The organism is Streptomyces sp. NPDC047886 (assembly GCF_043204435.1).
Lineage (GTDB): Bacteria > Actinomycetota > Actinomycetes > Streptomycetales > Streptomycetaceae > Streptomyces.
The window spans coordinates 57,672-171,794 of record NZ_JBIDCF010000007.1; the positions used below are offsets into that span (position 1 = coordinate 57,672).

Sequence of the window (114,123 nt, forward strand, 5' to 3'; positions counted from 1 at the left end):
CGGTGCTCGCGCAGGATCGCCGCGGCCTGCCACAGGGTGAGGTGCGGCGCGTCGGGCCAGGGCAGGGCGGCGTTGGCGGCGGCGAGGGGCCGGCCGGCGTGGACGGCGGCCTCGGCCGCGCGCCGGGCGAGACCGGCCGCCTCGGCGATGGCGTCGGCGCGGACACCGTCGTCGCCGATGAGGCGCCGGTAGAAGCGGTCCACGCCCCGGAGCCGCGCCGCCAGGACATCGCCGGGAGCCGCGGTGTCCCAGACGGCCGGCACCAGCCCGTCGACCAGCCCGGGGCTGAAGCTGTAGAAGGCGGACGCGACCTGTTCCGGGCCGACGGGGCCGAGGGGCGCGGCCCGGAAGGCGACGTAGGAGGGCCACATCTCGTCGGTGGCGTAGCCGAGGGCCGCGGCCTCCTCCCGGGGCTCGGGCGCGTAGTAGAGCACCGAGTGCAGGGGTTCGAGCATGTGCCACATCTGTCGTACGCGTGCCGGTTCCACGGCCATGACGCCTCCTGTCACCCACCTGATCTTGTCACTGACAAGATTCTCGCGACCGACCGGACTTGTCAATGGCTAGATGAGTGCCCGCGCACCGTAGGGTGACCCCATGAGCAGTCGGCACAGCTATCACCACGGCGATCTGCGACGGGCAGTGCTCACCGCCGCCCTCGACGTGATCGCCGCCGAAGGTCCGGGCGCCGTGAGCCTGCGTGACCTGGCCCGCCGCGCGGGCGTCTCCCACGCGGCGCCCGCCCACCACTTCAAGGACCGGGCGGGCCTGCTGACCGCCATCGCGGCCGAGGGCTTCGAGCTCCTCGCGTCCGGCCTCGCGGACGCGACGGACCTGCGGGACGCGGGCGTCCGCTACGTGCGCTTCGCCACCGGCCACCCCGCCCACTTCCAGGTGATGTTCCGGCCGGACCTGCACCGGCCCGACGACCCCGCCCTCGCCGCGGCCCGGACCCGCGCCGGCGACCGGCTCAGGGAGGCGGTCGCCGGTGTCGCGGCACTGCGCGACGACGAGGAGGAGGCCCGGCTGGCGGGGGTCGCCGCCTGGTCCCTCGCGCACGGCTTCGCGACACTGCTGCTCAGCCACAACCTGACCGGGCCGGTGGGCGACCGGGACCCCGAGGAGGTCTTCCGGTCGCTCACCGGACTGCTGTTCACCCCCGCACCCGGCCCGCCGGACCCCGCGAGGCCCGATGCGCCGGACCGCGCGGGACCCGCAACGCTGGACCGCTAGGGGCCTGATGCGCCGCCCCGTGCGAGGCCCGATGCGCCGGACCGCGCGGGACCCGATACGCCGGACCTCTCGGGACCCGCAACGCTGGACCGCTAGGGGCCTGATGCGCCGCCCCGCACGAGGCCCGATGCGCCTGACCGCTCGGGGTCGGCCGCCGCGCGGGGCGACCGCCAGGCCCTCGGCGCTACGACCCCAGGATCGTCGTGAGGAACTCGCCGGTCCACGCCAGCAGTTCCCGCCCCACCACCGGCTTCCCGCCGATCTTGCCGGTCGTCGGGCGGGGCACCAGGATCTGCCGCGCCGGGGCCTTGATGACCGTGCGCGGGTAGAGCCGCTTCAGGCGCAGCTCCTGCGACTCGCGCAACTCCACCGGCGCGAAGCGGATGTTGGCGCCCTGCAACACGATCTCGCCGACCCCGCAGGCCCGCGCCAGCATCCGCAGGCCCGCCACCAGCAGCAGGTTCTCGACCGGCTCCGGCAGCTTGCCGTACCGGTCGGTGAGCTCCTCGCGTACGGCCCTGATGTCCTCCTCCGTGTTCGCGGAGGCGATCGACCGGTACGCCTGGAGACGCAGCCGCTCGCCCGGCGCGTAGTCGTGCGGGACATGCGCGTCGACCGGCAACTCGATCTTGACCTCCAGCGGCGGCTCCTCCTCCACACCGCCCTCCAGGGACGCCCGGTAGTCGGCGACCGCCTCGCCCACCATCCGTACGTACAGGTCGAAGCCGACACCCGCGATGTGGCCGGACTGCTCGCCGCCCAGCAGGTTGCCCGCGCCGCGGATCTCCAGGTCCTTCATCGCCACGTACATGCCGGCACCCATCTCGGTGTGCTGGGCGATCGTCGCGAGCCGCTCGTGCGCGGTCTCCGTGAGCGGCTTCTCCGGCGGGTACAGGAAGTACGCGTAGCCCCGCTCGCGGCTCCGGCCGACCCGGCCGCGCAGCTGGTGCAGCTGCGACAGGCCGAAGTTGTCGCCGCGCTCCACGATGAGCGTGTTGGCGTTGGAGATGTCGATGCCGGACTCCACGATCGTCGTGGAGACCAGGACGTCGTACTTCTTCTCCCAGAAGTCCACCACGACCTGCTCCAGCGTCTGCTCCGACATCTGGCCGTGCGCGGTCGCGATCCGCGCCTCGGGCACGATCTCCCGCAGCCGCGCGGCCGCCCGGTCGATGGACTCGACCCGGTTGTGGATGTAGAAGACCTGGCCCTCGCGCAGCAGTTCCCGGCGGATGGCCGCCCCGATCTGCTTCTCCTCGTACGGGCCGACGAACGTGAGGACCGGGTGCCGCTCCTCCGGCGGGGTGGTGATCGTGGACATCTCGCGGATGCCGGTCACGGCCATTTCGAGCGTACGGGGAATGGGGGTGGCCGACATCGTCAGCACGTCCACGTTGGCCCGGAGCTTCTTCAGCTGCTCCTTGTGCTCGACACCGAAGCGCTGTTCCTCGTCCACGATGACCAGGCCCAGGTCCTTGAACTTCGTCTCGGACGAGAAGAGCCGGTGCGTGCCGATGACGATGTCGACCCCGCCGTCCTTCAGCCCCTCCAGGGTGGCCTTCGCCTCGGTGTCGGTCTGGAACCGGGACAGCGCGCGGACGTTGACGGGGAACTGGCTGTACCGCTCGGAGAACGTGCCGAAGTGCTGCTGCACGAGGAGCGTCGTGGGAACGAGCACCGCGACCTGCTTGCCGTCCTGCACCGCCTTGAAGGCGGCCCTGACCGCGATCTCCGTCTTGCCGTAGCCGACGTCGCCGCAGATCAGCCGGTCCATGGGGATCGACTTCTCCATGTCCTCCTTCACCTCGGCGATGGTGGACAGCTGGTCGGGGGTCTCGGCGTACGGGAAGGCGTCCTCCAGCTCCCGCTGCCACGGGGTGTCCGGGCCGAACGCGTGGCCCGGGGCGGCCATCCGGGCGCTGTACAGCTTGATCAGGTCGGCGGCGATCTCCTTGACCGCCTTCTTCGCCCGCTGCTTGGTCTTCGTCCAGTCGGCGCCGCCCAGCCGGTGCAGCGTGGGCGCCTCGCCACCGACGTACTTGGTGACCTGCTCCAGCTGGTCGGTCGGGATGTACAGCCGGTCGCCGGGCTGGCCCCGCTTGGCCGGCGCGTACTCCACGAGCAGGTACTCGCGGGTGGCGCCCTGCACGGTGCGCTGCACCATCTCGATGTAGCGGCCCACACCGTGCTGCTCGTGCACGATGTAGTCGCCCGCCTCCAGGGTGAGCGGATCGATCGTCTTGCGGCGGCGGGTCGGCATGCGCCGGCCGTCCTTGCCGGCCGCCTTCTGGCCGGACAGGTCGGTCTCGGTGAGCACCGCCAGCTTCAGCGCCGGGTCCACGAACCCGTACTCGATCGAACCGCAGGCGACATGGACCAGGGACGGGGAGATGGCGGTGAGGTCCGCGTCGAGACGGGCCGCGATGCCCTCGCCGCCCAGCACCTCGACCGTACGGGCCGCCGGGCCGTGCGCCTCGGTGACGTAGACCGTACGCCAGCCGTCGGCGAGCCAGCCCTTGGTGTCGGCGAGGGCCCGCGCCGTGTCGCCGCGGTACGACTCGGGGGCGTGCATGCCCAGCGTGAGCGTGTCCTGCTCCAGCTCCGCGTCCGCCGCGAACGGCGAGACCGACCACCACATCATCCCCAGCTCGCGGGCCCGGTCCCGGACGTCCGCGATGCCCCACAGGGACGCCGCGCCCACGTCGATCGGGGCGTCCCCGCCGCCCGCCGTGGCCGCCCAGGACGCCTGGAGGAACTCCTGGCTGGTGGCCACCAGGTCGGCCGCCCGCGTCCGCACCCGCTCGGGGTCGCACACGACGGCCATGGAGCCCTGCGGCAGCACGTCCAGCAGCAGCTCCATGTCGTCCACCAGGACCGGCGCCAGGGACTCCATGCCCTCGACCGCGATCCCCTCGGCGATCTTGCCGAGCAGCTCGCCCAGCTCCGGGTGGGCATCGGCGAGCACGGCCGCCCGCTCCCGCACCTGCGGGGTCAGCAGCAGCTCCCGGCAGGGCGGCGCCCACAGGCCGTGCTCGGCGACCTCGAGCGACCGCTGGTCGGCGACCTTGAAGTAACGGATCTCCTCGACGTCGTCGCCCCAGAACTCCACGCGCAGCGGGTGCTCCTCGGTCGGCGGGAAGACGTCCAGGATGCCGCCGCGCACCGCGAACTCGCCGCGCTTCTCGACCAGCTCCACCCGCTGGTACGCGGCGGCCGCGAGGCCCTCCACGATCTCGTTCAGATCCGCGCTGCGACCGGTGCGCAGGCTGACGGGCTCCAGGGCGCCCAACCCCTTGACCTGCGGCTGGAGCACCGACCTGATGGGCGCGACGACCACCTGGACCGGCCCGGCCGCCGGGTCGTCGGGCGACGGGTGGGCGAGCCTGCGCAGCACCGCGATACGGCGGCCCACGGTGTCGCTGCGCGGCGACAGCCGCTCGTGCGGCAGCGTCTCCCAGGCCGGGTACTCCACCACGGCGTCCGGGTCCAGCAGCGAGCGCAGCGCCGCCGCGAGGTCCTCGGCCTCCCGGCCGGTCGCCGTCACGGCGAGTACGGGCCGCCCGGCGTCCCTGGCCAGCGCGGCCAGCGCGAAGGGCCGCGCTGCGGGCGGGCCGACGAGGTCGACATGGGCCCGGCGGCCGTCGGACGCGGCCTTCACCGCTTCGGTGAGGGCGGCATCCTTGACGACGGCGTCGAGCAGACCGTGCAGGCTCATGGACTTCCATCCGTTACGGGTCGTGAGCAGGCTCATGGGCGCGGGCAACGCGAACAGCCCGACACGTCTCACGTGCCGGGGGTCCCGGCGCGACGCCCGGGCTCCCCCAGCCTACGACGTGGGCGCGTCACTCGCCCCGGTGAACGGCACGCGCACGGCCCCGGCGGGGGTCCGCCGGGGCCGCGGGGTGCGCCCCGGCGGGGATCCGCAGAGGCCGTGGGGTCCGCCGGGGCCGCGGGGTCCGCCCCGGCGGGGATCCGCAGAGGCCGTGGGGTCCGCCGGGGCCGTGGGGTGCGCCTCCTCCGTCTGCCGCTACTCGCTGGCGATCGCGCCGAGGACGTTCATCCGGCCCGCGCGGAACGCGGGCACCAGCGCCGCCAGCAGCCCCACGAACGCCGACCCGACGAACACCGTGAGGATCGTCGTCCACGGGATGTCCAGGACGCCCAGCCCTTCCAGCGCCAGCAGCTTCTGCGCCGCCGCGCCCCAGCCCATGCCGAGCCCCAGCCCGAGCAGGGCGCCGAACAGGGCGATGACGACCGACTCCAGGCGGATCATCCGGCGCAGCTGGCGCCGCGACAGTCCGACGGCCCGCAGCAGGCCGATCTCCCTGGTCCGCTCGACCACCGACAGGGCGAGGGTGTTCACCACGCCCAGCACCGCCACGATGATCGCCAGCGCGAGCAGCCCGTACACGATGTTCAGCAACTGCCCGATCTGGTCCTTCAGGTCCTGCTTGTAGTCGGTCTGGTTCTGCACCGTGTACTGCGGGTAGCCGGCCAGCGCCTCCTTGAGGGCCGTGTACGCCTCCGCCTCCTTGCCGTCCTGGGCCTTCGCGAAGAGCGCCAGGTTCGCGGGCATCCGGTCCGCGGGCAGGTAGCGCCCGGCGGTCGTGAGGCTGGTGTACATCGCGCCCTGGCCGCTGCTCGTGTCGTCGGAGACGATCGCGGCGACCGTCAGCCTCGCGGTCCGCCCGCCCGCGAACGCCACCGTCAGCGCGTCGCCGACCCGCACGCCGTGCTTCCCAGCGTACTCGTCGCCGACCGACATCGCGTCCTTGCCGTACGCGGCGGACAGGTCGCCCGCGACGGTCTCGCGGCGCAGGTCCGTGGCGTACGTGGGATCGGCGGCGATGACGCCTAGCCGCTCCGTCGCCCCGTCCGGGGCGGTGACGGTGACGTCCACGGCCGTGAACTCGGTGATGTGCTCAAGGCCCGGCACCTGCTCCAGCGCCGCCTGCGCCTGCGGCACGATCGGCTGACGGGTCGGGGACTGGACGATGAAGTCCGCGCCGACCGACCGGTCGAGCTCCTCGGTGGCGGAGGCCACCATGGACGAGCCGACCACCGACAGACACGCCACCAGCGCGAGCCCGATCATGAGGGCGGCGCCCGTCGCTCCCGTACGGCGCGGGTTGCGCAGCGCGTTGCGCTCCGCCATCCGCCCCACCGGGCCGAAGACCCGCAGCACCAGGGCGCTGATCACCCGCACGACCCCGCCGACCAGCAGCGGGCCGACCACCACGAACCCGATCAGGGTGAGGACGACGCCGGCACCGAGGAACAGCGAGCCAGGGGCCGCCTCGTCCGCCCGGGCGGCCGCCCACAGCGCGGCCGCGCCGACGGCCGTCAGCAGCAGGCCGACCGCACCGCGCACGCGACCGGCCCTGCCGTCGGCGGGGGTCCCCGCGTCACGCAGCGCGGCCATCGGCGACACCTGGCCGGCCCGGCGTGCGGGGATGTACGCGGCGAACACGGTGACGGCGACTCCGAGGAGCAGACCGACAGCGGGGGTCGTCCACTTCACCGTCAGGTCCTGCGTGGACAGCTCCATGCCCATGGACGACATGAGTTCCATGAGCCCGATCGCCAGGCCGACGCCCGCGGCCACGCCGAGCACCGAGCCGACGACGCCCAGCAGCAGCGCCTCGACCAGCACGGACCGGTTGACCTGACCGCGGCTCGATCCGATGGCACGCATCAGGCCGATCTCCCGGGTCCGCTGGGCGACGAGCATCGAGAAGGTGTTGACGATGAGGAAGATGCCGACGAGGAAGGCGATCCCGGCGAAGCCGAGCATCGCGTACTTCATCACGTCGAGGATCTCGGCGACGTCCTCACGCCCCGCGTCGGCGGCCTCGGCCTGCGTCCGCAGCGTGTACGGTCCGGCCGCCTGGCCCTTCCCGGCCTCCCCGGCGGTTTCGGCCTGCCCGGCCTTTCCGGTCCGCCCGGCCGCCTGGCCCTGCCCGGCCGCCTGACCGAGCTCCTGGGAGATGTCCCGCTTCAGCCGCTCGTGCTCCACGCCCGGCGCCGCGGTGACGATGACATCGGTGAACAGCTCGTCGGAGCCGAGCAGTCCACGCTGCGCGGTGGCCGTGTCGTAGTAGAAGACCGCCGCGCCCGGGTTGGTGACCTTGAAGGTGGCGATGCCGGAGATCCTCGTCGTGAAGTCACCGGTGACGGAGATCGTCCGCAGGGTGTCACCGACCTTCAGACCGTGCTTCTCCACGGTGTCGGCGTCGACCATCACGTCGGTCGGGCCGCGCGGCTCGTGCCCGGAGGTGACCTCCATGGAACGCAGGTCGTTGCGCGTCCAGTTGACCGCGATGGTCGGAGCCCCGCCGGTGGGGCCGAGGTTCTTGTTCCGCGCGTCGACGACGGTCACCGTCGTCGACGCGACGACGCCCTCGGCGTCGCTCACGCCCGGTACGGCCCTCACCCGCTCCAGCAGCGACGCGGGCAGCGTCTCGGGCCGGCCCGTCGCGGGCGTCTCGTCGCCGGTCTCCGCGGCGGCGGGGCTCACGGTGACGTCGGCGGCCGAGACCGCGAAGAGCTTGTCGAACGTCGTGTTCATGGTGTCGGTGAACACCAGGGTGCCGCTGACGAACGCCACCGACAGCAGCACCGCCACGGCGGACAGCGCCATACGGCCCTTGTGCGCGAGGAAGTTGCGCAGGGAGGTCTTCAGGACGGTCATGACGTACGCCCCCGCGAGTCGAACGCCTTCATACGGTCGAGGACGGCGTCGGCGGTGGGCCGCAGCATCTCGTCCACGATCCTCCCGTCGGCGAGGTAGAGGACCCGGTCCGCGTAGGAGGCGGCCACCGGGTCATGGGTGACCATCACGATGGTCTGGCCCAGCTCGTCCACCGACGTGCGCAGGAAGCCCAGCACCTCGGCACCGGCCCGGGAGTCGAGGTTGCCGGTCGGCTCGTCGCCGAAGACGATCTCGGGCCGTGCCGCGAGCGCCCGCGCCACCGCCACCCGCTGCTGCTGGCCGCCGGAGAGCTGGGCGGGGCGGTGCCGCAGCCGGTCGGCCAGACCGACGGTCTCCACGACCTGGCGCAGCCACGCCGGGTCCGGTGTGCGGCCGGCGATGTCCATCGGCAGCGTGATGTTCTCCAGCGCGTCCAGCGTCGGCAGCAGGTTGAACGCCTGGAAGATGAAGCCGATCCGGTCGCGGCGCAGCCGGGTCAGCTTCTTGTCGTCGAGCCGGGTGATCTCGGTGGCGCCGAGGTGGATCTCACCGCTCGTCACCGTGTCGAGTCCGGCGAGGCAGTGCATCAGCGTGGACTTGCCGGAGCCCGACGGGCCCATGATCGCGGTGAACCGCCCCCGGGCGATGTCCACATCGACATGGTCCAGCGCGACGACACGGGTCTCCCCCACGCCGTAGGCCTTGACGATCTGCCGCGCTCGGGCGGCGACGGCGGCCCGCCCTCCGGTACCCCCGTCCTGGGGAATGGTCACAGCGGTGGTCACGGTACGTCTCCTCGGTCGGAAAACTGGCGCGAAGTGGGGGGGTACGGGCCGCTCAAGGGCCTTGACATCACGCTAGGGACCGCACCCCTGCGCCTCGTCCTCCGCGGGGACGACCCCACCCCGGTCGGACCCAAGGACTTTCCCCTAGGGGGCGTCCGGCTGGTGGATCCCGTGGGTCGCGTGGATCCCGTGGGTCCGTGGATCCCGTAGGTCGCGTGGGTCCCCCCGGCTCCCCGGATCCCTCGTACTCCCTGTACTCCCGGACACCTCGGTGAGAAGGTGTCCTCCGCATATACGTGCAGGGGGAAAGGATTCGGCGATGGTCGCCCAAGGGGGCGGGTGAGGCCAAGGGCACGGGCGAGGCCGAGGGCGACGCGGGCAGCGGCGCGGACGAGGCCGAGCCGCCGGGCGCGGGCGCGGACAGGGCGGGCGGCGCGGGTGACCGAGCGGCGGCCGGACGGCGCTCGGCCGCCGGAACCGCGCGTGACGACCAGGGCACGCACCCTGGGGTCCCGGCCCGTCCGGGGCCGACGCGTACCGGGCCGACGGGCCCCGAGGCGGCGCGGACCGAGGCGGCGCGTCACCAGACGGCGCGGCGGGGGCGGGTCGTCGCCGCGCTGATGCTCGGCATGGGGCTGGCCGCGCTCGACGGGACCATCGTGGCGACCGCCGTACCCCAGATCGTCGGCGACCTCGGCGGGTTCTCCGTCTTCTCCTGGCTGTTCTCCGGCTATCTGCTCGCGGTCACGGTCACGCTCCCCGTGTACGGCAAGCTCTCCGACACCTTCGGCCGCAAGCCCGTCCTGATCGCCGGCATCGTGCTGTTCCTCATCGGTTCCGTGCTGTGCGCGGCCGCCTGGAACATGGCGTCCCTCATCGCCTTCCGGGTCGTCCAGGGCCTCGGCGGCGGCGCGCTCCAGGGCACGGTGCAGACCATCGCGGCCGACCTGTACCCACTGAAGGAGCGCCCCAGGATCCAGGCCCGGCTGTCGACGGTGTGGGCGACGTCGGCGGTGGCGGGCCCCGCGATCGGCGGCCTGCTCGCCGCGTACGCGGACTGGCGCTGGATCTTCCTCATCAACCTCCCCGTCGGCGGGCTCGCCCTCTGGCTGGTCGTCCGGCACCTGGTCGAACCGGGGCGCGACCGCACGGCCGCGACCCGGCCACGGCCCCGGCCCCGCGTGGACTGGCCCGGGGCCGTACTGGTCTTCGCGGCCTGCACCCTGCTCCTGACCGCGCTCGTGCAGGGCGGTGTGGCCTGGCCGTGGCTGTCCTGGCCGTCGCTGGCCCTGTTCGGCGGCAGCGCGGTGCTCACCGCCGTGACCGTGGCCGTGGAACGGCGGGCCGCCGACCCGATCGTGCCGGGCTGGGTATGGCGGCGCCGCCCCATCGCGGCGGTCAACCTGGCGCTGGGCGCGCTGGGTCTGCTGATGGTCGCGCCGACGGTGTTCCTGCCGACGTACGCGCAGTCCGTGCTCGGCCTGGGGCCGACGGCCGCCGGGTTCGTGCTGTCGGTGATGATCCTGAGCTGGCCGGTGAGCGCCGCGCTCTCCCACCACGTGTACCGGCGCATCGGCTTCCGGCTGACCGCGATCACCGGGATCGGCCTCGCCCTGCTGGTGCTCCTGGCGTTCCCGCTGCTGCCGTACCCCGGCGCGGCCTGGCAGCCCGCCGTGCTGATGCTGCTCCTGGGCGCGGCGCTCGGCCTGTTCCAACTGCCGCTGATCGTGGGCGTCCAGTCGACGGTGGGCTGGGCCGAACGCGGCACGACGACAGCGTCGGTGCTGTTCTGCCGCCAGGTCGGGCAGAGCGTCGGCGCGGCCCTGTTCGGGGCGGTCGCGAACGGGGTGCTCACGTCCCGGCTCGGCGCCTCAGGCGGCGACCTCGACGCGGTGGCCCGCGCCCTGGACGCGCCCGCGTCCCTGACGGCGGGCGCGGCGGACGAGCTGCGGCGCGCGGTGGCCGCGGCCGTCGACCACGTCTACCTCGGCGCGGCGGCAGCGGCGGCCCTCGCCCTGCTGGTCCTCGTCGTGGTGGCGCCGCGCCGCTTCCCGGTCCGTACGGACGACGAGCCCTGACCGTACGGATCGGATCACGGGGCGGAGTCCGCACGCCGGTTCGCCCGGTGGTTCGCACGCCGGTTCACCCGGCGGTTCGCTCGGCGGTTCGCTCGGCGGTTCGCTCGGCGACGTTGTCGATCATGCGCCGCAGCACCTTGACCACGGTCGCGTAGTCGGCGTCGTCGATGCCGTCGTGAATGCGTGCCCGCACGGCCGGCACCCGGGCCTTGACCCGGGCGTGGGCCGTCCGGCCCGCGTCGGCGAGCCACAGCCGCCGGTCCGCGTCCCGGGTGACCAGTCCCCGGGCGACCAGATCGGCGGCGTCCGCCTCCAGGTCGTCCTCCGGCCGCAGGTACGTCCGCATCCGGTCGGCCAACTCGCCCGTCGTCAGGCCCTGTCCGTCGGGCGACAGATCGTCCGGGGAGAGCTGCCGCAGCACCCAGTACTGCGGCTGCGTCAGCCCGAGCCGCCCCATCTCCCGGCGTATGTAGCCGACGATCTCGCGCTGGGCCGCACCGGTCCAGTAGCCGACCGGCTCCGCCGCGAGCGCGGCGTCACCGCTCTTCCCGTCCATGTCGTCACTCCCTGCCTCGGGGTTCCTCCGGCACACACCACCCTCGGCCCTCACGTCAGGTTGAGGTCAAGTCGCACCGCGACCTGTGACGCGCCGTAATCCAGCCACCTTTGGCGACCGCACGCCACTCCGTCCTACGATCACGTGACGATCGGATGACAGACAGTCACACGGACGACGCGAAGCCGGGGGGCGACGACCATTGGCGCGCCGAACATGACAGACACGGATCCGGATCTGAGGCGGTTCAACGCCATCGCCGCGCGGCAGCGCGGCAATCCCGCCTTCGCCGAGCAGTTCGCCACGGGGCTCGGCGCGCAGGCCACACTGGCCTTCTGGCGCGACCTCGCCGACCCGGGCGCCGGCTTCGACCCGCGCGGCGGGCGCGCCCGGCTCCTCGCGGCCGTGCAGGAGAACCTGAGCCTCACCCTCGCCACCGCCACGCACGGCACGTCGCCCGCCGTCCGCGCGTGGAAGGACGACCTCCTCGCGGCGGGCTGCACCCGCGTCGGCGGTGACGGCCCGTACGGGTACCAGGTCATCAGCAGCCTGCTCACCCGGGGCCGTTGGGACACCGGGTTCCTCACCTCGTACGGGGAGCGGCTCATCGGGTTCGAGCGTGCCGGCCCCCGGCACGGCGACCCCGGGCACGGCGACCCTCTGCACGGCGGCCCCCAGGCGCTGTGGCTGTGCGGCGATCCTCCTCGCCTCACCTATCCGCCGGGCTGCCCCGTCTCCGACAACGACCCGGTCAACGGCTTCCTGGAGGCCCTCGGCCACAACCCGGAGGCGTCCCTGACGTTCTTCGACCGGTTCGGCACGTGGGAGTACCTCGTCGGCGACGGCACCGGCCCCCTCGACACCGCCGCCCGCGTCTGGCCCGTCGACCGGGACGGCAGGACCACGGGATACGCCCGCCTCGGCCACGCCCTGGAGTCGGCGGCGCTCGGTCACCCGTACGACGCCGAGACCCCGGGCGTACCGGCGCCGCCGAGCGCCGCGCGGACGGCGCTGAGACACCGGATCGCGCACCGCTACCGCACCACCGACCTGATCGACCGTCAGGAAGGCATCCGCGACAGCCTCGCCAGAGTGGCGGCGGCGCCCACCGCCCCCGACGCCACCGGGAGCTGACCGTGGAACGACGAGCGCGCCCCCGCCCGCACGGACAGTGCCGTACGGACGGGGGCGCGGCGCCGACGGGTCAGAGCAACCCGTCCCACATCTGCTCCAGCAGCACCGACCACCAGCTCTCCGGCGACGACAGCGCCGCCGGGTCCAGCATCGCCAACTGCGCCTGGAAGTCGACCGTCCAGCGACCCGCCTGCTCCGGCGTCAGCCCGAACCGCAGCCGCCACATCCGGCCCAGCAGCGCCAGGCACCGGGTGAACTCCGGCAGCCCGCTGTTCACGAACTGGGGCGCCACCGGCTGGCCCCCGGGCCCCGCCTCCACCGGGACGGCGACGATGTGCGCCGTCCCGTACTGGACGCAGATCGCCCGCCCGAAGTCGGAGCCGACCACCAGGTAGGAACCCGCGTCGGAGGCCGGCTGCACCTGCCGCTGAGCGGCGAGTTCGGCGAGCGTCGGCACGACCGGCTGCGCGGGCTGCGCCCAGAAGAACGGGCCGAAGTCCGCCGGCAGCCCCGCCCACACCAGGGTGCGCGCCACCATCTCCGGCACGCCCTGACGGGACACCGCCCGCTGGTCGAACCGGCAGATGCCCGGCCCGAACGCCCCCGCCAGCTCCTGCGCGATGCCCTCCGGCGGGATCGGCGGCGCCGGCTGGACCGGCGGCAGCGGAGCCCGCACCGGGGCCGGCCGCGCCGGACCGTCCGCGACCTGGTGCAACTCACCCTGGTGGGCGATCAGTTGCCGCATGCCCTGCTGACGGCTCGCATGGTCGCGCCCGTACGGGGCGATCGACGTGATCCGCGCCTGGGGCCAGGTCTCCCGGATCATCCGGGCGCAGTAGCCGCCGGGCAGCTCACAGCTCTCCAGCTCGGTGTGCAGCTCCAGCACCTGCTGCGGCGGCACGTTCATGGCCCGCAGCTCGTGCAGGATCTGCCACTCCGGGTGCGGCGTACCGGGTGCCGAACGGCGGATGATCTGGGCCTCGGAGCCATCGGGCGCGCGATAGCGCAGCACCGCCTGGTAGCCGGGGCCGACGGTCGGCGGACCGGCCGGTGAATGCTGCTGCGGATACCCGTACGCGGGCGGCGGCCCCTGCGGGACGGGCGCCACGGGCCCGGCCGGCGCCGGTCCCGGCGGACCGGGAGGCGCGGGCGGACCGGCGGGCCCGCCAGGACCGGGATGCGCCAGCATCGTCGCCGCGTGATGCACACCCCCACCGGGAGTCCCGGGCGCACCAGGCGCACCGGGAGCCGCAGGCGCACCGGGGACACCGGGAGCACCGGGCGGCCCCGGAGGCGCGGGCGGACCACCCGGACCGGGATGCGCCAGCATCGTCGCGGCCTGATGCGCACCGCCACCGGGCGGCGGCGTCGAACCGGGCGGCGGCGGAGGGCCGGGCGGGGTGCCCGTCGGAGTGCCGAGCGGGGTGCCCGGCGCCCCGGGAGGGCCGGGCGGCGGCGGAGCGCCGGGACCGCCCTGGCCCGGATGCGCCAGCATCGTCGCGGCCTGGTGGACACTCCCACCGGGCGGCGTCGCACCCGGCGGGGGCGTCGAACCCGGCGGGGGGGTCGAACCCGGCGGCACCGGAGCGGCCGGCGGCGTCGGGCCGTCGGGGCCCAGCTGCGGCACCAGCTGCGTCGGCACGTAACCCCCCGCGGGCGCACCGGGAGCACCCGGGCCCGACGGCGGCGGCGTACCGGGCGCGGCGGGGCGCGCCCCGGGCGTACCCGGCGCACCGGGCGGCGGCGGAGTCGTCGAGACCCCGCCCCGCGTACCGCCCCGCGCCGCGCGCGGCGGCAGCGCGGCCTTGCTGGTCGCCGCGTCCGCGATGTCGGCGGCGCGCACCGCGTCCGGGTCGAGGGCGGGCGCGACAGCCGTACGCGGAAGCTGGCTGCCGCCGTGCATGAGCGCCGTCGGCGCGTCCGCCGCGACCGACGGCGGCGGCGTGTCGTCGTCGTCCGCGCCCGAAAGCGGCGGCGCGAACACCGTGGCGGGCAACGGCACCGAACCGTCGTCGCCGTCCGTACGCGTGGTGGCCTCGTCCCACGACGTCACCGGTGTCGCCGGCGCGGGAACCACGTCGGCGGCACCGGGCTCATCGACCGAGACGCCCCCGGACCCGGACCCGAACCCGGAACCAGCCCCGAAATCTGCCCCGGACCCGGACCCGGATTCAGCCCCGGAAGCGAACCCGGAACCAGCCCCGGAAGCGGGCCCGGAATCCGACCCTGAATCCGGCACGGGGCCGGACACCGGCGCGTCCGCGACCGCCGGCACCGGCACGTCCGCCGACGACTCGGCGCTCGGCCCCTGCGGCCCGTCGTCCCCCGCCCGGCGATCCGGGATACCCATCCGGTCGGCCGCGTCCTGCAGCCACTCCGGCGGAGTCAGCAGAAAAGACGTCTGATTCAGGTCGATCCGCTCCGGCACGGGCGCCGCGGCCTGCGCCACCTCCGGCGTCCCGTACTCCTCCTCGTACCGGCGGATCACCTCGCCCACCGGCAGCCCCGGCCACAGCGTGGCCTCCCCGCTGTCCCGCGCGATCACCAGCCGCTGGCGCCCACCATCCGACACAGGACCCGCCGCACGGTCCTCCGCCCACACCACGAACCCCAGGTCGAACTCCCGCACCCGCACCTCACGGTGCTGATACGCGGGCACATCGCCGTTCACCCACTCTTCCGCGCGCTCCTGCGCCTGCGCGAACGTCACCACAGCCAGCTCACTCCCCCACCGGAACGGCGCGCGCGAAGCCACCGTCCACCATCAGGTTCGCCACCGTCTCCAACTCCGGCGGACTGCCCGCCAACCGCTGAAGGAACTCGTCGAAATCCGCACCACAGGGCAGCAACAGCCGCTCCACCCGGTCCTGAACCGTCCAGCCGTCCTGATCACGGACATCGTCGTACGCGCAGAACCACACGGAACCGGTCCCCGCGCCCCGCACCTTCACCGCGAGCAGACCGCCCTGGACGAAGGCGACACCCAGATAATCCTTCGTGAGGTGGTCCCGCAGACACTTGTTCACGTACACGAGGTCGTTGACCGCGGCCTCGTCGCGCACCGTGAAGAACGGCTGGTCCACCAGCAGCCCCAGCTCCGCGTCGAGCGCCACCCCCACCGGCGCGCAACCGCCCGCCGCCTTCAGGAACGACCGGTACGCACCCGGGAGCCGGTACCCCAGGTCCTCCTCCACGCCCTGCAGCTGCGCCTCCGACACCGACACCGAGCCCTTCGGCAGCCCGAAATGCGCCGGCCGGGTCTCCTGCAACGGCCGCGTACCCCGCTTGTCCCGGTCCACCGGAGCCGTCGCCAGCCCACCGTGATGCCGCAGCAGCGCCTTCACCTCGACCGGAACCAACTGCATCCGGCGCGTACCCGCCACGTGGTGCCACGTCCAGCCGTGCGGCGTCGCCACGGCGGGAACCGTGTCCCACAGCTCATGGCCCCGCGCCTTCAGCGCGGCGTTCGCGGACACGTAGTCCGTCAACCGCAGCTCATCCACACCGAACCCGTCCGGAGGATCGGCGATCTCCGCGGCGGCACGCGCGTACACCGAGAAGTCCGGGTAACCCCCGGCGTCCACCCGCACCCCTCTCGGGTGCCGGGCAGCCCGGACGGGATCCGGGAAATGCACGACCTGCCCGGCGTAGGCCGCGTTCGGTGGCGCGGCACTGTGCTGCCCGAGCCGACCTGTCGTCATGGCGGATGCCCCCTGCTGCTGCTGGCTGGTTCCGCACAGCCTATGCGGTGGGGCAACACCGCGAACCCGGCCTCCGCTTCGGTGACCAACCGTCACACCGGGGTGACCCACCGACGACCGGATGACACGCCAGAGGGGCGTTTCGCGCCCCAGCTTTCCCATCACCTCACCCATTTGGCACTCTGTCCAGGCAACTCGGGGGATTGCACAGAGGGGACGACACGCACCATGCACACAGCACAACCAGGCACAACGACCTCAACGGGTGATCCACGCCTCACCTGGAGCAGCACCACCCCCCATCGTGCCCCCGTGCTGCGCCACCGCCGCGACGGCATCCTCCCCACCGTGGGAGCAGCACTCTCCGTACGCGGCGAGACGCTCACCTGTACCGCCGGCCGGGGCAACCGGCCACCCACCCTCCACCCCCTCGTACAGGACTTCCTCGACACCCTCACCAGCGGACAGCGCGAACGCTTCACCGGCCGCTGCGCCGAAGCGATCCTCCTCTCCCGCCACCTCACCGCCACCGAGGACAGCCGCTCCAAGCGAGCCCGCCGCAAACCCCTCACCGCCGGCGAAGCCCGCCGCTCCCTCAAGCACGCCAAACTCACCGCCCGGCGCATCCGCGAGGACGGCGACCCGCTCCACGGCAGTTACGCCGCACCCTGCCGCTCCTGCGCGGCGCTCCTCGCCCACTTCGGCGTACGCCCCGTCGACCCCACCGCCCAGAACGGCTGACCGCACCCCCATGCCCGACCTGAACACCACCCGCTTCCCCGTCGCCGTCGACGCCGCCCTGCGGGAAGCCGGCTGGCAGCCCGGCCGCTGGGACATCAAGCAGGCCGAGCACTGGGCCGACACCCTCCGCGCCCACGTCTCCCCCGCGGGGCACCGGCACAGCGTCTTCCCCGCCGCCGTCGAAGCCTGGGCCGAATTCGGCGGGCTGCGCGTCACCACCCCGGGCCCCGGCCGACAGATCGCCCCCGGCCCCCTCCACCTCGACCCGCTCGCCGGCCTCCACCTCGCCCGCACCCTCGCCGACCTCGGCCGCGCCCTGGAAACCGAGATGGCGCCCCTCGGCGAGGAGGCCGACAACCAGGCCGTCCTCGCCATCGACACCGAAGGCCGCGTCTACAGCCTCGACCACACCGGCGACTGGTACCTCGGCCCCGACATCGACCACGCGCTCACCACCCTGATCAGCGGCAGCCAGCCCACCCGCCTCACCAACCCGTAACAGCCCCCACCTACCCGGGCCGGAAGCCACGCGCGCCGGGGCCACCGCTCGCGCCGAAGCCGCACACACCGGCGGCCACCGCGCACCGGGGGCCACGCGCGCCGGGAGCTACCGCGTCACCGGCAGAACCGCCGACACCCGGAAGCCGCCCTCGTCCGTCGGCCCCGACACGAACACACCGCCCAGCGCCGTCACCCGCTCCCGCATCCCCACCAGACCATTGCCCCCGCTGGGCAGCCCCGCGTCCGCCACCGCACCGTCCGACGGCCCGTTCTCCACCTGCATCGCCACCTCGTCCCCCCGGTGCGCCAGCCGGACCACGACCTTGGCGCCCGCCGCGTGCTTGTGCACGTTCGTCAACGCCTCCTGCACCACCCGGTACGCCGTCTGCTCCACCTCCGGCGCGTACCCCCGCGACTCCCCCATCACCAGCAGCTCCACCACCGTCCCCGCCTGCCGCGACTGCTCCACCAGCGGCTCCACGTCCCCCAGCCCCGGCCCGTCCCCGGCCGCCGCCTCCGCCGCGGCAGCCGCGGCCCGCCCCACAGCCGCCAACGGCACCGGCTCCGCGGCGGGAGCCCCGGCCGACCCCGAAGCCACCGCCGACACCGAAGCCGCCGCCGACACCGCGACCGGCGCCGCAGCCCCGTCCGACCGCAGAACCCCCAGCATCTCCCGCAGCTCCGTCAACGCCTGCCGCCCCATGTCCCCCACCAGCGCCGCGTTCTTCACCGCCTTCTGCGGATCCTTCAACGCCACCGCCTGCAACGCCGCCGCGTGCACCACCATCAGACTCACCCGGTGCGCCACCACGTCGTGCATCTCGCGCGCGATCCGCGTCCGCTCCTCCGTACGCGCCATCTGCGCCCGCTGCTCCGCCCGATCGGCCAGCAGCGACAGCTCCTGCTCCAGACTGTCCGCCCGCTCCCGCAGGCTCTCCATCAACCGGCGTCTCGCCCCTATGTACAGCCCGAACAGCACCGGCGGCGCGTTCAGACCCAGCGACATGAAGACCGACACCAGCGGCACGTACCACGAGCCCGGATCGAAATCCGCCGCGGCGACGTCCTGCCGCACCCGCACGAACGTGACGATCAACACCGCCACCAGCGACATCCCCGCCAACGCCGCGATGATCCGCCGGGGCACCTCGGACGCGGCGAGCGTGTACAGCCCGACGACCGCCATCAGGTACCCCATCTCGGCGGGCGTGATCGCCACCGAGACCAGCACCACCACGATCGGCCACCGCCGCCGCACCACCAGCACGGCGCCCGCGACGAACCCGAACACCACGCCCAACGGCACCGGCAGCGCGGCGCTCTCCGCGAACCCGACGCCCTCGCCCGCGCACTCCAGCGCCGAGAACACCCCGAGCACCACGTCCAGCACGGCACTCCGCCGCCTACCCCACCACCACCAGCCCCGGGCACCCGTGCCCGCGACGTCCTGGTGCGCCCCCGTTGTGGTCATGCCTCCCACCCTAAGGGCGACCCCCACCCCGCCTCCTCCGAGTTCCACGGCAGGGATCGCGTCTCCGGCGAGCCCCGCCGGAGCGCACCGGCGACACCGGCGGAGCCCACCGGCGGCACCGGCGGAGCCCACAGACGGCGCATGATCATCCGTGGGGCCGGGGGGCCGATCCGTACCGTCGCACGGAGGGCGCCCCGTACGGCATAGTGGTGGCTGCGTCCGCGGCCGATCACAAGAATCGGACAATGCGGCCATCCCGGGTCGTCTAAGGGCAAGACGTCAGATTTTGGTTCTGATCATGGGGGTTCGAGTCCTCCCCCGGGAGCGGCGCCCCATCGGGTCCTGACCTCCACCGGTCGGGACCCGCCCTCATTTCTCGCTCCTGGCCCACCGGTATCCTGCGGGTGTCCACCACCCGAAGCCGAAGGGCACTCCCGTGAGCACCGCTCGAACAGGGGATACCCCACTCTCCGCCGTCGTCGTCCTCGCTGCGGGTGAGGGCACCCGCATGAAGTCGAAGACCCCCAAGGTCCTGCACGAGATCTGCGGGCGTTCGCTCGTCGGACACGTCGTCTCCGCCGCCCGCGAGCTCGACCCCGCGCATCTGTGCGTCGTCGTCGGGCACGCCCGCGAGCTGGTGACCGCGCACCTCGACGCGTACTACGCCGGCACCCGCACCGCCGTGCAGCACGAGCAGAACGGCACCGGGCACGCCGTGCGGATGGCCCTGGAGGAACTCGGGCCCGACGCGCTGGCCGGGACCGTGGTCGTCGTGTGCGGCGACACCCCGCTGCTGTCCGGCGGGACGCTGGAGGCGCTCGCGGCGACGCACGCGGCCGACGGCAACGCGGTGACCGTGCTGACCGCCGAGGTCCCGGACGCGACCGGGTACGGGCGGATCGTGCGGGACGCGGCGACCGGCGCGGTGACGGCGATCGTGGAGCACAAGGACGCCACCGACGAGCAGCGGGCCATCGGCGAGATCAACTCCGGTGTGTTCGCGTTCGACGGGCGGCTGCTCGCGGACGCGCTGGGCAAGGTGCGCACGGACAACAGCCAGGGTGAGGAGTACCTCACGGACGTGCTGGGGATCCTGCGCGAGGCCGGGCACCGGGTGGGGGCCTCGCTGGCCGGGGACCACCGGGAGATCCTGGGCATCAACAACCGGGTGCAGCTGGCGGAGGCCCGCCGGCTGCTGAACCTGCGGCTGCTGGAGCGGGCGATGGCGGCCGGTGTCACGGTGGTGGATCCCGCGTCCACGCAGATCGACGTGGCGGTGACGTTCGAGCGGGACGCCGTCGTGCATCCCGGTACGCAGCTGCTCGGCGCCACGCATCTCGCGGAGGACGCCGAGGTGGGCCCGAACACGCGGCTGAAGGACACGACGGTCGGCCGGGGCGCCCGCGTGGACAACACGGTCGCGGACTCGGCCGAGGTCGGCGACGGCGCTTCGGTGGGTCCGTTCGCCTATCTGCGTCCGGGAACGCGTCTGGGCGCCAAGGGCAAGATCGGTACGTACGTCGAGACGAAGAACGCGACGATCGGCGAGGGGACGAAGGTTCCGCATCTGTCGTACGTGGGCGACGCGACGATCGGCGCGTACTCGAACATCGGCGCGGCGAGCGTGTTCGTGAACTACGACGGCGAGAAGAAGCACCACACGACGATCGGGTCCCACTGCCGGACCGGCGCGGACAACATGCTTGTGGCTCCTGTCACTGTCGGGGACGGCGCGTACACCGCGGCGGGCTCCGTGATCACCAAGGACGTGCCTCCGGGTTCACTTGCCGTGGCCCGTGGTCAGCAGCGGAATATCGAGGGCTGGGTGGCCCGCAAGAGGCCGGGGAGCGCGGCCGCGCAGGCGGCCGCCGAGGCTTCCGGGCAGACGGAGTCCCAGGGCTGACCGAAAACAGGTACGCGCGAATTCGGCGTACCGTGATACGTGCACACAAATTCGGCTGGCTCGCGGCGAGGGACTCGCGGCCAGGGAACACGTCTGAGGAGACAGTGCTGTGACCGGGATCAAGACGACCGGCGAGAAGAAGCTGATGCTCTTCTCCGGCCGCGCCCACCCCGAGCTGGCCGAGGAGGTCGCACATCAGCTGGGTGTCGGCCTGGTGCCGACGAAGGCGTTCGATTTCGCCAACGGTGAGATCTACGTCCGGTTCCAGGAGTCGGCGCGTGGTGCGGACTGCTTCGTGATGCAGAGCCACACGGCTCCCATCAACAAGTGGATCATGGAGCAGCTGATCATGATCGATGCTCTGAAGCGTGCTTCGGCCGCGAGCATCACCGTGATCATCCCGTCGTACGGGTACGCCCGTCAGGACAAGAAGCACAAGGGCCGTGAGCCGATCTCGGCCCGTCTGGTCGCGGACCTGCTGAAGTGCGCGGGCGCGGACCGGATCCTCACGGTGGACCTGCACACGGACCAGATCCAGGGCTTCTTCGACGGTCCGGTGGACCACCTGACCGCGCTGCCGGTCCTCGCGGACTACGTGGGCGCGAAGGTGGACCGGACGAAGCTGACGGTGGTGTCCCCGGACGCCGGTCGTGTGCGGGTCGCGGACCGCTGGTGCGACCGGCTGGACGCGCCGCTGGCGATCGTGCACAAGCGGCGCGACAAGGACGTGGCGAACCAGGTGACCGTCCACGAGGTCGTGGGTGAGGTCGCGGGCCGCGTCTGCGTCCTGGTCGACGACATGATCGACACCGGTGGCACGATCTGCGCCGCGGCGGACGCGCTGTTCGCGCACGGCGCGGAGGACGTCATCGTGACGGCGACGCACGGCATCCTGTCGGGTCCCGCGGCGGACCGGCTGAAGAACTCGAAGGTGAGCGAGTTCGTTCTGACGAACACGCTGCCGACCCCGGGTGAGCTGGAGCTGGACAAGATCACGGTGCTGTCGATCGCGCCGACGATCGCGCGTGCGGTGCGTGAGGTGTTCGAGGACGGTTCGGTGACGAGCCTCTTCGAGGAGCAGGGGTAAGGCCGGGCGAGGTTCCCGGTGGAAGGGCCGTCCCGCAGGAGCGGGGCGGCCCTTCCCGCTGTGCGCGGCCGACCGGCCGGCCGGCCCTGGCGGATAGCCCGTTGTTGATCGAATTGGGTGGCCAGCGGGGTGCCGAGTAGACTGGTGAGGTTGCTCGGCGAGGGAGGCCGTACGTCATGCGTACGGCGGTCCGTTATCGACGCGCTCTTCGTAGCAGGCCAAGTCCAGTCGTGGCCGAGTGACCACGACCGATTTCCGTCTGACACATACGAGGAGTGCACATGTCCGAGGTGAAGCTCACCGCCGAGACCCGCACCGAGTTCGGTAAGGGCGCCGCGCGTCGCATCCGCCGCGAGAACAAGGTTCCGGGCGTTCTGTACGGTCACGGCACCGAGCCGGTTCACGTCGCGCTGCCGGGCCACGACCTGATGATGGCGCTCAAGACGTCGAACGTGCTGATCGCGCTGACGGTGGACGGCAAGACCGAGCTGGCGATCCCGAAGGCCGTGCAGCGCGACCCGCTGAAGGGCTTCCTGGAGCACGTCGACCTGCTGCTCGTGAAGCGTGGCGAGAAGGTCAACGTCGAGATCCCCGTGCACGCCGAGGGCGAGCTCGCCGCGGGTGGCAACCTGCTCGAGCACGTGCTGAACGCGCTGCCGGTCGAGGCCGAGGCCACCCACATCCCCGAGGCGCTGACGGTGTCCGTGCAGGGCCTGGAGGCCGGTGCCTCCGTCCTGGCGAAGGACATCGCGCTGCCGAACGGTGTCTCCCTGGCCGTCGACGGCGAGACCGTCGTCCTGCAGGTTCTGGCCGCGCAGGCGGAGGAGCCGGCCGGTGAGGGCGCCGAGGGCGGAGAGGCCGCCGAGGCCTGAGCCGTCCGCTCCGCTTGATGTGTGACGGGGTGGTGGGCCCCTGGTGGGCCCGCCGCCCCGTTTCCCTGTCCGGGTTCCCGGGGCTTTCCCTGTCCGGGTTCCCGGGGCTTTCCCTGTCCGGGTTCCCGGGGCTCCCAGTTCGGTTCCCTGGGTTCCCAGTTCGGGGTTCCCTGTCACCCGTTCCGTGTTCCGTACGTGAGGAGAATGACGCACATGACGACGGACGCCGGCGTCCCCTGGCTGATCGTGGGTCTGGGCAATCCCGGACCGGAGTACGCCGCGAACCGGCACAACGTCGGGTTCATGGTGGCCGACCTCCTGGCGCGGCGGACGGGCGGCACGTTCAAGCGGGCCCAGAAGGCGCAGGCGCAGGTGGTGGAGGGCCGGATCGGTCCGCCGGGGCCCGGGAGCCGCCGGGTGATCCTGGCGAAGCCGATGTCGTACATGAACCTGTCGGGCGGTCCCGTCACCGCGCTGCGGGACTTCTACAAGGTGCCGACGGAGCGGATCGTGGCCGTCCACGACGAGTTGGACATCGATTACGGGACGCTGCGGCTGAAGCTGGGCGGCGGCGACAACGGGCACAACGGGCTGAAGTCGATGACGAAGGCCATGGGCGCGGAGTACCACCGGGTGCGGTTCGGGATCGGGCGGCCGCCGGGGCGGATGCAGGTGGCCGATTTCGTGCTGAAGGACTTCTCGTCGGCCGAGCGCAAGGAGCTCGACTACTTCGTGGACCGTGCGGCGGACGCCGTGGAGTGCCTGGTCACGGAGGGTCTGGAGCGGGCGCAGTCGGCGTACAACTCGTGATCACGGATTGTCGCTGACGGATCGAGATTGACCGGGGCCGGTCGTATCGCGCAGGATCGCGCCCCATGAAGCGGACCTCTGTTCTCCCTGTCGCCCGCAACGCCGCCATGGCGCTGGTCGCCCTGCTGCTGGTCGTCGCGGGCGTCTGGGCGTCCTGGGGCAGTGCCCAGCACGTCCTGCTGTCGAAGGGGCGCGAGCACGGCGTCCTGACCGTCACGGGGTGTGGCGACGAGGTGTGCACGGGCCGGTTCGACCCGGAGGGCGCGCCGGGGCCGCGTACGGACATGCGGATCGCGCGTTCGGTGGCCGTGGAGAAGGGCGGCCGGTACGCGGTGGTGGTGAAACCGGACAGCAGGGACCTGGTCCGTACGGGGTGGGCCGGGGGTCTGCACGCGTGGCTGCCGCTGGGTGGCGCGCTGCTCCTGGCGTCCCTGGTGGTCGGCGGCGGGCTGCGGTTGACCCGGGTGGCGTGGGTGTCTGGTGCGGCGGGTGGCGCGCTCCTGCTGGGGGCGTTCCTGGCGTTGTGAGGGCGCGGTCGACGCCGGCGGGACGCGGGCCAGCAGGCGGGCGGGCTACGGGCCGGGGCGGCGGACCGTGACGGTTTTGAGACAGTCGCCGTACAACCTATTGAGATGTAGCGGAATCGTTATACGGAACGATTCGGGCAAGGATCGCGTACCGGTACGGATGCGCCTTATGTGCCTTGACTGGCCCTCGGGACCACAGGAAGCTGAGCCGCCCCCCACGGCCCCAGTCACCTCTCACGTTGGACTGCCCATGCGCACCCTGAACATCACCGGCGCACTGGTGGCGGCGGCGGCTTGCTCGCTGCTGCTCGCCCCTGCCGCGCACGCCACGAACGGCGACAACGGTACCGTCAAGATCCATGACTCCAAGACCGGCGAAGAGATTCGCGCGAACCAGCCCAAGGTCTGTGAGTTCTACCTCGACGCCTTCGGCTTCGATGCCACCCAGAAGGTCAACTGGCACATCGAGGCCTGGGCCAACAACGACCTCGACAAGGGCACCGAGGTCAAGGCCGGCACGTTCACCCTCGACGAGACCGGTCACGGCCGCACCGAGGACATGAAGCTCGCCGACGGCCAGTACAAGCTCGTCTGGAACTGGGAGGGCGAGAAGGGCAAGGCGAAGCACAAGGTCTTCAAGTCCGAGTGCGAGGACGACAAGCCCACGGACAAGCCGACCGAGCCCACGGACAAGCCGACCGAGCCGACCGGCAACCCGTCGGACAACCCGTCGGAGAACCCGAGCGCGCAGCCGTCCTCCTCGGCCCCCGGTGGTGCGAAGCCGGGCGCGTCGCCGTCGGACAGCGCGACCGGTGACCTCGCCGAGACCGGCAGCAGCGCGCCCGTCGGCGCCCTCGCCGGTGTCGCGGCCGCTCTGGTCGCGGGTGGCGCGTTCCTGGTGCTGCGGCGCCGCAAGGCCGGCCAGCACTGACGTGGACGTCTGACGTCCCACGCCCGTAACGGGAAGGGCCCCCACCGGAACTCCGGTGGGGGCCCTTCCCCGTCTCCGCCTCTGGGCGGTGCCGACGCCGTCGGCCGGCCGTCAGCCGGTGTTGCGCAGGCCCGCGGCGACGCCGTTGACCGTCAGCAGCAGCGCCCGTGCCAGCAGCGGGTCCTGTTCCTCACCGCGCTCGGCGGCGGACCGCTGGCGGGCGAGGAGCGCCACCTGGAGGTACGAGATCGGGTCCAGGTAGGCGTCCCGGATGGCGAACGTCTGCTGGAGCACCGGGTTGGAGTGGAGGAGCCGCTCGCCGCCGGTGACCCGCAGGACCTCGGCGACCGTGAGGTCGTGCTCGGCCTGGATGGTGTCGAAGACGTGCTTGAGGTCGTCCGGGACGAGGGTGTCGACGTAGTGGCGGGCGATCCGCAGGTCCGTCTTGGCGAGGGTCATCTCGACGTTGGACAGGAAGTTGCGGAAGAAGTGCCAGCGCTCGTACATCTCGGCCAGGACGGCGTCCAGGCCGGCTTCGCGCAGCGCCTTCAGACCGGAGCCGACACCGAACCAGCCGGGGACGATCTGCCGCGACTGGGTCCAGCCGAAGACCCACGGGATGGCGCGGAGCCCGTCGAGGCCCGCGCCCGAGTCGGGGCGGCGGGAGGGCCGGGAGCCGAGGTGCAGGTCGGCGAGCTGGTCGACGGGGGTGGCGGCGAAGAAGTACGCGGGCAGGTCGGGGTCCTCGACCAGCCTGCGGTACGCGCTGTGCGCGGCTTCGGAGACGGTGTCCATCGCCGCGTCCCAGCGGGCCAGCGCCTCGTCGGACTGGCGGGGCGCGGTGTGCAGGGCGGACGCCTGGAGGGTGGCGGCGACGGTCAGTTCCAGGTTCTCCCGGGCGAGGGAGGGGACGAGGTACTTGTCGGAGATGACCTCGCCCTGCTCGGTGACCTTGATCTCGCCTTCCAGGGTGCCGAAGGGCTGGGCGAGGATCGCGTCGTGCGAGGGGCCGCCGCCGCGGCCGACGGTGCCGCCGCGGCCGTGGAAGAGGCGCAGGCGGACGCCGTAGCGGTGGGCGACGTCACGGAGCCTGCGCTGGGCGCGGTGGATCTCCCACTGGCTGGTGGTGATGCCGCCGAACTTGGAGGAGTCCGAGTAGCCGAGCATGACCTCCTGGACGTCGCCGCGCAGGGAGACCAGGCGGCGGTAGGAGGGGTCGGCGAGCATGTCGTTGAGGATGACGTCGGCGGCCCTGAGCTCGTCGGTGGTCTCCAGGAGCGGCACGATGCCGATCTTGGCCCAGCCCGTGTGCAGATCGATGAGGCCGGCCTCGCGGGCGAGGACGGCGGCGGCGAAGACGTCGTCGGCGCCCTGGCACATCGAGATGATGTACGACTCGATGACCTCGGGCCCGAACCGTTCGAAGGCCTCCCTGACGGTGTGGAACACGCCGAGGGTCTTCTCGCCCGCCGCGTCGAGCGGGGCGGGTGTCGGGGCGAGGGGCCGGCGTGAGCGGAGCTCCTTGGCGAGCAGCTTCTGCCGGTAGTCGCGGGGCATGTCGGCGTAGCGCCACGACTCCTCGCCGAGCCGGTCGAAGAGCTGGCCGAGCGCGTGGTGGTGGGCGTCGGCGTGCTCGCGGACGTCCATGGTGGCGAGCTGGAGCCCGAACGCGGACAGGGTGCGGATGGTGCGGTCCATGCGGCCGTCGGCGAACAGGCCGCCCCGGTGCTCGCGCAGGGACGTCTGGATGAGGGTGAGGTCGTTGACCAGTCCGGCGGTGCCGAGGTAGTCGCGGCCCTCCTGGTGCGGGGTGCCCTTGGCGAGGCGCTCGCGGGTGTTGAGGAGCTTCTGCCGGATGCAGGTGGCCTTCAGCCGGTAGGGCTCCTCGGCGTTGAGGCGCTTGTAGCGGGGGCTGATCTCGGGGAGGCGCTCCAGGTCGAGGGCGAGCGAGTCCAGGAGCTCCTGGGTGGCGCCGGCGTACCGGATCGAGTTGGAGAGCAGGCCGCGCAGGTAGTCGATGAGGTCGATGGCGTCGCTGATGCCGTGCTCGTGCTGGAGGATCAGCACCTCCCAGGTGACGGCGGGCGTCACGTTGGGGTTGCCGTCGCGGTCGCCGCCGATCCAGGTGCCGAAGGTGAGGGGGCGGGTGCCGGCGGGCAGCTCGATGCCGACCCGGTCCAGTTCGGCGGCCAGGTCCTCCAGGACGTCGCCGGCGGCGTTGGCGTGGAGCTCGTCGAGGTAGTAGATGGCGTTGCGGGCCTCGTCGGCGGGCTCGGGCCGGACGACGCGGAGCTCGTCCGTCTGCCAGATGAGGTCGATGAACTCGGCGAGCCGGAGGTCGTGGCGGCGCCGGTCGGCCTCGATCACCGGCTCTTCGAGGAGCTCGGCGATGCGGCGCAGCTTGTTCAGCACCGAGCGGCGGGCCGCCTCGGTGGGGTGGGCCGTGAACACGGGCCGTACGTTGAGGCGCTTGACGGTCTCGCGGACGTGGGCGGGGTCGCCGTCCTTCAGCATGTCGGCCGTACGGGCCAGGAGGCCGCCCTCGGCGGCGCGGCGCTCGCGCATCTCGCGGCCTCGGTGCACCTGCTCGGTGACGTTGGCGAGGTGGAAGTAGGTCGAGAAGGCGCGGACCAGCCGGGCGGCGGTCTCCAGGTCGGTGTCGCCGAGCAGCTCGGCGGCGGCCTCGCCGTCCTCGCGGGTCAGGCGGCGGACCTTCTCGACGAGCTCGAGGAGCTCGGGCCCTTCCTGCCGTACGAGCGTCTCGCCCAGCAGGTCACCCAGTCGGCGGATGTCGGCGCGCAGCTCGGCGCTGGCGGAGGGGGTCTGGTCGGCACTGCTCACAGGTGCGGCTCCTTGCAGTGATGAGCACGTCTGGAGGGGTACTGCTGTGGTGTCCCGGGGATGACCCTTTCGAACCAATGGGCTCCCTCACCGCTCGGAGGCCGAGATTCGGAGGGGGTTTCGCAAGGCAATCCCTCAGGGAAGCTGCGGACCGCGCTGTCCGACGACACCCAGGATAGGTGTCCGTCCGGGCCACGCCGTCAACAGCCCTCTTGCCGCGCGCCCGGGCGCTGCCATACTTACGTCGCCGTAGGTTACGGAACCGTAGCTACGGCTTCCCACATACCCTCACCCCCAGGGGACATCCATGACCACCAGTCCCGAGGTGCTCGACACCGGAGGCCCCGGCGACGCCGAGGCCGGCACGACCGATCTGCCCCCTGCCACGCTCGGCGGGGACAACAAGCGCTCGATCGAGCAGATCACACTGCTCCTGTTCATCGCGGTGCCCTTCCTGGCACTGCTGGCGGCGGTGCCGCTGGCGTGGGGATGGGGGGTGAGCTGGCTCGATCTCGGGCTGATGACGGCGATGTACTTCATCGGCTGCCACGGCATCACGATCGGCTTCCACCGCTACTTCACGCACGGCGCCTTCAAGGCGAAACGACCGCTGCGGATCGCTCTGGCGGTCATGGGGTCGCTGGCCGTGGAGGGGCCGCTGGTGCGCTGGGTGGCCGACCACCGCAAGCACCACAAGTTCTCGGACGCCGACGGCGACCCGCATTCGCCGTGGCGGTACGGCGAGACGGTGCCGGCCCTGCTGAAGGGGCTGTGGTGGGCGCACATCGGCTGGATGTTCGACGAGGAGCAGACGCCGCAGCAGAAGTACGCCCCCGATCTGATCAAGGACCCGGCGATCCGCCGGATCTCCCGCCAGTTCGTGCTGTGGACGGTCGTCTCGCTGGCGATCCCGCCGCTGGTGGGCGGTCTGGTCACCTGGTCGTGGTGGGGCGCGTTCACGGCGTTCTTCTGGGGCTCGCTGGTGCGGGTGGCGCTGCTGCACCACGTCACCTGGTCGATCAACTCGATCTGTCACGCGGTCGGCAAGCGCCCGTTCAAGTCGCGTGACCGGTCGGGCAACGTGTGGTGGCTGGCGGTGCTGTCCTGCGGGGAGTCGTGGCACAACCTGCACCACGCGGACCCGACGAGTGCCCGGCACGGCGTGATGAAGGGCCAGATCGACTCCAGTGCCCGGCTGATCCGCTGGTTCGAGAAGTTCGGCTGGGCCTACGACGTCCGCTGGCCGAGCGCCTCCCGGATCGAAGCCCGGCGCCAGGACCGGTCCGCGAACGCGGCATGATGGACAGTGTGGCGATCGACTCCTCCAGTACCTCCAGCAGCGACAAACCCCGGCGCGGCCGACGGGTCCGTATGACCGGCGCCGAGCGCCGTCAGCAGCTGCTCGACATCGGCCGCACGCTCTTCGCCGAGCGCGGCTTCGAGGGCACGTCGGTGGAGGAGATCGCGGCGAAGGCCGGGGTGTCCAAGCCGGTGGTGTACGAGCACTTCGGCGGCAAGGAAGGCCTGTACGCGGTCGTGGTGGACCGCGAGATGCGCCAGCTCCTCGACATGGTGACCGGGGCCCTGACCGCCGGGCACCCGCGTGAGCTGCTGGAACAGGCGGCGTTCGCGCTGCTCGACTACATCGAGACGTACACGGACGGCTTCCGGATCCTGGTACGGGACTCGCCGGTCGCGCAGTCGACGGGTACCTTCGCGTCGCTGATCTCGGACATCGCGACGCAGGTCGAGGACATCCTCGGCCTGGAGTTCAAGGCGCGCGGCTTCGATCCGAAGCTGGCCCCGCTCTACGCGCAGGCCCTGGTGGGCATGGTGGCGCTGACGGGCCAGTGGTGGCTGGACGCCCGGAAGCCGAAGAAGGCCGAGGTGGCGGCGCACCTGGTGAATCTGGCGTGGCACGGCCTGGACGGCCTGGAGGCCAAGCCCCGGCTGATAGGTCACCGCAAGAGCTGACGCCGGGCCGCTTCCCTCCCGCCCCCATGCCCTCCGACGCCCGCCCCCGTCTCCCTGCCCCCCTGCCCCGCCCCTGCCCCCTGCCCCCGCCCCTGGCCACCTGCCCCCACCCTTGGCCCCGAACGCCGACCGGGACGTCTCCGCGTGTGTGCGGGGACGTCCCGGTCTGTTTAAGGGGGCTCTTGACGGGCCCGTCACGTCAGCCGCTCCGGGAGCCCCGGCCGGCGGGGAGCCGGTCCGGTGGCCGGGTCGGCGGCCGTGGCGGCGGCCGCGCGCATCAGCGGGCCGCCCGGTGGGCGACGGCGAAGATCCTCCGGAACGGGAAGACCGTGCCGTGCGGCCCCGGCGGGTACGCCTCGCGCAGGAGGTCGCGGTACTCCGCGAGGAAGTCGGCGACCGCTTCGTCGTCGCCTTCCAGCGCGGTGAGGACGGGGCGCAGGGCGGTGCCCTTGACCCAGTCGAGCACGGGGTCGTCGCCCTGGAGGAGCTGGGAGTAGGTGGTCTCCCAGACGTCGGCCGCGCAGCCCAGACCGGTGAGGCGGTCGAGGTAGTCGGCCGGGTCGAGGATGTGGACGAAGCGGCGGCCGTGGTCGCCGAGGCGGTCCCGCCACCGGGGGGTCTCGCAGAGGTGGCCGAGGAGCGCGTGGCTGGGGGAGACGAAGTTCCCGGGGACCTGGAAGGCCAGGATGCCGCCGGGAGCGAGGCCGTCCAGCCAGGCCGGGAACGACTCGGGGTGGTTGGGCACCCACTGGAGCGCGGCGTTGGAGACGATCAGGTCGTACGGTTCGTCGGGCGTCCAGTGCGCCGCGTCGGCCTGGCGGAAGTCGAGCCAGCCGCCGCCGGGCCCGGTTCCCGCGTAGCTCTTCTTGGCCTGTTCCAGCATCTCGGGCGAGAGGTCGAACCCGGTGATGCGGGCGTCGGGCCAGCGGTCGGTGAGCAGTGCCGTGACGTTGCCGGGGCCGCATCCGATGTCGGCGATACGGGCGGGCCGGCCCTCGGCGTCGGCGGGCAGCTCCGGGATGCGGGCGAGCAGGTCGATGAACGGGCGGGTCCGGTGCGTGGAATGGCGTAGGTACTGCTGCGGATCCCAGATGGGTGCGGTCTGCGCGGAATGCATGTGTGGTCCCCCTCGCTGGAACGAACTACCGAAACGGAACATGGTTCCGGCCCGGTCATGCCCAATAGACCAAACAAATATATCTTGACGTCAAGAGACTTCATGTCGACAGATCCCCTACACTGATCGTCATGGAGGACGAGGTCGACCGACTGGTCGCAGCATGGCGCCGCGAGCGCCCGGACCTCGACGTGGAACCGCTCGAGGTACTGAGCCGTGTCTCCCGGCTGGCCCGCCATCTGGACCGGGCACGCCGGATCGCCTTCTCCGAGCACAACCTGGAACCGTGGGAGTTCGACGTCCTGACGTCGCTGCGCCGCGCCGGGGCGCCGTATCAGCTCTCGCCCGGCCAGCTCCTCACACAGACGCTGGTCACGTCCGGCACCATGACGAACCGCATCGACCGGCTCGCGAAGAAGGGCCTCGTGGAGCGGCTGCCCGACCCCAGTGACCGGCGGGGTGTCCTCGTCCGGCTCACGCCCGAGGGGCGCGACCGGGCGGACCAGGCCCTCGCCGGGCTGCTCGCCCAGGAGCGGGCCATCCTGGGCGAACTGTCCCGCGCGCAGCGCGGTGAGCTGGCCTCGCTGCTACGCCAGCTGACCGCCCCGTTCGACAACATTCCCGGCTAGCTCCGCGGGACCCACGCCGGCCCGCCGGGCGAGTGCGACGGCCGCCAGCGTCGAGTGGACGCCGAGCTTGCCCAGCACGTTCTGCATATGCGTACGCACCGTGTGCGGCGAGAGGAACAGCCGCTCGGCGACCGCCTTGCGGCCGAGGCCCGCGACCATGCAGCGCAGCACCTCCCGCTCGCGCGGGGTGAGCGACTCGACCAGCCGCTCGCTCTCGGTGCGGTGCTTGCGGGCGGCCGTCAGCTCGCGCAGGACCCCGGTGAGCAGCGCGGGCGCGAGATGCGTCTCGTCACGCAGGACACCCCGGATCACCCCCAGGAGCCGCTGGAGGGAACAGTCCTTGGCGACCCAGCCCGACGCGCCCGCCTGGAGGGCCAGCGCGGCCCTGCGGGGGTCGTCCTTCTCGGCCAGCACGACCGTACGCACGCCGGGGCGGCCCGAGCGGACGGCGGAGACCAGCGAGATGCCGTCCACTATGCCGTCGACGCCGCTGTCCGGTACGGCGCGCGGGACGGGCACGGTGGGCGCCACGCCCAGGTCGGCGTCGACCAGCAGGACATCGAACCTGCGCCCTTCGGTGGCCGCGCGGTCCAGGCAGCGCAGCGCGGCCGGCCCGCTGCCGGCGGCCGCCACCTCCACGTCGGGCTCGGCCGCGAGAGCCGCGGCCAGCGACTCGGCGAAGATGCGGTGATCGTCCACCACGAGAACCCGGATACGGACCACTGACACCCCCATGTGTCGAGGAAGCGGACGGCTGCGGGTACGGCGCCCGGAGCGTGAGCACTCAGTGGTCGCACGGCCGCCGCCGTGCAGTGACTGTTACCCCGCCCCGGGCGTCGTACCCGACCGTCTCGCCCCCTGATCAGCATCGGCCCCCACCGATGCTGTGCATCAGCGTACGGCCGGGCGGCCTGGCGGGGAGCCGATTTGCAGAACTGACCGACCAGGGTGTTTCTCGTGAGCCGCGGGTGTTCCAACGAGGCGGAAGGCGACCGCTTCCACGCCCACGGATGATCACCGGGTGATCGCCGGGCCCTCGTCCGCAGCCCGCCCGCCCGGGGAACCCACCGGGCGGACGGGCGGCGGGGGGTCAGCCGAGCAGGCGCCGGGCGCCCGGCGACGGGACGGCGGGGAACACCCTCGGCGCCGGGTGTCCCGCGTTCTCGAACGCCTCCTCCACCGCCGCCGCGACCTTCTCCGCGGCGTCCTCGTCGACCAGCACGACCGCCGATCCGCCGAAGCCGCCGCCGGTCATCCGGGCGCCGAGCGCGCCCGCGGCCGCGGCGGCGGACACCACCAGGTCCAGCTCGGCGCAGGACACCCGCAGGTCGTCCCTGAGCGAGGCGTGCCCCTCCGTCAGGACGGGCCCCACCGCGCGCGCGTCGCCCGCTTCGAGCAGGGCGATCGTGCGCTCCACGCGCTGGTTGTCGGAGACGACGTGGCGCACGTACGCGCGGACCGTGGGGTCCGTCAACCGCTCCAGCGCGTCCGGCAGTCGTCCGTACGCCACTTCACGCAGCGTGCGCACGCCGAGCGCCCGCGCACCGGCCTCGCATCCGGCGCGCCGCTCGGCGTACGCGCCGTCGCCGAGCGCGTGCTTCACCCGGGTGTCCACGACGAGCAGCCGCAGCCCCTGGGCCGCCAGGTCGAACGGGACCTGCCGGTACGTCAGGTCCCGGGTGTCCAGGTGCAGGGCGTGGCCCTCGACGCAGCACGCGGACGCCATCTGGTCCATGACCCCGCACGGCACGCCCACGAACGCGTTCTCGGCGCGCTGGGCCAGCACCGCCAGCCGCGGCGCGGTCAGCCCGAGCCCGTACAGGTCGTTCAGGGCGAGCGCGGTGACGACCTCCAGGGCGGCCGACGAGGACAGCCCGGCGCCGGTCGGCACGGTCGAGGAGAGATGGATGTCCGCGCCGGTGACGGCGGTGTGGCCCGCCTCCCGCAGCGCCCACACCACACCGGCCGGGTAGGCGGCCCAGCCGGTGCTCTCCCGGGGGCGCAGCGAGTCGATCTCCAGCCGCACCACGCCCTCGTCCACCTCGGCCGAGTGGATCCGCACCCGGCCGTCGTCGCGCCGCGACACGGCGGCGACGGCGGTGTGCGGCAGGGCCAGCGGCATCACGAAACCGTCGTTGAAGTCGGTGTACTCGCCGATGAGGTTGACGCGTCCCGGCGCCGCCCACACCCCTTCGGGCGCGGACCCGTACAGCTCCTCGAACCGTTCGGCGACGGGACGGGCGGCCGCCGTCGCGACCGTGTCCTCCGGTGTGCCGGTCATCCGGCGGCCGCCTCTCCGTGCTGTGCGAAGGCCCACGCGTCGGCGACGATACCGGCGAGGTCGGACCGTGAGGGCTGCCAGCCGAGCCGCTCCCGGGCGGTGGCGGCGGAGGCGACGAGGACCGCCGGGTCGCCAGGCCGGCGGGGGGCCGTCACCTCGGGCACGGCGTGCCCGGTCACCTTGCGCACGGTCTCGACGACCTCGCGGACGGAGAAGCCGTTGCCGTTGCCGAGGTTGCAGACCAGGTGCTCGCCCGGCGCCACGGCGCCCGACTCCATGGCGGCCATGGCGAGCAGGTGCGCGTCGGCGAGGTCGGCGACATGGATGTAGTCGCGGACGCAGGTGCCGTCCGGGGTGGGGTAGTCGTCCCCGTACACCGAGATGGCGTCGCGCTCGCCCTGGGCGACCTGGAGGACCAGCGGGATGAGGTGCGACTCGGGGTCGTGGCGCTCGCCGCAGCGGCCGTACGCGCCGGCGACGTTGAAGTACCGCAGGGAGGTGGCGGCCAGGCCGTGGGCGGCCGCCTCGCCGCCGATCATATGGTCGACGGCGAGCTTGGACGCCCCGTAGGGGCTGGTGGGGGCCGTCGGGTCGGTCTCCCTGATGGGGGTGGAGACCGGCTCCCCGTAGGTGGCCGCCGTGGACGAGAAGACCAGCTTGCGGACGCCGGCCGCGCGCATCGCGGCGAGCAGGGCCATGGTCCCGCCGACGTTGTTGTCCCAGTACTTCTCGGGCCGCGCGACCGACTCGCCGACCTGCGAGAACGCGGCGAAGTGCAGCACGCCCGCGTACGACCCGTCGAGGACGCGGGCGGCGTCCTGGACGCGGCCCTCGATGAACTCGGCGCCCGCCGGGACCGCCTCGCGGAACCCCGTGGACAGGTCGTCCAGGACGGTCACCTCGTGCCCGGCCCCGAGCAGATGGGCGGCGACCACACTGCCCACGTAGCCGGCCCCGCCCGTCACCAGATACCTCATGTGCTCGCTACCTCTCGCAGTCGCCGTGCTGCGGCCTCCGGCGGCACGTCGTTGATGAACACGCTCATACCGGACTCGGAGCCCGCGAGGAACTTCAGCTTGCCGGAAGTGCGGCGGATGGTGAAAAGCTCGAGATGCGTGGCGAACGCGTCGCGCCGCGGGTCGCCGAACGGCGCCTGGTGCCAGGCGGAGATGTACGGCGTCGGCGGCTCGCCCGCGCTCTCCCTCCCGCCGCCCGTCCGGCCGCCCTGCCCGCCACCCTTCCCGCCACCCTTCCCGCCGGCCGTCCCGTCGAAGATCCGGTCGAAGCGCCTCAACAGTTCCAGATAGACCTGTGGGAACTCTGTGCGCGCCTCGCCCTCCAGGGCCCGCAGGTCGGGCACCCGCCGCTTGGGGTAGAGGTGCACCTCGTACGGCCAGTGCGCGGCGTACGGGACGAACGCCAGCCAGTGGCCGGTCTCCAGCACCACCCGCTCCCCCGCGGCGCGCTCGCGCTCGACGAGGTCGTCGAAGAGGTTCCGGCCGCCGGTCCGCTCGCGGTGCTCGTCCAGCGAGCGCAGCATCAGTGCCGTGCGCGGGGTGGTGAAGGGGTACCCGTAGATCTGGCCGTGCGGGTGGGCGAGGGTGACCCCGATCTCGGCGCCCCGGTTCTCGAAGCAGAACACCTGCTCGACCCCGGGGAGTTCGGCGAGTTCGGCCGTGCGGTCGGTCCACGCCTCCAGGACGAGCGCGGCCCGCTCCTCGGTGAGGTCGGCGAACGAGGCGTCGTGGTCGGAGGTGAAGCAGACGACCTCGCAGCGCCCGTACTCCCCGGCGAGGGAGGGGAAACGATTCTCGAAGACGACGACGTCGTAGCCGGTGTCCGGGATCTCGCTCTGCCGGCCGTCCGCCGACGGGCACAGGGGGCACTGGTCGGCGGGCGGGTGGTAGGTGCGGCCCTGCCGGTGCGAGGCGATGGCCACGGAGTCGCCGAGCAGCGCGTCATGGCGGATCTCGGCGGCCGTGGAGACCGGGTCGAGGGGCCTCGTGTCGACGGCGTCGCGCACGACGTCGTCCCGTGAGTCGTAGTAGACCAGCTCGCGTCCGTCGGCGAGCCGGGTCGACGTCTTCTTCACCGTCTCGCACTCCTTGTGCCACGCATGTGTTCACTCCTCAACAGAGCAACATAATCGCACACAAGAAATCATAATCAAACACCGCCGTCAATGCCGGAGGGCCGCACGGGCCCGACGAGCGTCGGCCCGTGCGGCGGGTGCGGTCCAGAAAGGGGTGGGCCGGATGGGTGCGGTGGGCGCCGGGGGCGCGGGTGTGTGCGGGTGTGTGCGGGTGTGGGGGATGCGGTGGTTTCAGAGGTGCCGGTGGTGGTGCCGGGTGTCCATCGCGGCGCGGTCGAGGAGCCCCGTACGGGCGGCGAGCGCGGCGGCCTCCAGCCGGGACCCGACGCCGAGCTTCATCAGGACGCGCTGCACATGCGTCCGTGCCGTGCTGGGCGCGATGCCCATGCCGGCGGCGATCAGCCGGGTGTCCTCGCCCTCGGCGACCCGCACCAGCACCTCCACCTCGCGGGGCGTGAGCATGCGCAGCAGCCGCTGGCCCTCGTCGTCGGGCTGGGCCGCCGGGTTGAGCAGCTCGGTGAACGCCCCCTGGAGCAGCTGCGGCGCCACGGCCGCCTCGCCGGCCCTCGCCTTCGCCATGGCGCGCTCGACGCCCTCGATGCGCTCGTCGTGGCGTACGTAACCGGACGCGCCGGCCGCGAAGGCCGCCGCGATGCCGCGCGGGCTCGGTACCGGCCCGAGGACGACGACCGCGACCTGCGGGCGCTCGCGTTTGATCCGTACGACGGGGTCGAAGACGCCCGGTTCGGCGGGGGTCGCCGTCCCCATGAGGCACACCTCGGGGGCCCTGTTCACCACCAGATCGGCCACTCCGGCGGTGGGGGCCGCGGCCGCGAGCACCCGGTGCCCGCGCAGCTTCAGGGCCGAGGCGAGCGCCTCGGCGAGCAGCCGGTGGTCGTCGACCACCATCAGCCGAACGCCCATCGACCAACCCCCCATCCCCCTGGACCCCTGGATCAGGCCCCCCGGCCGTCCATGACCCGGCAAGCTACACGCTTGTTCGACGTTACGCGCCCCCTACCGGTGAGAAGCCCCCACAATGTCGAATTCTTCGCCAATCAGGGCTACTTGAGGCAGCGCAGGCTGACGGGCCGCGCGCCGGGCGCGGGCTCGCCGCGCGGTCCGTCCGCCCTCGTACGGCGACGGCCCGGCGCGTCGGGTGAGCGATGCGCCGGGCCGTCTCGGTCCCCGGGTGTGCGGGAGTGCCGGTCAGTTGGTCGTGTACCCGAGTGCCAGGTACGACTTGCTGCCGCCCGCCGAGTCGCGGGGCTCGGAGATCATGTCGTCCGCGATGAACATCCGGCCGTCGGCGTAGAGCAGCTCCGCCGATTCCGCCGAGAAGCTCCGCTCGGCGTCCCGGACGGACTCCTCCGACGGGTTCTCCAGCAGCACCGTCTGCTTGAAGGTGCCGCCGTCGATGCTGACGATCTGACCGCCCTTGTCGTACGGCGGGACCTTGTACGCGATGATGTTGCCGCCGTCCATGCGCAGCGGGAACATCGTGTACCGGTCGCCCGCGTCCGCCTTGTCGGTGGTCGGCTTGCCGGTGGTGAGGTCGAAGGAGACGATCTCGTTGGTGTCGCCGTACTCGCCGGTGCCCTCGTGGTCCTCGGTGGGCAGGTAGATACGGCCGTTGCCGACGGCGACCTTCTTGCAGGTCTCCACCTCGGTCGAACGGCACTTGGCCGCGAACCGCTCGGCGTCCGCCGCGATCTTCACCTTGAGCTTGCCGGTCTTCTCGTCGATGGAGAAGAAGTCCGAGATGCCGGAGCCGTCGCCCGCGGTGTCGCCGACGTCGGCGGCGACGACCAGCGGCCTGGTGGAGACGATGTGCGCGTACTCCACGCCCTTGGGCATCTTGAACTGCGAGATCGGCGCGCCGGTGGTGGGGTCGAGGTTCTGGATGACCACCCACTGGCCGTCGTACGGGCCGCACTTGCGGGCCGCGACGAGGCCGTCGCCGCCGCCGTAGCCCATGTCGTAGCAGGACTCGGTGTTGACCTCGGGGCGCCAGCGCTCCTTGCCGCTGGCCAGGTCCCAGGCGGCGCCGCCGTTGAGGCCGCCCGCCGCCACCGTGTTCGCGCCGACGGTGACCTCGTCGAAGCGGGCCTTGTCGTCACCGGCGGTGCCGCCGGTGACCGACTTGCTCCACAGCAGCTTGCCCGCGGCCAGGTCGATCGCGCCGACCTCCGTGCACGGCTGGTAGTTGCGCGGCGGGACCCGCTTGGTCGCCTCGAAGACGATGGCCGTCTTGTTGTCCTTGACGTGCCGCGACGCCGCGCAGACCGCGCCGGGGAGCTTGATGGTCCACAGCGGGGTGCCCTTGTCGAGGTCGTACGCGACGACCGAGTTGACACCCGACTTGACGTACGCCTTGTCGGTGATCCAGGAGCCGTTGACGTCGGTGAGGTCGGGGACCACCGGCACCGGCAGCTGGAAGGCCACCTTGGCCTTCGTGTTGGACGGCACCTTCTCCTTGCCGGGGCCGTCGGCTCCGCCACCGCCGCCGCTGCCCTTGCCGCCGCCCTCCGTCGAGCCGGAGGAGCCGCCCTTGGCCGTGGGGTTCTCCTCGCCTCCCTTGGTGGACGAGTACCAGACGCCCGCCCCGATGATCAGGACCACGGCGACGGCCGCCGCGATGATGATCTGCAGCTGGGCGGAGAGCTTCCTGGACCCGGAACCGCCGCCCTGCGGCGGCATCGGCATGGCCTGGTGCATGGGCGCGGTCGGGTAGCCGTAACCGGGCTGCTGGCCGGGCTGACCGGGCTGACCGGGCTGACCGGGCTGACCGGGCGGCGGGTACATGCCGGGTGCCTGTGCCTGCGGGTGCGGGGGCACCTGACCGGGGGCCTGCGGGTAGCCGTAGCCGGGCGGCTGGGCGGGCGCCTGTCCGGGCGGCGTCTGGGGATAGCCGTACGCGGCGCCGTCCGGCGTCGCCGGGGGCGGCGTGGGTGCGCCGAAGCCGCCCTGCGGGGGCTGCTGCGGCCCCGGCGGCGGGCCGGGCGGCTGGTTCGGCGGCGGGCCGGGCGGCTGGTTCGGCGGCGGGCCGGGGGGCTGGTTCGGCGGCGGGGGCGGTTGCGTCATCGTGTGCGTACCTCGTGAGGCGTGACGGAGAAGTCGGTCGGGGAGAGCGGGGAGATGCTGCGGTCCGCCGGCGTCACTTGCCGAAGGCCATCATCGTCTTCGTCTCCTTCTCCTCCGTGTCGTTGCGCGCGCTGACCCGGCCGCCGACGATGAAGAACCTGCCGTCGGCGTAGCCGTACTTCGGCTTGTAGAAGTCACGCTCGATCTTGGCGGTGGACGCCGGGTGCTGGAGCAGCACCTTCGGAGCGCCGCCCGTCGGGGCGAGCGTGGCCACGGCACCGCCCTTGTCCCACGAGCCCTCCATGTAGAGCAGCACGTCCCTGCCCTCCATGCGCAGCGGCATCATCGTGCGCTCGGCGCCCGCGTTCGACCGCCACGTGGCCTTGCCGGTGTCGAGGTTGAACGCCACCACGTCGTTGGTGCCCCGGGTGAGCGAGGTCGGGGCCGTCGCCATGTAGAAGGTGTTCGCGTCGGCGGCGACGCCGACGCAGCCCTGGAGGTTCTTGCCGAAGACGACGAAGCCGCCGCCGCACTGCGGCTGGTACTTGTCCTTACCGCCGTCGAGCTGCGAGCGGAGCTTGCCGGACGCGGTCAGCGCGACGACGCTCCACTTCTTGTCCTTGCGGTGGGTCGCCGAGATGACCAGCGGGCTGACCGAGTAGACCTTGTCGACCTCCCAGCCCTTGGCGAGCTGGTAGCGCCACTTCGGCTTGCCGGAGGCCGGGTCGACCTCCTGGAGCTCGTGCTGCGGGTTGTCGTAGTCGCTGGTCGGGCAGCTCGCGGCGGCGATCAGCTTCGGTCCGCCCGCGAACGCGTACGGCTTGCAGCCGCTGGTGGGCTTGCCGAAGAGCTGCTTGCCGTCGGTGAGCGAGTAGCCGTAGGAGTTGCCGGTGCCGGCGGCGGTGACCGTCGTGCCGCTGATGGCGATGGTCATGTCGGACAGCGAGTTGAAGCCCGTGCCCTTGGGGACCTGGGCCTTCCAGCCCGCCTTGCCGGTCTTGAGGTCGATCCGCTGGAGCTGGGTGCACTTGGCGCGGTCGCCCGTGCCGTCCTTGATGCCGACGACGATCGTGCCGTCGGCGGCGGGCGCGGGTGGCGCGGTGCACACCTCGGTGGTGAACGGCACGCTCCACTTCTTCTTGCCGTCGGTCACCGAGTAGCCCTCGACGCCCTTGTACATGGCCTTGGCGATGGTGTCGCCGACGATCCACGGGCCGTACACGTCAGAGCCGTTGCGCGGCAGGTCGACATCGTTCTTGACCAGCCACTCGACCTTCGCCTCACCGGGCTGGCGGCCGGCGTTGAGGTCGTCGGCGGCGTTCCTGCCGTCACCGCCGCCGTCGCCCTGGTCGATGGACTCGGAGCCGGACGGCTCGGGTTCGGCGGAGGCGGTGGGCTTGGCGACCGGGTCCTTCTCCTCGTCGCCGCTCAGCGCCCACCACGTACCGGCGCCGACGACGAGAAGGCCGGCGACCGCCGCAGCGACGATGACACCGGGCTTGCCCTTGAAGGGGTTGCCGCCGCCGGGTGCGCCGCCGGGCGGCGGGACGGGGGCGCCGGGGTACTGCGGCTGGGTCGGGTAGCCGCCGTAGGGACCGGGCTGCTGCCCGTAGGGGCCCGGCTGCTGCCCGTAGGGGCCGGGCTGCTGCCCGTAGGGGCCCGGCTGCTGGGCATACGGGCCGGGCTGCTGCCCGTAGGGGCCGGGCTGCTGGGCGTACGGGTTCGGCTGCTGGTCCGGTGCCTGCGGGTAGCCGTAGCCGGGCTGCTGGCCGGGGGCCTGCGGATAGCCGTAACCCGGCTGGCCCGGGCCCGCCCCCGGCGCGGCGGGCGGTGCGGTCGGCGGGACCTGCGGGGCCTGCGGCGGCTGCGCGGGCGGCTGGGGGACCCCCTGGTGCGGGTCCTGCGGAGACCCGAAGCCTCCCTGCGGCGGTTGCTGGCTGGGCGGCTGAGTCATCAGCGCTTCCCCCTTCGTGCGGTCCGCTGAACCGACCGGCCTCCCCCGCGATTCCGATGGGCACGGGCCAACGGAATGGAGCGAATCGGACAGGGATGTCGCACTGTTACGTGAGTCGAGCGGGGCTTCTTTCTATCACCCTGACCCTTCGCACAGAGGTCCGGTCCGCCCCTGTTCCCAAGGGCGGACGGCCCCGTGACACCCCCGTTATCGGCTCTCCACGGCTTCTCTACGCCGCTTTGAGGAAGCCGTACGACGACTCACCGGCTAGGCGTCCTCGGCGAGTTCCAGCCAGCGCATCTCCAACTCCTCACGCTCCGCAGCCAGTTCGCGGAGCTCGCCGTCCAGTTTCGCCACCTTCTCGAAGTCCGTGGCGTTATCGGCGATTTGCGTGTGGAGTTTCGTCTCCTTCTCGGAGATCTTGTCGAGCTGTCGCTCGATCCGCTGGAGTTCCTTCTTCGCGGCACGCGCGTCCGCGGCGGTGGTGCTCTTCGCGGCGGGCGCGGCCGCCGGGGCGGGCGCCGCCGCCTCGATCATCCGCTGTCGCCGCTCCAGGTACTCGTCGATGCCGCGCGGCAGCATCCGCAGCGTGGCGTCGCCGAGCAGCGCGAACGTACGGTCCGTGGTCCGCTCGATGAAGAACCGGTCGTGGGAGATGACGACCATCGAGCCGGGCCAGCCGTCGAGGAGGTCCTCCAGCTGCGTCAGCGTCTCGATGTCCAGGTCGTTGGTGGGCTCGTCGAGGAACAGCACGTTCGGCTCGTCCATCAGCAGCCGCAGCAGCTGCAGTCGGCGCCGCTCGCCACCCGACAGATCGCCGACCGGCGTCCACTGCTTCTCCTTGGCGAAACCGAACTGCTCGCACAGCTGGCCCGCGGTCATCTCGCGGCCCTTGCCGAGGTCGACGCGGTCGCGGATCTGCTGCACGGCCTCCAGCACGCGCAGCGCCGGCGGGAGTTCGGTGACGTCCTGCGAGAGGTAGGCGAGGCGGACCGTCTTGCCGACGGTGATCCGGCCGGCGGCCGGCTGCCGCTCGCCCTGCGAGACGGCCGCGTCGGCGAGTGCCCGCAGCAGGGACGTCTTGCCCGCGCCGTTGACACCGACCAGACCGATGCGGTCACCCGGGCCGAGCTGCCAGGTCAGGTGCTTGAGGAGCATCTTGGGCCCGGCGGTGACGGTCACGTCCTCCAGGTCGAACACGGTCCTGCCGAGCCGGGCGCTGGCGAACTTCATCAGCTCGGAGGTGTCGCGGGGCGGCGGCACGTCGGCGATCAGCTCGTTGGCGGCCTCGATGCGGTAGCGGGGCTTGGACGTACGGGCGGGGGCACCGCGCCGCAGCCAGGCCAGCTCCTTGCGCATCAGGTTCTGCCGCTTGGCCTCCTCGGTCGCGGCGATCCGCTCGCGCTCGGCCCGCGCGAACACGTAGTCCGAGTAGCCGCCCTCGTACTCGTGGACGGTGCCGCGCTGCACGTCCCACATGCGGGTGCAGACCTGGTCGAGGAACCAGCGGTCGTGGGTGACGCAGACGAGCGCGGAGCGGCGCGCCCTCAGGTGGGCCGCGAGCCAGGCGATGCCCTCGACGTCGAGGTGGTTGGTCGGCTCGTCCAGGACGATCAGGTCCTGTTCGGCGATGAGCAGCTTGGCCAGCGCGATGCGCCGGCGCTCACCGCCGGAGAGGGGCCCGATGACGGTGTCGAGGCCCTGGTCGAAGCCCGGCAGGTGCAGGTCGCCGAAGAGCCCGGTGAGCACGTCCCTGATCTTGGCGTTGCCCGCCCACTCGTGGTCGGCCATGTCGCCGATGACCTCGTGCCGGACGGTGGCGGCCGGGTCGAGCGAGTCGTGCTGCGTGAGGACGCCGAGCCGCAGTCCGCCGCTGTGCGTGACCCGGCCGGTGTCGGTGTCCTCCAGCTTGGCGAGCACCCGGATCAGTGTGGTCTTGCCGTCGCCGTTGCGCCCGACGACCCCGATCCGGTCGCCCTCGGAAACGCCGATGGACACACCGTCGAGCAGGGCACGGGTGCCGTACACCTTGCTGACTGCCTCGGCATTGACGAGGTTCGCGGCCATTTCACTCCTGTACGGGGAAAGAGATCGGCCTTCCAGGGTAGGTCCTGCCGCGAGCGGCCAGGACGCCCGGGCGGCTTCCGCCCCCGGCGCGCCCCTACAGCACGGTCGCGCCGGGCGCGGGGCCGGTGGCCGTACGGGCCGTACGGCAGGTGCCCGAGGCGATCAGGGCACGGGCCACCGTCTCCGCCGCGTCCGCGTCCTTCACCAGGAAGGCGGTCGTCGGGCCCGAGCCGGACACGATCGCCGCGAGGGCGCCCGCACCGGTCCCGGCCGCGAGGGTGTCGGCGAGCGAGGGGCGCAGGGCGAGCGCGGCGGGCTGGAGGTCGTTGCCGAGTGCGCCCGCGAGGGCGGCGGTGTCGCCGGTGCGCAGGGCGTCCAGCAGCTCGGGCGCCGCTGCCGGTGCGGGGACGTCGGTGCCCGCGGTGAGCCGGTCGAACTCCCGGAAGACGACCGGGGTCGACAGGCCGCCGTCCGCGATCGCGAACACCCAGTGGAAGGTGCCGCCGACCTCCAGGGGGGTCAGCCGCTCGCCGCGTCCGGTGCCCAGCGCGGCGCCGCCGACCAGGGAGAACGGCACGTCGCTGCCGAGTTCGGCGCAGATGTCGAGGAGCTCGTCCCGGGACGCGCCGGTGCCCCACAGGGCGTCGCAGGCGAGGAGGGCGCCCGCGCCGTCGGCGCTGCCGCCGGCCATGCCGCCGGCGACGGGGATGTCCTTGGCGATGTGGATGTGGACGTCCGGGGCGATGCCGTGGCGGGCGGCGAGCGCGGCGGCGGCCCGCGCGGCGAGGTTGGTGGCGTCCAGCGGCACCTGGGCGGCGTCGGGACCGGAGCAGGTGACGCGCGGCGCGTCGGCCGGGGTGACCGTGACCTCGTCGTACAGGGAGACGGCGAGGAAGACGTTGGCCAGGTCGTGGAAGCCGTCGGGGCGCGCGGCGCCGACCGCCAGCCGGACGTTGACCTTGGCCGGGACTCGTACGGTGATGCTGGGGGTCACGCCTTGGCCTCCGCGATGCGGGCGAACTCTTCGACGGTCAGGGACTCCCCCCGCGCCTGCGGGGAGATACCGGCGGCGACCAGCGCGGCCTCCGCCGCGGCGGGCGACCCGGCCCAGCCGGCCAGCGCCGCCCGCAGCGTCTTGCGGCGCTGCGCGAACGCCGCGTCGACGACCGCGAACACCTCCTGCCTGGTCGCCGTGGTCGCCAGCGGCTCGGCGCGGCGGACCAGGGAGACGAGTCCCGAGTCGACGTTGGGCGCGGGCCAGAACACGTTGCGGCCGATGGCTCCGGCCCGCTTCACCTCGGCGTACCAGTTGGCCTTGACCGACGGCACGCCGTACACCTTGTTGCCGGGGCGGGCGGCGAGCCGGTCGGCGACCTCGGCCTGCACCATGACGAGGGTGCGCTCGATGCTCGGGAAGGTTTCGAGCATGTGCAGCAGCACGGGCACGGCGACGTTGTACGGCAGGTTCGCGACGAGCGCCGTGGGCGGCGGTCCCGGCAGTGCGCCGACGTGCATGGCGTCGGAGTGGACGAGCGCGAAGCGGTCCTTCTTCGCGGGCAGGCGGGCCGCGATCGTCGTAGGCAGCGCGGCGGCGAGCACGTCGTCGATCTCGACGGCGACGACCCGGTCGGCCGCCTCCAGCAGGGCCAGCGTCAGCGAGCCGAGGCCGGGGCCGACCTCCACCACCACGTCGTCCTCGCGCACGTCGGCGGTCCGGACGATCCGCCGGACGGTGTTGGCGTCGATGACGAAGTTCTGGCCGCGCTGCTTGGTGGGACGTACGCCGAGCGCCGCGGCCAGTTCACGGATGTCGGCGGGGCCGAGGAGTGCGTCGGGATCAGTGGTGCTCACCGATACAGCCTACGGCCGCAGTGCGGCCACGGGCTCGCCCCCCGCTGCACGTAGAGCTTCTTCGCCCGGTATGTCTGCTCGGTCGCGGGGGCGTCCTGGGCGCGGCCGCTGCCGCCGAGTGCCCGCCACGTGCCGGGGTCGAACTGGTAGAGGCCGCCGTAGGTGCCGGACGGGTCGACGGCGTCGGGGCGGCCACCGGACTCGCACTGGGCGAGGGCGCCCCAGTTCAGCCCGTCGGCCCCGGCGACTGACGAGGGAAGCGGCCTGGTGCCGACCTTCACGATCTGGGTGACCGGCTCCCGTACCACCTCCTCGCGGGTCCTCCTGGGCTTCTGCCGGACGCCGTTGACGGTGCGCAGTTCGTAGGTGACGCGGCGGGCGCCGTGCCTGCCCTGCTGGGCGACGACCTCGGTGCCCTTGAACAGGGTGGCGTCGTCGACGCGTTCGGTGGCGTACGGGATGTGCTCGTCACGTACCTCGCGGGTGCCGGTGATCCGCAGGACGGTGACGGTCTGGCCGTCGCGCGGGAAGCTGCTGAGCGGCACGGAGGTGGCGTCCTCGGGGCCGAGGGCGATCGCGGCCTGCCGGAGGGCTTCGCGGACGGTGGCGGCGTTGGTGCGGAGGGTGCGTTCGCGGCCGTCGGCGAGGAACGTCACGGTGCGCTCGGTGCGGACATGCAGGGCGAGGCCCTCGCGGGAGATCGCGGAGGAGCGGGAGACCGACAGGTGGGCGCCCTCGGCGCGGACACCGAGTTCGCGCAGCGCCTCGTCGACGGTGCGGGCGGTCGTCCACAGGCGGCGCCGGTGCCCGTCGAGGGTGAGCACCACGGGCCGGCCGTAGCGGACGACGACCTCGTCTCCGCTGGCGAGGGCGGCCGCGGGGGCGGGCGCGACGAGATCGTGGTCGCCGATGGCCACGCCCTCGTCGGCGAGGAGTTCGCTCACGTCGTCGGCGAAGGTGTGCATGGTGCGCGGGACCCCGTCGACGCTGAGCCTGACCGCCTTGTCGTCGGCGACGAACGCGCTCGTGCCGCCCGCGAGTACGGCGACGACGAGGGCCTGCGGGACGAGCCGGCGCAGCCCGTCCGGCCCGGCCCCCGCCCGGCCGGTGCCGCCGCCCGCCCGGCCGGTCCTGCGGCGGCGGGCGGCGCGCCGGGCCTCGGCGCGACCGCCGGCGGCCGCCGGTTCGGGGGCGGCGGCCGCCGGTTCGGCGGCGGCGCGGCGCCCGCGTGCGGCGGCTCGGTGACTGCCCTGCGAGTTGCTCACGAGGCCGGGACCCTAGCGGAGGCCCGGTCACTCTCCAAAGCGACTCGACCACGGAGCGTCGTACCGATACCCTGCGGCACCCTCGGTCGTTATCGGTCAGTAATCGAAGGCTCGCGCCGTGTTGACGGCGATCGCCGTCGCCAGGGTCTCCTCGTCGACGCCCCTCACCTCGGCCATGGCACGCACCGTGACGGGAATCAGGTACGGGGCGTTGGGCCGTCCCCGGTACGGCGCGGGCGTCAGGAACGGGGCGTCGGTCTCGACCAGGACGAGCTCCAGCGGGGCGACGGCGAGCGCGTCGCGCAGCGGCTGGGCGTTCTTGAAGGTGACGTTGCCGGCGAAGGACATGAAGTAGCCGCGCTCGGCGCAGACCCGGGCCATGTCGGCGTCGCCCGAGTAGCAGTGGAAGACGGTCCGCTCGGGCGCGCCCTCCTCGGCGAGGACGCGCAGGACGTCGTCGTGGGCGTCGCGGTCGTGGATGACGAGGGCCTTGCCGTGCCGCTTGGCGATCTCGATATGGGCGCGGAAGGAGCGCTCCTGGGCGTCCTTGCCCTCCGGGCCCGTACGGAAGTGGTCGAGGCCGGTCTCGCCGACGGCCTTGACGTGGTCGAGGGCGGCGAGCCGGTCGATCTCCCCGAGGGCGTCGTCCAGGGCGGTGTCCCCGCCGGCCTCGCGGGCCCCCTGCCGCGACCAGCCGTCGGGGTCGCCGAGCACGATCCGGGGCGCCTCGTTGGGGTGCAGGGCGACCGCCGCGTGGACGTTCGCGTACGTGGCGGCGGTCTCCGCGGCCCACCGGGAGCCCTTGATGTCGCAGCCCACCTGGACGACGGTCTCGACACCGACGAGTCCGGCCTTGGTGAGGGCCTCGTCGACGGTGCCGGACTGCATGTCCAGGTGGGTGTGCGAATCGGCGACGGCCACCCGGAGCGGTTCGGGCAGCGGCGGCGGGGCGTCCTTGGCACTCATGCCCCGATCGTACGAGGCGGGGCGCGGGCTACCTCCGGTGGAAGGGGTGCAGCAGGTCGGAGAAGTGCCGGCGGTGCGCCCCGGGATCGGGCGCGGACTCCGGCGCTTCAGGTGCTTCCGTCGCTCCGGGCGCGGCTCCGGGCGCTCCGGGCGCTTCGGGCGCGGCTCCGGGCGTGTGCCGCGTGGCCTCGGCCGCCGGCGGCCTGGCCGCCAGCTCCTGGCCGATGGGCCCGGCCGTGGCGATCGGGGCGGCCGCCCTGCCGGTCACGCCGGGCCGGTGCTCCAGTTGCTCCACCACGTCGAGGACCGACGAGACCTGGCCCGCCCGCATGATCCGTACGGTGTGGCCGCCGCAGTCGACGCAGGTCGGCTTGGTCAGCGGGGAGGGCACCCGGCGCCCGTCCGCCCGGTAGACGACGAACTCATGACCGGTGGCGTCCGTGTGGTGCTCGATGTCGTACGCCTGTTCCCAGCCGTATCCGCACCTCATGCACGCGAAGGCGTACGCCTCGTGGCCGACCGGGGTGCTCGTGGTCTCGCTCATGCCAGCTCCTTTCCACTGAACCAGTGGACGCCTTCACGGGCGGGAGTGCGTCGGCACCTGTCGATCGCTGGACCGGTTGTGGGGCTTCCCCTGCCGAAAGGCCTGCCGCGCGGTCTGGGCTTTGCCTTTCAGGATAAGTCCTCACGGTCGGATGGGCCCTTTTCGGACATGACCGGGGCGACACGACGGGCGCCAGGACGGCGACCCGGGCGACGCGACCGGCGGCCGGGGCGCCAGGACGACGGCGCGGGTGGCGGGCCCGGGGCATCAGGACGGCGGGCCCGGGGCGTCAGGTCGGCGGGCCCGGGGCCGACACGACGGCGGGCTCGGGCGCCCGGACGGCGGCATGGGCCGACACGACGGCGGGCGCGGGGCGTCAGGTCGGCGGGCCCGGGGCCGCCGGGACGGCGGGCGCGGGCGCCCGTACGGCGGGCCCTGCGCGTCAGGACGGCGGCGCGGGCGGTGCGACGGCGTTCTTCGCCGCCACCACGGCGTCGAACACCTCGCGCTTGGGCAGCCCGGCCTCGGCGGCCACGGCGGCGATGGCCTCCTTCCGCCGCTCGCCCGCCTCCTCCCGTACGCGGACCCTGCGCACCAGCTCGTCCGCGTCCAGCTCGCCGGGGACCGGTGCGGGCGCGCCCTCGACCACGACGGTGATCTCGCCCCGTACCCCTTCGGCGGCCCACCGCGCCAGTTCGCCGAGCGGGCCCCGCTTGACCTCCTCGTACGTCTTGGTCAGCTCCCGGCACACGGCGGCCCTGCGGTCGGCGCCGAACACCTCGGCCATCGCGGCGAGCGTGTCGTCCAGCCGGTGCGGCGCCTCGAAGTACACGAGGGTGCGGCGCTCGTCCGCGACCTCGCGGAGCCGGCCGAGCCGCTCGCCCGCCTTGCGCGGCGGGAAGCCCTCGAAGCAGAACCGGTCCACCGGCAGCCCGGACAGCGCGAGCGCGGTCAGCACGGCGGACGGGCCGGGGACGGCCGTGACCCTGATGTCCCGCTCGACGGCGGCGGCGACGAGGCGGTAGCCGGGGTCCGACACGGACGGCATGCCCGCGTCCGTGACCAGCAGCACCCGGGAGCCGCCCGCGAGCGCCTCGACCAGCTCAGGGGTCCGCGCGGACTCGTTGCCCTCGAAGTAGGACACCACCCGGCCGCGCGTCTGCACCCCCAGCGCCTGGGTCAGCCGCCGCAGCCGCCGGGTGTCCTCGGCGGCCACGATGTCGGCCGTCTCCAGTTCTGCGGCCAGCCGCGGCGGGGCGTCCGCGACATCACCGATCGGAGTACCTGCGAGTACGAGCGTTCCTGTCACAGGTGTCATCCTCGCAGCCCGGACGAGCGACGCGCACAGACGCGTTCCCTACGATGGCGCGGTGACCAGTACTGCGCCCAAGGCCCTGCACGGACAGGACGGACAGGACGGACCCGACCCCGGCGGTGACGCCGGGCACGCGCCGCCCTCCTGGCAGCAGCGCCTGCGCCGGTTCGGATACGCACCCCGGCAGCTGACCGGGCTGCGGGACCGGCTGGTTCCCCCGTACGTCCGCCCTTCGGCCCGCCCCTGGCGGCTGCTCGGCCTGCCGCCGGGCGCGGTGGACCGGCTGCTGCGGTGGGCGCCGTGGGGCGGGCCGCTGCTGGTGGCGCTGGTCGCGGGCGCCCTGCGGTTCTGGCGGCTCGGCGAGCCGAAGGCGGTGATATTCGACGAGACGTACTACGCCAAGGACGCCTGGGCCCTGATCAACCAGGGGTACGAGGGCTCATGGCCGAAGGACGTCGACAAGGCGATCCTGCAGAACCCGGACGCGGTGGCCGTGCCCGCCGACCCCGGCTATGTGGTGCACCCGCCGGTCGGCAAGTGGATCATCGGCCTGGGCGAGTACCTGTTCGGGTTCGATCCGTTCGGCTGGCGCTTCATGGTGGCGGTGCTGGGCACGCTGTCGGTGCTGATGCTGTGCCGGATCGGCCGGCGGCTGCTGCGCTCGACGTTCCTGGGCTGCCTGGCCGGCGGGCTGATGGCCGTGGACGGGCTGCACTTCGTGATGAGCCGTACGGCACTGCTCGACCAGGTCGTCATGTTCTTCGTGCTCGCCACGTTCGGCTGTCTGCTGATCGACCGGGACCGGACGCGGGCCCGGCTGGCCGGGGCGCTGCCGGCCGGCGAGGACGGCGCGCTCCGGCCCGACCACACGGTCGCCGAGACCCTGCGCCTCGGGTGGCGCCCGTGGCGGCTCGCGGCGGGCTTGATGCTGGGCCTGGCGTGCGCGACGAAGTGGAACGGCCTGTACTTCCTGGCCGCCTTCGGCGTGCTGACGGTGGCCTGGGACGTCGGCGCGCGCCGTACGGCCGGGGCGTTCCGCCCGTACGCGGCGGTGCTGCGGCGCGATCTGCTGCCGGCGTTCGTCTCGACGGTGCCGGTGGCGATCGTCACGTACGTCGTGTCGTGGGCCGGCTGGATCGTCACGGGCAACGGCTACTACCGCGACTGGGCGAGCCGGGGCGACGGCCGGAACAGCTCGTGGTCGTGGCTGTTCCCCGACTGGCTGCGCAGCCTGTGGCACTACGAGAACGAGGTGTACAGCTTCCACGTCAGCCTGACGTCCGGGCACACGTACCAGTCGAACCCGTGGAGCTGGATCGTGCTCGGCCGGCCCGTGTCGTACTTCTACGAGGCCCCGGCGGCCGGGGTCGACGGCTGCCCCGCGGACGTCGGCGGCAAGTGCGCGCGGGAGGTCCTGGCCATCGGCACCCCGCTGCTGTGGTGGGCCGCGTGCTTCGCGATCGCCTATGTGCTGTGGCGCTGGTTCTTCCGGCGTGACTGGCGGGCGGGCGCGATCGCCTGCGGGATCGCGGCGGGCTGGGTGCCGTGGTTCCTGTACCAGGAGCGCACGATCTTCCTATTCTACGCGGTCGTGTTCGTCCCGTTCCTGTGTCTGGCCGTGGCGATGATGATCGGGGCGATGCTGGGCCCTGCGGGGCCGCCCGATCCGCACGGGCTGACCGAACGGCGACGGCTGATCGGGGCGGTCGGCGCGGGCGTGCTGGTGCTGCTGATCATCTGGAACTTCATCTACTTCTGGCCGCTGTTCACGGGGCAGGCGATCCCGATGGACGACTGGCGCGGGCGGATGTGGCTGGATACCTGGGTCTGAGCGTTTCTGTTCGGTCGCGTTCGGATAACGCCCTACTCGGTCGTCACATCGGTCCCGTAGGGTCTACTCCACTGCCCCCTTGAACGTGTTCAAGGGGGCCTCTCGGGGAGGGGGAGGCTGCGAGATGCGCAGTGGAGCGAAAGTGGCGGTCGTCGGGGGCGTGTTCGCCGCCGTCGCCGGCGGCGTCGGATACGGCGCGTACAACGTGTGGAACGGGGTGACCGGCGGCACGACCACCAGCACGGGCACCACCACGCACCGGGAGACCGGGCCGGTCACCGCCGAGGAGATCGACACGACGGCCAGGGAGTTCCTGGCCGCCTGGGCCGCCGGGGACGCGGTGAAGGCGGCGCGCCTCACCAACGACCCGACGACGGCAGAGCCCGTGCTCACCGCGTACCGCGCCGACGCCCGGGTCGAAGGACTGAAGCTGACGCCCGGCACGGCGACCGGGGCGAAGGTGCCGTTCACCGTCGCGGGCACCGTCGAGTACGGGGACGCCCGCAAACCCTGGACCTACACGTCCGAACTGACCGTCGTACGCGGCCTGGCGACCGGGAAGCCACGCGTCGACTGGAAGCCATCGGTCGTCCACCCCGCGCTGCGGGCCGGCGAACAACTGCAGGTGACCACGTCCGGGGCGCCCGCCATCAAGGCCGTCGACCGCAACGGCACCGAGCTCACCAGGGAGAAGTTCCCCTCGCTCGGGCCCGTCCTGGACCAGCTGCGCGAGAAGTACGGCGCCGACGCCGGTGGCACGCCCGGCGTCGAACTGGTCGTCGCGGGCGGCGAGGGCGGCTCCGCACCCGCCCGGACGCTGCTGACGCTGCGCGAGGGCACGCCGGGCGAAGTGCCCACCACCCTCGACGCCGGGGTGCAGGCCGCCGCCGAACAGGCGGTGAAACGGTACGGCGAGTCGTCGGTCGTCGCCATCAAGCCGAGCACCGGCGAGATACGCGCGGTCGCCAACAACCGCGCGGACGGCTTCAACGCGGCGTTCCTCGGCAAGCAGGCGCCCGGCTCCACGATGAAGATCGTGACGGCGGCGCTGCTGCTGGAGAAGGGCCTGGTCGCCGCGGACCGGGTCGCCGAATGCCCGAAGAACGTCATGTACCACGGCCGCACCTTCCACAACCTCGACCATTTCCAGATCGACGGCGGCACGTTCACGCGGAGCTTCGCCCGCTCCTGCAACACCGCCTTCATCAAGCTGATCGACGACGCGAACGACGACGCGGCGCTCCCCAGGGAGGCCCGCGACGTCTTCGGCATCGGCCTGAACTGGCAGACGGGCATCGCCTCCTGGGACGGCTCCGTGCCGGAGGCCACGGGCGGCGAGGCGGCCGCCCAGTACATCGGCCAGGGCACCATCCAGATGAACGCGCTCAACATGGCGTCCATCACCGCCACCGCGAAGAACGGCTGGTTCAAGCAGCCGGTGCTCGTGCCGCGCTCGCTGGACGACCGGCAGATCGCCACCGCGGCACGCGGCCTGGAGCCCGGCGCCGCCCAGCAGCTGCGCGAGATGATGCGCGCCACCGCGCGGAGCGGCGGCACCGGCGCGGCCGCCATGGCGGGCGTCGGCGGCGACAAGGGCGCGAAGACCGGTTCGGCGGAGGTCGACAACCAGGGCGCGTCGAACAGCTGGTTCGCCGCGTTCGCCGACGACCTCGCGGCGGCGGCGGTCGTCCAGGCCGCCGGCCACGGCGGCGACGCGGCCGGCCCCCTGGTGGCCACGGTCCTCAAGGCCCGCTGACGCCCCCGGGGAACCCCTCGGACGGCGGTCCGGGCTGGCGCGGGGCGGATAACCCGGTCGCGTGGCGGATACACGGCCGCTAGCGTGCGGCGGCATGACCGACGCCGCATCCGCATCCCCCGCCCATCCCCGTTTCGCCGAGGCGCTGCGCGCGCTGGGGCTGGACGTCGAGGTCCGCCGCTTCCCGGACGCCGTACGGACGGCCGCGCAGGCCGCCGCGGCGATCGGCTGCGCGCCGGGCGAGATCGTCAAGTCGCTGATCTTCACCGCCGACGGCGTACCCGTCCTCGTCCTGATGGACGGCTCCTCCCGGGTCGACGTCGAACGCGTACGGCACGAGCTGGGCGCCCAGCGGGTGGAGCGAGCCGACGCCGGGCTCGTACGGGAGGCGACCGGCTACGCCATCGGCGGCGTCCCGCCGTTCGGCCACCGGACGCGGACACGGGTGCTGGCCGACCGGGGCCTGCTCGACCACGACGTGGTGTGGGCGGCGGCGGGCACCCCGCACACGGTGTTCCCGCTGGATCCGAAGACGCTGATCGCCCACGCGGGCGGCGTCCTGGCCGACGTACGCGAGCGAACGGCGTGACCGCGCCCCGCCCTGATGGTGGCGGGCATCGCGCTGATGCTGTCGCCGCGCTGAGACGGCGCGGGCCGCCGCCCGGTCTCCGGGCGGCGGCCCTGGTCCATACGGACGAGCCGGGACGGTCACCCGGCGGGCGGGCCGCCGAGCTCCGTGACCTCGACCATGGCGACGTCCTCACCGGTCCTCACCCTGTGGTTGCCCCAGTCGTCCACACCGACGACGGCGTAGCGCACGGTCCGTCCCTCGGGCGTGACCGCGTGCAGCCAGGAGGTGTCCTCCTCGCCGAGGTAGGCGATGTGGTGGTACAGCCACACACCGCCCTCCTCGTCGTCCTCGTCCGGGTGCCAGACGCCCTTGTAGACGTCGTAGCGCTTGAGGTCGGGTTCGGTGTTGGCGTCCCACTCCAGCAGCACCCCGTCCTCGCGGGCCGTGGCGGTGAGCCCGGTGACGGGCAGCGGCGCGACACGGTCGCCGGGGGTGGTGACGGAGACCTCGGCGGAGGCGACGCTCCTCTTGCGCGCCCCATCGACGGCGACGACGGCGTAGTGGTAGGTCCTGCCGTAGCCGGCGCTCACATCGGTGTACGAGTTGCCCCAGATCTGCCGGAACGGCTCGCCGCCGGTGGGCACGGGTGAGGTTTCCGAGCGGTACACCAGATAGGAGGTGACGTCCTGGCTGGTGGACCGCGTCCACGTCAGCTCGACTTCGGACCGGGCGTTCAGCGCGGTGGTCAGGCCCGTCGGCGGGGCGGGCGGATGGTCGCCCCGGACCACCTGGGTGCTCCCCGGCAGGGAGACGTTGCCGGCCGCGTCGGCGGCACGGATCCAGTAGGTGTAGCCGGTCCGCTCGTCGCCGGTGGGGTCGGTCCAGGCGGCTGAGGTCACGGTGGCGACCTTGGTCACCGGCTCGTACTCGTCGGCCTCGTGGTGCCGCTGCCGGTGGACCGTGTACGTCGCCGCGTCCGGCACCGGCGTCCAGGAGAGCGCCACACCGGCAGGGCCGTCGGTCGCCTTCAGTCCGGCCGGTGCGACGGGCGCGGTCCGGTCGACGGTGGTGACGGGCTGGTCGACGCTGCCGGCGGACTCGTTGCCCGCCTTGTCGACGGCGCGGACCTCGTAGAAGTACCGCTTGCCGGTGGCGGGCGGATAATCGACGGCCGACAGGCCGCTGCTGCCGATCCGCGACCAGGTGGAGGACCCGTCGGCGCGCCGGTAGGCGCGGTAGCCGGAGAGGTCCATCTCCTTGTTCGCGGCCCAGCGCAGCGTGGCCCGGTTCGCGGCCGCGTCGTAGGCGACGGAGGTGCCGGTCGGGGCGAGCGGCCTCACCGTGTCGACGGTCGCGGACGTGCGGGGCGCGTACGTGAACGCGACGTTCGCCGCGCCGGTCCAGGCGACGAAGTCGACGCGGAGCGTGTGCCGGCCGGCCGGGATGGTGAGGTTGACGGCGCGCTTCTGGGTGGTGGAGACGTTCTTCCACACGTCGACGCGGCGGACGCCGTCGACGTAGACCCGGATGCCGTCCTGGGTGGCGGCGGTCAGCGTGAACGGTCCGCCGGAGCCGAAGTCCCGGGTGACCGACCACCGTACGGAGAAGTTGTCCTTCGGCAGGACGACGCCCGGCGGATCGCCGTAACCGTAGTTCTCGCTGATCGCCGCGTCGCAGCCGGTGAGCTTGGGCGTACCGCTGAGCGACGTGTTGGCGAAGTACTGCACCTTCCAGACCGGGGAGGCGCAGGTGACGGCCGCGGAGGCCGGGGTGGCGGTGACGAGACCGCCGGTGGCGGCGAGAACGGCCGTAACGGCGAGCGTTCCCACCCGGTGACGAGTGATCACAGAAGGAGTGCCCCTTCAGCCCATGCGACGGGAGCCGGGACAGCGGGCGCCGGGCATGGGCAGGCAACGAGAACGGTGAGGTGTGAGGGGGCGGCGGTACGGGTGGGGCCGGTGATCCCGCCGAGCGGGACTTTACAGCGCGTCCCCGCGCTCCGGCCAGGCGGTCACAGACCGGGCGCGGGGCCGGTGGCGACGGGGAGGACGGGGAGGTCGGAGGGGAGGCCCCATTCGCTCCAGGAGCCGTCGTACACGGCGAGGTCGCGGTAGCCGGCGAGGTGGGCGCCGAGGGCGAGGACGCAGGCGGTGACACCGGATCCGCAGCTGAGGACGAGCCGTTCGCGGTCGCCCGCGGCGGCGGTGAGCGCGGCGCGCAGCTCGGCCGCCGGGCGCATCCGCCCCGCACCGTCCTGGAGGTCGCCGAACGGCAGGTTCACCGCGCCGGGCATGTGCCCGCCGCGCAGCCCCGGCCGGGGCTCGGGCTCCGTGCCCGCGAACCGGCCCCGGGTGCGGGCGTCCAGTACGGCCGTACCGGGCGCGGCGAGCGCGGCGGCCACGTCGGCCGCGCCGACGAGCGTTCCGGGGCGCGGTCGTGCGGTGAAGTCCCCGCGCGCGGGGGCGGGCGGGGCCTCGCCGGTGACCGGCAGCCCGGCGGCCTCCCAGGCGGGCAGCCCGCCGTCGAGGACGGCTACCCGGTCGAAGCCCATGGCGCGGAACATCCACCAGGCGCGGGCGCTGGAGTAGATCCCGGCGCCGTCGTAGACGACGACCGTGTCGGTGTCGTGGACGCCGAGCGCGCGTACGGCTCCGGTGAACGCGTCGGCGCCGGGCATGGTGTGCGGCAGCGGTGACGCCGGGTCGGACAGGGCGCCGTCGATGTCGAAGACCCGCGCTCCCGGTATGCGCCGCTCCGCGGCCCGGTGCGCGCCCACGGAGGCGTCGAGGACCACGAGGCCGGGTTCGCCGAGGACGGCGGCGAGACGGTCGACGCCGATCAGTGGCGTTCCGGTGTGCATGGCGGCCCCCGCTTCTCCGGCCGGTGTCACCGGCCCGCTGTAGGTGCATCGGCCAACGGTCGGCGGCCGCGCCTCAAGATCGCAGCGTCTCTCGGCGGCTGTCAACGGCCCGGGGCGGGGTGGGGTTGGCGCCCCGCCCGGACGGCGGGAGCATGGAAGGGAGATCCCTGTGAAGGGGGAGACCCATGTCCACCATCAAGGAATCCGTCGAGATCGACCGTCGCCCCGAGGATGTCTACGCGTACGTCACCGACCCGTCGCACCTGCCCGAGTGGCAGGAGAGCGCCGTCTCCGCGCACCGGGTCGGCGCCACCGTGCTGGGGCTGGGTTCCAGGGTCCAGGTCACCCGGCGGATCGGCCGCCGCGAGATGCCGATGACCATGGAGGTCACCGAGTTCGATCCGCCCCGCAGCTGGCGGCTCCAGGGCGTCGACGGGCCCGTCAGGGGAGACGTGCACGGGGTGGTCGAGCCGCTCGACGAGGGCAGGCGCTCACGTCTGACGCTCGACCTCGACTTCGAGGCGCACGGCCTCGGCAAGGTGCTCGTGCCGATGGTCGTCCGGCCGAAGGCCCGCAAGGAGATGCCGAAGAACGAACGGACGCTGAAGAACATCCTGGAGCGCGACGCCGCGTAGCGGCCACGGAGCCAAACCCGGCCCGACTCCGACCCCGGCCCCGACTCCGACCCCGGCCCCGGCCCCGGCTCCGGCTGCGGCTGCGGCTCCGGCGGCCGGGCCGCCGGGCCGCCGCTAGAGGTGTCCGGCAGACCATGGTGGCGTCGGAGCCGGGTGCGCTGTCCCGCAGGTGCGCGGCTCCGGTGCGTGCCGGGGCGCGCGGCCCGGGTGGTGCCTTCCCCGGGCCCCGGCTATCCGGCGGTCGCCTTGCGGACCGCGCGGATCAGGGCCTGGGCCCTCGGGTCGGCCGTGACGCCCTTGCGCATGCCGTTGGTGACGTAGCCGAGCGCGATGCCCGACTCGGGGTCGGCGAAGCCCAGGGAGCCGCCCCGGCCCGGGTGGCCGAAGGAGCCGGGGGCGAGCAGCGGGGACGCGGGGCCGTGCAGCATGTAGCCGAGGCCGAACCTGGTGCCCACCACCAGGACGCGGTCCGGGCCCGCCGACTCCTCCGTACGGGCCAGGGCGAGGGTCGCCGGGGCGAACAGGCGGTGGCCGTCGACCGGGCCGAGCGTCGCGGCGTAGAAGCGGGCCAGGGCGCGGGCCGTGGAGATGCCGCCGGAGCCGGGCAGCCCGGCCGCGCGGTACTCCGGGGCGTTCTCGTCGGGTGTCGGGTCGATCACCGCGAACGCCCGCCGGGTGAGCGAGGCCGGGTCCTCGTACGCGGCCGCGACGGAGCGTTTGGGGCGGAGCGCCAGGCCGCCGGACGCGGCGGGCGCCTCCGGCAGGGCGCCGATGCGGCCCACCCGGTGCGACTCGTCGGCCGGGAGGCCGAGCCACAGGTCGAGGCCGAGCGGGCCGGCTATCTCCTCGGCGACCCAGCGGCCGATGGGCCGCCCCGTGACCCGCTGGACGAGGCCCGCCAGCAGCCAGCTGAAGGTGTGCGCGTGGTAGCCGTGGTCGGTGCCGGGCTCCCACACCGGGGCCTGGGCGGCGATCGCGGCCGTGGCCGCGTCGGGGTCCAGGGCCTGGGCGAGGCCGAGCGGAGCGTCGAGTACGGGGACGCCCGCCTGGTGCGACAGCAGGTGGCGGACCAGCGCCCGCTCCTTGCCCGCCGCCTTGAACTCCGGCCAGTACGTGCCGACCGGCGCGTCCAGGTCGAGCTGCCCGCGCTGGTGCAGCAGCAGGGGTACGGCGGCGGCGACGCCCTTCGTCGCGGAACGCACGACCTGGGCCGTGTCCACCGCCCACGGTGCCGTGCCGTCCACGTCCTTCGTGCCGGCCCACAGGTCGACGACCTTCCGGCCGTCCCGGTAGACGGCGACGGCCGCGCCCCGCTCGCCGCGCTGCTCGAAGTTCCGCAGGAACGCGTCCCCGACCGGCTCGTAGCCCGCCTCCACCGTGCCCCGGACGTCCATTCCCTGTGGCTCCTCTCGTCTGGCCGACACCTGTGCCCGTCACCCGGGCCCTCGGCCCATGGTGCAACGGGCTACGAGGGGGCCTGATTCCGGGTGGCGCCGAAGGCGGGGTCGAAGCCGAACGGGAGCTCCAGGCGGTGCCGCGCCATCAGCTCCTCGTCGGCCAGCAGCCGCGCCGTCGGGGCGTCCGCCGCGATGACGCCCTCGCTGAGGATCACCGAGCGCGGGCACAGTTCGAGCGCGTACGGCAGGTCGTGCGTGACCATGAGCACGGTGACGTCCAAGGCCCGCAGGATGTCGGCGAGTTCGCGGCGGGACGCCGGGTCCAGGTTGGACGACGGCTCGTCCAGGACGAGGATCTCCGGTTCCATGGCGAGGACGGTCGCCACGGCGACCCGGCGCCGCTGCCCGAACGACAGGTGGTGCGGGGGCCGGTCGGCGAACTCCGCCATGCCTACCCTGCCGAGGGCCTTCATGACGGCGGCCTCCAGCTCGGCGCCCCGTACTCCGGCCGCCGCAGGGCCGAACGCCACGTCCTCCCGGACCGTCGGCATGAACAGCTGGTCGTCGGGGTCCTGGAAGACGATGCCGACGCGGCGGCGGATCTCCGCCAGATTGGCCTTGGCCACGGGCAGCCCGGCGACGGTGACCGTCCCCGCGCCCGCCGTCAGGATGCCGTTGAGGTGCAGGACGAGGGTCGTCTTGCCGGCGCCGTTGGGCCCGAGCAGGGCGACGCGTTCGCCGCGCTCGACGGTCAGGTCGACACCGAACAGCGCCTGGTGGCCGTCCGGGTAGGCGTACGCGAGGCCCCGCACATCGAGGGACGGCACGAAGGACATGGGCAGCGGCGTGGTCATAGGGTCCATCCCAGCAGACAGATGACGAGGGCCGTGCACGGGAGGGCCGCCGCCCGCGACCACTGGGCGCGGTCCGCGGTGACCTCGTCGATGACCGGCATCGACCCGGCGTACCCCCGGCTCACCATGGCCAGGTGGACGCGTTCGCCGCGTTCGTAGGAGCGGATGAACAGCGCGCCGGCCGACTTCGCGAGGACGCCCCAGTGGCGTACGCCCTTCGCCTCGAACCCGCGCGACCGGCGGGCGATCGACATCCGCCGCAGCTCGTCCGTGATGACGTCCCCGTACCGGATCATGAACGAGGCGATCTGGACGAGGAGCGGCGGCAGCCGCAGCCGCTGGAGGCCGAGGAGCAGGGCGCGCAGTTCGGTGGTGGCGGCGAGCAGGACGGACGCGGCGACGCCCAGGGTGCCCTTGGCCAGTACGTTCCAGGCATCCCAGAGGCCGGGTACGGAGACGGTGACGCCGAGCAGGGTCGTCTGTTCGCCGGGCACGACGAACGGCATCAGGAACGCGAACGCGACGAACGGAACCTCGATCGCCATCCGGCGCAGCAGGAAACCCGCCGGGACGCGGGCGGCCGCCGCGACGCAGGCGAGGAGCACGGCGTACGCCCCGAAGGCCCACATCGCCTCGCGCGGTGTGGACACCACGACGATCACGAAGCAGAGGACGGCGGCGAGCTTGGTGTGCGGGGGCAGGGTGTGCACCGGCGAGTGCCCGTGCCGGTACAGCTTGTGCGTATGGCCCGCACCCACCTCAGACCGTCTCCTTCGTCAGGGGGGTGCGGGCGTCACCGGCCGGGTCCTGGGCCGCCCGCGCTGCCTGCCTGCCGCGCCTGCGCGACGCCGCCCAGAAGACGCCCGTGCCCGCGGCGAGGGTCGCGCCGACGCCGATCGTGCCCGCGAGGCCGCCGGAGAGACGCGCGTCGGTGATGTCCTCGACGCCGTAGTCGGCGAGCGGGGACGCGGCGGTGGCGTGCTCCTCGGCCTTCTTGTCGATGCCGTAGTCGGCGGCGACCTTCTCCAGGCCGTCGGGGCTGGCGGAGGCATAGAAGGAGACGAACCCGGCGAGGACCAGCGCGGCGGCCAGACCGGCGGCCCAGACGGTACGGGTGGAGCGCGCGGCGCCCGGGGCGGGCGCGGGGGCGGCGGGTGCCGCGTCGATCAGCTCTCCGCCGACGCGCAGCTTGAGCGGCGTGGACAGGCCGCGCGCCCCGTACACCAGGTCGGGGCGTACGGCGATGACGGCGCCGACCGTCGCCGTGGTGATCGCCGCCTCGCCGACGCCGATCAGGGTGTGCACGCCGAGCATGGCGGCGAGGACCTTGCCCACGGGTACGTCGCTGGTGCCGCCGACGGCGTAGATCAGCGTGAAGGCGGCGGCCGACGCCGGTACGGAGACCAGCGCGGCGACGAACGAGGCGACGGTCACCGAGCGGCGGCCGCGCGGCAGCACCGTGACCAGGCCCCGGAACAGCCCGTACGCGACGAGGACCGTGACGCCGCCCATGACGGTGATGTTCACGCCCAGCGCGGTGAGACCGCCGTCCGCGAACAGGATGCCCTGCATGAGCAGGACGACCGCGATGCACAGCACGCCGGTCCACGGGCCGACGAGTATCGCGGCGAGTGCGCCGCCGAGCAGATGGCCGCTGGTGCCGGCGGCGACGGGGAAGTTCAGCATCTGCACGGCGAAGATGAACGCGGCGACGAGACCGGCGAGCGGGGCCGTCCGGTCGTCCAGTTCACGCCGGGCTCCGCGCAGGCCGACGGCGACGGCGCCCGCGGCGACGAGACCGGCGGCGGCCGACACGGGCGCGTTGATGAATCCGTCGGGGACATGCATGGCGGCATCACTTTCGGACAGGTGGCAAGGAGTGCTCGGGTCGTGCCGTTCGATGATGGCCGCTCCTGCAAACCTCTTGCAAGAGCGGGGCGGTCACAGAAGAGGCCGGGCACGCTTCGGGGAATGGTGCGACATTGGAGATAAGTGAGGACAGTGTGAGGAGCCCGACGATGTGCCCCGCCGATCCAGCGCCCACCGGCGACACCCGCGCAGACGCGCTCTCCGCGCGCCCGGGAGCCCCGGTCTCTCCGGCACCCGACGCCCCGCCGGCCGCCCCCACCCCCGCCCCCACGACCTCCGCCGCCTCGCCGGGAACCGCCACCACCGCCGCCTCGCCGGGAACCGCCACCACCGCCGCCTCGCCGGGAACCGCCACCGCCGCCCCGGACGGCCGGGCCGCCGACGGGGCGGGCCCCGCGGTCGGCGGCGGACTCCGGGTGGAGGTGCGGGCGCGGGGGCTGCTCGTGACCGACGGGCCGTTCTCGCGGCGCGTCCCCGTGGCGCTGCGCTACGACGCCGGCGCCGCCCCGCTGGCCGTACGGTTCGTCTTCCCCGGCGACAACGCGTGGACGTTCCCGCGCGCGCTGCTGGAGGCGGGGCTGCGCGCGCCCGTCCGGCGCGGCGACGTCGAGGTGTGGCCGTGCGGCCGGGCACAGGCGGTGGTGGAGTTCCACTCGCCGGACGGCACGGCGGTCGTGCAGTTCGACTCCTCCACGCTCCTGCGCTTCCTGCGCCGTACGTACAGCGTCACCGCGCCGGTCACGGGGTGATGTGACCGGCGCGGTGACGGTGGGTGCCGACGGCCGGGGGTCGACGGGCGGGGCCGGCCGGCGGCGGACGGGTCGTCAGACCCGTACCAGCTCCCGCTCCTCCTCCGGGTCTCCGGCCGGGCCGTCCAGCTCCTGGCGCAGCGCCTCGCCCTCGACGTCGACGTTGGGCAGGACGCGGTCCAGCCAGCGCGGCAGCCACCAGGCCCGCTGGCCGAGCAGGGCCAGGACCGCCGGCACGATCGCCATGCGGACCACGAACGCGTCGAACAGGACGGCCGTCGCGAGACCGAAGCCGATCATCTTCACCATCTGTTCGCTGGCCCCGATGAAGCCGGCGAACACCGCGATCATGATCACCGCGGCGGCCGTGACGACCCGGGCGCCGTGGCGGAAGCCGGTGACGATGGCCTGGCCCGGCCGCTCCCCGTGGACGAACGCCTCACGCATCCGGGTGACGAGGAAGACCTCGTAGTCCATGGCGAGACCGAAGACGACGCCCACCATGAAGATCGGCATCATGCTCATCACGGGCCCGGTCTGCTCGACGCCGAACAGCGAGCCGAGCCAGCCCCACTGGAAGACGGCGACGACGGCGCCGAGCGCCGCGACCACCGACAGCAGGAACCCGAGGGCCGCCTTCAGCGGGACGAGCACCGACCGGAAGACCACCATCAGCAGCAGGAACGCGAGCCCGACGACGAGCGCGAGGTACGGCACCAGGGCGTCGTTCATCTTCTGCGAGAAGTCGATGTTCATCGCGGTCTGACCGGTCACGAGGACGTGGTCCCCGGTGGCCTCCCGGATGTCGTGGACGAGTTCCTCGGTCGCCGCCGAGGACGGGCGGTCCTTCGGCACGACGGTGATCACCGCCGTGTCGCCCGCCTTGTTGGGGGTGGCGGGGGTGACGGCCGCGACGCCGTCGAGGCCCTTGATCCGCTCGGCGGTGCGGTCCGCCTCGGCCTTGTCGCCGTCGACGACGACCATCAGCGGGCCGTTGAAGCCGGGGCCGAAGCCGTCGGACAGCAGGTCGTACGCACGGCGCTGGGTGGTCGATGTGGGCTGGGCGCCGTCGTCGGGCAGGCCCATCTCCAGCGAGGCGGCCGGGACGGCGATCGCGCCGAGGCCGATCACACCGGCCAGCAGCACCATGACCGGGCGGCGCAGCACGAACCGGGCCCAGCGGGTGCCCATGTTGGGCTTCTCGGCGGCGGCGTCGCCCTTGTCGAGCGTGACGGTCGCCGTGCCGGGCGTGGCGCCCTCGCCGGCCGTGGCGGTCTTGCGGGCCTTGCGGCCCAGGACGCGCCGACCCGCGTAGCCGAGCAGCGCCGGGATGAGGGTGAGCGCGATCAGAACGGCGACGGCGACCGTACCGGCGGCGGCGACACCCATCTTCGTCAGCATCGGGATGTTGACGACGGCCAGGCCGACCAGGGCGATGACGACGGTGAGGCCCGCGAAGACGACCGCCGAGCCCGCCGTGCCGACGGCCCGCCCGGCCGCCTCCTCGCGCTCGCGGCCCTCGGCGAGCTCGGCACGGTAGCGGGAGACGATGAACAGGGCGTAGTCGATGCCGACCGCGAGGCCGATCATCGTGGCGAGGGTGGCGGTGGTGGAGCCGAGGTCCAGGACGCTCGCGAGCGCGGTGATGGTGGAGACGCCGATGCCGACCCCGATGATCGCGGTGACCAGCGGCAGCCCGGCGGCGATCATCGACCCGAAGGTGATGACCAGGACGATCCCGGCGACGACGACGCCGACGATCTCACCGGTGCCGGTCTCGGGCACGGTCTGGAGGGCGTCGCCGCCGATCTCCACGGTCAGACCGGAGCCGTCCGCCGCGTCGGCGGTGTCCAGCAGCGCCTCCCGGGTCGCCTCGGTCAGCTCCATGCCGTTGACCTTGTAGGACACCTGGACGTAGGCGGTGGTGCCGTCCCGGGAGACCGCCCGCGCGGTGTACGGGTCGGTGACGGAGACGACCTGGTCGGAGCCGGAGCGCAGCTCGCCGACGGCCTTGTCGACATGGGCCTTGTTGGCCGCGTCGGTCATCTTCTGCCCGTCGGGCGCCTTGAAGACGACGCGGGCGGTGGCACCGTCGGCACCGGCGCCGGGGAAGCGTTCCTCCAGCAGGTCGAAGGCCCTCTGGGCCTCCGTGCCGGGTATGGAGAAGGAGCTCGACGTCGCGGCGGGCGCGGACGCGGCGCCGACACCGGCGAGCGTGAGCAGCGCGATCCACAACAGGGTCATGACATGGCGGCGCCGGTAGGAGAACCGGCCGAGTCTGTACAGGAACGTGGCCATGGGGCGTACTCCCGGAAGGTGGGCGGGACAAGGGCAGGGGGAGCCGGCCCGACAGCGTGAGCGGTACGTGTCAGGTGGTGCGGGGCCGTGCGGGTACGCGGCCGTTCCCGGGCGGGAAGGCCGTGCGGGTGACGCGGCTGTTCCCGGGCGGGGACCGGGTCGCGTCAGATGCCGAGGGCGGGGAACACCACGGCGTCGAGGTACGTGCTGAGGAACTCCCTGTCGACCGGCCGGTCCTCGATGAGCGGCCGGGCGACGAAGGCGCCGATGAACATGTGCGGGAGGAGGTCGAGTGCCGGGTTGTCGGCGGCGACCTCGCCCCGCTCCACCCCGCGCCGCAGGATCGCGTCGAGCCCGGTCATCTCGGGTGCGACGAGCAGTTCCCGCAGTGCCTGGAGGAGTTCGGGGTTGGTGTGGATGGCGTGGGCCAGGCCCCGCATCAGCGCGGAGTCCCGTTCGATCCGGCAGTCGTCGGTCCGGTCGAGCATCTCGCGGAAGTCGCCACGCAGCGAACCCGTGTCGATCTCGTCGAGCCGGACCGGCTTGGTGTGCCGCAGTGCCTGGGCGACCAGCTCCGGCTTGCTGCCCCACTGGCGGTAGAGCGTGGCCTTGCTGGAGCGGGTGCGGGCGGCGACGGCGTCCATGGTGAGGGCGTCGTAGCCGACCTCTCCGAGCAGGTCGATCACGGCGGTGTACAGCTCCGACTCGCGTTCCGTGGTGAGTCTGCCGCGTGCCATCGTGCCGGCCTTTCCAGGAGACGTGCGAACGAAACCGTTTCGTACACCTCCACCGTACGGGATGAGCCAGCGAAACGAAACCGTTTCGTACGTGGTCCCGGTCACGAACACCCGGTCGAGTTGCCGCGCCCCCTCCACGCGGAAAGCATTGCTGTGTGAGCAGCGACGGCGCGTACCTCCGGTATCCCCACATCCACCAGGACCTGCTGTGCTTCGTGGCCGAGGACGACCTCTGGCTCGCCCCCGTCACGGGCGGCGGCGACCCGCCCGGCCGCGCGTGGCGCCTCACCGTCGACCGGACGAGGCTCGGCCACCCCCGGTTCTCGCCCGACGGCCGGAACATCGCGTTCACGAGCTGGCGCAGCCTCGACCCGGAGATCCACCTCGTCCCGGTCGACGGCGGGCCCGCGCACCGGCTCGGCTACTGGGGGTCGCTCGACACCCGGGTGTGCGGCTGGGACCCGGACGGCAACATCCTCGCCGTCTCCTCGCACGGCCAGCCGTTCTCGCACTTCTCGTGGGCGTACAAGGTGGCGCCCGACGGCGACCCGGGACGCCGCCTCCCCTGGGGGCCGTGCGCCGACATCCAGGTCGCCTCCGTCGACGGGGAGCACCGCACGCTGCTCCTGACCGGCAAGCCGCCGCACGAACCCGCCGCCTGGAAGCGGTACCGGGGCGGGGCGACCGGGCGGCTGTGGCTGCACGGGCAGCGGCTGCTGCCCGACATCGGCGGCCACCTGGACTGCGCGATGTTCGTGAACGGCAGGATCGCGTTCCTCTCCGACCACGAGGGCGTCGGCAACCTGTACTCCTGCCTGCCGGACGGCTCGGACCTGCGGCGCCACACCGACCACGACGCGTTCTACGCCCGGCACGCCTCGTCCGACGGGCGGCGGGTCGTCTACCAGTGCGCGGGCGACCTGTGGATCGTGGACGCCCTGACGCCCGACTCGGCGCCGCGCAGGCTGGACGTACGGCTCGGGGGGCCGCGCTCAGGACGGCGCACCTACCAGGTGCCGGCCGCGCAGCACGTGGACTCCGTTTCGGTGGACGAGACCGGCCGGGCCAGCGCCGTGTCCGTACGGGGCAGCCTGTACTGGCTGACGCACCGCGACGGTCCCGCCCGGACCATCGCCGACACCCCTGGCGTACGGGTGCGGCTGCCGGAGATGCTCGGCAGCGGCCGCATCGCCTACATCACGGACGCGGAGGGCGAGGAGGCCGTCGAGGTCGCGTACCTGCCCCGGGCCAGCGGAGACCGGCCCCCGCGCCGGCTGGCGGCCGGACGGCTCGGCCACGTACTGGAGATGGTCGCCGACCCGGACGGGGAGCGGCTGGCGATCGCGTCGCACGACGGGCGGCTGCTGCTGGTCGACGCGTCGGAGCAGGAGGAGCCTGAAACCGGCCCCCTGGAGGCCGTCGAGACCCCACCGGATGAGGCCTCGGATGAGGCCGGGACGACGGCGGATGCGGCCGGGACGGCGGATGCGGCGGAGGCGGCGGCCGGGACGGCGGAGGCGGCCGGGACAGCGGATACGGCTGGCGCGGCGGAGACGGCCACGGAGACGCCTGGAGCCACGGGAGCCACGGGAACTCCCGGGACGGGCGGGGCCGGCGGGACGGCGGAGAACCCGGAGGTCACCGTGGCCGGGGAAGCCACCGGGGCCGGCGGGACGGCGGAGAACCCGGAGGTCACCGTGGCCGGGGAAGCCACCGGGGCCGGGGAAGCCACCGGGGCCGGGGAAGCCACCGGGGCCGGGGAAGCCACCGGGGCCGAGGGGACCGCCGAAGCCGCCGGGGTCCCCGGGCTCGGCAGTCGTGGCGGCGGGGAGGTGACCGAGCTGATCCGGTCCGCCAACGGGCCGGTGCGGGATCTGGCGTTCTCCCCCGACGGGGCGTGGCTGACCTGGTCGCACCCCTTCATCGGCCGTTCGCTGCGGCAGATCAAGATGGCCCGGATCAAGGACCGGACGATCGTGGACGTCACCAACGGCCGGTTCGAGGACGAGAGTCCGGTGTTCACCCGGGACGGCCGCTATCTGGCGTTCCTCTCCTGGCGGGGCTTCGACCCGGTGTACGACGTGCACACCGGCGACCTGTCGTTCCCGCTGGGCTGCCGCCCCTACCTCGTACCGCTCGCGTCGACCACGCCGTCGCCGTTCGCGCTGTCCCCGGAGGGACGCCCGGCGGCGGGCGGTCTGGACAGCGGCGAGGACACGGGCGACGGCACGGTCATGGTGGAGGTGGAGGGGCTGGCGAGCCGGGTGACACCGTTCCCGGTCGCCGCGTCCAAGTACTCGTCCCTGCACCCGGTCAGCGGCGGCGGCCTGGTGTGGCTGCGCTGGCCCATCTCGGGCGCGCTGGGCGAGACGTTCGTGAACCCGGCCGACATGTCGGGGCGGCCCACGCTCGAACACTTCAACCTGGCGAAGGCCCGGAAGACCGAACTGGTCGACCACCTGGACTGGTTCGCGGTGAGCGGCGACGGCACACGGCTCGTCGTCGTGGACGAGGGCGAGCTGCGCGCGGTCCCGGCGACGGAGACCGGGGACCTCGACACCACGGTGTACCTGGACGCGCGGCGCATCCTGCACGAGGTCGAGCCGGCGGCCGAGTGGCGGCAGGCGTACGCGGAGGCGGGGCGGATCATCCGCGCGTACTTCTGGGAGCCCGACATGTGCGGGGTCGACTGGGACGGGGTGCTGGAGCAGTACCGCCCGCTCGTCGAACGGGTCGCGACGCCCGACGAGTTCGCCGACCTGCTGCGCGAGGTGCTCGGCGAGCTGGGCACGTCCCACGCGTACGTGACCGCCGCGCGGCGCAACGAGGGACCGCCGCACTACCAGCGGCCGATGGGTCTGCTCGGCACCAACCTGGTGTGCCGGGACGGGAAGTGGACCGTCAAGCGGATCCTGCCGGGCGAGTCGTCCGACTCGAAGGCCCGCTCCCCGCTGGCCGGCACGGGCATCCGGGAGGGCGCGGTCCTCACGCATGTGGACGGGCGGCCCGTGGATCCGGTCGCGGGACCGTATCCGCTGCTGTCGGCGGCGGGCGGTACGACGGTCGAGCTGACGTTCACGCCGCCGGAGGGCGAGCCCGGCCGCTCGCGGCGGGTCGCCGTCGTCCCGCTGATCGACGAACGGCCGCTGCGCTACCAGGACTGGGTGGCCAAACGGCGGGAGGTGGTGCGGGAGCTCAGCGGAGGCAGGTGCGGTTACCTCCACATCCCCGACATGGGCGGCTCCGGCTGGGCGCAGTTCAACCGGGACCTGCGGCTCGAGGTGTCGCGACCCGCGCTGATCGTGGACGTGCGCGGCAACGCGGGCGGCCACATCAGCGAACTCGTCGTGGAGAAGCTGACGCGGAGGATCCTGGGCTGGGACCTCACCCGGAACGCGCAACCCGTCTCGTACGCCTCGAACTCGCCGCGCGGCCCGGTCGTCGCGCTCGCGGACGAGGCGACGTCGTCCGACGGGGACATGATCACGGCCGTGTTCAAGCTCCAGGGGCTCGGCCCGGTCGTCGGGCAGCGCACCTGGGGCGGGGTCGTCGGCATGACGGGCCGCCACCGGCTGGGCGACGGCACGGTGATCACGGTCCCGATGAACGCGGCGTGGTTCGAGGAGTACGGCTGGGGCGTGGAGAACCACGGCGTGGAGCCGGACATGGAGATCGAACGCACCCCGCTGGACTGGGCGGAGGGCCGCCACCGGCAGCTCGCCGACGCGGTGGAGATCGCCCTGGACCTGCTGGACAAGCACCCGGCATCGCAGCCGCCTGACTACTCCGACGTCCCGGACCGCCGCAGGCCGGGCCTGCCGCCCCGCGACGCCTGAGCCCGCCACCGGGCGCGTCGGGCCGGTCGGGCCTGCCAAGCCGGTCGGGCGCGTCGGGATGTCGGGCGGGCCGGTCGGGCCGTGTGCGGGTGGCCCGACCGGGCGAGGGCGTTCCCCTACCGGCGCGGCGCCAGGCCCCGGCGGCTCACCGGGCCACGGGAACGGGAGCGGTGGCCGGAACGAAGGCGGCGGGGACGGGAACAGGGGGAGGGGCGGTGACGGAGGCAGGGGCGGTGACGGGGGCGGGCGCGGTGACGGGGGCGGGGGCGGCCAGCGGGGCCGCGGCGGCCGCCAGTTCCTCGTCCGTGGCCATCAGATCGTCGAACTCCCCCGCTTTGACGCCCTCGAAGAACTTCCGGATCTCGGCGCGGCTGAAGTACAGGACGGGACTGGCCGGATCCTTGTCGTCGGAGAGCGCGACCATGCGCGTCCCGTCCGGTATGCCGTGGTGCGGGTGGCCGTGGGCGTCCGGCGCCTCGGCCAGGATGACGCAGTCCTTGAGGATCGGGTCCAGATCGGTACGGCTGGATTTGCGCCAGTCCAGGCCGGGCGCGTGCCGGTTCTCGTAACTCCTCGTCGCACGGCCATTGCTGATGGTGCCCATGATGGTGTTCCCTTCCCGAGAGGACACGACTGTCCTTGCGACCCGCCCTGGCCGGTGCTCCTCGCCGGAAGCCGACCGGGGCGGGAGTGTGCGGGGTGCGCCCCTCAACCCGTACGGACGTCATGGGTATGACGGTTCAGTCGCCGGAGCGGACCCACTCCGGGTGAGCGAACGGACACGGCATGGCGAGCGCGCCCGGCGCGTGGCGCGCCCGGCGCGTGGCGCGCCCGGCGGCGGGGGTCAGGGGGTGAAGCGGCGGCGGGCGGCCTCGATGTGGTCGAGGTAGCGGCTGGTCCAGCCGCACATCCCGGCGACCGTCGCGCGCAGGGCCCGGCCCGGTTCGGTGAGGGTGTACTCGACCTTCGGCGGCACGGTGGGGTGCACGGTCCGCTCGACCAGGCCGTTGCGCTCCAGCGTGCGCAGGTTCTGGGTCAGCATCTTGTGGCTGATGCCCTCGACCTCGTTCCGCAACTCGGTGAAGCGCAGCGTGCCTTCACCGAGGGCCTCGATGATCAGGAGCGACCATTTGTTGGCGATGTCCGAGAAGATCTCCCGCGCCAGGGAGTCCGCGCGCGTCAGGTCCGCGTCCTCGGGAGAGCCCGTGAGCTGCTTGGTCACCGTCAGGTTCCCCCGTCACCGAAAAGTGCGTTCTTCCACGTCGGTGGCCACTCTCCTACGGTTCCCGAGTAACCACAAGAGACCGGGAACGCCCCGGTCCGTGGAGGAGGGGGTCCGTATGGCCATCACCCTGGTGAACCCGGACGGTCTGCCGGAGGTCGACGCGTACCGTCAGGTGTCGATCGCGTCCGGGTCGCGGCTGGTCTTCGTCGCCGGGCAGGTCTCCTGGGACGCCGACGGGGCCACCGTCGGCGCGGGCGACCTCGCCGCCCAGGTCGAGCAGTGCTATCTCAACGTCGCCACCGCCCTGGCCGGGGTCGGGGGTTCCTTCGCCGACGTGGCGAAGCTGACCGTCCACGTGGTCGACTGGACGCCCGACAAGATGCCCCTGCTCCTGGAGGGGATCGGCCGGGCCACCGCGAAACTGGGCGTCACCCCGGTGCCGCCGGGCACGCTGCTGGGTGTCGCGGCGCTGGACGTGCCGGACCATCTGGTGGAGGTCGAAGCCACCGCCGTCCTCGACTGAGCGCCGTCCCGCGCGGGCACCCGCCCGCGGCGCGGGGGCGGGGGCGGGCAGCGGGGGGCCGGGGCGGGGGACCCGGCCCGACGGCGTACCGCGCGAGGAGCCCGCCCACGCCGTACGTCGAGGCGGGCCCGCCCACGCCGTACGGCGGGAGGAACCGGCCGTACGGCGGGAGGAACCGGCCGCCCACGACCTGCGGAAGGGCGCGCCCGTGTGCCGGGGCGCGCCCTTCGTCGTACGTACGACCGCGTCAGGCGTCGTAGTCCCGGTCGAGCCGGTCGTTCGCGTCGCGCATCGTGTCGTCCATGTCCGTACGGTCCGTACCGCGGCCACGCTGGGCCTGCTGACCGCGCTGCGGCTGCTGGGGCTGCTGCTTGCCCTTGCGCTGCTGCGTGCGCTGCGACATCTCGTCCTGCATGTCCTGCGCCCGCTGCTTGCCCTGCTCCTTCAGCTGCTGCGCCTTGTCCTTGAACTGGTCCTGCATGCCCATCGAGGTCACTCCTGTACGGGTGAGGTGCGGGGGCCGGGGACCCGGCCCCCCTTGGCCTCGACCAGCCTGGCACGATCGGACATACCGCGCATTTCGATCAATCCGTGACCGGCCGGACACGCTCCGTACGCGCCTTCTCGTCCGCCGATCCCCCCGCCCCGACGAGCCCCGTGCGCACCCCCGACAGCCTCGGTTCGAAGCGCCGCATCTCCCGCTGCCCCACCGTCGCGATGACGCCCGGCAGGTAGCCCCGGACGGACTGCATGCCCCGCAGCCACCACTGGGCGTACACGTGCGCCGAACGCCGCTCGATCCCGGCGACGATCCGGTCGACGGCGGGGCCCAGCGGGTACGTGCGGTTCGCCGGCCACGGCAGCCTCGACCGCAACTCCCGCATGACGTCGTCCTGGTCGGCGCCGCGCACCATGTCGGTGTCCGTCCACGACAGGTAGCCGACGCCGACGCGCACGCCCCGGTAGCCGACCTCGGCGCGCAGGCTGTGCGCGAACGCCTCCACACCCGACTTGGACGCGCAGTACGCGGTCATCATCGGCGCCGGCGTGATCGCCGCCAGGGAGGCGATCTGGAGGAAGTAGCCACGGCTCTCCGTCAGGACGGGCAGGAACGCCCGTGCGGTCACCGCGCCGCCGATCAGGTTCACCTCGATGACCCGGCGCCACGCGACCGGATCCGACGCGGTGAACGGCCCGCCCGCCGCGACACCCGCGTTGGCGACCACGATGTCGACCTTGCCGAACCGCTCCTTCACCTCGGCCGCGACGACCGCCATGGCCTCGTGGTCGGTGACGTCCGCGTGCCACCAGTCGCTCTCGGTGTGCAGCCGCGCCGAGACCCGCTTGAGCTCCTCCGGCTCCAGGCCGACCAGCGCCACCTTCGCGCCCCGCGCCGACAGCTTGCGGGCCAGCAGCTCGCCGACCCCGCGCGCCGCGCCCGTGACGACGGCGACCTCCCCCTCCAGGCTCACCCTGCTCATACGGCTCCCTCTTTCTCGTCGGTACGGACGTACGTCGCCGCCAGCTCACGGATCCGGGCCGTGACCCGCTCGGGCGCCTCGACCGGCGTCATATGGCCGATGCCGGGCAGCTCGTCCAGCCCGGCGCACTGCGGCAGGGCGGCGGCCAGCGCGCGGGCGTGCACGGGCGGGGTGAGCCGGTCGGCGGTTCCGGCGATCACCGCGGTGGGCACCCGGAGCTCCCGTACGCCCGCCTCCAGGTCGAGTCCGGCGAGCACGTGCGACCAGGCGACCCGTACCGCACGGGGGCAGGCGTGCACGATCCCGGCGCACTCGGCGACCCGCTCGGGCGCCGAACCGGGGCCCATCGTGGCGTACTTGAGGATGGCCTTCGACACGGGCGTGACCGGCCCGAGCGGCGCCCGCGCCCCCAGCACCAGCCGGGTCAGCCGCGTCCGCACCCGCCCGGGGCGCAGCGGCAGCACGAGCGCCTCCGCGACCAGCCGGGACGCGCCCGTGCTGCACAGCAGGACCGCCGCCGCGTGTGCCCGCACCCCGGGCCGGGACGCGGCCGCCATGAGGGTCATGCCGCCCATGGAGTGCCCGGCCAGCACGGCCCGTTCGCCCGGCGCGAGCGTCGCGGCGAGCACCGCCTCCAGGTCGTCGGCGAGGGCGTCCGTGGAGTAGCCGGACCGCCCGACGGCGGGCGTCCTGCCGTGCCCGCGCTGGTCGTAGACGACGACCCGGTGGTCGGCGGCCAGGTCCCGCACCTGTGCGGCCCAGAACTCGGTGGAGCAGGTCCAGCCGTGGGCGAGCACGACGGCGGGGGCGCCCTCGGGGCCGTACACCTCCACGTGCAGCGCCGAGCCGTCGGCGGACACGGCGGTCAGGACCCTGGGCCCCGGCGAAGCCCCCGGGCTCCGCGAGGCTCCGCCGCTCCCGGACGGAACGGAGCCGGACGAGGCGCGGGCGCCCCGCGGCGGGACGGAGCCGTACAAGGCACCGGGGCTACCCGACGGGACGGAGCGGGGCGAGGCACCGGGACTGTGCGGCGGGACGGAGCCGGGCGAGGCACCGGGGCCCCCGGACGGGACGGAGCCGTACAAGGCACCGGGGCTACCCGACGGGACGGGGCGGGGCGAGGCACCGGGGCTCTCCGACGGGACGGAGCGGGGCGAGGCACCGGGACTGTGCGGCGGGACGGAGCCGGGCGAGGCACCGGGGCCCCCGGACGGGACGGAGCCGGGCGAGGCACCGGCGTTGCGCGGCGGGACGGGGCTCATGCGGCGGTCTCCTTCTTGCGCGGGGCGCGCGCCTTCCCGGCCGCCTCCGACCCCGTACCGGCCGCCGCCTTCCCGGCCGCCTCCGACCCCGTACCGGCCGCCGCCTTCTCCTTCGGCTCGCCCGAGCCCTTGGCCTCCTTCGCCTCCTTCGCCTCCCCCGGCTCCCCCGGCTCCCCCGGCTCCTTCGCCACCCCCGGCTCCTTCGCCGCTCCCGGCTCCTTCGGCCGTAGGACCTCGTACTCGGCGAGGTCGACCGTCCGCGTGGCGCGCCGGAACTCGCTCGTCGTGCCCGGCCAGAGCGTGGTGTTGCGGCCGTTGGCGTCGAGGTACCAGCTGTCGCAGCCGCCCGCCTTCCACACGGTCCGCTCCATGCGGGACTGCACGCGCCGGTTCCAGGCGGCGACCGCCGACGGGCGGGCCGCCAGCGCGGCACGTCCGCCGAGGACGTTCAGCTGCCGCATGTAGTCCGCCAGGTAGTTGAGCTGGGACTCGATCATCAGGATCATCGACGAGTTGCCGAGCCCGGTGTTGGGGCCGATGATCGTCATCCAGTTGGGGAACCCGGCGGCGGTCGCGCCGCGCAGCGACTCCATGCCGTCCTTCCACACCTCGGCGAGCGTGCTCCCGTCGGCGCCGATGACGCGTTCGGCGATCGGCATGTCGGTGACGTGGAACCCGGTACCGAAGATGATCGCGTCGACCTCGGCCTCGGTGCCGTCGGCGGCGACGACGGTCCTGCCCCGCACCTCGGCGAGACCGGACGCGACGACGTCCACGTTGGGGCGGGCGAGGGCCGGGTAGTACTCGCTGGACAGCAGGATGCGCTTGCAGCCGATCCGGTACGACGGGGTCAGCTTGGCCCGCAGCTCCGGGTCCTTGATCGCCCGGTGCATGTTGGCCTTGGCGAGCGACTCGACCAGGCCCAGTTCGCCGGGCCGCTTGGTGAACGCGCTGACCTGCAACTCCCGGATGCCCCAGAGCAGTCCGCGCCGCGCCGCCCCGGTGAACGGCAGTTGCCGGTGCAGCCACCGCTCGGCGCCGGTGATAGCCCGGTCCATGCGCGGCATGACCCAGGCGGGGGTGCGCTGGAACAGGGTGAGCCGGCCCACGAGGGGCTGGACGGCCGGGACGATCTGGATGGCCGACGCACCGGTGCCGATCATCGCGACGCGCTTGCCCGCCAGGTCGTAGTCGTGGTTCCAGCGGGCGGAGTGGAAGACCTCGCCGCCCTGCTCGCGGAAGCCGTCGAGCCCGGGGATCTCGGGGACCTTCGGGTCGGAGAGCGGGCCGGTCGCGGAGACGACGACATCGGCGGTGAGCGTTCCCCGCGAGGTCTCGATCTCCCAGCGCAGGGCGTCGGCGTCCCAGCGCGCCATCAGCACCTCGTGGTTCAGGCGGATGTGCGGACGCAGCCGGAAGGTGTCGGTGACGTGCTCCAGGTACGCGCGGATGTGCGGCTGGCCCGAAAAGGTGCGCGGCCAGTCCGGGTTGGGCGCGAAGGAGAACGAGTACAGGTGGGAGGGTACGTCGCAGGCACAGCCCGGGTAGCTGTTGTCGCGCCAGGTGCCGCCGACGGAGTCCGCCCGCTCCAGGACGACGAAGTCGGTGATGCCCTCGCGGCGGAGCCGGACGGCGGCGCCGATGCCCCCGAAGCCGGATCCGATCACCGCCACCCGTACGTGTTCAGGCGTGTGCCCGGTTTCGCGTGCGCGCACGCTCATGTCGTCACCCATGCCGCCTCCCAAGACTCTGCCAGCAATCACTGGCACTGTCCGGGAGGGTAGAACAGCTCCCTACCGAGCGGTAGGGGTCGGGGCGAGGAAAGTTACCGGGGGTACGACATAGGGTGGCGGACGTGACGAACGAGGGTGAGGACCGTGAGTACCGCATGGAGGAACTGGCCGCGGCGGCCGGCATCACCCCTCGCACACTGCGCTTCTACCGAGAGCGCGGGCTGATACCGCCACCCCGCCGCGAGGGCCGGATCGCCTGGTACGGGCCCCACCACCTGGCGCGGCTGCGCACCATCGCCGCCCTGCTGGAACGCGGCCACACCCTCAACGGCATCGCGGACCTCGCCGCCGCCTTCGAGAGCGGCCGTGATGTCGGCGACGTCCTGGGCCTGAACGAGCCGACCGAGGAGGAACCGGTCCGGCTGACCCCGGAGCAGCTCGCCGACCACTTCGGCGACCAGGTGACGCCGGAGAACTTCGCCGCCGCCCTGGACCTCGGATACCTGGCCACCGACGGCCAGGAGATCGTCCACGTCAGCCGCAGGCTCCTCGACGTGTCGGCCGCGCTCGTACGGGAGGGCGTCCCGCTCGCCTCGGTGCTGGAGGCCGGGCGCGAGGTCCGCGTCCACGCGGACGCGCTGGCCGAGCTGTTCGCCACCACCCTCGGGGCGCACGTGCGGGGACAGGACGCCCTCACGCGGCTGCGGCCGCTGGCGAAGAGCGTGGTGGAGGCGGAGCTGTCGATGGCCCTGGACCGCCGGCTGCGCGCCGCCACCGGGACCGGCCCCAGCACCGGCACCGCACCCGCCGCCACCGCGACCGCGACCGCCACAGCGACCGCCGACGGCCCCGCCCCCGCCGCAGAAACCGACACCGGCCGCGTCGACCCCCGCCCCGCACCCGACGCCGCCCCGCGCGCCGAGGCCAGCCCCCCTCAGGAGGCCCCGGCCCCCCGGGACACGTGAGGCAGCCACCAGCGGGCCTTGTAGATCCCGCCGCCGACGAGCCGGTAGGCGCCCGCCGGCCGGTGCACCGTGACCCTGGTCGTCCACCACGGCTCACCGAGCCCGCGCTCGGGCGCGGTCGAGAGCACCTGCCCGGTCAGCGGATCGTCGCCGACGGCCTTGACGCGGGCGCGACCGATCGACACCGCGCCCGGATGGTCCCGGACGAAGACGCCCCGGCTCTTCACGTACTGGAGCACCTCCGTCCCGGTGGTGACCCACAGCCGGTCGGGGTTCCGCGCGACGGGCGCGAGGTCGTGCCCGCCGGGGCTCGGCAACGGCAGGTCGAGCACCGCGTGGATGACCGGCCACCCGGGGCTCCCGCCCACTCGGAGGGCGACCAGCCGGTCGCCGCCCAGCGCCCACAGCACGCCCTGCCGGGCGTCCCAGTGCACCCCGTGCGCGTCGGGCAGCGCGTACGCCGCGTACGGCACGCCGGCCGGCCCGAGCGAGGCGGCGTACACCCGCACATGGCCACCGGTGCTGGAGGCGACCGCGACGTCGCCGTCCGGGAGCAGTTCGATGCTGTGCGGGTTGTCCCTGATGGTCCCGGGCGACAGGACGCCGCCCCAGTACCGGTCGCCGGAGGGGTACGCGACGACCGCCGCGAACCCGTACGAGGCGGTGGTCAGCACGTACGTCCGCCCGTGCCTGCGCCGGACCTTCGCCTCGTCGGGGTGGACCCAGCTGCGCTCGGGCCGCAGGTCGGCGTAGCGCGCGTCACCGACCGGCGAGAACGCCCACCGGACCGCCGCCGGGCCCCAGTCCCGCCGCCGGCCGTCGAGCAGCAGGATCCGCCGCGACACCTGCTCGGTGACCAGCACGTCCGGCGTCCCGAACGGCGGATCCGCGGACGGCAGCGCCGCGGGAGGTGGAGCCGCGGACGGCGGAGCCGCGGACAGCAGAGCCCCGGGAGGTGGAGCCGCGGGAGGTGGAGCCGCGGGAGGTGGAGCCGCGGACAGCAGAGCCCCGGGAGGTGGAGCGCCGGGCGCCGGGGCCCAGGCGCCGGCCAGGGCCGCCACGGCGACGAGCGCGAACACCCGGACACGGGACGAGGAGAGCCGCACACCGCCGCACCCTGCCACCCGGACCGCGCCGCGCGGGCCCTGGACACCGGCCGTTGCCCCGTACGGGCGCCCCCTACAGGTCGTACACCGCCGTCACGGGCGCGTGGTCGCTCCAGCGTTCGGCGTGGGTCGCGGCGCGCTCGACCCAGGCCTTCACCGCGCGCGCGGCGAGCCCCGGGGTCGCCATCTGGTAGTCGATGCGCCAGCCGGAGTCGTTGTCGAAGGCGCGGCCCCGGTAGGACCACCACGAGTACGGACCTGGCCGGTCCGGGTGGAGGGCGCGGACGACATCGACGTACGACGCCTCGTCGAGGACGCGGGAGAGCCAGGCGCGCTCCTCGGGCAGGAAGCCGGCGCTCTTCTGGTTGGCCTTCCAGTTCTTCAGGTCGGCCTCCTGGTGCGCGATGTTCCAGTCGCCGCAGACGAGCACCTCGCGGCCGTCGGCGGCCGCCCGCTCCTTGAGGTCCTTCAGGTACGGCAGGAACTCGCCGAGGAAGCGCATCTTCTCGTCCTGCCGTTCCGTGCCCACCTCGCCGGACGGCAGGTAGAGGCTGGCGACCGTGACGCCGGGCAGGTCGGCCTCCACGTAGCGGCCGGCACCGTCGAACTCGGCCGACCCGAAGCCCACCCGTACCGCCTCCGGCTCCCGCCGCGTGTACAGCGACACCCCGGCGCGGCCCTTGGCGGCGGCCGGGGCGTGGACGGTGAACCAGCCATCGGGCGCCCGTACGGCATCGGGGAGCTGGGACGCCTCGGCCCGGACCTCCTGGAGGCACACCGCGTCGGCGGCGGTCCCCGAGAGCCACTCCACGAACCCCTTCTTCGCGGCGGCCCGCAGACCATTGACGTTGACGGTCGTTACAGTGAGCATTCCGGCACCCTACCGACGACCACCACCCTCCCCTGCCACCGCATACCTGTACCCTCCTCCGCATGAATATTCAGACTTCCTCGTACGACCACCCCGACGCCGTCAAACTCAACGACCAGGTGCAGCTCGAATACATGGAGCGGTACGACGGCGAGGGCGATGTCACACCACTCGATCCCGATATGTTCCGGCCGCCTCGCGGCCTGTACCTGATCGCGTACGACGAGCGGGGCCGGCCCGTGGCCAGTGGCGCCTGGCGGGCGCAAGAGGCGAACGGCGAGGGGTACGCGGACGGCGACGCCGAGCTCAAGCGCATGTACGTGGTCCCCGAGGCGCGTGGTCTCGGCCTCGCGCGGCGGATCCTGGCCGCCCTGGAGGAGGACGCCCGCACGGCGGGGCGGACCCGCATGGTGCTGGAGACCGGCACGGCGCAGCCGGAGGCGATCGGGCTCTACACCTCGAGCGGCTACGATCCGTGCGCCAAGTTCGGCTACTACCGCATGTATGAGAACAGTCGTTGTTTCGCGAAAGCTCTGACACGACCCTGACAATCTGGGCCGTGGCGTGGCACCCTGCCTCACGCACTCCGAGCCGTACCGCTCATCGGCTCCCCCCCACCCTGCCCGGGCCGCCACCCGCCCGGGCACGGCAGAAGGAGACACGCGTGACACGCCAACGCACCGCCGCGGGCATCCTGCTGACCGTCGGCGCCCTCCTCACGGGCGCCCTGTCGGCCGCCGCGGCCCACGCCGCTCCCCCGTCCCCCGCGCTCCCCTCCCCCACGACCCCCGCCCGTACCGTCCCGGCGGCCGAGCAGCACCGCGCCGCCGAGTTCTGGACCGCCGAGCGCATGCGCGGCGCCACCCCGCTCGACCTCGCCCTCACCCCCAAGGCGGCGAAGAAGCTCAAGGCCCCCACGGCGGGCGGGCCCACCACCACCGTCGCCCCCACAGCGCCCACCGCCTCCACCGGCCCCGCCGCCCCCACCGGTCCCGGTGTCATCGGCCCGCTGGCCTTCCCGCAGGCGGGCGGCGCGTGGACCGGCGGCGGCGCCGTCGTGAAGACCTCCGGCCGGGTCTTCTTCTCCTTCCAGGGCCGTACCGCCTCCTGCTCGGGCAACGCCGTCACCAGCCAGAACCAGAGCACCGTCATCACGGCCGGGCACTGCGTCAAGTACCAGGGCAGCTGGCACACCGACTGGGTGTTCGTCCCCGCGTACGACAACGGCCAGGCGCCGTACGGCCGGTGGAGCGCCACCAAGACGCTGACCACCCCGCAGTGGGAGGCGAGCGAGGACATCAACAACGACATCGGCGCCGCCGTGGTCGCCCCGCTCAACGGCCAGAAGCTGACCTCCGTCACCGGAGCGCAGGGCCTCCAGTTCAACGGCGGCTACAACAAGCAGATGTACGCCTTCGGTTTCCCGGCCGCGTCCCCGTACGACGGCTCCAAGCTCGTCTACTGCAGCGGGAACTCCTCCCGGGACTTCCTGTTCTCGCAAGACCACAGCCTGGGCTGCAACATGACCGGCGGCTCCAGCGGCGGCCCCTGGTTCACCGGCTTCAGCGAGGCGACCGGCACCGGGCTCCAGGTCTCGGTGAACAGCTTCGGCTACACCTTCCTGCCGAACCGGATGTTCGGGCCGTACTTCGGCAACGAGGCGCAGGCCCTGTACCAGCGGGCCCAGACCTCCTGAGCCACCCGACGGGGCCGCCGGCACCGGAGGCCCCGTCCTGGCCGGCACCGGCCCCGCGAACCGCACCGCGCCGCCCCGGACGGCGACGACCCGGGTACGGTCCCGGCCGGACCCCTCTGCCAGGGGCACCCCGACACCGTCCGCCGACCGGCGACGACCGCCCCCACGGGGCCGACCCGGCACGGCGGCCTGGTGTGTCGCGCCGGGGCGGCCGGGCCCGCTCCCTAGGGTGAGGCCATGCGCCCAGGGCACCCCACCGGCGACCCCGACGGCGACGCCGGAACCGGAGACGACACCGGCCGGGGCACGGACCGCGTCGGCATCGCCATCTTCGCCGCCGCCTGCCTCCTCTCCGGCGGCAACGCTCTCGGCGTCCGGTTCAGCAACCGCGAACTCGACCCGCTGTGGGGCGCCTCGCTGCGCTTCGGGGCGGCAGCTCTGCTCCTCCTCGCCGTCGTGGCCGCCCTGCGACTGCCCCTGCCGCGCGGCAGGGCCCTGGCCGGCGCGGTCCTCTTCGGCACGCTGAACTTCGGCGTCACGTTCGCCCTGGCGTACTACGCGCTCGTCCACATCCACGCGGGCCTGGGGCAGACCATCCTGTCCCTGGTCCCGCTGGTGGCGCTGCTGCTGTCGGTGACACAGCATCAGGAACCGTTCCGGCTGCCGGTCGCCGTCGGCGCCGTGTGCGCGGTCGCGGGCGTCGCGGTCGTGTCCCGGGCGCCGCTCCAGTCCGGCGTACCGGTCGTGGCCCTGCTGGCGGTACTGGGCGCCGTCCTGGCGTTCGCACAGGCCGCGGTCCTGGTGCACCGACTGCCCCCGATGCACCCGGTCACGATGAACGCCGTCGGCATGACGGCCGCCGCGATCCTCCTCTTCGCCGGTTCGTACGCGGCCGGCGACACCTGGACCCTCCCGGACCGGGCCGAGACCTGGTGGGCCATCGCCTATCTGATCGTCGCCGGCTCGGTGGTGACCTTCGTGCTGTACCTGATGGTGATCCGCCGCTGGGGCCCCTCACGGGCCGCGTACCTCTTCGTCGTGATCCCCGTGATCGCGATCATGCTGTCGGCGTGGCTGGACGACGAACCGCTCACCATCGGCCTGCTGCTCGGCACCCCCCTCATCCTGGCCGGCGTCTACCTGGGCGCCCTCCGCCCCACCCCACCCCGCCCCTCGAACCCCTGACACGAAGCCGACCCCAGCCGCAACGGCCCACTCCGCGTGACACCACCGACGGCATCGGCTGGGTCCTCGCCGAGGACGGCAAAGCCCGACGGGCTCCCCAAGGACCCCTGGAACAAGAATCCCGCCCGATCTGACGGTCGGACGGGACTCTCCGTGCGTGAGGTGTTCACGAGCGCCGCTGGCCGGGTCGATGAGACCCCGGCCGGAGATCGCTTCCCGCGCGACGGGTGATCATTTCCCGGATCCGAAGGCAGGCTGATGTCAGTGGCAGGCAGTTGAATGACGACCATGACTGTCCACGCTCTGGTGGCCTCGCTGCCCGACCCTGATGTTCTGCTCGCCCGCTGTCAGGCACTGGCACTGCTCGATGCCATCCTCGACACGGAAGCTCCCACCCACTCGTTCGTCTCCGACTGGCGCGAAGGCGTCGACTTGGCGTTCATGGACAACGGTTCTGGTGACCAGTACGCCGTCGTGTTCGATCCGGCCGGAGTGTTCCTCTACGGGTTCGATCACGAGAGTGATGCCACCCCCTGGCGAGAGTCGCCCCGTGCGCACTGGCCTGGTCTTCTCGACGGTCTACCCTCGTCGCTCGCGCACTATCCGGCGGCACCGGAGTTCCAGTTCGACGGGTTCTTCGATGCGACGGTATGCGTGTGGCGGGAGAAGGAGGCCGAGTCCTGGCAGTGCGGCCCGGTCGAGTTCGCCTCTGATGAGTCAGACGGGGCTGACCGGCTGTTCGAGCTTCTCACTGACGGCAGCACGGACGCGTACGTCAGCTTTGCCGAGGACTACTTCGAGCGGAGCATCGACCGCGACGCCGTGGCGGCGATCCTGGCTCGGGCGCCGCTGAGCCACAGGACAGTGACCTCGTTGTCCTCCACAGCCGACTTCGCAGCAGTGGCCGCGCAGGCCCGCACGCTGGGCTATGCCGTCAAGGATCAGCCTGCACTCTGACCCCACAAGCGGTCGAAGACCACCAGCCAGCCGACGGTAGATCGTTTCCTGCTGATGGGGCGGCCACTCGATATCGTTGGCCTTCGTCCTGGCACGGGAAGGCGTCCTCCTCGACCAGGTTCACCCGCTTCAGACCACTCGCTGGGCCGACGACGCCGAAGGCGCGGCCGATCTGGCGGCTCTGCCTCTCCGTCACCCTCGTCGGACGTGACCATTCGACCGGGCAGAAGGCCCCGTCGCGTCTCGAGGTGCCTGGGGCGGATGCTGGCGCTGTGACCGGGGGAGGTCTCACTGAGAGGGTCCCACCACTCGATCACGGAACTGCTGAAAGGCGTGCCAGCCCGACGTCTTCCCCGGAGCGATCAGGTCCCCTTCGGCGCAGTCGAGCGCCTTGCACCGCAGAGCCTCTGCAAGCCGGAGAACGGGCGTCAGCACGTCGTCACCGGAGCCCCGGATGTGGAGCATGACGGAGTCCACCGGGTCTTCTGAGCCGATGTTGACGTCCATGCACCACGTGGGGCCGAAAAGTTCACCCCACGTGGGGTCCGAGAGATCAACGTCGGGTACCGCCTGAGTGACAGCCGTGAGCACGTCGTGTCGCCGGCCGAGCGGGTCCGGGGTGCAGTCGGCGGGTATCTCCTGTACCGAGGTGACGTTGTCGGGCAGACGAAGAAGGATCACGTCCCAGCTCATCAGGGCCTTCCGGGTAGGAATCGATTAACGGTTGCGGTGGGTCAGCTCAGGCTGGGCTCTGCCGGGAGACGGAATGCCGCCGACTGCTGTCAGTACGAATACAGAGCGGTCAAGGCGGGGAGCCTGCGAGCCATCTCTTCACGGTCGTCGACATTGGGCTGAGCGGCGAGCAAGCAACGCGGAGGCACGGCCGGCGATATCGGAACCGTCCCGGGTGTCAGATACGTGTTCACGGGCTTTCTCGATCAACATCCAGAACTGGTTCCTGTTCATGGCCGCGAGCATGCCACGACGTACTGACATCGGCTCCCGGCACGGTGACCTGTCAGAGGGCACGGCTACCGTGCTGGCGTGCCGAACTCCTATACGACGTTGTGGACCAACGACTTGTGCCGAGAGCTTGAGCGGTCCGGCTATACCGGTCAGCGGCTGACGATGCTGTTCGGCGGGCCGCACCAATCGCTGCCGAGCTTCCAGCGCGCAGGGGTGCAGCCTGGGGACCGCGTCTACCCCGTGCGAGCCCACCGCACCCGTCTCCATGTGCTGGGGGCGCTGGAGGTAGCTCGCATCGTCCCCTACGAGAACGTTGGCTCGGCACTCCCCGATGACGACTACGTGAAGTTGCTGGACTGGCGTCCGCTCAAGACCGGATGTGTCACCGAAGTGCTCATCGGCCCGCCAGGTACCCCGCTCAGGTTCGACACGGTTGTCCCAGGGGACCTCCTGGAGCGGCTGACGTACACGTCCCGCCGAGGCGAGCGCCGGCTCAAGCACATCGAGGACGGGCGCCTGATCCGTTCAACCGGTCTCCAGGGCGTCTACCGCCTCGCCGGCGGCTCTGCCGAAGAGCTTGACCAGCTGATTCGCCGCGATGGCCTGAGCGGAGGAGCCGATGACGTTTGATGAAATCACATCGTCCTTCTGGAGCGGACACACCTACGGGGTCCAACCCGCCTTGACCCAGGCGACCGTCGCCGACGCGGAGCAAGTCCTCGGGCTGCGACTTCCCGCATCACTGCTCGACCTTCTGCGTGTGCAAAACGGCGGCGTTGTCACGGCTGCCCGGAATGCCTTCCCGACCAATCAGCCAACCTCGTGGAGCGAGGACCACATCCCGTTCACCGAGTTGATGGGGATCGGCACCAGCGGGCACGGCCTGTCGCTGTTGGACACGCCCTACCTGGCGGAGGAGTGGGGACTGCCGTCTCCCATCGTGCTGTTGTCCGGTGACGGCCACTACTGGACCGGGCTCGACTACCGGGCCACCGGCGTGTCGGGGGAACCGTCGGTTTCCTGGTTCGATACCGACTCCGGCGCAGAACTGCCGCTCGCGGCAGACTTCCGGGCATTCGTGGAGGGCCTGCAGCCTCTCAGTCGGTTCGAGTGAGCGGCCGTTGAGCCGGTCGAACGTCCGGTTGCCGCATGCTGCGGCGGGAACGAAGGGCGCTGGCAGGGATGCCTCCAGCGCTGCTGCGCCAGCGTGGATGACGGTGCGGTGACGGGATGTTCACGAGTACAAGGGACCGACGCCCGCAGGGCGATCCGCCTCCAGTACCCGGCCGCCGGCCTGTCCCCCTCGGTCAAGTGCGCCCGCCGCGAACGTCTGCGACCCCGCACCCTCGCCACGATCCCCACCCCGGTCGTCGACCTCAGCACACCCCGGGTCCGAACACCCACACGGCGGCCCGCTCCACCATCCAGATCCCCGACGCCGAACACTTCGCACCGCCGCCGGAGAAGACACTGCCAGAGGTGTGCTGCGCGGGCTCCATCACCACTCACCGATCCCGACGTGCCGCATGCCCTGCCCACGGGACGCCCGCCACCGCCCCGCACCCGCTGACCAAGCCCGCGCGGAACAGCCCCACATCGCCGAAGCGCGCTGATCACCACGATCGGCGTGCTCCTCCATGCCCGGAGACAGGTAAGCACGCGCAGCACGCTTCGCCACACCGCCCCGCCATCGGCACCCAGACCTCCCGACGAGCCCAGAAACGACGAAATCCCGCCCGATCGAAGTGATCGGACGGGATCTCGTGAACCGTCTACGAGCCAGCTCGTGAACGGCCCGTGCGTGGGGCGTTCACGAGTGGCGCTGACCAGGGGTGAGCACCGTTCCCGGAGATCTTTCCCCGACGCGGGGGAAATCATTTCCCGATGCCCGCACCCGCGATGCGCGTTTGCGGCTGCTGGGCCCGCTGGATGACCAGCGGGCCCCGTGACGGCGGCCGACCGCCTGCCTGATTCGGTATCCGTCAGACGCGTGGATCAGTTCGGGATGTTCGAGTCGAGTCCGCCTGGGGCCGTGGGCGCCCAGGTGGGTGCCGTCGCCGCCTGCTTCGGGTCCGGTTCGTTCATCACGACGCGCCAGCCGTCCTCTCCGGCGTTGCCGTCGAGCCGCACGTGGAGCTCCTTGACCTGTTTGGTGTCGTGGAAGTACAGCACCACTGTCTGGCGGTCCACTCCGTCGCCGTAGAAGTCGGCGGATACCTTCCCCACCGCTCCCTTCTGGAAGCTTTTGATCCAGTTGGTTGCCGTCTTCTGTGCTTCGCTCGCAGTGGCGTCGCCGGTCGCCAGCCCCGCCAGGTCCTCCTCAGCGCCGTCGGCGATCCGCCAGAGCGCTTCCTGCGTGATGCGCAACGACCCGGTGGACGGGTAGCCGACGACATGCAGCGGCTCGTGGTCGGCATAGTTCTGGGCGTAGCGTGCCTCAGGGTCGTTCGACGGCGAGCACGCCGTCACTAGGCCCAGCGACAGGAGAGCGGCTGCCAGCCGCCGCGGCCACCTCACTTCGCACTCGTGGGTCGAATGATCACGATTCGCTCGATCGGGTCCTTCTTGGACCGGTAGTACGTCAGGATGTCGTTGAGCGTGGTGTGACTGTTACGCCCGTGCTGTGCCAGCGCGATGTTGCCGCGGGCGTTGGCCGTGACGACCGCCGCGTGATTGTAGACACGCTCGTTCTTCCACTTGAAGAAGATGATGTCTCCCACCCGGGCGGAGCCCGCCGCGGCGACCCGCGTCGCCGGTCGGTGTCCGGAGAAGTGGCGCCGCAGGTTCTCGGCGCCGGACCAGGTGTAGCTCTTGTTCTTCACGCTGCCGAACAGGTAGTACTGCTGCCACCAGGCCCCGTCCGTCTTGCGGCCGCCCCATCGGAATTTCATGCCGCCACCGTAGTAGAGGGCCTTGGAGACGAAGTTGGTGCAGTCCTGGGGGTACTCCCATTTGACGCCCGTGTTGTTGTACGCCCAGTTGCCCGTGCCGTGGCCGTTGACCGATGCGGCGCGGAACGCGGAGAGCTGAAAGGCTGCGGCCTCCTGGGCCGGGAAGCCGTTCTCGCCCAGGGGGATGGAACCGGGGTCGTCCGACGGCACGTCCGAGTTCTCGATCGACGACGCTTCCACCTGCGTTTCCGCGGCCACCGTCGCTGACAGGGTCAGCCCCGCGTCGGTGTCGTCGACTTCGCTCGCGAGGACCGCGGATTCGCCGGAGACGTTGAACGTGAACCGTCGGCTGGCGCGACCGCCGGTTTGCTCCTCGCCCTCCATGCCCGCTGTCCGGATCGTCACGGTCTCCGTGACGGTTGCCCGTACGACGACATCCGTACCGGTCCCCTTGCTGACCACGACGTCGCTCAGGACGTACGAAGCGCTGCCGTAGCTCTGTCCCTGCGTCTCCAGGCCTTCCCGGCCACCGACGAGTCCGGCCTCCTGCGCGCTGAGCAGCTCGCGGAACACCGATCCCCGGGGGGCTTCGGCGGCCGCGTCGGCCGCGATGAGGCTGGCCCCCGTCATGATCTTGCCCCGGGCGTCCAGGTACTCCTGCACGTAGGCGCCATACTGGGCGGCGCCACCTGCCACGGTCGCACCCTGCGTGAGCGTAGAACGGCTCACCGCACCGGCACCGAAGGAGTTCTTCGGCGTCACGGCGACCCGGTACGTCAACGCGTTGTCGAGTCCGGAGAACACGGCACGCGGCCCACTGGTCTCCTGCTCGGCGACCATACTCCCGTCCGCCCTCTCCAAGCGCACCGTATACCGCGGTTCCTCACCCGCGGCACCGGGGTCCAGCGGCGCGTTCCACGTGGCCAGCAGCGCCGTGTCACCGGCACCCACACGAATGTCGGAGGCCGCACCGGGCGCGGTCGGCGGCACGTACTCAACAACCAGCTGCGGCCGCTTCGACGCGTCGGCCGCCGCACCCGAGTGGTAGGAAGCACCCGTCGCGCCGACAGGCGCGGTCAGTACCAGTCCCTCGTTCGTACCGCGCTCCATCCAGGACTGCAGCATGGGGCCGAGATCCGCATCAGCCAGGACCGCACTGGTGGCGTAGCTCTCGTTACCCGCTGCGGTGAGCAGTTCCCTTCCGGTCTGCGGGGGTGCCCAAGCGGACGACAGCTCGTAGATGTCCGGTTGCTGTACCACACAGTTCGTGGTGCAGTCGGAGCGGTTCAGCACCAGTCTGGCGGCGCTGACCCGGGCGCCCTTCGGCAGTCCCGTGAGGTCGGCCTTGAGGCGGGTGGCCCAGGGCTGTCCGTCGACGGTGCCGACTCGGAGGTGCCCAGTGGGCGGGGCCGGGCACGCGGTGTCGTCGCAGCCCGTCGCGGCAGTGGCCCCCGCCAGCGCGCCGTCACGGATGACAGATGTCTGGAGCGCCGGCGGAGCGGGCGGAGACTGCAAGCGAACGGTCAGATTCTGCTGCGCGGACCAGGGCGAGCACCCGACAGAGGTGCAGGCGCGTACGTTCCAGCGATAGGTGGCGCCGTCCGCGAGCAACTTCTCCGGGATCTGCACTGCTGCACGTCGGCCACTCTCGGTCCACACCGGGTGAAGCGTGAGCCCGGGCACAGCAGCTCCCGCCGCGTCCTTGAGCGAGAACTCCGCGCTGACACGCCCCTGAGCCGGGTCTATGACCACCGCCGAGAGGATCGGGGTCAGCGTCTGCTCCGCACCGGCCTGCAGGTCCTGGGGGACACTCGGCAGCGGGCTGACGCTGAACGTCGCCCACGCCGACCACTCCAGGTTGTAGTGCGTACCGTCGTAGGGCGATGTCCGGAAGCGGTAGGTTCGTCCGTGCTGGAGCTTCCCGGCGGGCACCTTCACCTCGACCGGTGTGCCGCTGGCCACGTAAGGGGAAACCAGCACGTCGCCGACCTGCGTGTTGGTCGCGGTCTCGAAGATCTGAAAGGTGCCGTTGACCTTGTCCCCGTCGGGGTCCACGAACGTGTCCCGCAGGGTCGGGGTCGTCGTGTCGACTCGCCAGGTCCCGGTCTTGTCCTGCGTGTACGGCGGGCCTGCCTGCTGCTTGGTCCCGGTGAGCGGCCGGTAGTTGTAGGTGACGGTCAGCTTGGGCGGGTTAGAGGCGGCGTTGGCGGAGTTGACCCGCTTCCACTGCCCCGTGACGGTCTCGTCAGTGGCGCGCAGGCCCATGTGGGACCTGGCCGCCTTGGCCGAGGCCCATTCCTTCACGATCGTCGTGACGTCGGCGTTGATCCAGCCGTCCGGCTGCGTGGAGCAGGACGGGTTGCCCCTAGTCTCCGAGGACGTGGCCTTCTTCGCGATCCACGCCGGCTGGTTGGGCGCGGCCCAGCGCGAGGAGGTCGACGCGGCCCCGGTCGACCACACCTCCCACGGCTGGTTCGGGCACGAGGAGCCGGTGTAGTTCGCGGAGTGGAAGTTCCACAGGCTGAGCTTCGCGTCCGTCACCAGCGCGCCCGCGATCGGCGCGGTATTCCACGAGATGAAGGAACGCGCCGTGCGGAAGGTGCCGTCGGCGTTCTTCGTCCCCGGATTGCCCAGGTCCAGTTCCACGTCTGTGGACCAGTCGACCGTCGTGCCCTGCTGCACGTAGGTGTCGAACACGTTCGACAGCGCGGAGGTGGACGGGTCAACCGTGACCGGGTACTTCGTCGCCGGGTCGACGAGGAAGTCGGCGTCCGGGGTGAGGACGAGGTCAACCGTCGAGCCCTTCTGCACGACCTTCATCGACACCGGCACGGTACGGCTGTGCTTACCTGACACCGGATCAACGGTGGCGTCCCACATCAGCGGCGCGGGCATGACCGCAGTCTTTTTGTTCTTCTTGTCCGTGAACAGCACGCTGCCGTCGGTCTGCTGCTCCGCTTTGAGCCCCTTGGCCTTCAGCGGCAGCGTGTAGGAGTAGTTGTCGACGGCAGGCTTCTGCTTGATCTCGACGAACTGCTCGAATCCCGTACGCGTCGCCTCGACCACCACGTCGGCACCCGGAACCGCGTTCACGTACTCTGCGCGGGTCCCGTTCAGCCGGGGGACAGGCAGATCGCCCTTCCACTGCAGGGTGATCTGCTGCTCGCCCTCGCCGAGCGTCACCAGATCCGTCGCCTTGGAGGCTTGTGCCGCCTTGAGTGATCGGGCCGAACGGCCGCTTCCCGCTGCGAGCTTCAGACCATGAGGGTGAGCCTTCGACCCGACGGATCCGTCGGAGGCTCCTGCCAGGGTCACGTCGATGTCGCGCCAGGAGCGTGCGGCCTCGTCATAGAACCGGACAGGCCCGGCCGAAACCTCAGTCGTGAGCGTTCCGTCCTTGTTCACCCACGTCGTCGATGTTTCCGTCCGCTCCGACAGGGCTTCGACGCGCTGCCCCGACAGTCGTGCGGCGACCCGCGCGGTGGACAGGTCTGCTGCTTGCGTAAGCGGTGTGTCGGTTGAGGTGGAGCCGGCAGGCGCTTCCGCCGCGGAACCTACGCCGTTGATGAGAGCGGCGGACACAGCCAGGGTGAGACTGCCCGCTACCGCTGTTCACCGCTGTGCTGCCCGACAGCGACGGCGTTCTACGCGCTCGCTGGCAGACCGAGCCGACGCCCAGTGACCGGGACTGGGCGCTCCTGAAGACCCTGCGGCGCGGCCAGGTCGTCACCGGCACGGTGACGTCCATCGCCAGCTTCGGCGTCACCTTCGTGGACATCGGCGGCTTCACCGCGATGATCAATATTCCGGATCTGTCCTGGCGACCGATCGACCACCCGTCCGACGTCGTCAGCGTCGGCCAGGAGGTCACGGCCGAGGTTCTCGACGTCGACATGGTCCGGGAGCGGGTGCCGCTGTCGCTCCGAGCGGTGCAGGAAGACCCGTGGCCGCAGGTAGCGCAGCGGATCGGCCAAGTGGTCATCGGGCCGGTTACCAAGATCGTCCCGTTCGGCGTCTTCGTGCGCATCGAAGACCGAGAGGACGGCTTCCAGGGGCTCGTGCACACCAGCGAGCTGGATGAATTCTCCGGAGACGTCGTCGAGGTCGGTGACGCCCTCACCGTGAAGATCATCGATGTCGATATCGCACGCCGTCGCATTGCCTTGTCGCTTACCCAGGCCCGCACAAGCCGCCGTGAGGGCGGCAGTAAGGACGGATCGGCATGAGGAGCCAGGAGGCCGAGATCGACCGGGACATAGCCGCGCTTCTCGCGGCCAGGGCGTTCACCGAGATCCGCCATCTGGCCGGAGGCGCGCAGCACGCGGCGCAGGACAACTCCCCTGACGAGGCTCTGGAACGCATCAGATTCCTGGCCAACTTGAGCCACAACCTTCCGGGCGTCGCGCGGCCACGCCCCAGGAAGCCATCCCGTCGGGGCAAGTCCCCCGGGAGCTTCGATCAGGCGATGGCCGAACGACCGATGAGCTGGGTCTGGAACACCGCCGGCCCGGAGGCGCGGGCGTGGATGCTGCGTCACATCGAGCAGACAGGACTAATCTGGACGCCGCCCCCGCCACTGCCTGCATCCCGCAGGGACCCGTCGCCGAGGACACCGCAGCAATGGGTCAGCCTTCTACTCGGGCGCTGGCCGGTCAAGGCTCCAGCCGGGCGCCGGCCACTGCCTCCGGTAGCGAACGTTCTCAAGGCCGTCGACACCGAAGCGATCTGTGCCCTGCACGACGAGGCCCGACGGCTCCGGCTCGGCCTGAGTGGAAGCGCGGCATGGCTCCGGGCCCATCTTGCCCCCGACGGTGTCCACTATCTGCTCCCGGACCCGGCCCACTACTACTGGCCCGGCACCCCAGACGGTCGCGGCGGCGAGATCGACTGGTGGCAGTGCACCACGCTGCTGCAGATGTCCAACGGAGAGCAGGTCAGCGGCCTGGTCGCCGTACGCCCGGAGACCTTCACAGCGTTGCCCTCGACTCTGCCCCGCAAGGCCCAGTTGCGACTCGTTCACCGCGTCCGCTCCATCGAGCGAGACACCTCCCTTTGGGGCCAAGACCACAAGGCCGAATGCGCGCCGCGGCTTTGCGGCTACGTCCCCGAAACGACCGACAACGCTCCGACGACCACATGACCGCCGACAATGACGGCCGACGGGATCGATCGTCAGCCGCAGCTAGACCATGGCGACAGCCTCGGGAACGCAGGGCCGATATGGAGTGGAGTCAGGGTGGCTGCGCAAGGCAGAGTGGAACGGTGAGTGAACTGTGGGCTCATACCCTTACGTGGGCAGATGTGGATCCGGCTCGACATGCGTTCGAGATGGACGCCGATGCGGCGGAGGAGTTGGCGGGCCTGGTTATGCCCTTGCTGCCCAGCGCTGAAGCCGATCGCGAGGATCGCTGGCGTTCGTTGGATCCCGTCACCGAGTTCCTGGCGGGCCGGTACGGCCGATGGGCCTGCGGATGGAACTGGTCGGTGGGTGAGGGTGACGTCGACGGAGGCGTCGTCGAGGTGTGGTGCTGTTCATCCGACTCCGTGACAACCCCGGATGCGACTGCCCCGCTGGTTGTCGAGGCCCTTCGGGAGTGGCGTGGCTGGCTGGAGGACCTGGCGGAACGGTTCGCGGACCTGGCTCCGCCGGGGAACGGCCCGGTGACTTCGACGGACCGCTGGTACTGGGAGCGAGCATGCACCCGCCTGGTCACCGTGGTGGCTGACCGCACCCAGGCCGAGAGCGGCTGGTACGGGCACTGCATGCAAGTCCTCCGATGGTTCCTCGCCTACAGCGGCATCGACGAGGGCCAGGCCCAGGCGATCGTCGAGAACGCGGTCGGCGGCCGGTTCGGCAGTTGGATCGCGCCTGACGTTCCGGTGGTCGACGCGGTGAGTTCGCGGTTCGCCAGCAGCGTGGGCAAAGTCAGATGACTTCCGGGCCCGGCCAACCGAAGGACAGCCTCGCCGAATGGCTGCTCATCCGGCCGGAGATCTCCTGGCCATCCTGGCGCGGCGCCTCCCCTGTCTCTGGAGCCCTGGCCCGCGACGGCTTCCGGAGTTTCTTCATGGCAACGCGAGGCGAACGGGACGGCGAGGGAACCGCGCGGGTCCTGACCGCCCTCGACGTGGCCTTCGCCGACGCGGAGCAGGGCAGGCCGCTGACTTTCGCCCTGATGGCGAAGTGGCAGCGAACCGTGCTGGGCCAGGACCTCGTCAGTTTCCGCACGATGCCGGCCTTCGCGAAGGGCGGACGGGAGCGCTACGGCCTCGCCCCCGATACGCGGGCACGATTCGAGCGCTGTCTGTCCGAGAGCTCTGAGCCTGATTTGACCCTCCCGTCACGCGCGGCCCGGACCTACCTCGACATCCTCTTCTTCCATCCGTTCGAGGACGGCAATGCCCGCGCGGCCATGCTGGCTTTGACCTTCGTCCTGGCGCGGGAAGGCGTCCTCCTCGACCAGGTTCACCCACTGCAGACCACGCGCTGGGCCGACGACGCCGAAGGCGCGGCCGATCTGGCGGATCTGCTCGGAATCCTGATCACTGCTGCAGAACGGCGTCTGCCCCACGGGAGGTTGTCATGAAGGAACGCGACGTCCTGCTCAACGAGCTCGCGCAGGGGCTGCGCCCGATGTCAGAGGGCATCAAGTGGTTCGATGGCCTCCGCCAGGAAGAGCAGTCCGAGGTGCTGCTGTTCCTGCGCCATCACTGCGTCCAGGCCCGTGCCGTCGCCGAGGACGTACTGGAGAGCATCCGCCGTGCTGGGCTGCGCCCGACGCATACGCCCGCAGTGCTGATCTCACGAGGCCGGATCGACGAGCAACTGGGAAAGATCGCCAGCCTCACGCCTCTCGACGAACGCCGCAAGGCGTTCAAGCTGCTGATCGCGGTGCTCGCGATTGCCGACGCGCGACGCCGTGAGCGCTTTTGCTCCGACGGCTGCAGTCACTGGTGGCACAGACTGTCCGTCGCCTGACAACCCAGCTCCACACCCTGAAGGCCACTTCCCGGTCGAACGTCTTCCGGGTAGCGGATCAGTCCCACCAGAAGTCCCAGTGGCGAGCACCGGTGATCCGCTCGGCGTATGCGGCCAGTGTGTACGGCCTGCTGCCCTGCCAGATGTTGTCCGGACAGAAGGCGAAGTGCTCGGCCGCGACCAGGAGAGCCTCATCCTCGTCGGCAGGTGGCGAGGCGACGCTGAGGTGCAGCGTGGAGAAGCCGACCGCGATGACACGGGCGCCGAACCGGTACTCCCAGTCGCGGACGACCGCGGAGAACTTCGCGGTGTCGTTGTCGTAGTTGCAGGGGCCGGCCCAGCCCACGGCCGTCAGCGCCTCGGCGCCGCATGCTGCAGCGACCAGCCCCAGACGCGTCTGGGGGCGGTCGACGAGATACGCCTGCGCGAACTCGGCGGCTAGTTGATTGGGGTTCGTTGTCGTCTCCCGACTGGGCGCGAGACCGGGCCAGGTCTGCCCGAAGGGAGCCGTGACGGCGAGGCGCCTGCCGGCGTCGAGCATGTCGTCTTCATCGACGGCTGTGTAGGTGTCCCACCACCGGGCGAAGAGGCCGGCAGAGTCGTGGCTCGCCGGGGAGGACATCTGCTCGGGAAAGACCTCTCCGGATGCCCACGGGCGGAATTCGCCGTCGTTCGGATCCAGCGAGTTGAGCAGCAGCGGCCACAGGCCGGAACGTGTGTGTTCGGCGTGCATCCGCGTCCACAGCTCGATCGTGGCCGACCCGTCACTGAGCCACAGGGGCTGTACGTCTCCGTCGCCTTCATCGGACGTGACCATCCGACCGGGCGGAAGGCGACTCTCAGCGGAATCGGCGAGCAATTCGGTCAGGTGTCCCACGTTCATGGCGGGCACCCTAACCGGGTGCACTGACAAGGATCGCTGATCGCTGGTCAGCAGCGACGGGCGTCGAGCGCTTCGTCGTTGTTCCACAGGACGGGCATGGCGCCGACGGGCTCGAACCGGATCTGCGGGTCGTTGCTCTGGACCAGGCAGATCAGACGGCGGCGAAGTACAGCTGCCTGGCGGGCCTGGTCAGCGATGATGTCCAGGACGACTTGCGCCGCCCTGGGGCAGGTTGCCGCGAACCGGTCATAGTCAGTGAAGACGAGGACCAGTCCGGTGCCCTCGGGAGCATCGTCGTAGCCGCCGTAGCAGGCTACGTCGCCAAGGCAGTCGTTGAGCGCATCCAGGTTGCGACCGTAGTAGTCGGGGAAGTCCAGGGCCGCGGCCATGGCGTGGTGCATGTCCCGCTCCGTGTTCCACTGGCCGGCTTCCAGGCGGATGACGCGGAATCCTCGGTCTTCGAGACGTTCCGCTGCCTGCGTGAGGAGGCGTTTGCGCCAGAAGAGGGTGACGTAGGTGTTGATCATGTACTCGATGCCGGGAAGCCGAGTAGTCGTGGCGGTTGGTGTCGGATTCGGGGCCACGTCGCTCCGGTAGGCGTCGAGGAGATGGAAGAACTCTTCTACGGGAGTCGAGCCGTCGGGGGTGTTGCGTTCGATGTCGGCTGCCCAGCCGAGCGGGCTGCTGCCGCCGAGCCGTGTCTCGAGCCACTTGCTGAATGCTCCGCCGTGCCAGAAGTCGCACGGGTCGTCGATGGAGTGCACGCCGAGGGCTACCTGGTACCCGATCAGCATCGTCTGCAGATCGTGGAGTGAGCCGCCGGACAGCCACATGCCGGGCCGGAGACGGATCTGGTCCAGGAAGTCGTACACGTCCGTGCAGTCCTGCCAGTGCTTGGCCGTGGGGGCCGGGAGGTCATCGGTCGACATGTTCCGACCCTACGGTGCGAACGGGTGCTGTCGTCCGTGGGAGGGGCGAGCGCAAGACGATCACATGCGGTCGATTGGGGGCATCTGCGGTCACCCTCTGCGATCTTGCTGGGGCTGGTCCTACGTTTGGCTGGGGCCTGGAGTGCCATCGGGCTCCGGGATCGGCGAGTGAAGGTGGGCTCGGCATGACGTCACTGTTCGAGCCTCTGGATCAGGAAGAGGCGATCGTTTCGGGGCGAGTTGGCCACACTGCGCGAGAAGATCGCCGTGACCGAGGAGCGGCTGGCTCACCTGACGATCACGCGAGAAACGCTGTTGTCCCTCGTCGCCGAGGAGTACGCCGACCAGGACGGCGACGTCACGCAAGAGCAATCAGAGGCCCCCGCCGACGAACCAGCGGCGAACGGCCCTGCCCCCTCTTCCCAGCCTGCCGATGCAGAAGTACCTTCCAGCGGGTCCGTGTCTGCCGGCCCGTTGGAGTGGGAAGAGGCGCGCGAGCGGATGCTGGTGCTGCTCGCAGGAGCGGGGCGTGCGATGCACGTGAAGGACATCACCGCGGCGATCGGCGAGGACATTTCGGACACGTCGAAGGGACGGCGGGTGGAGACCACTCGGTCCCGGCTGAAGACCCTGGTGAAGGAGGGCCAGGTGGTGGAAGGGCCGACGGCCTGGTTCGCGATCGCTCCGGCCCGTGCCGGCGAGCAGCGGCAGGGGGATGCTCAGGAGTGAACCGGGGCCGCGAGCGCGCGGCAGGTGAGGTGGCACCGCCAAGGGACTACCAATCGACTCGGCGGTGCCGGGTGCGTGAGCGCCCGTCTGGCAGGTGGCTCTCGCGTGTTCGAGGGTAATGGAGGTCTTCTCCCCTCGATGCGCGGAGCCGCGAACTTCGTCATGCCCGGTCGCTGTTTGGCGTTTTCGGGCGTGGATCGAGGCTCAATGCGTTCTCTTCCGATCGATGTTAATGCTGTGCGGCCACAGGTTGACGCCGGTGAAGTGGGCGAGGCGGGCAACCGTTGCCACGTCCGGCCAGGACCGTCCCGCGAGAAGGTCGGCGACGGCCTGCCTGTTCACTCCGGAGCCGGCAGCGGTCGCACGCAGGCTCAGGCTCCGGTCGTCCAGGACCGCGGTGAGAGTGCGTGCGATGAGGCGCACCGCTTCGGCGGCCACGTCGGAGCTCGGCTGTTCGGGCCAGGCTTCCGGATTATCGGTCAGCTCCCGGGGGGAGCGTGCGCGGGCGCGTCCGCCGACCATGCGCGCACCATCCTGGGGGTGTTCACGAGTACCGCTGACCAGTCAGGACGTACACCCTCAGTGATCTTTCCCCAGCCTTGCAGTGATCATTCCCCACCCTCCACTCCACGGGCTAACCACCGACAGGTACGTCTGCCGTTCCACAGCCATGCGTCGCAGTCGGTTGGCGCGGGCACCACGGCGCTTGCAGGGAGACCCATCAATCAGGTCGCACGCGAGGGCGGCCGCACTCTAGGGTCCTGCCGTGGATACGGATGACACACACCTGCTCGGCCTCAAGAACCTCCTTGGCCAAAGGGAGGCGCTACGAAGAGCTGACGCTGTCCGAGACCGAACCATGGCAGGTACAGTCCGGCAGCGCCCTGGCGCTCGATGACGCCCGTACTGCGCCTTTTCAGGTGTCCCACAGCGCACGGCATGCGCTCACCGTCGCCGTGGACCACATGCACTGCCTGAGGACATCGCTCTTCTCCGAAGGCAGCGAGGGTGTATCCGCCCGGGTCCATACACACGCGCAATATTCGCTGCTCCGAGGCGTAATCGAGAACGCTGCGCGAGCTGTCTGGCTGCTGGCTCCCGACTTCCGGCAGCTCCGTATCGAACGGCGCCTCGCTCTCCAGGCCAAGGAAGTCAAGTCATCCACCCGGATGCACGAGCGGCTGGGTGTGACTCCCGCTCGCTCTGAGGTGGAGCGCCTGGACGAACTGAAGGGGCTCCTCATTGCATCTGGCACTCCTACTACGGCTATCAAGCAGGCTCTTTCCGCTCCCACTTACACCGACATAGTCAAATGTGCCGGCGAGCACACCCCACTGGGCGAGACTTTGGCGGAGACGGTATGGAGCGCATGCAGCTCCCTGGCCCATGGGGACATAACTGGCACGCTTGGTGTTCTTCCGCGCGAGATCGTGGCCATGGAGCAGAGCGTCTCCGTGGTGCGCATCACCGGAGGGGTCGAAACGATGCACTACATGGCGTTCGTAGCAGTTGCCATCCTCGACCACGGGTTCATGCTCTACCGGCGTCGGTCCCTCCCCTAATCCGAGAGACGTTCACGATTACGCCCTGGCAGGCACTCCAGGGAAGGACGAAGACTGCTTCCCAGCTCGCCGTAGATCGCCCCCGCTCCATCGACGGTCAGACGTCTCATGCCCCCTTAATCAAGAGAGTTCCGATCTCGGATCGAGCAACGGGCACGAACGCCTGACGCTACCTCAGACACGGCATCGCATGCCGTTGGTGACTTCCCTGTAGTCAGCGATTACAGGTTTTGCCATCGACTCTCGGTAGACGACGACCACCCGCCCGTAGGGCCAGTTGATGTCGGAGCGTAGTTTGTCGTTGCCGTAGGAGCAGCCGCTGAACATCATGCTGCGCCGGAGGTCGGTGTAGTCGCCGCCGTTCTCCCAGACAGTGGCCGAAGGGCCAGCGGTGAGAAACATAGTCTGCGCCTCGGGGTTGAACGTTACCTGTACGCCGTCGGACAGCCCCCATTCGTCACGGAGGAATGGGCCTACCTCCTTGTTGATGGCGGCGGTGATGTCTCGCTCGGAGGCTGTCATAGCGTCACGGGCCTCGGACCACTCCTCGACGGTGGGCTGAGCGTTGTCACTACGGGTGTAGGCCGGTTGCGGCTCCTGTGCTTCCTGTGTCACGGCTGGAGTGCTGACTGCGGCCACTGAGGGAGGCGTAGTTGCCGGGCGAACGGGAACGGCAACCGCAGAGGGAGCGGATGCCGCGGAGGAAGCGGTGCTCGCCGGTGCAGCAGGCGTCACATCTTGGCCTGCACGAAGTGTGGTCGCATACACAGCCGCAGCCCCGATGCTCAGGACGGTGAGCCCTGCGGCGGCGATGAAGCTATACCTGCGGACCTGGCCATCGCTCCGGGCAGTGGGCCACACGTCTGCCTGCGCAGGTGGTGCATTCCAATGGCTGGTCACCAGAGTATCGACAGCAACGGGCACTGAAACCTGCGGTGGCAGTACCTGGGTGTCCTGGTGAGCGAGGAGCCCTATGCACTCCTCGCTCAGGGTGCGTGCGATCGGCCGGTCGCCTGGCTCCTTTGACAATGCGCTTGCCGCAATACGACGCAGTTCATCCGGTATACCGGAGAGGTCAGGCTCTTGAGACATCACACGGAACGCGACGGTGTCCAGTGCCCCAGTGCCGAACGGATGGCGCCCTGTTCCGGCGTAGGCAACGAGTGCACCCCAAGCGAAGACGTCGGACTCTGGCCCCGCAGCACCAGTGCGGTACTGCTCCGGGCTGATCCAGCCAGGCGTCCCAGTCAGCACTCCGGTGCGGGTGACCGCGGTGCAGTCCAGGGCATGCGCGATGCCGAAGTCGAGCAGGCGCGGACCGTCGGGTGAGAGGATCACATTGCCTGGCTTGATGTCCCGGTGAATCACACCGGCCTCGTGGACCGAAGCCAAGGCAGCCGCGGTGCCAGCTGCCAAAGCGTGCAGCATCACCCCCTGGAGAGGGCCCGACACGGCGACATGTTGCTGGAGCGTAGGCCCCGGTATGTAGGGCGTGGCGAGCCATGGGCGCTCGTCATCGCAGTCCGCCGCCACCACGGGCACAAGGCATGGCCCGTTCACCCTGCTTGTCAGGGCCACCTCGCGCCGGAAGCGGGCGCGGAACTCCTCATCGCCAGCTTGAGCAGGGTGGACGATCTTCACCGCAAGACGATTGCCACGGCTGTCCAGAGCGGCGTGCACCGTCCCCATGCCTCCGCTACCCAAGCGGCCTACTACTCGGTACGGGCCGACACGAGCGGGGTCACGGGGAGACGCGGGAAGGATTCGGGCGGTCACGTGAGCTACCTCTCAGGCCAAGCGTTGCTGGCGGTGGATCCTATGCGGTGCCCTTGGGCAGTGAGACGCTCGCCCCGAAACCAGTTCTGTCAGTGACGCCGTGGATGATCGGCCGCATGACACATGGTTCCCGAGATGCCCTGCGCTCTCTCGCCCTGCAGCATCTGTCGCCTGAGGCTGCCGAGAAGTGGCTAGGTCTGCTTCGCCCTGGTGTGCGTCTTGAGATAGCGGCTAGCTCTGACGACGTAGTCGGCCATCTTGGCGGCCTGCCCGCCTTGCCGGCCACCGCAGAGTGGCCGGCATGGGATGGTCACGGTCCGCTCTCCTTCATCGCCTCGATCGACTGCGCGTGCCTGCCGGCGGCTGCGCTGGACATCGATCTGCCCGCAGCAGGAACGCTGTTGTTCTTCTACTTCGACGGGCAGTTGGACGACGGCGATGCTCTCGTTCTGATTGAGGACCGGGAGAGCTGGGCGGGCGCCCGCGTGCTCTATGTGGCGGCTGACGAGGAGGTGGCGGAGCGAGGGGCGCCTGCAGGGCTCAAGCCCTATCCGGTGGTGCCACTGGCCGCTCGGGTGGAGATGACGGCGACCGAGCCCTGGTATCCGTCGGTACGGGCCGTCTTCGCTCCGGACGCCCCGCTGGGGAACCGGTACGACCATCCCGTCTGCTCGCAGGAGTTCCTCGACGCGCTGTGGGAGTTCGACGACGCGGTCAGGCACCAGATCGGCGGCCACGCTCACTCCGTACAGAACCCGGTGGAGATCGAGGTCGCGGAGGCGGTCTTGGACGGCGAGGTGTCCTGGGACGACCCTCGGCTGTCCGAGGAAGCTGGCGGCTGGGTGCTGCTGGCCCAGTTCGACAGCGAGGACGCTGCGGACATGATGTGGGGCGATGCCGGAGCCCTGTACTGGCTGATCCGCCCGGAGGATCTGGCCGAGCGGCGCTTCGAGCGGGCGATGTTCACCTGGCAGTGCAGCTGATGGCCGCGACGCCTCCCGCTTGGGGAGTCCAGTACACGCTGAGCCTGCCGAGTGAGGGCGCTGCCCGCGCCGCTGCGGCCGAGCTTTCCGGGATGGGCCACCGTCTGACGGCAGTGCGCGTCCACGATCACTTCCGGTTCATTCCGTCGAGCTTCTGGTACGGAAAGCCGTCGATGGACCCGGAGCTGGAGGGGTGGTGGCAGGTCTTCTCGCTGGCCGTCTACAGCGGGTACGAGCGCATGGCTCTCGAGCCGTTCTTCCGGAGTGAACGGATTCGGGTGGCCGGTGTGGCCCGTGCCCACGCCGGTTTTCAGCAGGGATGCAGCGAGGGCCATGCTGCGACTCTCGAAGGAGTCTTCCCACGGGACGGCCTGGTCCATGAGCAGGCCGGCGCCGACGTCGCCCTTCCGAGCCCTCTGCCCGAGGATCCCGCGCGGCCTCCGGCCGGTCCGCCGTGGAAGTGCATTGAGGTCGGTGAGCCCGCAGTGCTAGTCCAGGCCGTGGTGGCGGTCGCAGAGCGCATGTACGGCAGTGCGGAGGATGCTCCGGATGCCGTGGGGTGGCTGCTTGATGAGGAGTTCGCGTTCGGCGAGCCCTACGGGTCAACGGGCGAGTTCCTCGGTGATCTCGCGGATGCCGTGGCTCACCAAGGCACTTGCACCGACACCACCGTCGAGGCTGTCCCATTCATCATGGAGCTGGTCTGCGACGACAGCGTCGCGCCCGGCAGCCGGCTGGTTCTGCTCGGCGACCTGTTGCGGCTTGCTGCTTCGGGGCCGGCTGCAGAGGTCTCCCTGGCCGATCGCATCACCGCACTCGGGGGTGGCTGGGAGGAGTCTGCAGCTGAGTACCTGACACGGCGGGCCATCGGCAGCGAGCTGCCGAGACTGCTGTCCCGCTGGGAGAACGAGAGCGATGCAGTCCGATTCGCTCTCGCCGCCCTCACGGCGCTCTGTGGCTCTCGTGACCAGCGCGCACTCTCAGGGCTGGCCGTTCTCCCGACTTCAGCAGGCAGCTCCCGCGCCGATGTCGTGTCGCTCGTGGCAGCCCTGCTCAGTGACGACCGAGAAGGCTTGGTACCTGCACTGGATGGGCTGGCCTCCTGGTCGCCCCGCGTTGCAGAGAAGGCAGCCAGCCCGAACGTGGATCTTCAGAGACTGGGACTGGCCATCCTTCCGGGCCTCGTCCTCGAAGACGTTGCGTCAGGAATCGCGGCAGAGCCTGATCTGCCGTAACTGTTGACGATGTTAAGCATTACGACTGGCGTCGCAGACACGCAGGTCAGGGATGCCAGACATCAGGCTCACGCTCCGCAGCGCCTCAACTGCCAGACTCGTTGGTCATTTAGCTGCCGGGCACGACTGGCATTCCCTACGATGACTGCCGTTGTCCTGTCGTACGGGAGGGCCGAGGAGGGGCGGATGGACTTCACAGGGGCGGGCGAGCCGGATGCGGCTCCCGGGTTGCGGACGGCTGTTGGGATCTACTCCAGCAAGACTGATCGGACGCTGGCGCGGATCTCGGAGCTCGAAGCAGAGCTCGCGGACCTCCGAGTCGAGGCGGCAAAGTACGCGAGCACTCGCGATCAGCTGAGCGAAGCTCTCGCCGAGCTCCTCGCGGGTCGCTCGGCGCCGTCCGAGGACAATCAAAGCTCCCAGCAGGAAGCTGACACGGAGCACGAGGACGGCGATGCGTCCGCCGACGACGAGTCGGAACCGAGCAAGCCGCCAGAGGAGACGCGTGCCAGGCAGAGCGGGCCTTCGCGATCGCCGTCCGGGCAGTTGATGCAGGCGGTCGAGCAGATCCTCGTGGGCGCCGGACGGCCGATGAAGGTCAAGGACATCACAGAGGCCCTTGGGCGCCCGACCAAGGGCGACGAAGGGCGGGCGCCCATCGAGACGACCCGCGCGACGTGCAAGCGGCTGGTGAAGAACGGCCGTGCCGTGGAGCACCCGATCGGAACTTTCGGCGCCCGCCGGGTCACGGAATCGCAGGGAGGGGACGCCTGACGCCGCCGCCCTGAACATGAGACGTCCCCTCCTCCCATTGCGGGGAGAAGGGGACGGGCTCCGTTGAGCTTGGACCCTCTTCGGAACCAGTGACGTGGACCCTCGTAGTGGCTCAGTCGGGTAGCCGGGTCACGTTGCCGTGACCCGGCCCCCTCAGAACCGTGCATGCCACTCGTCGCGGCACACGGCTCAAGCGGGCCTCTGGCCGCTCGGCGCCGTTGTTCTTTTCCGGTCTCCGGCATGGAGCTGCCGGTGACACAGCGTGTGAATGACCTCCAGATTGCCCAGGTGGTCGCTGCCGCCTCGGCTGCGGTAGGTGAGGTGGTGCACGTGGATGCCTCGATGGCAGGCCGTGAACCATTTCGCCCAGTCGTTGACGTCATCGGGATCGTACCCCGCGCCTTCGATCAGGTCCTGTCCGCATCTGGTGCACAGTCCCTTCTGCCGCGCTGCCAGGGTGAGAATCCGTTTGGATTCGATGCCTGGCATCCGTTTCCGGGCTCGGTCCTTCCAGTAGCTGTCCAGCGCCGGGTCATCACAGGAGGCATCTCCTTTGACCATGACGTGCCGGACGATCCCGGTCCATGAGAATTTGGGCAGGTGCTTGGTCTCGGACCCGAACACCCACGTGTTCTCGCGGTTGAGTTCGTACTTTCCCCAGTACCGTTCCCGAATCCATCGGGGCGTCTTGCGCGGGTGGCAGTAGAGGGCCCACCGCTTCAAGGCGTAGTACGTGAAGGTGTCCAGCTTGTTGAAGGTGTTTTTCGAGACAACGTGCCGGTAGTAGGTCGACCATCCCCGCACCAAGGGGCTGAGCGCACCGACCAGCGCTTCCGCCGGCCTTCCGCGGTGTTCGCGGATAGTGGCCTTGATCTTCTTCTTGACACGCTGAACTGCGTCCTTGCTCGGCTTGATGAGCATCTTGCCGTTGTACCGGCGGACGTTGAAACCGAGAAAGTCGAATCCTTCTTCGAGATGGACGACACGCGTCTTGTCCTCGTTGAAGGATAGACCTCTTGGGGCCAGCCAGTCGGACAGTTCGGCTTTCAGCTCACTTGCCTGTTCCTTCGTGAAGCAGAGCACCACGAAATCGTCGGCGTACCGGACAAGGGCCGGGGAGTCTCCGCGAGTGCCCCGAGTGGGGATATTCGCGCCGATAGACTCTCCCATCCCGTGCAGGGCGATGTTCAGCAGCAGCGGACTGATGACGCCGCCTTGCGGCGTGCCCTCCGTCGTATGCGCATAGGTGCCCTGCGTCATGACACCAGCCCGGAGCCATCCGTGGATCTGCCGACGGCCCGGGAAGAGGCCGAGGGAGTCCATCAGGTGATGGTGGCTGATGTGGTCGAAGGCTGCGGACAGATCTGCGTCGAGGACCCAGAGTCGTTTCGCGGACTTCTTGCAGGCGATCTGGAAGATGGCCGCGATGGCGTCCGCGCATCCACGGCCTGGCCTGAATCCGTAACTCCGTCCTTCGAACCGTGCCTCCCATTCCGGCTCAAGGGCATTCTTGAGTCGCGCCTGGTTTACACGGTCACGGATAACGGGGATACCGAGGGGCCTTACCTTTCCATTCGCCTTCGGGATGTACACACGCTTTACGGGTTTCGCGGGGATGTTTGGCACGGTGAGAGTTTGCCGCGCCAAGGCTCCTCGCGTCTTCGAGGTCATTGCTATGGCTCCGTCGATACCCGCTGTCTTCCTTCCGGCGCTCTGTTGCGTCACCCGGCGCACGCTTGTCAGCACGTTCGCCCGAGAGCGCAGCATGAGCTTTTGCAGGTTGCGCACCTGCTTCAGATCACCGTTCCGTGCGGCCCTGTAGATCCGTTGACGCAGTCGCTTTACATACGCCTCTTCCGAGTTCCATTCAATGGAGGTCCAGAATTCCGCGTCGCCCTCGGGTCCGTTCATCGGGAGGCTTGGAACCACTGGAGTCGACATGGCACTTTCCTCCTTCTGTCCAACTTGCCCCGGGGTGCAAGGTTGTGCCCATTGGCTCTGCATGGCCTACCTGATCCACGTCAGCTCCTTTTCAGGCCCGGCCATTCGGCCGGTATTCGCCGAGTTATAGCCAGTCGGGAGGCGTCCCGATTGCCTGGCCTTTCCCCCGGGCTTTCGCCCTGGCGGCATTCGCTTCTTGGATCATCCTGTTTCCGCACAGGGATTGCGCCTTCGTTACCTCCGGCCTACCGGCTGACACACCGGACCCGTACGGGGTTTCCATGTTCCGCTGTCTGTAGATGCGTCCGGCTGGGGCGCCCTCTTTGAGCCGACTCCCACGGTGACCTACGCATGGGACTGTGTCCCTCCGTCAGGTGCGAGCTGAACCGGCGTCGTGTTGTGCTTTTCAGCACCAGGAGTTGTCACCGCCGACTGCTTGCCATAGGCGCGGTGTTCCTCATGACGGCTCGTAAGGACAAGGGTTCGCTTCCGCTCGCCCGTCCGGACTTCCCCTTCGCCTGTGGCTCGGTGATGGCCCACCATGCCCTTGGGCTTGACCGCCTCGGCTCAGCACCCCCGCGTCACCGCAGACGCACCCGAGGCTGGGGACCGGCCCTTGGTCACTGGCCGGAGAAGCTGCCTCACCTCACTCAACTTCCGCTACTCAACAGCGACTTCACGTCGCACCGCATCCCCGAGGCTAGAGCAATCCGCCTCGCCTCGGGGGCGCGTGGCCTATTTCGTCGTTCCCTGGGACGGGTTTCCCTGGGGACGGGAAGGCCGATTTTCATGCGTACTGCGCATTCCGTCCCGCGGGTACAGTGGGGCAGCGAGGAAATCTTCCAGGCGGGCAACGGTGACGACGTCCGGCCAGCACCGGCCGGCGAGCAGGTCGGCGATGGCCTGCCGGTTGACCCCGGATCCGGTGGAGACCTGCCGCAGGCTTCGCTTCTCGCGCTCCAGGGCGAGCGCGAGCTCGCGGGCGATGGCCTGGACAACTCTGGCGGCGACGTCGTCGACGGCGGAGTCGGGCCAGGATTCCGGATCGCGGGCAAGGTCTCTCGGCGCGGTCTTGCGGGCCAAACCTCCGACCATGTCGATGCACTCCTTTCCGTGAAGATCGCCTTCGACGTCTTCACTGGCTGCTTGTCCAGCCGGTTCTGTTGGTCTGTGACACTGAGCTCGGAGGTCTCCAGCAAGATCCGCGACTACCGGCCCCGGCTGCCGCACCGGCAGTGGGGACCGGTCGCCGAACTGGTGAGAGCCACCGTGGCGGCGACAGCTCCGGCCACCTGCTATGCCGCGGAGCATCTGCTGCATGTGATCGGCCGGATCGCGGTCTGGGCGGACCGGAGCGGGCTGCCGCGCGACCCGGGAACCTGGCTGCGGACCGAGACGATCGACGCCTTCATCCTGTCGGGCTGCGTTGCGGCAAAGGACTCGACAGTACTGACCTACCGGACCTGGCTGCGGCGGGCACGGGAGGCTCTGGTGTGGGTCCAGCGCGGAGAGGCGCCTCCGGCTCGGCTTTCCTCGCCTCGCACGCCTCAGCCGCCTTATGCTGCCGGGGAGTTGGCCCGCCTGCGGGATTGGGCGAATCATCTGCCGGACCAGGCTCGACTCGACGGCCTCGCCCTCATGACGCTCGGAGCCGGGTGTGGCTTGATGCCGGGCGAGGTCCCGCCCATGCGAGGCAGGCATGTTCGCGTGACCTCCGGCGGGGTCGCGGTGCTGGAGGAGAAGCTGCTCGGCCGACTCGTGGCGTGCCACTCCGACTGGGAAGGCACGCTGGCCGAGCTGGCAGAGACCTCCGGACCCGGATTCCTCTTCCGGCCGGGACGGAAGGTCGCGGCAGCCAAGAACCTCGTCTCGTCCTGGCCTGCCCGCCATCGGCCCCACGCGGGTCTGCCGCCGCTCTCCGCTCGGCGGTTGCGGTCGACGTGGATCGTCGGCCGGCTTTCCGAGGGCATCAGTCCGGAGGCGGTCGCTTCCGCCGCGGGCATGGCCTCCCCTGCCGGTTTGGCGGGCTACCACCATTGGGTGCCCCCACTACCCAGAACAGAGGTGATCCGCTTGCTGCGTGGCCGCCGCTCGTGAGGGCGCGGCCTGAAGCCGATCAGCTGGCCGCCCGCCATGCGCGGCCCCGACTGCGGCCTGGACGGCTCACCGAGATCCCAGACTCGAAGGTCGGACAGCTGCTGACCGTCCTCGACCGCTCCGGCCTGCCCCAGCAGCTGGAGGACATGCTGCGAGGCCGTCCTGGGCCACCAGGCGTGCGGCCGAGGACCGTGCTGGCCGGCCTGATGCTCGCCGTGTACTACACAGGCCGAGCCACGGTCTCCGACGCCTGGCGGATCCTGCACTTCCGTCTCCAGCCCGCAGCCCGCGCGTGGCTCGGCATCCCCGAGGTTCCGCCGTCCACGGCACGTGCGTGCATAGCTGCCAGTCGTCGCCTCTGCCGAGGGCTGGACCGGATCACCACCGCGCTCGACCCGGCACGCTGCGACCGGCGCCGGCGCCTGGACCAAGCGGAGGCGGACATCCACTCCGCTGCCTGGGACGAGGCTGTCGGCCGCGCGGCCGCGAACCGGCTCCAACGGCTGGCGAACGATCTCGTACTGGTCCCGGTCCGGCTGGCACAGCAACGCGGATACCTGCGGCACTGGGCCGGTGACGTAGGAGTAGACGCCACCTCGATCCCGGTTCTGGCCGACCCGGACAGCGACCGCTCGGGCACAGCTTCCGTCGAGATCACCGCCGGCTGGCACTTCAGCGGCGGCTCCGACAAGGGCATCTTCGGCTACAGCGCGAGCCTGCTCGTCGCCGCCCACTCCCGCACAGGCGAAGGAGCCACGAAGGGCCGCCGCGCGCCCTCCTACCCGCAACTCTGCCTCGGCCTCAGCCTGGACACTCCGACCGTCCGTACGGGCGAGAACGCGGTCACCGTGTTGAAGCACCTCGCCGAGCTTCGGCTGCCGGCAGGTATCTGTGCCGCAGATCGCGCATACACCGGCTGCTCGCCGGAGAACTTTCAGATCCCCGTACGCCAACTGGGGTACCGCCTTGCCCTGGACTACAAGGCGGCTGACCGTGGCATCCAGGGCAGTTGGCAAGGAGCCGTACTGATCGACGGCTCCCTCGCCTGCCCACACATCCCCAACGCCTTGGCTCAGGCCACTCACGGCATGGACGACAAGACCTTCCGCCGACGGCTCGACGATCTGAAACCTCTGGTCGCCGAGCGACTGCCCTACTTCCTCAAGCTCAAGCAGAACGCCGACGCCCGCGGAACCGTGCGCCTGCAATGCCCGGCGGCCGGACCGTCCCCTTCGGTGAACTGTCCACGCCGAGAACGCCTCCGCCCTGCTCGACCGACCGCCTCGGGCCCGCCTCAGACCGTGATCAAACTGGCGGATCTCCGCTCCCGCGCCAGCCACGCCTCGGCTCGCCCGACCGTCCAGCTCCCTGACAGAGAGTGGACGGACCCTCCCGGCAAGGAGGCGCTGCCCGCCGTCTGCGGGGCCTCCGCAATCAGCGTCCCCGCCGACGCGGCCGGAGACCTGAAGAGCGCAAAGGTCCGACAGGACAGCCACTACCTCAGCCCCGCCTGGGACCGGATCTACAAGCCGATCCGCTCCCACAACGAGGGCCTCAACGGCCGCCTCAAGGGCGCCTACATGGACATCGGCAACCCGATGCACCGCCGAGCACCCGGCCAGGTGGCCCAGACGATCCTGATCGCGATCATGTTGGCCATCGGAAACCTGGACATCCTGGAAACCTGGCTCTACGAGCGCACCGGCAGCCGACTCTCCGACGCCGACTTCGAATCCGTTCCAGCTGCCCCAGATCATGACCTGGCCTACATGCCCACCCCACTCGACATGGGGCGGCATCCGCCGGCCAACCTCTGATCGGGCAGCGTCACAGCCGCACAGCACCATCACCAGCCCCGGGCGACCGGGGCCGGTTCGCATGCCCCGGCAGCGGTGAGGCACCTGCCGAGCAACCCGCCAGACCCGATACGCCGCCATCCACCACCCCGAACAGGCATCGAACGACCCCCGAAACGACGAAGATCCCGCCCGATCTTTCGATCGGACGGGATCTCGTGAACCCTTCCTGAGCTAACTCAAGAACAGTCGTGCGTGGACCTGAGGGGATTTGAACCCCTGACCCCCTCGATGCGAACGAGGTGCGCTACCAGTCTGCGCCACAGGCCCTTGCGACGTGTGAAACATTAGCATCCCGATCGGGCTGCCCGGAAATCCGCTTTCCCCGCGCGCGGGGCGCGGGGACGTGGATCACTCTCGTCACTCGTTGGCGGCGCGGGGGCGGTCCTCGTCGGCGTACTGGTCGAACAGCGGCGTGCGGCCGTGGTCGCGGGGGCGGCGCGGGGGTGTCGCCGAGGGGTTCGGGTTCTTGCGGGTCGCGGGGGGCGGGGTGGGCTCCGCCACGGAGGAGCGGGCGGCGCTCCAGGTCTCGGGGTCGCTGATGTCGACGCCGCCCGTGGCGCGCGGGGCGACCGGGGCGGTGACGTACGTGGGGAGCGGGACCGGGACGGGGTCCCAGCTGTCGCCGCGGGCGGGGCCGCGTTCGCGTTGCTGGTCCACCCACTCCGCGTGGTCGGTCTGTTCGACCAGCGCGCGGCGCCCCGCCTCCTGCGGGGAGAGCGCCGGGGCGGGTTCGGGGTCGGGGTCGTGGCGGTGGCGCGCCTCGGGCTCGTCCTCCTGGTCGGGGGCGGGCTGGCGGCGCGGCCGGTTCTCGCGCAGGCGCTGGGCGGCGGCCTCGGCGCGGCGGCGGTCCATGACGTACACGAAGCGGCGCCGCTCCTGGTGGCGCAGGTGCACGATGTACGCGCTGAGCAGGATGGCCGGGATGCCGGGCACCCACAGGAAGGCCAGGCCGCCGACCGCCGCGACGATCGCGCCGAGCGTGAACGCGAGGAAGAGGATCACCGTGGTGCGGCGGCGGCGGGCGAGGACACGGGAGCGGCGGGCGCGTTCGGCGGCGGCGTTCCCACGGGGCGGGGTCCGGCGCCGCGCCGGGCGGGCGGCGGCCGGGGCGGGCGGGGCGGCCGAGTCGGCGGCCGATGCCGGTCCGCCGGACGCGTTCGCGGGCGCGTGACCGGTGCGGTCCAGCCGGTCGGGGCGGTCCGCCGGGGCGTGGCCGTGCGTGGAGCCGTGCGCCGGGACGTGGCTGTGCGGCGGGACGGCGAGGCGGGCTTCCGTGCGGTCCGGGGGCGCGGCGAAGGCCCGGACGTCGACCGAGCTCAAGTGCTCCGTCTCCGCGTCCGGGTCCACGTCGGTGGCCGACCGTCCGTCCCCCGACCGCCATGCCTCGCGCTCGCGCAGCTCCTTGGCGTACCGGCGCTCCATTCCCGCCCGTCCGGACAGGAGCCGGATGGCGGTGCTGAAGCGTTCCGTCGGACGTGCTTCGTTCAGCTCGTCCTGCCTGCGGAGCCACATCGGCACCAGGTAGGCGGCCCAGGCCCCGACGATGACTGCGTAGATGAGGCCGCTGCTGCTCACGTCTCACACCGTAGAGGGGTTCCGTTGAGGCCATCGGCCAATTGGGCCGGTGTGTCGCACGATCCGGCTGATATCACTGACTTTTTTTGTGATTGTTCAGATCGGTTGCTGGTCAAGACCGACTGAATTCGAACATCTATTTTATTTATCGGGGTGGGCTCGTCCGTGGGGCGTGGGATCGGACGGAGCCGACGTCGTATGCGGAGCTCGTGCCCGCTGCCAGCGCCGCAGCAGCCCCTCCGGCACCTCCTCGGCGGTCAGCGCGTAGACGAGATGGTCCCGCCACGCTCCGTCGATGTGGAGGTAGCGCGGGCGCGGCCCTTCCTCCCGGAATCCCAATTTCTCCACGACCCGGCGGCTGGGCGTGTTCTCGGGGCGAATGCACACCTCGATGCGGTGCAGTCCGACCGAACGGAAACAGTGGTCGACGGCGAGTGCCACGGCCGTCGGCATCACGCCCCGGCCCGCGACCTCGCGGTCCACCCAGTAGCCGACGTGACCCGAGCACATCGAGCCCCAGGTGATCCCGGCGACGGTGAGCTGCCCGACCAGCCGCCCCTGGTACTCGATGACGAACGGGAGCATCCGTCCCGCGTTCGCCTCGGCGCGCAGATGGCGGACCATCTGCCGGTACGTGGGACGCTGCGCGACCGGGCCGCCGGGGCCGGGCGGCGGCACGGTCGCCTCCCAGGGGCGCAGCCAGTCGCGGTTGCGCCGGTTGACCTCGCGCCACACCTTCTGGTCGCGGGCCTTTATCGGGCGGAGGACCACGTCACCGTCCGCGAGGACCACCGGCCAGGCCGGGTTCATGACGCCGGTCTCGGATGGTCGCCGCCGCGCAGCTGGTCGACCGCGTGGACCAGGAGGGTCTCCAGGACGGCGAGCCCGTCCCGTACGCCGCCGGTGGAACCGGGCAGGTTGACGATCAGGGTGCGGCCTGCGACTCCGGCCAGGCCCCGGGACAGCACCGCCGTCGGGACCTTGTCCCGGCCGTACGCGCGGATCGCCTCGGGGATGCCCGGCACCTCGTGGTCGAGGACGCGGCGGGTGGCCTCGGGGGTGGCGTCGGTCGGCGAGATACCGGTGCCGCCGGTGGTGAGGATGACGTCGTACCGCGCGTCGACCCCGGCGCGCAGGGCCGCCTCGACCGGGTCGCCGTCCGGGACGACCTGCGGTCCCTCGACGTCGAAGCCGAGCGCGCGCAGTCCGTCGGCGAGTATCGGGCCGCCCTTGTCCTCGTACACGCCGGCGGCGGCACGGTTCGACGCGGTGATCACCAGGGCCCGGTACGAGGGCGTTCCGGGCGGCGCCGGGGCGGTCGGGGACGTGTGCGGCGCCGGGGCGGTGCCGTGCGTCGGGGACGTCGGAGACGTCGGGGACGTGTGCAGCGCCGGGGCGGTGGGGTGCGTCGGGGGCGTCGGGGGCGTCGGGGGCGTCGGGGGCGTCGGGGGCGTCGGGGGGATGGTCGTCACTGCCGGCTCCAGTCCCCGGACTTGCCGCCCGTCTTCTCCTCCACCCGTACGTCGGTGATGACGGCCGCCTTGTCGACGGCCTTGACCATGTCCACGACGGTGAGCGCGGCCACGGACACCGCGGTGAGGGCCTCCATCTCGACGCCGGTGCGGTCGGTCGTCTTCACCGTGGCGGTGATCTCCACGGCGTCGTCGGCGACGGCCAGGTCCAGCTTCACCCCGGAGACGGCCAGCGGGTGGCAGAGCGGGATCAGGTCGGGGGTGCGCTTGGCACCCATGATGCCCGCGATACGGGCGGTGGCGAGGGCGTCGCCCTTGGGGACGCCCTCGCCGCGCAGCAGTTCCACCACGCGCGGCGAGACGAGGACGCGGCCGCTGGCTCGGGCGGTGCGGGCCGTGACGTCCTTTCCGGAGACGTCGACCATGCGGGCCGCCCCCGCCTCGTCGATGTGGGTCAGGCTGCCTTGCGTACTCACTGGACTCCGCCTCGCGTTCTGGCGCCGGTTGTCGGCACGGCGGCAGACACCGTACCGCCAGGGCGGCCCGTCGTGGGGGCCCGGCTCAGCCGATGAGAACCACCTCGAGCTCGGTGCCCGGCTCGACCGCGGTGATGTCCTCCGGTACGACGAGCAGCGCGTTCGCGTGGGCGAGCGCGGCGATCAGGTGGGAGCCGGCACCGCCCACAGGTGTGACGGTACCCGCCTCGGCGTCGTACGTCCCCCGCAGGAACTGGCGCTTCCCGGCCGGTGACGTCAGCGGCTTGTCGGCGACGACGGCGGCACGCGCGCGCGGCCGGTGCAGATCCTTCAGGCCCATCAGGGCGCGGATCGCGGGGCGGACGAACAGCTCGAACGAGACGTACGAGGACACCGGGTTCCCCGGCAGGGCCAGCAAAGGGATGTGGTCGGGGCCGACGGCTCCGAAGCCCTGCGGCTTGCCGGGCTGCATGGCCAGCCTGCGGAAGTCGACACCACCGGGCTCGTCGGCGTCGCCCAGCGACGACAGGGCCTCCTTGACCACGTCGTACGCGCCGACGCTGACCCCGCCTGTGGTGACCAGCAGGTCCGCGCGGACGAGCTGGTCCTCGATGGTGGCGCGGAGGGCGTCCGCGTCGTCGGTGACGGCGCCGACCCGGTAGGCGATGGCGCCGGCGTCCCGGGCGGCGGCCATCAGCGCGAAGCTGTTCGAGTCGTAGATCTGGCCCGGCCCCAGCTCCTCGCCCGGCTGGACGAGCTCGCTGCCGGTGGACAGCACGACCACGCGCGGGCGGGGCCGCACGCGCACCGTGCCCCGGCCGATGGCGGCGAGCAGCCCGATCTGCGGCGGCCCGAGGACGGTGCCCTCCCGCAGGGCGAGGTCGCCGGCCTGGACGTCGCTGCCACGCGCGCGCACATGGGCGCGGGCCTCGACCGGCCGGTGGACGCGGACCTCGCCGGTCGCGCCTTCGGGGGCGGCGCTCGCGGCGCGCATCGTGGTGGCCGCGCCACCGCCCGCGCCGCCGTCGGTCCACTCGACCGGGACGACCGCCTCGGCGCCGGGCGGCAGGGGGGCGCCGGTCATGATGCGCGCGGCCTGGCCGGGGCCGACGGTGGGCGGCTCGCCGCTGCCGGCCGCCACGTCGCCGATGACGGTGAGCGTGGCGGGGAACTCCTCGCTCGCCCCCGCGACGTCGGCGACCCGGACCGCGTACCCGTCCATGGAGCTGTTGTCGAAGGGGGGCAGGGCGACGGGCACCGTGACGTCCTCGACCAGGACGCAGCCCTGGGCGTCGGGCAGTTGCAGCTCGATGGGGTCGAGCGGGTGGACCGCACCGAGGATGTCCTCCAGGTGCTCGTCCACCGACCAGGTCGAGGTCGTACTCACAGTCGCTACATCTCCTCGGTGACGAAACGGCGAAGCCAGGTGCGGAACTCCGGTCCCAGATCTTCACGTTCGCACGCGAGTCTGACAATCGCCCGCAGATAGTCGCCGCGGTCGCCGGTGTCGTAGCGGCGGCCCTTGAACACGACTCCGTGCACGGGCCCGCCGACCGACGCGGCGGCGGAAGCCGCCGACGCGTGCGTCATCGCGAGCTTCTGCAGGGCGTCGGTGAGCTGGATCTCACCGCCCCGGCCCGGTTCGGTCTCGCGCAGTATCCCGAACACGGCGGGGTCCAGCACATAGCGCCCGATGATCGCGTAATTGCTGGGGGCGTCGGCCGGTTCGGGCTTCTCGACCAGGTTCGTCACCTTGACGACGTCGGACTCGACGGTGGGCTCGACGGCCGCGCAGCCGTAGAGGTGGATCTGCGACGGTTCGACCTCCATCAGCGCGACCACGCTGCCGCCCTCGCGCTCCTGGACCTCCACCATGCGGGAGAGCAGCGGGTCGCGCGGATCGATCAGGTCGTCGCCGAGGAGCACCGCGAACGGCTGGTCGCCGACGTGCGGGGCGGCGCACAGCACGGCGTGACCGAGGCCGCGCGGGTCGCCCTGGCGCACATAGTGCATGGTGGCCAGGTCGTTGGACTGCTTGACCCTGCCCAGTCGCTCCTGGTCGCCCTTCCTGTAGAGGGCCTCCTCCAGCTCGTAGTTGCGGTCGAAGTGGTCCTCCAGGGGCCGCTTGTTGCGACCGGTGATCATCAGCACGTCATGGAGTCCGGCGCCCACCGCCTCCTCGACCACGTACTGGATCGCGGGCTTGTCGACGACAGGCAGCATCTCTTTGGGAGTGGCTTTCGTGGCAGGCAGGAACCGGGTGCCAAGGCCTGCGGCGGGGATGACAGCCTTGCTGATCCTGGGGTGCGACTGAGTCATGCGAAGCACCATATCCGGTCGGTATGGGGAGAAGATGAGCTTTCGGTTAACTTCCTCCCCATATAGGCGCATACGAGAGTTTCAGGAGGTCATGGTGTCCGATGCGACGGCGGGCGGCGGTGCGGACGCGTCCGGGAAGACGGCTCTGCGGAGCCGGCTTCTGGCGGCCCGCGCCCTGCTGACCGACACGGACGTCCGCGAGGCCGGTGCGGAGCTCGCCCGCCACGCGCTCGAACTGCCGGAACTCGCGGACGCGCGGACGGTCGCCGCCTATGTGTCGGTGGGGCGCGAGCCGGGGACCCGCACGCTGCTCGACGCGCTGCACACGCGGGGCGTACGGGTGCTGCTGCCGGTGCTCATGGCCGACAACGACCTGGACTGGGCCCCGTACGAGGGCGCCGAGCGGCTCGTACGGGCCCGGCGCGGCCTGCTGGAGCCGGCGGGGCCCCGGCTGGGTCCCGAGGCCGTCGTGGAGGCCGACGCGGTCCTGCTGCCCGGCCTCGCGGTGGACGCGCGGGGACTGCGGCTCGGCCGGGGCGGCGGCTCGTACGACCGCGTCCTGGCCCGGCTGGCGCGGGCGGGCGCCGACCCGGCCCTGGTGGTGCTGCTCTACGCGAACGAGGTGGTCGCGCGAGTCCCGGAGGAACCCCACGACCACCCCGTACACGCGGTGGTGACCCCGGAGGGGGCGCGGCGCCTGGCCCCGCACGCCGGGCACTGACACCCGGTGCGGGGCGCCCTCCGCGCGGGCGCCCTCCACGTGGCGGGGCGCCCTCCGCGCGGGGGCCCTCCCACGGACGGGCGCCCTCCGCGCGGGGGCCCTTCCCCGCGCAGGGGGCACCGCGCGGTGGCGCCTTACGGCTTCAGCACCAGATGGTCCTCGGTCGCCGCGTCGACGGCCTTCCTGCCGTAGGCCCAGTCGAGCAGTTCGCCCTTGGCCCACTTGTCCGTCTGGTCGGTGTAGTGGCTGCTGTACGCGTGCCCGGAGGCACCGGTCAGGTTGATCCAGCGGGACTTGTCCCAGTCGCCGACGTTGACCACCATCCGCATGGACGGCACCCACACCACGTCGTAGCCGCCCGCCGCGTTCCAGCCGGTCGCGTTGACGGCCGCCTCGCCGCCCGCCAGGTTCCAGGGGCCCCGGTTCAGCATGAACTTGATGAAGCCGGGCCCCTCGGCGCCCAGCGTCTGGTTGCGCAGGGTCAGCTGGTGCAGCCGGCCCCAGCTCCAGGTGGAGATGTCCTTGCCGAGCTTGGCCGTCAGCTCCCAGCGGGCGTCC

General features: G+C 71.7%; 95 protein-coding genes, 2 tRNA genes and 2 pseudogenes (2 of these 99 running past the window's edge). 42 read left to right on the top strand and 57 right to left on the bottom strand.

Going from position 1 to position 114,123, the window contains the following annotated elements:
- Window positions 1–494 carry the 5' portion of a hypothetical protein gene (locus tag ACGF5U_RS23130; RefSeq protein ID WP_392715042.1) on the bottom strand. Its footprint begins 394 nt before the window's first position, so the window shows 494 of its 888 coding nt (coding positions 1–494); its start codon is at window positions 492–494; its stop codon lies off the left edge, out of view.
- 103 nt (window positions 495–597) lie between these two features.
- Here ACGF5U_RS23130 and ACGF5U_RS23135 point away from each other — a divergent pair, with 103 nt between their 5' ends.
- Window positions 598–1,233 (top strand): TetR/AcrR family transcriptional regulator, encoded by a 636-nt coding sequence (locus ACGF5U_RS23135; protein WP_392715043.1) that lies wholly within the window; start codon window positions 598–600, stop codon window positions 1,231–1,233.
- Between the two features lie 184 nt (window positions 1,234–1,417).
- Here the strand turns inward: ACGF5U_RS23135 and mfd are convergent, their stop codons facing one another.
- From mfd to ACGF5U_RS23150, 3 genes are all read right to left on the bottom strand, one after another.
- Window positions 1,418–4,948 carry a transcription-repair coupling factor gene (gene mfd / locus ACGF5U_RS23140; protein ID WP_392715044.1) on the bottom strand — a complete coding sequence of 1,177 codons (3,531 nt, stop codon included), beginning with the start codon at window positions 4,946–4,948 and terminating at the stop codon, window positions 1,418–1,420.
- Window positions 4,949–5,260: 312 nt separating this feature from the next.
- Window positions 5,261–7,924: an ABC transporter permease gene (locus tag ACGF5U_RS23145; RefSeq protein ID WP_392715045.1), complete on the bottom strand. Its 2,664-nt coding sequence runs from the start codon at window positions 7,922–7,924 to the stop codon at window positions 5,261–5,263.
- Entirely contained in the window at window positions 7,921–8,709 is a 789-nt protein-coding gene (locus tag ACGF5U_RS23150; protein ID WP_392715046.1) for an ABC transporter ATP-binding protein, read from the bottom strand. The genes ACGF5U_RS23145 and ACGF5U_RS23150 overlap by 4 nt, the downstream gene beginning before the upstream one ends.
- A gap of 620 nt (window positions 8,710–9,329) precedes the next feature.
- On the opposite strand from ACGF5U_RS23150, the gene ACGF5U_RS23155 reads away from it, so the two are divergent.
- Window positions 9,330–10,787: an MFS transporter gene (locus ACGF5U_RS23155; protein WP_392715239.1), complete on the top strand. Its 1,458-nt coding sequence runs from the start codon at window positions 9,330–9,332 to the stop codon at window positions 10,785–10,787.
- Between the two features lie 64 nt (window positions 10,788–10,851).
- On the opposite strand, the gene ACGF5U_RS23160 is transcribed toward ACGF5U_RS23155, so the two are convergent.
- Window positions 10,852–11,343, bottom strand: a complete 492-nt coding sequence (locus tag ACGF5U_RS23160) for a MarR family winged helix-turn-helix transcriptional regulator (RefSeq protein WP_392715047.1) — start codon at window positions 11,341–11,343, stop codon at window positions 10,852–10,854.
- Between the two features lie 216 nt (window positions 11,344–11,559).
- Here ACGF5U_RS23160 and ACGF5U_RS23165 point away from each other — a divergent pair, with 216 nt between their 5' ends.
- Window positions 11,560–12,477 carry a hypothetical protein gene (locus tag ACGF5U_RS23165; RefSeq protein WP_392715048.1) on the top strand — a complete coding sequence of 306 codons (918 nt, stop codon included), beginning with the start codon at window positions 11,560–11,562 and terminating at the stop codon, window positions 12,475–12,477.
- Window positions 12,478–12,547: 70 nt separating this feature from the next.
- On the opposite strand, the gene ACGF5U_RS23170 is transcribed toward ACGF5U_RS23165, so the two are convergent.
- Window positions 12,548–15,190, bottom strand: coding sequence for an SUKH-4 family immunity protein (locus tag ACGF5U_RS23170; RefSeq protein WP_392715049.1), 2,643 nt, complete (start codon window positions 15,188–15,190; stop codon window positions 12,548–12,550).
- A gap of 7 nt (window positions 15,191–15,197) precedes the next feature.
- Complete coding sequence (locus ACGF5U_RS23175) at window positions 15,198–16,178, bottom strand: SMI1/KNR4 family protein (protein WP_392715050.1); 981 nt, start codon at window positions 16,176–16,178, stop codon at window positions 15,198–15,200.
- Between the two features lie 228 nt (window positions 16,179–16,406).
- Here ACGF5U_RS23175 and ACGF5U_RS23180 point away from each other — a divergent pair, with 228 nt between their 5' ends.
- Both ACGF5U_RS23180 and ACGF5U_RS23185 read left to right on the top strand, forming a co-directional pair.
- Complete coding sequence (locus tag ACGF5U_RS23180; RefSeq protein ID WP_392715051.1) at window positions 16,407–16,919, top strand: YwqJ-related putative deaminase; 513 nt, start codon at window positions 16,407–16,409, stop codon at window positions 16,917–16,919.
- Between the two features lie 10 nt (window positions 16,920–16,929).
- Complete coding sequence (locus tag ACGF5U_RS23185; protein WP_392715052.1) at window positions 16,930–17,418, top strand: SUKH-3 domain-containing protein; 489 nt, start codon at window positions 16,930–16,932, stop codon at window positions 17,416–17,418.
- A gap of 108 nt (window positions 17,419–17,526) precedes the next feature.
- On the opposite strand, the gene ACGF5U_RS23190 is transcribed toward ACGF5U_RS23185, so the two are convergent.
- Window positions 17,527–18,891, bottom strand: a complete 1,365-nt coding sequence (locus ACGF5U_RS23190) for a sensor histidine kinase (RefSeq protein WP_392715053.1) — start codon at window positions 18,889–18,891, stop codon at window positions 17,527–17,529.
- 254 nt (window positions 18,892–19,145) lie between these two features.
- Here ACGF5U_RS23190 and ACGF5U_RS23195 point away from each other — a divergent pair.
- The 7 genes from ACGF5U_RS23195 (at window position 19,146) to ACGF5U_RS23225 (ending at window position 25,021) form a co-directional block, all read left to right on the top strand.
- A tRNA-Gln gene (locus ACGF5U_RS23195) sits at window positions 19,146–19,216 on the top strand.
- A 111-nt stretch (window positions 19,217–19,327) separates the two neighbouring features.
- Complete coding sequence (gene glmU / locus ACGF5U_RS23200; protein WP_392715054.1) at window positions 19,328–20,794, top strand: bifunctional UDP-N-acetylglucosamine diphosphorylase/glucosamine-1-phosphate N-acetyltransferase GlmU; 1,467 nt, start codon at window positions 19,328–19,330, stop codon at window positions 20,792–20,794.
- 109 nt (window positions 20,795–20,903) lie between these two features.
- On the top strand, window positions 20,904–21,881 hold the full coding sequence (locus ACGF5U_RS23205; protein ID WP_392715055.1) for a ribose-phosphate diphosphokinase: 978 nt from the start codon (window positions 20,904–20,906) through the stop codon (window positions 21,879–21,881).
- 281 nt (window positions 21,882–22,162) lie between these two features.
- On the top strand, window positions 22,163–22,753 hold the full coding sequence (locus ACGF5U_RS23210; protein WP_392715056.1) for a 50S ribosomal protein L25/general stress protein Ctc: 591 nt from the start codon (window positions 22,163–22,165) through the stop codon (window positions 22,751–22,753).
- A gap of 213 nt (window positions 22,754–22,966) precedes the next feature.
- Window positions 22,967–23,563 (top strand): aminoacyl-tRNA hydrolase, encoded by a 597-nt coding sequence (pth, locus tag ACGF5U_RS23215; protein WP_392715057.1) that lies wholly within the window; start codon window positions 22,967–22,969, stop codon window positions 23,561–23,563.
- A 65-nt stretch (window positions 23,564–23,628) separates the two neighbouring features.
- Window positions 23,629–24,090, top strand: coding sequence for a hypothetical protein (locus ACGF5U_RS23220; protein ID WP_392715058.1), 462 nt, complete (start codon window positions 23,629–23,631; stop codon window positions 24,088–24,090).
- 250 nt (window positions 24,091–24,340) lie between these two features.
- Entirely contained in the window at window positions 24,341–25,021 is a 681-nt protein-coding gene (locus tag ACGF5U_RS23225; RefSeq protein WP_392715059.1) for a PT domain-containing protein, read from the top strand.
- A gap of 111 nt (window positions 25,022–25,132) precedes the next feature.
- Here the strand turns inward: ACGF5U_RS23225 and ppc are convergent, their stop codons facing one another.
- Window positions 25,133–27,862, bottom strand: a complete 2,730-nt coding sequence (ppc, locus tag ACGF5U_RS23230; protein ID WP_392715060.1) for a phosphoenolpyruvate carboxylase — start codon at window positions 27,860–27,862, stop codon at window positions 25,133–25,135.
- Between the two features lie 307 nt (window positions 27,863–28,169).
- Here ppc and ACGF5U_RS23235 point away from each other — a divergent pair, with 307 nt between their 5' ends.
- Entirely contained in the window at window positions 28,170–29,162 is a 993-nt protein-coding gene (locus ACGF5U_RS23235; protein WP_392715061.1) for an acyl-CoA desaturase, read from the top strand.
- Window positions 29,159–29,836 (top strand): TetR family transcriptional regulator, encoded by a 678-nt coding sequence (locus ACGF5U_RS23240; RefSeq protein WP_392715062.1) that lies wholly within the window; start codon window positions 29,159–29,161, stop codon window positions 29,834–29,836. The genes ACGF5U_RS23235 and ACGF5U_RS23240 overlap by 4 nt, the downstream gene beginning before the upstream one ends.
- A 277-nt stretch (window positions 29,837–30,113) precedes the next feature.
- Here ACGF5U_RS23240 and ACGF5U_RS23245 read toward each other — a convergent pair whose 3' ends face one another.
- Complete coding sequence (locus tag ACGF5U_RS23245; RefSeq protein ID WP_392715063.1) at window positions 30,114–30,953, bottom strand: trans-aconitate 2-methyltransferase; 840 nt, start codon at window positions 30,951–30,953, stop codon at window positions 30,114–30,116.
- A gap of 131 nt (window positions 30,954–31,084) precedes the next feature.
- On the opposite strand from ACGF5U_RS23245, the gene tamR reads away from it, so the two are divergent.
- Window positions 31,085–31,582, top strand: coding sequence for a MarR family transcriptional regulator TamR (gene tamR, locus ACGF5U_RS23250; protein ID WP_392715064.1), 498 nt, complete (start codon window positions 31,085–31,087; stop codon window positions 31,580–31,582).
- Here tamR and ACGF5U_RS23255 read toward each other — a convergent pair.
- The 14 genes from ACGF5U_RS23255 to rsmI all read right to left on the bottom strand — a co-directional run bounded on the left by ACGF5U_RS23255 (window position 31,541) and on the right by rsmI (window position 49,004).
- A complete protein-coding gene (locus tag ACGF5U_RS23255) occupies window positions 31,541–32,317 on the bottom strand; it encodes a LuxR C-terminal-related transcriptional regulator (protein WP_392715065.1) in 777 nt (258 codons plus the stop codon). The genes tamR and ACGF5U_RS23255 overlap by 42 nt on opposite strands.
- A 355-nt stretch (window positions 32,318–32,672) precedes the next feature.
- Window positions 32,673–33,863: a galactokinase gene (gene galK, locus ACGF5U_RS23260; RefSeq protein WP_392715066.1), complete on the bottom strand. Its 1,191-nt coding sequence runs from the start codon at window positions 33,861–33,863 to the stop codon at window positions 32,673–32,675.
- Window positions 33,860–34,840, bottom strand: a complete 981-nt coding sequence (gene galE / locus ACGF5U_RS23265; RefSeq protein WP_392715067.1) for a UDP-glucose 4-epimerase GalE — start codon at window positions 34,838–34,840, stop codon at window positions 33,860–33,862. Before galE ends, galK begins: the two co-directional genes overlap by 4 nt.
- Window positions 34,837–35,955 carry a galactose-1-phosphate uridylyltransferase gene (galT, locus tag ACGF5U_RS23270; protein ID WP_392715068.1) on the bottom strand — a complete coding sequence of 373 codons (1,119 nt, stop codon included), beginning with the start codon at window positions 35,953–35,955 and terminating at the stop codon, window positions 34,837–34,839. Before galT ends, galE begins: the two co-directional genes overlap by 4 nt.
- Before the next feature lie 231 nt (window positions 35,956–36,186).
- Entirely contained in the window at window positions 36,187–36,879 is a 693-nt protein-coding gene (locus ACGF5U_RS23275) for a LuxR C-terminal-related transcriptional regulator (RefSeq protein ID WP_392715069.1), read from the bottom strand.
- 285 nt (window positions 36,880–37,164) lie between these two features.
- Complete coding sequence (locus tag ACGF5U_RS23280) at window positions 37,165–39,039, bottom strand: PQQ-binding-like beta-propeller repeat protein (RefSeq protein ID WP_392715070.1); 1,875 nt, start codon at window positions 39,037–39,039, stop codon at window positions 37,165–37,167.
- 73 nt (window positions 39,040–39,112) lie between these two features.
- Complete coding sequence (locus ACGF5U_RS23285) at window positions 39,113–40,993, bottom strand: PQQ-binding-like beta-propeller repeat protein (protein WP_392715071.1); 1,881 nt, start codon at window positions 40,991–40,993, stop codon at window positions 39,113–39,115.
- A gap of 267 nt (window positions 40,994–41,260) precedes the next feature.
- On the bottom strand, window positions 41,261–43,060 hold the full coding sequence (locus ACGF5U_RS23290) for an ABC-F family ATP-binding cassette domain-containing protein (protein ID WP_392715072.1): 1,800 nt from the start codon (window positions 43,058–43,060) through the stop codon (window positions 41,261–41,263).
- 94 nt (window positions 43,061–43,154) lie between these two features.
- Window positions 43,155–44,054: a 4-(cytidine 5'-diphospho)-2-C-methyl-D-erythritol kinase gene (locus ACGF5U_RS23295; RefSeq protein WP_392715073.1), complete on the bottom strand. Its 900-nt coding sequence runs from the start codon at window positions 44,052–44,054 to the stop codon at window positions 43,155–43,157.
- On the bottom strand, window positions 44,051–44,911 hold the full coding sequence (gene rsmA / locus ACGF5U_RS23300; RefSeq protein WP_392715074.1) for a 16S rRNA (adenine(1518)-N(6)/adenine(1519)-N(6))-dimethyltransferase RsmA: 861 nt from the start codon (window positions 44,909–44,911) through the stop codon (window positions 44,051–44,053). The genes ACGF5U_RS23295 and rsmA overlap by 4 nt, the downstream gene beginning before the upstream one ends.
- Window positions 44,908–46,176 (bottom strand): ubiquitin-like domain-containing protein, encoded by a 1,269-nt coding sequence (locus ACGF5U_RS23305; RefSeq protein WP_392715075.1) that lies wholly within the window; start codon window positions 46,174–46,176, stop codon window positions 44,908–44,910. The genes rsmA and ACGF5U_RS23305 overlap by 4 nt, the downstream gene beginning before the upstream one ends.
- Before the next feature lie 96 nt (window positions 46,177–46,272).
- Window positions 46,273–47,142 carry a TatD family hydrolase gene (locus ACGF5U_RS23310; RefSeq protein WP_392715076.1) on the bottom strand — a complete coding sequence of 290 codons (870 nt, stop codon included), beginning with the start codon at window positions 47,140–47,142 and terminating at the stop codon, window positions 46,273–46,275.
- 28 nt (window positions 47,143–47,170) lie between these two features.
- Window positions 47,171–47,686, bottom strand: coding sequence for a hypothetical protein (locus tag ACGF5U_RS23315; RefSeq protein WP_392715077.1), 516 nt, complete (start codon window positions 47,684–47,686; stop codon window positions 47,171–47,173).
- Window positions 47,687–48,128: 442 nt separating this feature from the next.
- Window positions 48,129–49,004 (bottom strand): 16S rRNA (cytidine(1402)-2'-O)-methyltransferase, encoded by an 876-nt coding sequence (gene rsmI, locus ACGF5U_RS23320; protein ID WP_392715078.1) that lies wholly within the window; start codon window positions 49,002–49,004, stop codon window positions 48,129–48,131.
- Between the two features lie 52 nt (window positions 49,005–49,056).
- On the opposite strand from rsmI, the gene ACGF5U_RS23325 reads away from it, so the two are divergent.
- From ACGF5U_RS23325 to ACGF5U_RS23335, 3 genes are all read left to right on the top strand, one after another.
- Entirely contained in the window at window positions 49,057–50,832 is a 1,776-nt protein-coding gene (locus tag ACGF5U_RS23325; RefSeq protein WP_392715079.1) for a dolichyl-phosphate-mannose--protein mannosyltransferase, read from the top strand.
- A gap of 124 nt (window positions 50,833–50,956) precedes the next feature.
- Window positions 50,957–52,588, top strand: a complete 1,632-nt coding sequence (locus tag ACGF5U_RS23330) for a penicillin-binding transpeptidase domain-containing protein (RefSeq protein ID WP_392715080.1) — start codon at window positions 50,957–50,959, stop codon at window positions 52,586–52,588.
- 94 nt (window positions 52,589–52,682) lie between these two features.
- Window positions 52,683–53,177, top strand: coding sequence for a YbaK/EbsC family protein (locus tag ACGF5U_RS23335; protein WP_392715081.1), 495 nt, complete (start codon window positions 52,683–52,685; stop codon window positions 53,175–53,177).
- Between the two features lie 119 nt (window positions 53,178–53,296).
- On the opposite strand, the gene ACGF5U_RS23340 is transcribed toward ACGF5U_RS23335, so the two are convergent.
- Window positions 53,297–55,006: a PA14 domain-containing protein gene (locus ACGF5U_RS23340; protein ID WP_392715082.1), complete on the bottom strand. Its 1,710-nt coding sequence runs from the start codon at window positions 55,004–55,006 to the stop codon at window positions 53,297–53,299.
- 164 nt (window positions 55,007–55,170) lie between these two features.
- A complete protein-coding gene (locus tag ACGF5U_RS23345) occupies window positions 55,171–56,019 on the bottom strand; it encodes a sulfurtransferase (RefSeq protein WP_392715083.1) in 849 nt (282 codons plus the stop codon).
- A 185-nt stretch (window positions 56,020–56,204) separates the two neighbouring features.
- On the opposite strand from ACGF5U_RS23345, the gene ACGF5U_RS23350 reads away from it, so the two are divergent.
- Window positions 56,205–56,654 carry an SRPBCC family protein gene (locus ACGF5U_RS23350; RefSeq protein ID WP_392715084.1) on the top strand — a complete coding sequence of 150 codons (450 nt, stop codon included), beginning with the start codon at window positions 56,205–56,207 and terminating at the stop codon, window positions 56,652–56,654.
- A 230-nt stretch (window positions 56,655–56,884) separates the two neighbouring features.
- On the opposite strand, the gene ACGF5U_RS23355 is transcribed toward ACGF5U_RS23350, so the two are convergent.
- From ACGF5U_RS23355 to ACGF5U_RS23370, 4 genes are all read right to left on the bottom strand, one after another.
- Window positions 56,885–58,048: a serine hydrolase domain-containing protein gene (locus ACGF5U_RS23355; protein ID WP_392715085.1), complete on the bottom strand. Its 1,164-nt coding sequence runs from the start codon at window positions 58,046–58,048 to the stop codon at window positions 56,885–56,887.
- 71 nt (window positions 58,049–58,119) lie between these two features.
- Window positions 58,120–58,905 carry an energy-coupling factor ABC transporter ATP-binding protein gene (locus ACGF5U_RS23360; protein ID WP_392715086.1) on the bottom strand — a complete coding sequence of 262 codons (786 nt, stop codon included), beginning with the start codon at window positions 58,903–58,905 and terminating at the stop codon, window positions 58,120–58,122.
- The gene (gene cbiQ, locus ACGF5U_RS23365) at window positions 58,902–59,663 is read right to left on the bottom strand and encodes a cobalt ECF transporter T component CbiQ (protein ID WP_392715087.1); all 762 of its coding nucleotides are present in this window, start codon (window positions 59,661–59,663) and stop codon (window positions 58,902–58,904) included. The genes ACGF5U_RS23360 and cbiQ overlap by 4 nt, the downstream gene beginning before the upstream one ends.
- A 1-nt stretch (window position 59,664) precedes the next feature.
- On the bottom strand, window positions 59,665–60,753 hold the full coding sequence (locus ACGF5U_RS23370; protein ID WP_392715088.1) for an energy-coupling factor ABC transporter permease: 1,089 nt from the start codon (window positions 60,751–60,753) through the stop codon (window positions 59,665–59,667).
- A gap of 170 nt (window positions 60,754–60,923) precedes the next feature.
- On the opposite strand from ACGF5U_RS23370, the gene ACGF5U_RS23375 reads away from it, so the two are divergent.
- Entirely contained in the window at window positions 60,924–61,523 is a 600-nt protein-coding gene (locus ACGF5U_RS23375) for an SsgA family sporulation/cell division regulator (protein WP_392715089.1), read from the top strand.
- Window positions 61,524–61,598: 75 nt separating this feature from the next.
- On the opposite strand, the gene ACGF5U_RS23380 is transcribed toward ACGF5U_RS23375, so the two are convergent.
- Window positions 61,599–63,821, bottom strand: coding sequence for an MMPL family transporter (locus tag ACGF5U_RS23380; RefSeq protein ID WP_392715090.1), 2,223 nt, complete (start codon window positions 63,819–63,821; stop codon window positions 61,599–61,601).
- Between the two features lie 164 nt (window positions 63,822–63,985).
- Window positions 63,986–64,558, bottom strand: coding sequence for a TetR/AcrR family transcriptional regulator (locus ACGF5U_RS23385; protein ID WP_392715091.1), 573 nt, complete (start codon window positions 64,556–64,558; stop codon window positions 63,986–63,988).
- A gap of 155 nt (window positions 64,559–64,713) precedes the next feature.
- On the opposite strand from ACGF5U_RS23385, the gene ACGF5U_RS23390 reads away from it, so the two are divergent.
- The gene (locus tag ACGF5U_RS23390) at window positions 64,714–68,394 is read left to right on the top strand and encodes a S41 family peptidase (protein ID WP_392715092.1); all 3,681 of its coding nucleotides are present in this window, start codon (window positions 64,714–64,716) and stop codon (window positions 68,392–68,394) included.
- A gap of 145 nt (window positions 68,395–68,539) precedes the next feature.
- Here ACGF5U_RS23390 and ACGF5U_RS23395 read toward each other — a convergent pair whose 3' ends face one another.
- Together ACGF5U_RS23395 and ACGF5U_RS23400 are read right to left on the bottom strand one after the other, a co-directional pair.
- Window positions 68,540–68,998, bottom strand: a complete 459-nt coding sequence (locus tag ACGF5U_RS23395) for a DUF397 domain-containing protein (RefSeq protein WP_392715093.1) — start codon at window positions 68,996–68,998, stop codon at window positions 68,540–68,542.
- Window positions 68,999–69,238: 240 nt separating this feature from the next.
- On the bottom strand, window positions 69,239–69,616 hold the full coding sequence (locus ACGF5U_RS23400) for a winged helix-turn-helix transcriptional regulator (RefSeq protein WP_392715094.1): 378 nt from the start codon (window positions 69,614–69,616) through the stop codon (window positions 69,239–69,241).
- Window positions 69,617–69,734: 118 nt separating this feature from the next.
- Here ACGF5U_RS23400 and ACGF5U_RS23405 point away from each other — a divergent pair, with 118 nt between their 5' ends.
- The gene (locus ACGF5U_RS23405) at window positions 69,735–70,142 is read left to right on the top strand and encodes a RidA family protein (protein ID WP_392715095.1); all 408 of its coding nucleotides are present in this window, start codon (window positions 69,735–69,737) and stop codon (window positions 70,140–70,142) included.
- A gap of 247 nt (window positions 70,143–70,389) precedes the next feature.
- Here the strand turns inward: ACGF5U_RS23405 and ACGF5U_RS23410 are convergent, their stop codons facing one another.
- The 4 genes from ACGF5U_RS23410 to ACGF5U_RS23425 form a co-directional block, all read right to left on the bottom strand.
- On the bottom strand, window positions 70,390–70,629 hold the full coding sequence (locus tag ACGF5U_RS23410; protein WP_392715096.1) for a hypothetical protein: 240 nt from the start codon (window positions 70,627–70,629) through the stop codon (window positions 70,390–70,392).
- Between the two features lie 97 nt (window positions 70,630–70,726).
- Complete coding sequence (locus tag ACGF5U_RS23415; protein ID WP_392715097.1) at window positions 70,727–71,623, bottom strand: SDR family oxidoreductase; 897 nt, start codon at window positions 71,621–71,623, stop codon at window positions 70,727–70,729.
- The gene (locus ACGF5U_RS23420) at window positions 71,620–72,483 is read right to left on the bottom strand and encodes an alpha/beta fold hydrolase (RefSeq protein WP_392715098.1); all 864 of its coding nucleotides are present in this window, start codon (window positions 72,481–72,483) and stop codon (window positions 71,620–71,622) included. The genes ACGF5U_RS23415 and ACGF5U_RS23420 overlap by 4 nt, the downstream gene beginning before the upstream one ends.
- 398 nt (window positions 72,484–72,881) lie before the next feature.
- The gene (locus ACGF5U_RS23425) at window positions 72,882–74,606 is read right to left on the bottom strand and encodes a flavin-containing monooxygenase (RefSeq protein WP_392715099.1); all 1,725 of its coding nucleotides are present in this window, start codon (window positions 74,604–74,606) and stop codon (window positions 72,882–72,884) included.
- A 167-nt stretch (window positions 74,607–74,773) separates the two neighbouring features.
- On the opposite strand from ACGF5U_RS23425, the pseudogene ACGF5U_RS23430 reads away from it, so the two are divergent.
- Window positions 74,774–75,406: pseudogene (locus tag ACGF5U_RS23430) on the top strand (MerR family transcriptional regulator); the annotation flags it as partial.
- 146 nt (window positions 75,407–75,552) lie between these two features.
- Here the strand turns inward: ACGF5U_RS23430 and ACGF5U_RS23435 are convergent.
- Together ACGF5U_RS23435 and ACGF5U_RS23440 are read right to left on the bottom strand one after the other, a co-directional pair.
- Window positions 75,553–76,446: a DUF6528 family protein gene (locus ACGF5U_RS23435; RefSeq protein ID WP_392715100.1), complete on the bottom strand. Its 894-nt coding sequence runs from the start codon at window positions 76,444–76,446 to the stop codon at window positions 75,553–75,555.
- 316 nt (window positions 76,447–76,762) lie between these two features.
- Window positions 76,763–77,560 carry an exodeoxyribonuclease III gene (locus ACGF5U_RS23440; RefSeq protein WP_392715101.1) on the bottom strand — a complete coding sequence of 266 codons (798 nt, stop codon included), beginning with the start codon at window positions 77,558–77,560 and terminating at the stop codon, window positions 76,763–76,765.
- A gap of 62 nt (window positions 77,561–77,622) precedes the next feature.
- Between ACGF5U_RS23440 and ACGF5U_RS23445 the strand changes: the two genes are divergently transcribed.
- From ACGF5U_RS23445 to ACGF5U_RS23460, 4 genes are all read left to right on the top strand, one after another.
- Window positions 77,623–78,108, top strand: a complete 486-nt coding sequence (locus tag ACGF5U_RS23445; protein WP_392715102.1) for a GNAT family N-acetyltransferase — start codon at window positions 77,623–77,625, stop codon at window positions 78,106–78,108.
- Between the two features lie 116 nt (window positions 78,109–78,224).
- Complete coding sequence (locus ACGF5U_RS23450; RefSeq protein ID WP_392715103.1) at window positions 78,225–79,256, top strand: trypsin-like serine peptidase; 1,032 nt, start codon at window positions 78,225–78,227, stop codon at window positions 79,254–79,256.
- Between the two features lie 237 nt (window positions 79,257–79,493).
- Window positions 79,494–80,441, top strand: coding sequence for a DMT family transporter (locus ACGF5U_RS23455; RefSeq protein WP_392715104.1), 948 nt, complete (start codon window positions 79,494–79,496; stop codon window positions 80,439–80,441).
- A 288-nt stretch (window positions 80,442–80,729) separates the two neighbouring features.
- Window positions 80,730–81,398 carry a hypothetical protein gene (locus ACGF5U_RS23460; protein ID WP_392715105.1) on the top strand — a complete coding sequence of 223 codons (669 nt, stop codon included), beginning with the start codon at window positions 80,730–80,732 and terminating at the stop codon, window positions 81,396–81,398.
- A 288-nt stretch (window positions 81,399–81,686) separates the two neighbouring features.
- Here ACGF5U_RS23460 and ACGF5U_RS23465 read toward each other — a convergent pair whose 3' ends face one another.
- Window positions 81,687–82,091: a hypothetical protein gene (locus tag ACGF5U_RS23465; protein ID WP_392715106.1), complete on the bottom strand. Its 405-nt coding sequence runs from the start codon at window positions 82,089–82,091 to the stop codon at window positions 81,687–81,689.
- Between the two features lie 351 nt (window positions 82,092–82,442).
- Here ACGF5U_RS23465 and ACGF5U_RS23470 point away from each other — a divergent pair, with 351 nt between their 5' ends.
- Complete coding sequence (locus ACGF5U_RS23470; protein ID WP_392715107.1) at window positions 82,443–82,994, top strand: hypothetical protein; 552 nt, start codon at window positions 82,443–82,445, stop codon at window positions 82,992–82,994.
- Window positions 82,984–83,478, top strand: coding sequence for an SMI1/KNR4 family protein (locus ACGF5U_RS23475; RefSeq protein ID WP_392715108.1), 495 nt, complete (start codon window positions 82,984–82,986; stop codon window positions 83,476–83,478). The genes ACGF5U_RS23470 and ACGF5U_RS23475 overlap by 11 nt, the downstream gene beginning before the upstream one ends.
- 881 nt (window positions 83,479–84,359) lie before the next feature.
- Here ACGF5U_RS23475 and ACGF5U_RS23480 read toward each other — a convergent pair.
- From ACGF5U_RS23480 to ACGF5U_RS23490, 3 genes and pseudogenes are all read right to left on the bottom strand, one after another.
- Complete coding sequence (locus tag ACGF5U_RS23480) at window positions 84,360–84,881, bottom strand: hypothetical protein (protein ID WP_392715109.1); 522 nt, start codon at window positions 84,879–84,881, stop codon at window positions 84,360–84,362.
- Window positions 84,878–86,380: an amidase domain-containing protein gene (locus ACGF5U_RS23485; RefSeq protein WP_392715240.1), complete on the bottom strand. Its 1,503-nt coding sequence runs from the start codon at window positions 86,378–86,380 to the stop codon at window positions 84,878–84,880. Before ACGF5U_RS23485 ends, ACGF5U_RS23480 begins: the two co-directional genes overlap by 4 nt.
- A 678-nt stretch (window positions 86,381–87,058) precedes the next feature.
- A pseudogene (locus ACGF5U_RS23490) lies at window positions 87,059–88,837 on the bottom strand (DNRLRE domain-containing protein); the annotation flags it as partial.
- 38 nt (window positions 88,838–88,875) lie between these two features.
- Here ACGF5U_RS23490 and ACGF5U_RS23495 point away from each other — a divergent pair.
- The 5 genes from ACGF5U_RS23495 (at window position 88,876) to ACGF5U_RS23515 (ending at window position 92,234) form a co-directional block, all read left to right on the top strand.
- A complete protein-coding gene (locus tag ACGF5U_RS23495) occupies window positions 88,876–89,481 on the top strand; it encodes a S1 RNA-binding domain-containing protein (RefSeq protein WP_392715110.1) in 606 nt (201 codons plus the stop codon).
- Window positions 89,478–90,395, top strand: coding sequence for a hypothetical protein (locus tag ACGF5U_RS23500; protein WP_392715111.1), 918 nt, complete (start codon window positions 89,478–89,480; stop codon window positions 90,393–90,395). Before ACGF5U_RS23495 ends, ACGF5U_RS23500 begins: the two co-directional genes overlap by 4 nt.
- 122 nt (window positions 90,396–90,517) lie before the next feature.
- Window positions 90,518–91,189 (top strand): hypothetical protein, encoded by a 672-nt coding sequence (locus ACGF5U_RS23505; RefSeq protein ID WP_392715112.1) that lies wholly within the window; start codon window positions 90,518–90,520, stop codon window positions 91,187–91,189.
- Window positions 91,186–91,842 (top strand): Fic family protein, encoded by a 657-nt coding sequence (locus ACGF5U_RS23510; RefSeq protein WP_392715113.1) that lies wholly within the window; start codon window positions 91,186–91,188, stop codon window positions 91,840–91,842. Before ACGF5U_RS23505 ends, ACGF5U_RS23510 begins: the two co-directional genes overlap by 4 nt.
- The gene (locus ACGF5U_RS23515; RefSeq protein ID WP_392715114.1) at window positions 91,839–92,234 is read left to right on the top strand and encodes a DUF5958 family protein; all 396 of its coding nucleotides are present in this window, start codon (window positions 91,839–91,841) and stop codon (window positions 92,232–92,234) included. Before ACGF5U_RS23510 ends, ACGF5U_RS23515 begins: the two co-directional genes overlap by 4 nt.
- A 58-nt stretch (window positions 92,235–92,292) precedes the next feature.
- Here ACGF5U_RS23515 and ACGF5U_RS23520 read toward each other — a convergent pair whose 3' ends face one another.
- Window positions 92,293–93,051, bottom strand: coding sequence for a DUF4253 domain-containing protein (locus ACGF5U_RS23520; protein ID WP_392818888.1), 759 nt, complete (start codon window positions 93,049–93,051; stop codon window positions 92,293–92,295).
- 113 nt (window positions 93,052–93,164) lie between these two features.
- Window positions 93,165–94,046, bottom strand: coding sequence for a barstar family protein (locus ACGF5U_RS23525; RefSeq protein WP_392715116.1), 882 nt, complete (start codon window positions 94,044–94,046; stop codon window positions 93,165–93,167).
- A gap of 267 nt (window positions 94,047–94,313) precedes the next feature.
- On the opposite strand from ACGF5U_RS23525, the gene ACGF5U_RS23530 reads away from it, so the two are divergent.
- Window positions 94,314–94,775: a hypothetical protein gene (locus tag ACGF5U_RS23530; protein ID WP_392715117.1), complete on the top strand. Its 462-nt coding sequence runs from the start codon at window positions 94,314–94,316 to the stop codon at window positions 94,773–94,775.
- 204 nt (window positions 94,776–94,979) lie between these two features.
- Here ACGF5U_RS23530 and ACGF5U_RS23535 read toward each other — a convergent pair whose 3' ends face one another.
- Entirely contained in the window at window positions 94,980–95,297 is a 318-nt protein-coding gene (locus tag ACGF5U_RS23535) for a helix-turn-helix domain-containing protein (protein WP_392715118.1), read from the bottom strand.
- A gap of 287 nt (window positions 95,298–95,584) precedes the next feature.
- On the opposite strand from ACGF5U_RS23535, the gene ACGF5U_RS23540 reads away from it, so the two are divergent.
- A complete protein-coding gene (locus ACGF5U_RS23540; RefSeq protein ID WP_392715119.1) occupies window positions 95,585–96,337 on the top strand; it encodes a hypothetical protein in 753 nt (250 codons plus the stop codon).
- Window positions 96,338–96,511: 174 nt separating this feature from the next.
- Here the strand turns inward: ACGF5U_RS23540 and ACGF5U_RS23545 are convergent, their stop codons facing one another.
- A complete protein-coding gene (locus ACGF5U_RS23545) occupies window positions 96,512–98,026 on the bottom strand; it encodes a serine/threonine-protein kinase (protein WP_392818890.1) in 1,515 nt (504 codons plus the stop codon).
- Between the two features lie 362 nt (window positions 98,027–98,388).
- On the opposite strand from ACGF5U_RS23545, the gene ACGF5U_RS23550 reads away from it, so the two are divergent.
- The 3 genes from ACGF5U_RS23550 (at window position 98,389) to ACGF5U_RS23560 (ending at window position 101,105) form a co-directional block, all read left to right on the top strand.
- Complete coding sequence (locus tag ACGF5U_RS23550; RefSeq protein ID WP_392818892.1) at window positions 98,389–99,096, top strand: YwqG family protein; 708 nt, start codon at window positions 98,389–98,391, stop codon at window positions 99,094–99,096.
- Window positions 99,096–100,331, top strand: coding sequence for a hypothetical protein (locus ACGF5U_RS23555; RefSeq protein ID WP_392715122.1), 1,236 nt, complete (start codon window positions 99,096–99,098; stop codon window positions 100,329–100,331). Before ACGF5U_RS23550 ends, ACGF5U_RS23555 begins: the two co-directional genes overlap by 1 nt.
- A gap of 141 nt (window positions 100,332–100,472) precedes the next feature.
- A complete protein-coding gene (locus tag ACGF5U_RS23560; RefSeq protein WP_392715123.1) occupies window positions 100,473–101,105 on the top strand; it encodes a hypothetical protein in 633 nt (210 codons plus the stop codon).
- A gap of 189 nt (window positions 101,106–101,294) precedes the next feature.
- Here ACGF5U_RS23560 and ltrA read toward each other — a convergent pair whose 3' ends face one another.
- Window positions 101,295–103,016, bottom strand: a complete 1,722-nt coding sequence (gene ltrA, locus ACGF5U_RS23565) for a group II intron reverse transcriptase/maturase (protein WP_392818894.1) — start codon at window positions 103,014–103,016, stop codon at window positions 101,295–101,297.
- Window positions 103,017–103,835: 819 nt separating this feature from the next.
- Between ltrA and ACGF5U_RS23570 the strand changes: the two genes are divergently transcribed.
- Complete coding sequence (locus ACGF5U_RS23570; protein WP_392715125.1) at window positions 103,836–105,143, top strand: hypothetical protein; 1,308 nt, start codon at window positions 103,836–103,838, stop codon at window positions 105,141–105,143.
- A complete protein-coding gene (locus tag ACGF5U_RS23575) occupies window positions 105,140–106,960 on the top strand; it encodes a hypothetical protein (protein WP_392715126.1) in 1,821 nt (606 codons plus the stop codon). Before ACGF5U_RS23570 ends, ACGF5U_RS23575 begins: the two co-directional genes overlap by 4 nt.
- 235 nt (window positions 106,961–107,195) lie before the next feature.
- Here the strand turns inward: ACGF5U_RS23575 and ACGF5U_RS23580 are convergent.
- The 7 genes from ACGF5U_RS23580 to galU all read right to left on the bottom strand — a co-directional run bounded on the left by ACGF5U_RS23580 (window position 107,196) and on the right by galU (window position 112,844).
- Window positions 107,196–107,269 (bottom strand) — tRNA-Ala (locus ACGF5U_RS23580).
- Window positions 107,270–107,359: 90 nt separating this feature from the next.
- Window positions 107,360–108,577: a gephyrin-like molybdotransferase receptor GlpR gene (gene glpR / locus ACGF5U_RS23585; protein WP_392715127.1), complete on the bottom strand. Its 1,218-nt coding sequence runs from the start codon at window positions 108,575–108,577 to the stop codon at window positions 107,360–107,362.
- A 141-nt stretch (window positions 108,578–108,718) separates the two neighbouring features.
- The gene (locus ACGF5U_RS23590; protein ID WP_392715128.1) at window positions 108,719–109,387 is read right to left on the bottom strand and encodes a GNAT family N-acetyltransferase; all 669 of its coding nucleotides are present in this window, start codon (window positions 109,385–109,387) and stop codon (window positions 108,719–108,721) included.
- Entirely contained in the window at window positions 109,384–109,857 is a 474-nt protein-coding gene (locus ACGF5U_RS23595) for a molybdenum cofactor biosynthesis protein B (protein ID WP_392715241.1), read from the bottom strand. Before ACGF5U_RS23595 ends, ACGF5U_RS23590 begins: the two co-directional genes overlap by 4 nt.
- A 188-nt stretch (window positions 109,858–110,045) precedes the next feature.
- The gene (moaC, locus tag ACGF5U_RS23600) at window positions 110,046–110,525 is read right to left on the bottom strand and encodes a cyclic pyranopterin monophosphate synthase MoaC (RefSeq protein WP_392715129.1); all 480 of its coding nucleotides are present in this window, start codon (window positions 110,523–110,525) and stop codon (window positions 110,046–110,048) included.
- Window positions 110,526–110,610: 85 nt separating this feature from the next.
- The gene (gene glp / locus ACGF5U_RS23605; RefSeq protein ID WP_392715130.1) at window positions 110,611–111,912 is read right to left on the bottom strand and encodes a gephyrin-like molybdotransferase Glp; all 1,302 of its coding nucleotides are present in this window, start codon (window positions 111,910–111,912) and stop codon (window positions 110,611–110,613) included.
- Between the two features lie 5 nt (window positions 111,913–111,917).
- Window positions 111,918–112,844, bottom strand: coding sequence for a UTP--glucose-1-phosphate uridylyltransferase GalU (gene galU, locus ACGF5U_RS23610; protein ID WP_392715131.1), 927 nt, complete (start codon window positions 112,842–112,844; stop codon window positions 111,918–111,920).
- A 91-nt stretch (window positions 112,845–112,935) separates the two neighbouring features.
- Here galU and ACGF5U_RS23615 point away from each other — a divergent pair, with 91 nt between their 5' ends.
- Window positions 112,936–113,565 carry a 5-formyltetrahydrofolate cyclo-ligase gene (locus ACGF5U_RS23615; RefSeq protein ID WP_392715132.1) on the top strand — a complete coding sequence of 210 codons (630 nt, stop codon included), beginning with the start codon at window positions 112,936–112,938 and terminating at the stop codon, window positions 113,563–113,565.
- Window positions 113,566–113,699: 134 nt separating this feature from the next.
- Here ACGF5U_RS23615 and ACGF5U_RS23620 read toward each other — a convergent pair whose 3' ends face one another.
- On the bottom strand, window positions 113,700–114,123 hold the 3' portion of the coding sequence (locus ACGF5U_RS23620; RefSeq protein ID WP_392715133.1) for a penicillin acylase family protein. It continues 2,441 nt past the right edge of the window; 424 of the gene's 2,865 nt are visible here — the last part of the coding sequence; its start codon lies off the right edge, out of view; the stop codon is at window positions 113,700–113,702.

Bases quoted from the DNA above. Each gene is read 5' to 3' on its own strand.
- ACGF5U_RS23135 (WP_392715043.1), top strand. From the start codon at position 598: ATGAGCAGTCGGCACAGCTATCACCACGGCGATCTGCGACGGGCAGTG.
- mfd (WP_392715044.1), bottom strand. From the start codon at position 4,948: ATGAGCCTGCACGGTCTGCTCGACGCCGTCGTCAAGGATGCCGCCCTC.
- ACGF5U_RS23145 (WP_392715045.1), bottom strand. From the start codon at position 7,924: ATGACCGTCCTGAAGACCTCCCTGCGCAACTTCCTCGCGCACAAGGGC.
- ACGF5U_RS23155 (WP_392715239.1), top strand. From the start codon at position 9,330: ATGCTCGGCATGGGGCTGGCCGCGCTCGACGGGACCATCGTGGCGACC.
- ACGF5U_RS23160 (WP_392715047.1), bottom strand. From the start codon at position 11,343: ATGGACGGGAAGAGCGGTGACGCCGCGCTCGCGGCGGAGCCGGTCGGC.
- ACGF5U_RS23165 (WP_392715048.1), top strand. From the start codon at position 11,560: ATGACAGACACGGATCCGGATCTGAGGCGGTTCAACGCCATCGCCGCG.
- ACGF5U_RS23175 (WP_392715050.1), bottom strand. From the start codon at position 16,178: ATGACGACAGGTCGGCTCGGGCAGCACAGTGCCGCGCCACCGAACGCG.
- ACGF5U_RS23180 (WP_392715051.1), top strand. From the start codon at position 16,407: ATGCACACAGCACAACCAGGCACAACGACCTCAACGGGTGATCCACGC.
- ACGF5U_RS23185 (WP_392715052.1), top strand. From the start codon at position 16,930: ATGCCCGACCTGAACACCACCCGCTTCCCCGTCGCCGTCGACGCCGCC.
- ACGF5U_RS23190 (WP_392715053.1), bottom strand. From the start codon at position 18,891: ATGACCACAACGGGGGCGCACCAGGACGTCGCGGGCACGGGTGCCCGG.
- ACGF5U_RS23210 (WP_392715056.1), top strand. From the start codon at position 22,163: ATGTCCGAGGTGAAGCTCACCGCCGAGACCCGCACCGAGTTCGGTAAG.
- pth (WP_392715057.1), top strand. From the start codon at position 22,967: ATGACGACGGACGCCGGCGTCCCCTGGCTGATCGTGGGTCTGGGCAAT.
- ACGF5U_RS23220 (WP_392715058.1), top strand. From the start codon at position 23,629: ATGAAGCGGACCTCTGTTCTCCCTGTCGCCCGCAACGCCGCCATGGCG.
- ACGF5U_RS23225 (WP_392715059.1), top strand. From the start codon at position 24,341: ATGCGCACCCTGAACATCACCGGCGCACTGGTGGCGGCGGCGGCTTGC.
- ACGF5U_RS23235 (WP_392715061.1), top strand. From the start codon at position 28,170: ATGACCACCAGTCCCGAGGTGCTCGACACCGGAGGCCCCGGCGACGCC.
- ACGF5U_RS23240 (WP_392715062.1), top strand. From the start codon at position 29,159: ATGATGGACAGTGTGGCGATCGACTCCTCCAGTACCTCCAGCAGCGAC.
- ACGF5U_RS23245 (WP_392715063.1), bottom strand. From the start codon at position 30,953: ATGCATTCCGCGCAGACCGCACCCATCTGGGATCCGCAGCAGTACCTA.
- tamR (WP_392715064.1), top strand. From the start codon at position 31,085: ATGGAGGACGAGGTCGACCGACTGGTCGCAGCATGGCGCCGCGAGCGC.
- ACGF5U_RS23255 (WP_392715065.1), bottom strand. From the start codon at position 32,317: ATGGGGGTGTCAGTGGTCCGTATCCGGGTTCTCGTGGTGGACGATCAC.
- galK (WP_392715066.1), bottom strand. From the start codon at position 33,863: ATGACCGGCACACCGGAGGACACGGTCGCGACGGCGGCCGCCCGTCCC.
- galE (WP_392715067.1), bottom strand. From the start codon at position 34,840: ATGAGGTATCTGGTGACGGGCGGGGCCGGCTACGTGGGCAGTGTGGTC.
- ACGF5U_RS23275 (WP_392715069.1), bottom strand. From the start codon at position 36,879: ATGGGCGTTCGGCTGATGGTGGTCGACGACCACCGGCTGCTCGCCGAG.
- ACGF5U_RS23280 (WP_392715070.1), bottom strand. From the start codon at position 39,039: ATGACGCAACCGCCCCCGCCGCCGAACCAGCCCCCCGGCCCGCCGCCG.
- ACGF5U_RS23285 (WP_392715071.1), bottom strand. From the start codon at position 40,993: ATGACTCAGCCGCCCAGCCAGCAACCGCCGCAGGGAGGCTTCGGGTCT.
- ACGF5U_RS23290 (WP_392715072.1), bottom strand. From the start codon at position 43,060: ATGGCCGCGAACCTCGTCAATGCCGAGGCAGTCAGCAAGGTGTACGGC.
- ACGF5U_RS23310 (WP_392715076.1), bottom strand. From the start codon at position 47,142: ATGAGTGCCAAGGACGCCCCGCCGCCGCTGCCCGAACCGCTCCGGGTG.
- ACGF5U_RS23315 (WP_392715077.1), bottom strand. From the start codon at position 47,686: ATGAGCGAGACCACGAGCACCCCGGTCGGCCACGAGGCGTACGCCTTC.
- rsmI (WP_392715078.1), bottom strand. From the start codon at position 49,004: ATGACACCTGTGACAGGAACGCTCGTACTCGCAGGTACTCCGATCGGT.
- ACGF5U_RS23330 (WP_392715080.1), top strand. From the start codon at position 50,957: ATGCGCAGTGGAGCGAAAGTGGCGGTCGTCGGGGGCGTGTTCGCCGCC.
- ACGF5U_RS23335 (WP_392715081.1), top strand. From the start codon at position 52,683: ATGACCGACGCCGCATCCGCATCCCCCGCCCATCCCCGTTTCGCCGAG.
- ACGF5U_RS23345 (WP_392715083.1), bottom strand. From the start codon at position 56,019: ATGCACACCGGAACGCCACTGATCGGCGTCGACCGTCTCGCCGCCGTC.
- ACGF5U_RS23350 (WP_392715084.1), top strand. From the start codon at position 56,205: ATGTCCACCATCAAGGAATCCGTCGAGATCGACCGTCGCCCCGAGGAT.
- ACGF5U_RS23355 (WP_392715085.1), bottom strand. From the start codon at position 58,048: ATGGACGTCCGGGGCACGGTGGAGGCGGGCTACGAGCCGGTCGGGGAC.
- ACGF5U_RS23360 (WP_392715086.1), bottom strand. From the start codon at position 58,905: ATGACCACGCCGCTGCCCATGTCCTTCGTGCCGTCCCTCGATGTGCGG.
- ACGF5U_RS23370 (WP_392715088.1), bottom strand. From the start codon at position 60,753: ATGCATGTCCCCGACGGATTCATCAACGCGCCCGTGTCGGCCGCCGCC.
- ACGF5U_RS23375 (WP_392715089.1), top strand. From the start codon at position 60,924: ATGTGCCCCGCCGATCCAGCGCCCACCGGCGACACCCGCGCAGACGCG.
- ACGF5U_RS23380 (WP_392715090.1), bottom strand. From the start codon at position 63,821: ATGGCCACGTTCCTGTACAGACTCGGCCGGTTCTCCTACCGGCGCCGC.
- ACGF5U_RS23385 (WP_392715091.1), bottom strand. From the start codon at position 64,558: ATGGCACGCGGCAGACTCACCACGGAACGCGAGTCGGAGCTGTACACC.
- ACGF5U_RS23395 (WP_392715093.1), bottom strand. From the start codon at position 68,998: ATGGGCACCATCAGCAATGGCCGTGCGACGAGGAGTTACGAGAACCGG.
- ACGF5U_RS23405 (WP_392715095.1), top strand. From the start codon at position 69,735: ATGGCCATCACCCTGGTGAACCCGGACGGTCTGCCGGAGGTCGACGCG.
- ACGF5U_RS23410 (WP_392715096.1), bottom strand. From the start codon at position 70,629: ATGGGCATGCAGGACCAGTTCAAGGACAAGGCGCAGCAGCTGAAGGAG.
- ACGF5U_RS23415 (WP_392715097.1), bottom strand. From the start codon at position 71,623: ATGAGCAGGGTGAGCCTGGAGGGGGAGGTCGCCGTCGTCACGGGCGCG.
- ACGF5U_RS23425 (WP_392715099.1), bottom strand. From the start codon at position 74,606: ATGAGCGTGCGCGCACGCGAAACCGGGCACACGCCTGAACACGTACGG.
- ACGF5U_RS23440 (WP_392715101.1), bottom strand. From the start codon at position 77,560: ATGCTCACTGTAACGACCGTCAACGTCAATGGTCTGCGGGCCGCCGCG.
- ACGF5U_RS23445 (WP_392715102.1), top strand. From the start codon at position 77,623: ATGAATATTCAGACTTCCTCGTACGACCACCCCGACGCCGTCAAACTC.
- ACGF5U_RS23455 (WP_392715104.1), top strand. From the start codon at position 79,494: ATGCGCCCAGGGCACCCCACCGGCGACCCCGACGGCGACGCCGGAACC.
- ACGF5U_RS23460 (WP_392715105.1), top strand. From the start codon at position 80,730: ATGACTGTCCACGCTCTGGTGGCCTCGCTGCCCGACCCTGATGTTCTG.
- ACGF5U_RS23465 (WP_392715106.1), bottom strand. From the start codon at position 82,091: ATGAGCTGGGACGTGATCCTTCTTCGTCTGCCCGACAACGTCACCTCG.
- ACGF5U_RS23475 (WP_392715108.1), top strand. From the start codon at position 82,984: ATGACGTTTGATGAAATCACATCGTCCTTCTGGAGCGGACACACCTAC.
- ACGF5U_RS23485 (WP_392715240.1), bottom strand. From the start codon at position 86,380: ATGCTGCAGTCCTGGATGGAGCGCGGTACGAACGAGGGACTGGTACTG.
- ACGF5U_RS23500 (WP_392715111.1), top strand. From the start codon at position 89,478: ATGAGGAGCCAGGAGGCCGAGATCGACCGGGACATAGCCGCGCTTCTC.
- ACGF5U_RS23510 (WP_392715113.1), top strand. From the start codon at position 91,186: ATGACTTCCGGGCCCGGCCAACCGAAGGACAGCCTCGCCGAATGGCTG.
- ACGF5U_RS23515 (WP_392715114.1), top strand. From the start codon at position 91,839: ATGAAGGAACGCGACGTCCTGCTCAACGAGCTCGCGCAGGGGCTGCGC.
- ACGF5U_RS23520 (WP_392818888.1), bottom strand. From the start codon at position 93,051: ATGGTCACGTCCGATGAAGGCGACGGAGACGTACAGCCCCTGTGGCTC.
- ACGF5U_RS23525 (WP_392715116.1), bottom strand. From the start codon at position 94,046: ATGTCGACCGATGACCTCCCGGCCCCCACGGCCAAGCACTGGCAGGAC.
- ACGF5U_RS23535 (WP_392715118.1), bottom strand. From the start codon at position 95,297: ATGGTCGGCGGACGCGCCCGCGCACGCTCCCCCCGGGAGCTGACCGAT.
- ACGF5U_RS23545 (WP_392818890.1), bottom strand. From the start codon at position 98,026: ATGGGGACGGTGCACGCCGCTCTGGACAGCCGTGGCAATCGTCTTGCG.
- ACGF5U_RS23555 (WP_392715122.1), top strand. From the start codon at position 99,096: ATGGCCGCGACGCCTCCCGCTTGGGGAGTCCAGTACACGCTGAGCCTG.
- ACGF5U_RS23560 (WP_392715123.1), top strand. From the start codon at position 100,473: ATGACTGCCGTTGTCCTGTCGTACGGGAGGGCCGAGGAGGGGCGGATG.
- ltrA (WP_392818894.1), bottom strand. From the start codon at position 103,016: ATGAACGGACCCGAGGGCGACGCGGAATTCTGGACCTCCATTGAATGG.
- ACGF5U_RS23570 (WP_392715125.1), top strand. From the start codon at position 103,836: ATGCGTACTGCGCATTCCGTCCCGCGGGTACAGTGGGGCAGCGAGGAA.
- ACGF5U_RS23590 (WP_392715128.1), bottom strand. From the start codon at position 109,387: ATGAACCCGGCCTGGCCGGTGGTCCTCGCGGACGGTGACGTGGTCCTC.
- galU (WP_392715131.1), bottom strand. From the start codon at position 112,844: ATGACTCAGTCGCACCCCAGGATCAGCAAGGCTGTCATCCCCGCCGCA.
- ACGF5U_RS23615 (WP_392715132.1), top strand. From the start codon at position 112,936: ATGGTGTCCGATGCGACGGCGGGCGGCGGTGCGGACGCGTCCGGGAAG.